The following is a 114741-nucleotide window of genomic DNA, read 5'->3' on the forward strand; positions in this document are numbered from 1 at the left end:
CGACGACGCGACCCAGCAGGTGCTCGCCGCGCTCGCGCAGCAGTACGCGGAGCAACTCACGCTGTGGCGGCTGCCCGTCAACGGCGGCAAAGGCGCGGCGGTGATGGCGGGGCTGCGCGCCGCGCGCGAGGCGGGCTACACGCACGCATTGCAGATCGACGCCGACGGCCAGCACGACGCGAGCGACGTGCCGCGTTTCATCGACGCCGCGCGCGCCGAGCCTGGCGCGGTGATTCTCGGCCGCCCGGTCTACGACGAGAGTGTGCCGAAAGCGCGCCTCTACGGCCGCTATCTGACGCACGTATGGGTGTGGATCGAAACGCTGTCGCTGACGATCCGCGATTCGATGTGCGGCTTCCGTCTCTATCCGCTGGCGCTCGCATGCGAGCTGATCGACAGCGTGCCGTTGCCCACGCGCATGGACTTCGACATCGAGATCCTCGTGCGCCTGCATTGGCGGCGCGCGGCGTTCCGCTCGATTCCGACGCGCGTCACCTATGCCGCCGACGGCGTGTCGCATTTCGACGTGCTGTGGGACAATGTGCGCATCAGCCGCAGCCACACGCGGCTCGTGTTCGGCATGCTGTGGCGTCTGCCGATGCTGCTCGCGCACAAGCTGATGCCACGCCGCGCCGCGCCCGTCGACGGAGCACGCGAAGCGCAACAACCCGACGAACCGGGGGACGAGGCCTGGTGGCGGATCGCCGAACGCGGCAGCCATCTCGGCATGGCCTTGCTCGCGCTCAGTTGCAAGCTGTTCGGCCGTGGCTTCACCGGGCTCTGGCTGCATCCGATCGTCGCGTACTTCCTGCTGACGGGACGCGCCGCGCGCGAAGCATCGGGCAATTACTTCCGGCATCTCGGCGCGGCCGCGCCGCAAGACGAAACGCCGCGTCCGGGCTGGTTGTCCGCGTATCGCCACATGCTGGCGTTCGCGCAGTCGGGTTTCGACAAACTCGCCGCGTGGTCCGGCCGCGTCGACGACTCGGACGTGACGTTCGACGATCGTTCGGCGTTCGAAGCATTAGTGGCGAACGGCAAGGGCGCGCTCGTGATCGGCGCGCATCTCGGCAACCTGGAGATGACCCGCGCGCTCGCCGCGCACGGCGCTCATGCGAAGGTCACCGCCGTGGTCTACTCGGAGCACGCGCGCCGTTTCAACAGCGTGCTGGCGTCGGCCAATAGCGAGTTCTCGCGGCATCTGCTCGAAGTCCGCGATTTTGGTCCCGAGACCGCGATGCTGATGCAGCAGCGCGTCGATGCCGGCGAGCTGCTGGTGATCGTCGGCGACCGCGTGCCCGCGCACGAAGCGGGCCGCACCACCGACGCGCAGTTTCTCGGCGCGAGCGCGCCGTTCGCACAAGGTCCCTATGTGCTCGCGCATGCGCTGGGCTGTCCGGTCTATCTGTTCTTCTGTCTGAAAGAGCGCGACGGCTATCGCCTGTATTTCGAGCCGTTCGCCGAACGCATCGAATTGCCGCGCCGCGAACGTGCGCAGCATCTCGCCACGTGGGCGCAGCGTTATGCGGCACGTCTCGAACATTATTGCCGCAAGGCTCCCTATCAATGGTTCAACTTCTTCGATTTCTGGGCCAGCCCCAAGCGAGGCGCGAATGGCCGAACATGATCTGAGCGAAGCCGGCACGAACACGGGAACCGGCTTGAATCGGCACGCAGCGGCGGTCGTGATCGGCGCGCGCAAACTGACGATCGAAGAGGTCGTCGCGATTGCGCGGCAGCGCGCACCGGTCGCGCTGAGCGCGGACCCGGCATGGCGCGCACGTATCCAGCGCGGCGCGGATTTTCTGCGCCGCCATCTGGCCGCGGGTGCGACCGTCTACGGCGTGAACACCGGTTACGGCGACGCCTGCGTGGTCGACGTGCCGATGGAACTGGTCGAAGCGTTGCCGCTGCAACTGACGCGTTATCACGGCTGCGGCATGGGCCAGTATCTGGACGATGCGCAAACGCTCGCGGTGATCGCCGCGCGCCTGAACTCGCTCGCGTACGGTTTTTCCGGCGTGCGTCCGGTGTTGCTCGAACGCCTGGCCGATCTGATCAATCATCGCGTGTTGCCGCGCATTCCGGCCGAAGGCTCGGTCGGCGCGAGCGGCGATCTGACGCCGCTGTCCTATGTGGCGGCGGCACTCGCCGGCGAACGCGACGTGCAGTTCGACGGCGCGCTGCGCGATGTGCGTGACGTATGGACCGAACTCGGCCTCGCGCCGCTCACGCTCGCACCGAAAGAAGGCCTCGCGCTGATGAACGGCACGGCGGTGATGACGGGCCTCGCCTGTCTCGCGTTTGCCCGTGCGGATCATCTGACGCGGCTCGTCGCGCGTTTGACCGCGCTCTCGACCGTGGCGCTCGACGGCCGCGCCGCGCATTTCGAGGCGACGCTGTTCGAGGTGAAGCCGCACGCGGGCCAGGCCGAAGCAGCCGCATGGATCCGCGACGATCTGACGGGCCGCGACGATACGCCGGGGCATCGTCTGCAGGACCGCTATTCGATTCGTTGCGCGCCGCACGTGATCGGCGTGGCGCGTGATGCGCTGACGTGGGTGCGCCGCGACGTCGAGAACGAATTGAACAGCGCCAACGACAACCCGCTGATCGATCCCGACAACGAACGCGTGCTGCACGGCGGCAACTTCTACGGCGGCCATATCGCGTTCGCGATGGATGCGCTGAAGGTCGCGGTCGCCAATCTCGCCGATCTGATGGACCGGCAACTTGCGCTGCTGGTCGATGTGAATTTCAACAACAGCTTGCCGCGCAACCTGTCGGGCGCCGAGGCCGCGCGCGCCGCGATCAATCACGGCTTCAAGGCCGTGCAGATTTCGTCGTCGGCATGGACCGCGGAAGCGTTGAAGCACACGATGCCCGCGAGCGTTTTTTCGCGCTCGACCGAGTCGCACAATCAGGACAAGGTCAGCATGGGCACGATCGCCGCACGCGACTGTTTGCGCGTGCTGGAGTTGACCGAACAGGTGGCCGCCGCGCATACGCTCGCGACGGTGCAGGCCGCGCGGCTGCGCTTGCGGATCGACGGCGCGACGCCGGTGCCGGCGCCGCTGCAACGGTTTATCGACGACGTGGGCGCGGTGTCGCCGTTCCTCGCCGAGGACCGGGCGCTGGAGAGCGAGCTGCGCGCATTGACCGCGCGCATCGCCGCCTGCGATCTGCTCGACGACTATCGTGAGGGAGCGAACGCATGAGCGGAACGCCGAAAGTGCTGAGCGCGAGCGCGACGCTCGAAGTGGCGTTTCACGACGTCGACGCGATGAACGTGTGCTGGCACGGCAACTATCTGAAGTACTTCGAGATCGGCCGTGCAGCGCTCTTGCGCGCGTTCGACTACGACTACCGCGAGATGCAGGCCTCGGGCTATCTGTGGCCGATCGTCGAGGCGCATCTGAAGTATGTGCGCCCGGCCGTCTACGGTCAGAAGCTCGATGTGCGCACGCAACTGCTCGAACACGAAAACCGCCTGAAAATAGGCTATGAAATTGTCGATTGCGAATCCGGCACGCGCCTGACGAAGGGCTATACGATCCAGGTCGCGGTCGATGCCGCGACCGAGGAGTTGCAGTTCGTCTCCCCACCGGTCGTGTTCGACAAGCTGGAGCGAGTATGGGGACGATGACATGGCGCGCGCTGAGGGTGGGCGCGTTGAGTGCGTTGAGCCTGATCGGCGTGGTTGGCGTGGCGGCATGGCCGGCACCGGCCGTGAGCGCAACGGCGGCAACGGCGGCAGCCGCCGCACCCGCCGGCAACCCCGCACTCGTTTCGCAGATCGCCGCGCACCTCGCCCAGGCCAAGGGCGTGCGCGCGCAATTCACCCAAACGCAGACGCTCGCCGCGATGAAACAGCCGCTCGTCAGCAACGGCACGCTGCTGTTCCTGCGCGAGCGCGGCGTGCTCTGGCAGATCGATACGCCGTACAAAGCCACCTATGTGATCACCGACGCGGGCGTCGTGCAGGTCGACGCCGCCGGTCGGCGCGTGAGCGCCCGCAGCGCGCAAGGCACGCGCGGCGTCGCGCAGGTCTCGAAGATGATGCGCGCGATGCTCGGCGGCGACCTGTCGGCGCTGTACTCGCAATTCGACGTGCAGGCCGAAGGCAGCGCCGCGCAATGGCGCATGCAGCTGACGCCGAATCAGCCGCAGATCGCGCAATCGATCAAGCGTCTGGACATGGAGGGCGGCGACTATCTGCAAAGCTTGCGCATCACACTGGCGAACGGCGACGCGACGAAACTCGAGTTCGCGAGGAGCACGGCGGTGAGCGAACCGACGGCGGCTGAAAGCAGCCTGCTCGGAGCGCCGTAATGAATCTGCGGGACGTGCGCCACATGCCGCAACAACGGTCGGCGAAACAGACGTGGGGCGTGCGCGCCGCGTGGCTGCTGCTCGCGCTGATCGCGGCGCTGTATTGCGCGTGGCGCTTCGCGGGGCCGTCGCCGTTGCAGACCAATCTGCTTGCGCTCCTGCCCGCCACCGAGGCGGACCCCGTCGCCGAAAAAGCGGTCGACACGCTCGCGAGCGCGCTCGGCGACCGCACGGTGCTCCTCGTCACGAGCAACGACGACGCGCATGCAAAAGCGGCGGCGAGACAGCTTGGCGCGTCGCTGCAAAAGAGCGGGGCGTTCGGCTCGGTGACGGCGGAGTTGCCGCCGTTCGATCTCGCGCAGATTGCTACGTTGTACATGCCGTATCGCTTTGGCTTGTTGACGCCGGCCGATCGCGCGGCGCTGGCGGGAGGGGCGGCCTCGGAAAATGCAGCACCCGCAGCAAACTCGACCCTGCGCGACACCTTGGCGCAACGCATCTACAGCCCGTTACGCGGCGGCCTGACCACGTCGCTCGCCGACGATCCGTTCGGCTGGCTCGAACGCTGGCTCGGCGGCCTGCCGCTCGCGACGTCGAACCTCGACATCGAAGACAACCTGCTGGTGGCGCATCGCGGGGCCGCGACCAGCGTGCTGATCGTCGCGACGTTGCGGGGTTCCGCGTACGAATCGCAGACGCAGCGCGCGGTGCGCGCGGCGCTCGCCCAAGGCGAAAGCGCGTTGCGGCAGGCCTTCCCCGATGTGTCGGTGGCGCGCACCGGCGCGGTGTTCTACGCGGAGTCGGCGCGCAGCGCGTCCGAGCGCGAAGTGCATCTGATCGGCGTCGCGTCGCTGTGCGGGATCGCGCTGCTGATGATGTGGGTGTTCCGCTCGCCGCGTCTGTTGCTGCTCGGCTTCATGTCGACGGCGCTCGGCATCGTCTGCGCGCTCGCGGCCACGCTGCTGGTGTTCGGCCAGTTGCATCTGCTGACGCTGGTGTTCGGCGCGAGCCTGATCGGCGAGGCTGTCGACTATTCGATCCAGTACTTCGTCGTGTATCTCGGCGCGCAGCGCGACTGGGACGCACGGCGCGGCGCGCGCACGGTGCGGCCCGCGCTGACGGTCGCGTTGCTGACGAGCCTGCTCGGCTACGCGATCCTGCTGTGGGTGCCGTTTCCCGCGCTCAAGCAGATCGCGTGCTTCGCGATGGTCGGCATTGCGACCGCGTTCGCGTCCGTGCTGTCGCTGTTGCCGACGCTGTTGACCCGTGCGCCCAAGCGCAGCCCGCAACGCGTGTTCGTCGGCGCGGCGCGTGTGTTGACGCTCTGGCATCGCGCGATTGGCGGACGGCGCGCGTGGGGCGTGGCGGTGTTGTTGCTGATCGCCGCGATTCCCGGCTGGCTGCGCATGACCAGCGACGACGATATCCATCTGCTGATCCAGCGCGACCCGTCGCTCGTCGCGCAGGAGAACAAGGTGCGCGATGCGGTGGGCGTCGATAACAGCGCGCAGTTTTTCGTCGTGCGCGGCGCGACGCCGGAGGTCGTGCTGCAACGCGCCGAAGCGCTGGGCGCGAAACTGGACGGCTTGAACGGTACGCCGAACCAGGTCGGCGGTTATCAGTCGGTGGCGCAATTCGTGCCGTCGGCACAGCGGCAGAACGACGACCGCGCGCTGCTCGCACAGCATGTGTTCAACGATCCCGCTGCGTTGCGCGCAACGCTGCTGCAAGCGGGCTTCAAGGACGAAGTCGCCGATGCGTGGCTCGCCGCCTACGCGAAGCCACAAGCGCCGCTCACCGTCGAGCGCTGGCTGGCCGCGCCGTGGTCGCAGCCGTATCGGCATTTGTGGCTCGGCGAAGTCGAGTCGGCCACGAAAACCTATGCGGCCGTCGTGATTCCGCAAGGCGTGACGCCGCACAACGCGCCCGCGCTGAATGCGCTCGCGCAAGGCGTGCCGGGCGTCGCGTTCGTCGATAAGGCCGCGAGCGTGTCGAAACTGTTCGGCGCGTATCGTGTCGACAGCGGCTGGTGGCTCGGCGCCGCGCTTGCACTCGTGCTCGTATTGCTGATCGTGCGATACGCGCCGAAGAAAGCCTCCTTGGGTAGCGCTTCGAATGAAGTCGCCGTGGGGCACGCTCCGCAGACAACCTTGTTGAAAAACGCCTCAAAGCAAGACCTTTCATGGGCCGCGCAACCCGACGCTCGACTCGCGCCCACGCAACGTGACGCCTCTTTGGCGGACGCCCGGAACAAGGCCTCTGTGTCCGACGCGCCGCAAATAGTCTCCCTGGCAAACCGCCTGCGCGGCGGCGTCGCTACCACGTTGCCGGTGGCGCTCGCAGTCGGCGTCACGCTCGCGGTGTTCGGCTACGCGGGCGTACCGCTCAATCTGTTCAACTGGCTCGCGTTGATGCTGGTGCTCGGCGTCGGCGCAAACTATGCGGTGTTCCTGCGCGAAGGCTGCCTGCGCGCGGACGCGGATCTCGGCGCGGTGTGGACCGGCGTGCTGCTGTCGGCGGCCACCACGCTGTTGTCGTTCGGCATGCTCGGCATGAGCGAGATGCCCGCGCTGAAGAGTTTCGGCGCGACGCTCGCGCTCGGCATCGCGGTCTCGGTGCTGCTCGCGCCGATCGGCATGCCATCGGAATCGAGGAGGGTGGCATGAAGACGCCATCGGTTTATCTGCACGCGCTCGGCATGATCAACGCGCTGGGCGGCAACGTCGACGAAATCGTGCCGGCGCTCGCCGCGACGCGCGCACCCGGCATGGCGAACGTGCATACCGGCGTCGGCGACGCGTTTGCCGGCAGCGTCCTTGCGCCGCTGGATCTCGCGCCGCGCGCCGATCTCGTGCGTTACGACTGCCGCAACAACCGTCTGCTGCTGGCCGCGCTCGCGCAGATCGGCCCCGCCATCGACGCCGCGCGCGAGCGTTACGGCGCTCACCGGATCGGCGTGGTGCTCGGCACCAGCACCTCGGGCATCGAGGCGGCCGAAGCCGCGTTCGTCTATCACGCGCAGGCGGGCCAGTTGCCCGAGAACTTCAACTACCGGCAAATGGAGATCGGCACCGCAGCGCCGTTCGCTGCCGCCGCGCTCGGCGTGCAAGGGCCGGCTTTCACGATTTCGACCGCGTGCACGTCGAGCGCGAAAGCCTTCGCGTCGGCGCGGCGTTTGCTGCAATTGCAACTGTGCGATGCGGTGGTGGTGGGTGGCGTCGATTCGCTTTGCGAATTGACCGTGCAGGGTTTCGCGTCGCTCGAATCGACCAGCGGCGTGCGCACCAATCCGATGAGCGTGAACCGCTGCGGGATCAACGTCGGCGAAGGCGCGGCCGTGTTCCTCATGAGTCGCGACGAAGCGGCCGTGCGGCTCGCCGGCCTCGGCGAATCGAGCGACGCGCATCACATTTCGTCGCCGGACCCGCAGGGCGCGGGGGCGGAACTGGCGCTGCGCGAAGCGCTCGCCGATGCGGGCATCGGACCGTCCGCGCTCGGCTATGTGAATCTGCACGCCACCGCCACGCGCAAGAACGACGAGATGGAAGCGAAGCTGATGGCGCGCGTGTTCCCCGACGGCGTCGCGACGAGCGGCACCAAGCCCCTGACCGGCCACCAGCTCGGCGCGGCGGGCGCCACCGAACTCGGCTTCGCGTGGCTCACGCTCGCACGCGAGGGCGTCCCACTGCCGCGCCACGTGTGGGACGGCGAGGCCGACCCCGCATTGCCGGCGCTGGACCTAGTGGAAAGCGAACGCTTCCTGGCGCGCCGCGCGGGTGCGCAATACGTGATGAGCAATTCGTTTGCGTTTGGCGGCAGCAACGTCAGTCTGATCCTCGCACGGTGACGCGCATGGCGACGACGATGCCCACCTTCGAGCAACTCGCGCGGCAACCGATCGAAGCGATCATCCCGCATCGCGGCAGCATGCTATTGATCGACGCCGTCGACACGTTCGGCGAAGAAACGCTGAGCGCGCGCGCCACCGTGGACGCTCACGCATGGTATGCCGACGCCGATGGCGCGATGCCCGCGTGGATCGGCATCGAACTGATGGCGCAGGCGATCGCCGCGCACGTCGCGTTGCTGGCGATGCGTGGCGGCGGCCGCGCGCGGCCAGGCGTGCTGCTCGGCTCGCGCAGCTACAAGGCGTTGCAGCCGGCGTTCGCGGCCGGCGCGTGCCTCTCGATCCGCGTCGTCGAACTGCTGCGCAGCGAGGAGGGCCACGGCGCATACGAATGCACGATCCATCACGGCGACGTGGGTTGCGCCGAAGCCGTCATCAAGGTTTTTCAACCGCCCGATTTCCAGTCATTCATCGAAGGGAGTTTCAGTTCATGAGCCGGCGTGTTCTCGTTACCGGCGCAAGCCGCGGCATTGGCCGCGCGATTGCGTACAAGTTGGCGGCCGACGGCTTCGCGGTCTCCGTGCATTGCCGCACGGGACGCAGCGAAGCCGACGCGGTTGCGACGGGCATCGCCGCGCAAGGCGGCACGGCGCGCGTGCTCCAGTTCGACGTGCGCGAGCGCGCCGCGTGCCGCGAGGTGCTCGAAGCGGACGTCGCCGCGCACGGCCCCTACTACGGCATCGTGTGCAGCGCGGGCGTGACGCGCGACGCCGCGTTTCCCGCGCTCACCGAGGAAGACTGGGACATCGTGATCGAGACCGGTCTCGACGCGTTCTACAACGTCGTCCATCCGCTCACCATGCCGATGGTGCGCGCGCGCAAGGGCGGGCGAATCGTCACGATCGCGTCGGTGTCCGGGGTGATGGGCAATCGCGGCCAGGTCAACTACAGCGCGGCGAAGGCCGGGCTGATCGGCGCGACCAAGGCGCTCGCGGTCGAACTGGCGACGCGCAACATCACCGTCAATTGCGTCGCGCCGGGCCTGATCGAAACCGGCATGCTCGAGCAGATGCCGCTCGAACAGGCCTTGAAAACGGTGCCGATGAACCGCGTCGGCCAGCCTGCCGAGGTCGCCTCGGTGGTCGGCTTTCTGATGTCGGATGCGGCTTCCTATGTGACGCGCCAGGTGATCGGCGTCAATGGCGGGATGGTGTGATGAAACGCGTCGTCATTACCGGCATGGGTGGTGTCACCGCATTCGGCGATAGCTGGGACGTCATCGAAGCGCGCCTGAGAAGCGGCGAGAACGCGGTGCGGCGCATGCCCGAATGGGATTACTTCGAAGCGCTGCATACGCGGCTCGCGTGTCCGCTGCCCGAGTTCAACGTGCCCGCCCATTACCCGCGCAAGAAAACGCGCTCGATGGGTCCGGTGTCGATGTACTCGGTGCGCGCGAGCGAACTGGCGCTCGCCGACGCGGGGCTGGCGGACGACCCGAGCATCGCCGACGGCCGCATGGGCGTTGCGTATGGCTCGTCGTCGGGCTCGGTGCAGCCGATCCGCGCATTCGGCGCGATGCTCGAAACCGGCTCGATGGGCGGCGTCACGTCGAACAGCTACGTGCAGATGATGCCGCACACCACGGCGGTCAACGTCAGCCTGTTCTGGGATCTGAAAGGGCGGATTATTCCGACGTCGTGCGCGTGCGCATCGGGCAGCCAGGCGATCGGTTACGCGTTCGAGGCGATCCAGAGCGGCAAGCAGACGCTGATGCTCGCGGGCGGCGCGGAAGAACTGTCGGGCCCGGCGGTCGCGGTGTTCGACACGCTGTACGCGACCAGCACGCGCAACGACGAGCCGCATCTGACGCCGCGTCCTTTCGATGCCGCGCGCGATGGCCTCGTGGTCGGCGAAGGCGCGGCCACGCTGGTGCTCGAAGAATACGAACACGCGGTGGCGCGCGGGGCGCGGATTCACGCGGAGATCGCCGGCTTCGGCTGCAATTCGGACGGCGCGCACATGACCCAGCCGACCGCCGGCACCATGGCGCGCGCGATGCAGCTTGCGCTGCGCGACGCGCAACTGCCGCCTGAGGCGATCGCCTACGTGAACGCGCACGGCACCTCGACCGATCGTGGCGACATCGCCGAGAGCCATGCGACCGCGCAGACCTTCGGCGAGCGCATGCCGATCAGTTCGCTCAAGAGCTACGTCGGGCACACGCTTGGCGCGTGCGGCGCGCTCGAAGCCTGGTGGACCATCGAGATGATGAAACGCAACTGGTATGCGCCGACCTTGAACCTCGACAACGTCGATCCGGCCTGCGCGCCGCTCGACTACATCGTCGGCACGGCGCGCGAGATCGATGCCGAACATGTGATGAGCAATAACTTTGCGTTCGGCGGCATCAATACGTCGCTGATTTTCAGGCGCGTTCGATGAGCGTCGCGCTGCAACGCGTGGTCGTCACCGGCATGGGGATCGTGTCGTGCCTCGGCAATACGCTCGACGGCGTGGCCGCCGCGTTGCGCGCGGGCCGCTCGCGCATCGAGCGGGTCGACGCCTGGCGTGAGCGCGGGTTCGGCTCGCAGGTGGCGGGCGTCGCGTCAGTCGCGCACGAGCCGCCATTCGAGCGCAAGCTCGAACGCTTCATGGGCGATACCGCGCGCTTTGCCTGTCATGCGGCGCGCCACGCGATCGACGACGCCGGACTTGCGCCTGCTGCGTTGCGCTCGCCGCGCGCGGGAGCGGTAATCGGCTCGGGCGTCGGCACGTTGGCGAGCTACGACGCCGCGCTCGCGATCGCGCAGACGCGCGGCGTCGAAAAAGTGCCGCCGTACACCGTGCCGCATGCGATGAGCAGCACCGCGTCGGCGAACGTCGCGCAGGTGTTCGGGCTCGAAGGGGTGAGCTATTCGCCGTCGTCGGCGTGCACGACCTCGGCGCTCGCGATCGGTCAGGCGATGCAACTGATTCAGACCGGCCGGCAGCAGATCGTGCTGGCCGGCGGCAGCGAGGCGCTGCACGACAACACGACGCTGCTGTTCGACTCGATGGGGGCGCTGTCGCGGCGCTTCAACGACACGCCGCAGCACGCGTCGCGTCCGTACGATACACAGCGCGACGGCTTCGTGATCGCGTCGGGCGGCGGCGTGCTGGTGCTCGAAGCGCTCGATCACGCGTTGGCGCGCGGCGCGCGCATTTACGCGGAGCTGACCGGCTTCGGCGATTGCACGGACAGCGCGGCGATGGTCGCGCCGCGCGCGGCCGGCATCGCGCGGGCGATGCGCGGCGCGCTCGACGCGGCGGGCAACTGTCCCGATTACATCAACACGCACGCGCCGTCCACGCCGCTCGGCGACATCGAGGAACTGCGCGCGTTGAGTGACGTATTCGGCGCCGCGTCCGGGCAGCGCATACCGGCGTTTTCGTCGACCAAGGGGATGACCGGGCATTCGATCGGCGCTTGTGGCGCGCACGAGGCGATCTACACGCTCCTGATGATGCGCGATGGGTTCATCGCGGGTACGGCGGATATCGGCACGCCGGAGCCGGAACTGAGCGGTATGCCGCTCGTGCGGAGCGCGCACGCTGCGCGTATCGACACGGCGATGTCGGTGTCATTCGGGTTCGGCGGCAGTTGCGCGAGCCTGATGTTCGAAGCATGGCAGGGCGGTTGAATGGACCGACGACGCGGCTGAAAAAGCGGCCGCGACTTCAAAAATAACGAAGGTGACGACAATGAAAAAATGGGCTGCGCTGGGTGCGCTTGTAGCGGTGGCGTTGACGCAGGCGGGTTGCGCGACGCAGGTGAAGTCGCTGCCGTTCGCGGCGGCTGGTGGCGAATCGCGTGGTGAGGTGCCGGTGTTTTTTGGTCAGCAGGACCATCCGGCGGTGCAGAGCAAGGTGGGCGAGGTCGCGTATTCGGTGCGGATCGCACGCAAGGTATCGAGTCCCGAAGACGCATGCCACGAAGCGCTCGCCGAAGCGGTGCGCAAGCTGCGCGACGCGGCGCGCGAGCGTCATGCGAATGCGGTGATCGACGTGTCGACTCGTTTTCACAGCACCGAAACCAGTTCGTCGACCGACTTCACGTGCGGCGTGAGTCCGAGCGCCGCGGCGCTTGCGGTGCGCGGGCAACTTGTTGTGCTGCAAGCGCACTGAGTTGAAGCGAAACGGCGAAGACGGCATGCCGCCTTTGCCGTGCGCTGTGAGAAGAGGGCGCGCGGTAACCGGCTTTAGTCCGCCTTGACCGCAGCCTTGAGCGCCGCGACATTGACCAGCGTCTCACGACGCTTGCCCGGTTGCGGACGATACAGACCGAGCCGTTCGAGCAGACCGAAGTCTTTCGCGCGGCTCCACCAGAGATAAGGCAGCGAGACGTTGTGCTGGCCGAAGCTGAAGCCGCCGCGGCGAATCATGTCGAGGTAGCCGTCGGCGCTCTTTTGCACCTGCATCGGATGACGGAACAGCAGCCGGATCACCCAGGACTTGATGTACGCGTCGGTCGATTCGGCGAACAGCAGGATGCCGCCCGGCTTGAGCACGCGGCGGAACTCGGCGAGCGCACGCTCCTGTTCGACGAGGTGATGGAAGGTTTGATGGCAGAACACGATATCGGCGCTGGCGTCGGGCAGCGGCAGCTTCGCGCAGTCGCCGTGCAGCAGTTCGATGTCGGCCAGCGTGGGGCGGCAGGCATGGGCCGCGTCGGCGGCAAGCGCGAGCGACGGCGCATGAAAATCGACGCCGACAATGCGGCGCGGCTTGAACGCATCGGCGAGCAGGCGAAACGAAATGCCTTGCCCGCAGCCGACGTCGACGATGACCGGTGCATCAGGCAGGGGTGCGTCGATCAAACGTTTGAGATCGTTGATCGCGACCCGCAGCACATGATGCTCCCAAGTGTGAGTGCGCAGGAACCAGATGCCGAAGGCCGTTTCCGGCACGAAGGGCACACGGGATGTTTCGGATGACGACACGCTGCCCTCCCCGGCGAAATGTTGTCCTTGCTGTCAGAGGCACGATTGTAACGAGAAGTAAGGGCGCGGCCTATTGCGGCGCCCCGCATGCAAACCAATGAGGCAATTTTGAGCACACCTTCATCAAGGCGCATGAGCGTCGATGTGGCGATCATCGGAGCCGGTCCGGCCGGCGCGGTGGCGGCCGCGCTATTGCGCCAGGCGGGCCGTTCCGTGCTGGTGCTGGAGCGTCAGCATTTTCCGCGTTTCTCGATCGGCGAGAGCCTGCTGCCGCAAAGCATGGCCTACCTCGAAGAAGCGGGCATGTTGCAGGCCGTGGTCGAAGCGGGCTTCCAGCACAAGAACGGCGCGTATTTCGTGTATCGCGAACAGTCGTCGTCGTTCGATTTCCGCGACAAGCATTCAGCGGGCTGGGGCACCACCTACCAGGTCGAGCGCGCGGTGTTCGACGACATCCTGATTCGCTGCGCCGCCAGGCAGGGCGCCGACGTGCGGTTCGGCCACACGGTGCGCGCGGTGCATACCGGGGCCACGCCGCTCGTCGACGTGATCGACGAGGCGGATCACGCGTATCAGGTCGAGGCGCGTTTCGTGCTCGATGCGAGCGGGTTCGGGCGCGTGCTGCCGCGTCTGCTGAATCTCGAATCGCCGACGCGCATGCCGACGCGCGCTGCGCTCTTCACGCACGTGCGCGACGGCATTCCGGTCGATGCGAGTGACCGCAACAAGATTTGCATCGCGACGCATCCGGAGCGCCGCGATGTGTGGTTCTGGATGATTCCGCTGGCGGGCGGACGCTCGTCGGTGGGATGCGTGGCCGAGGCGAGCTTTCTCGACCTGCCGGAAGCAGAGCGCGACGCGACGCTGCGCGCGCTGATCCAGCAGGAGCCGACGCTCAACCGTCTGATCGGCAGCGCGCCGTTCCTGATGCCGGTGCGGCATATCGGCGGCTATGCGGCGAACGTCGAGCGTTTGCATGGGCCCGGCTACGCGCTGCTCGGCAATGCCGGCGAATTTCTCGATCCGGTGTTCTCGTCCGGCGTGACGATCGCGCTACGCTCGGCGCATCTCGCGGCGCACACGTTGAACCGGCAACTGGACGGCGAGACGGTCGACTGGTCGGCGGATTACGACGTGCCGCTGCGCAAAGGCATCGATACGTTCCGCGCGTTCGTCGAGCGCTGGTACACCGGCGAGTTGCAGGACATCATCTATTACCCGGACCAGGTGCCGTCGATTCGCCGCATGATCAGCGCGGTGCTGGCGGGGTACGCGTGGGACGAGTCGAATCCGTATGTTGCCGATCCGGTGCGGCGGCTCACTGCGCTGCATGAGGTGTGCATGCAGCGGTGAGCGGCGGCATCGTTTGAGCCGCCCGTTGAAGAGGTCAAATGAAAACGGCGCTTCCTGATCGAAGCGCCGTTTTTCATTCAGCGGCCCGAGCGAGGCCGCCTCGTCATGTCGCGATCAACGCGCACTCAGGCCGCAATCCTCGCCGCTCGCACCGCATGCTGCCGCACATCGTCGCGACGATGCACGCGCTTGCCCGCCGCATACGTTTCGTAGACCGCACGATCGTCGCCGAGCAGCGCGAACGCGAACAGCAGTTCCTCCAGCGATCCGGTGCGTGCGGTGCGGCGCGCGAGCAGCGGCGTCGCCTGCGGATCGAGCACCACGAAGTCCGCTTCCGAGTTCGGCTTCAACGTGCCGACCTTGTCCGCGAGATCGAGCGCAACGGCTGCACCTGCGGTCGCCAGATAAAACATCCGCGTCGCGCTCAGGTGGTGCCCGCCCAGCCGCGCGACCTTGTGCGCTTCGTTCATCGTTTGCAGCATCGAGAACGAGGTGCCGCCACCGACGTCGGTCGCCAGCGCGATCGGCATGCCCGCCGCGCCGGCCTTGTCGAAATCGAACAGGCCGCTGCCGAGAAACAGGTTCGAGGTCGGGCAATGCGAGGCGACCGTACCGGTTTGCGCCATGCGTTGGCGATCCGCCTCGTCGAGGTGGATGCAATGGCCGTACACCGCGCGGCGGCGCAGCAGGCCGTAATGATCGTAAATGTCCAGATAGCTGCGGTGGCCGGGGAACAGACCCGCGACCCATTTCACTTCGTCGACGTTTTCCGCGACATGGCTCTGGACGAACACGTCCGGATGCTGGCGCGCCAGCACGCCGCACGCTTCGAGCTGCGCTTCGGTCGAAGTCGGCGCGAAACGCGGCGTGAGCGCGTACATCTGGCGCCCGCGATTGTGCCAGCGGCCGATCAGCTCCGCGCTGTCGTCGTAGCCCGATTGCGCCGTGTCGCGCAGGAACTCGGGGCAGTTGCGGTCCATCAGCACCTTGCCCGCCACCATCCGCAGATTGCGCGCCTCGCTCTCGGTGAAGAGCGCGTCGGCGGACTGCTTGTGGACCGTGCAGTACACGAGCGCGGTGGTCGTACCGCACGCGAGCAGTTCGTCGACAAAGAAGCTCGCGGTGTCGCGCGCATACGCCGGATCGGTGAAGCGGCGCTCGGTCGGAAACGTGTAGGTGTCGAGCCACGGCAACAAACCCGGCGCCGGCGACGCGATCATGTCCGTTTGCGGAAAGTGAATGTGCGTATCGATGAAACCCGGCACGATCAGCTTGTCGCGCATTTCCTGCACCTGGGTGCCCGGCGCGAGCCGCGATGCGAGCGCCGCATACGCGCCCGCCGCGCTCACGTGGCCGTCTTCGACGATCAGCAGGCCGTCCTCGTGGAACACCGCCGCGTCGGGCGATTGCGCGGGGTCGCCGGTGAAGGTCAGCAGTTGCGCGCGAAATGCCGACTGCGCTGCTTTGGCCGGGTGGGCCGGGTTAGTCGCTTGAGTCATGGAAAAACCGTCTCCGAATGTGAAAAGCCGGGCGGCGCGGACGGACAAACCGTGCCGCCGCCGGCTGCCTTTTTCCGGCCCTTCAGTGCGGGCCGCTTTGATGCCAATGCGCGTCGAGCTTCGCGATCAGCGCGCCACGCTCCTGCGGCGTCACGAACGACGCTTCGAAGCTGTTGCGGATGATCGTGTATACCTCGGCGTCGTTGAGCTTCAACGCGTCAATGGTGGCGAGATAGTTGGCGTTCACGTAGCCGCCGAAGTAGGCCGGGTCGTCGGAATTCACCGTCACCGCGACGCCGCGATCGAGCAGGTCCTTCAGCGTGTGCTTGGTGAGGTCGTCGAACACGCACAGCTTCAGGTTCGACAGCGGGCAGACGGTCAACGCGACGCGCGAGTCGGCCAGACGCGTGACGAGCGCCGGGTCCTCGATGCTGCGCACACCGTGATCGACGCGGTCGACTTTCAGCAGATCGAGCGCTTCGTAGATATACGACGGCGGCCCTTCCTCGCCCGCGTGCGCGACGAGTTTCAGGCCGAGCGCGCGCGCCCTGGCGAACACGCGTTCGAACTTCGACGGCGGATGGCCGCGCTCCGACGAGTCCAGGCCAACACCGATCAGCCGGTGCCTGTACTGCTCGAACAGCGGCAACGCTTCGTCAAACGTGGCGAGCGCATCCTCTTCGGACAGATGGCGCAGGAAGCACAGAATCAGCTTGCTCGTCATGCCGCGTTTTTCCGCATCGGCGAGCGCGCGCTCGATGCCGGCCACGACGGTTGCGATCGGCACACCGCGTTCGGTGTGCGTCTGCGGGTCGAAGAAGATCTCGCTGTGAATCACGTTGTCGGCGAGACACCGTTCGACATACGCCATCGTCATGTCGTAGAAGTCCTGCTCGTGCAGCAGCACGCTGGCACCCGCGTAGTAGATGTCGAGGAACGATTGCAGATCGGTGAACGCGTAGGCCGCGCGCAGCGCGTCGATCGAGTCGTACGCGAGCTTCACGCCGTTGCGTTCGGCGAGCGCGAAAATCAGTTCGGGTTCGAGCGAGCCTTCGATATGAATGTGCAGCTCGGCCTTCGGCGCGCGCGCGGTTTTATCGGCGAGCGAGGGGGAGATCGTGGTGGCGGTCGTGGTAGTCATGGTGGTTTGAAGTGTGTTGGAACCGTTGCGCGCCGTGCGTCGTGCGTCGCGTTTCAGACCGCTTGCGGCGCGTGATGCGTGCCCGCGTTCGCCTCGACGGCCTGCAGCACCTGCGCCGCCGCCGAGATCGCGATGATCTCCGGCGACTTGTCGACGATGCCGTCGACGCCGAGCGGACACTTCATCCGCGCGATCTGCGACGGGTCGATGCCGCGCGCCGCGAGCCGGTGCTCGAACTGCTTGCGCTTGCTATGCGAGCCGATCATGCCGAAGAACGCGAAGTCGCCGCGCCGCAGAATGCGCTCGGCCAGTTCGAGATCGAGCGCATGATTGTGCGTCATCACGATGAAGTACGTGTTCGGCGCGGCCTGGTCGATCGCTTCGTCGGGCGCGTCGTTCGGATCGAGCTTGACGTTCGGCGCGTGCAGCGATTCCAGCGGCGGGAATTGCGCGTCGCGTTCGTCGACCCAGCGCACGGTGCAGGGCAGCGTGGCCAGCACGCGCACCAGCGCGGCGCCCACGTGGCCCGCGCCGAACAGCACGACGGAGAAGTCACCCGGTGCGATGGTTTCGGTGAGCAGCGCGCTGCTGTCGTCGAAACCGGCGCCGTCCCACAGCAGGCAGTCGGCGGCATCGACGCCCGGCTCGGGCTCGGACAGCATCACGGCATCCGGCGCGGGGCCGAATGATACGCTACGCACCGTCGATTGACCCGCGGCCACGCGCTTCGCGAGCGAGGTGATCCAGCCGAGGTCGCCGATGTCGAGCCGCTCGAACGCGAGTATCACCGCGCCGCCGCAGCATTGGCCGAGGCTCGGGCCGAGCGCGAAACGCTCCAGCCGGCGCATATGCGGCGAGCGCATGCCGTCGCGCAGCACCTGGCGCGCGGTCTCGATCGCCTTCCATTCGAGGTGGCCGCCGCCGATCGTATGCTTGGCCGATTCGCGCGTGACGATCATCTTCGTGCCGGCCTCGCGCGGCGCCGACCCTTCGACGCGCGCGACCGTCACCAGCACGGCGGCGTCGCCGTGCGCGAGCAGTTGTTGCAGCTCAGGTAGCCAGGCTTGCATCCGGCGGTTCTCCATACGGGGCCGCACGGGGTGTCCGTGCGGCCGGTTGCGCTTTTGCGTGCGGCCTGATGCGTTCGTGTCGCGTCAGGCCGTGGGTTTGATTCATTCCGGTCATTCTATTGCGGTTGTTTTCAGGCCGTCGTGCCGATGCTCGTCTGCGTGGCGGATGCTTCGGCCGCATGGGCGGACTGCAACGCGTCCAGCGCATCGAGTATCGCTTCGGGCGTGGCCGGCGCCCGCAACGCAGGAGCAGGTTGCGCGCCTGGCACGGCGCAAGCGATCGCGTCGCGAATCGCAAGGAACACCGAGAACGGCAGCAGAAGCGGCGGCTCGCCGACGGCCTTCGAGCGGAACACGGTCGGCTCCGCGTTCTGGTTCTGATAGAGCTGCACGTGGAACGCGGCGGGCGTATCGCTGACAGCGGGAATCTTGTATGTGGACGGCGCGTGCGTCATCAGACGGCCATCGCGGTTCCACCACAGTTCCTCGGTGGTGAGCCAGCCCATGCCCTGAATGAAGCCGCCTTCCACCTGGCCGATGTCGATCGCCGGATTGATCGATTGGCCGGCGTCGTGCAGCACGTCCGCGCGCAGCAGTTTCCATTCGCCGGTCAGCGTGTCGATCACGACTTCGGACACCGCCGCGCCATACGCAAAGTAATAGAACGGATGACCGGTCAGCGTCTTCGCATCCCAATGCACTTTCGGCGTCGTGTAGAAACCGTCCGACCACAACTGCACGCGCGCGAGATACGCCGCGCCGACCAGTTGCTCGAAGGGCATTGCGCCGCCGTTCACCGACACTGTGCTGTTGGCGAATTGCACTTCCTGCGCATTGCCGCCGAGCTGTTTGGCCGCGAGTTCGGCGAGCCGCGCGCGAACTGTTCGCGCTGCCGCTTCGGCGGCTTTGCCGTTCAGATCGCTGCCGGTCGACGCCGCGGTCGCCGACGTATTCGCGACCTTGGACGTATCCGTCGCCGTCACCCGCACGCGCGAGAGCGGCAAGCCGAACTGATTCGCGACCACCTGCGCGACTTTCGTGTTGAGCCCCTGGCCCATTTCGGTGCCGCCGTGATTGACGAGCACCGAGCCGTCCTTGTACACGTGCACCAGCGCGCCGGCCTGGTTCAGAAACGGCACATTGAACGAGATGCCGAACTTGACCGGCGAAAACGCGATGCCGCGCTTGAGCACCGGACTGCCCGCGTTGAAGGCGGCGAGCGCCGCGCGCCGTGCGCGGTAGTCGCTGCTGTCGAGCAGCGCGTCGGTCAGCGGCGCGATGATGTTGTCTTCGACGCGCTGCCCATACGGCGTCGTATCGCGCTCGCCGACGCCGTAGTAGTTGGCGAGACGCACGTCGAGCGGATCGCGCTTTAAATGACGCGCGATGTCGTCGAGCAGCACTTCCATCACGAGCGCGCCTTGCGGTCCGCCGAAGCCACGGAACGCGGTGTTCGATTGCGTGTTGGTCTTGCAGCACAGCGCGACAATATCGACGTCAGAGAGGTAGTACGCGTTGTCGAAGTGGCACACGGCGCGCGTCGCGACCGCGCCCGACAGGTCGGCCGAATAGCCCGCGCGCAAAGCGATTTCGACGCGCGCGCCGAGAATGCGGCCGGTGTCGTCGAAGCCCGCTTCGTATTCGTAGACGGCGTCGTGGCGCTTGCCGGTGATCATGAAATCATCGTCGCGATCGGCGCGCAGTTTGACGGGACGGCGCAACAGCTTCGCCGCCAACGCCGCCACGCACGCGAACAGGGCCGACTGCGATTCCTTGCCGCCGAAGCCGCCCCCCATGCGCCGGCATTCGCACACCACGTTGTGCGCGGGCCAGTCGAGCATATGGGCGACCACTTGTTGCATTTCGCTCGGATGCTGCGTCGAACTGTAGACGAGCATGCCGTCCATTTCCTTCGGCACCGCATAGGCGATCTGGCCTTCCAGATAAAACTGCTCCTGGCCGCCCACTTCGAACGTGCCGCTGATTCTGTGCGGTGCGGTGGCGATCTTCGCGTCGGGCTCGCCGCGTTTCAGATGCAGCGGCGGCAGCACGAACTGCTTCGCGGCCTTCGCCTCGACTGGCGTGAGAATGGCGTCGAGCGGTTCGTAGCGGATCACGTCGTCGCTTTTCGCGAGCGCTGCCGCTCGGCGCGCCAGTTCGTGGCTCTCGGCGATCACTGCGAACACCGGCTGGCCGAGATACAGCACTTCGTCGACGGCGAGAATCGGGTCGTCGTGCAGCACCGGGCCGCAATTGTTTTCGCCGGGGATGTCCGCGGCGCTCAGCACCGCGATCACGCCGGGCGACTTCCGGACCGCGTCCAGATCCATCGACACGATCCGCGCGTGCGCATGGCGCGACAGGCCGAGCGCCGCGTGCAGCGTGCCTTGCAGTTCGGCGATGTCGTCGGTGTAGGTGGCTTCGCCGCTCACATGCAGAGCAGCCGATTCGTGCGGCAGGGACACGCCGATCGCGGCGTTGTTATCGCGTTCATGCGCGGCGGCGTGCTTGCTCGCAAGCGTCCCGCCCGCGTGTTCGACGAAAGCATCGGTGCGGTTCATCACGATGGCTCCTTCGCTGCGGCCGCATCCGGCGTCGCAGGCACGCCTGACACCGCGGCCGCGAAGCAGAACGCATTCACGTCGAGCAGCGCGAGCGGCGCTTCCTGGCGAGTTTCGAGGTGAAAGCGCCACAGCAGGTTGCGCGCCACCTTCAGCCGGTAGGCGCTCGACGCGCGCATGTCGGTGAGCGGCTGGTAATCGGCGACGAGTGCGTTCATCGCCTGCCGCGCGGTGCTTTCGTTCCAGGTTGCGCCGTTCAGCACGGCTTCGGTTTGCGCGGCGCGCTTCGGCGTGGCCGCCATGCCGCCGAAGGCGATGCGCGCGGCCTGAATCGCGCCGTCGTCGCCGAGATGCAGTGCGAACGCCGCGCATACTGCTGAGATGTCCTGATCGTAGCGCTTCGATACCTTGTATGTGCGAAAGCGCAGGTTGCCCGCCGGGCGCGGTACGCGCAGCGCCGCGACGAATTCGCCGGCCTTGAGCGCGGTTTTCTGATAACCGAGGTAGAACGCATCGAGCGGCAGCGTGCGGCTGGCCGGGCCGTGGCGCAGCACGACTTGCGCGTCGAGCGCGAGCAGCGCGGGCATCGAATCGCCGATCGGCGAGCCGTTCGCGACATTGCCGCCGAGCGTGCCGGCGTTGCGGATCGGCAGCGACGCGAAGCGCGTCCACAGTTCGGCGAGTTCGGGGTAATCGACGGCGAGGGCCGCGTACGCGTCTTCGAGCGTGACGGCTGCGCCGATCGTCAGCGTCTGCGCATCACGTTCGATGGTTTTCAGTTCGGCGACGTTGCCGATGTACAGGATGTCGCCGAGATCGCGGAACTGCTTGGTGACCCACAGGCCGACGTCGGTGCTGCCGGCGAGTAGCCGTGCCTGAGGATGGGCGGCACGCAGCGTGGCGAACGCGTCGAGCGTGACCGGCGCGCGGAAGGTGGACGGGCCGAACGCCGCGCCGCGCGCATCGGGTGCGCCGTATTCGAAGGTGTCGGGGCGTTGCAGGCCGCGCAGCGTGTCCGCGATGGCGGCGCGCTCCAGCGTCACGCGCGGGTACTGCGGGTAGTCGAACATCTTCTGCGACGCCTCGACGATCGGCCGGTAGCCGGTGCAGCGGCACAGATTGCCGGACAGCGCGGCGTTGATTTCGTCGCGGGTGGGCAGGCCGGCGTCGGCGGGCTGGTTTTCGTACAGCGCCCACATCGACATCACGAAGCCGGGCGTGCAGAAGCCGCATTGCGAACCGTGGCAATCGACCATGGCCTGCTGCACGGGGTGCAGCGCGCCGTCGGCGGCGCGCAGGTCTTCGACGGTGAAGAGCGCGCGGCCGTCCAACGTGGGCAGGAACTGGATGCAGCCATTGACCGCTTTGAGCACGAGCGCACCGCGCGTGTCCAGTTCACCGACGACCACCGTGCAGGCACCGCAGTCGCCTTCCGCGCAGCCTTCCTTGGTGCCGGTGCAAAACGCATCCTCGCGCAGATGCTGGAGCACGGTGCGCGTCGCCGGGACGCCCGCAACCTCGCGGACGGACCCCTGGTGATAGAAGCGGATGGTTTGCGTTGTCATGGCGAATCCGAAAGACAGTGCGGACCGGGCGCGCGTTACGCATGGGGTCGCCAAAGCCGGCCTCGCGCACGTAGATCGCCATCCAGTTCCCAAGATAGCATTACCGCGGCCCGAAAATATTTCCCATGTCGCATGAAGCTTATTCGGCGGTGGTCATGAGCGATCCTCGCCTCAGTACGATTCGCGCGGGGCCGGGAAGTTGCGTCTGCGGGCGGGATGGGGCTACGGCCAGACAGGGGGGCGGGTGACTGGCGGGCGCTTGCCGCTTATTGCGGGGTCTTTGGCGGGTGGTGTTTGGCGGGTGATTGCCGAGTTGGTGCTGCGGTTTTTGCCGATTCATTGCCGGTCATCGCAAAGACGCTCGCACAAGCTGCGCGGATGCAAAAACGCCGGACTTCGGCCGCCGCGAACGGCGACGCGAAGTCCGGCGTGGTGTCGGGACGGGAAGCGGGGGAGCGGAGGCGGGAAGCGGGAAGCGCGATCAGGCGATCCGGCGGCGATTGCGGACCAGGCTCAGCACCAGCGGAATGAACGCGAGCACGAACGCGACCAGCGACCACATCGGCAGCGTCAGGCCGAGAATCGGCGGATAGGCCGTTTCGCACAGGCCGGCCACCTTGAACACGCCCGGCAGCCAATGAGCGGGCGGCAAACTGTCGACCACCGGCTGCAGCGCGTCGAAGCCGCAGCTAAAGCCCGGATTGGCCTGGACATACACGTGCCGCGCGGCGGTCACGATGCCCGCGAGCGCCGACAACGCCGCCAGCAGTTCCAGCAGACGCACGCCGCGCCAGTGGTTGAAGCGGGCGCCGAGGAACGCGAAGATCGCAATCAGCAGGAAGAAATAGCGCTGGATGATGCACAACGGGCACGGGTCTTCGCGCAGGAAGTACTGCAGGTACAACGCGCCGCCCACCAGGGCGACACAGATCAGGCCAAGCAGAACCAGCAGGGAGCGCTCGCGGCGCAGCATTGCAGTGTCGTTGTTCATGGATCGTAGGGCGGTCTGAAGACAAAAGGGCAGGTGAGCGCGATTCTAGCGCGAACCCCTGCCCCGACGCTTATCGCACTATTGCGTCCGCTGAACCGCCGAGTCACCAGGCCACCCGGCATTTCACTCGCCGCGCCCGTCCCGCTCAACGAATTGCATTCAGCACCGCCTGCGCGCCGCGCCCGATCGCGAGCAGCGCATCGTCGGCGTGCGGCGCGCCCGCCAGCATCAGCCCGACCGGCGCCTCGCCGCGCAGATGGCAGGGCAGCGACAGCGCGCAGGTGTCGAGGAAGTTGAACACGCTCGGGTTGCGCAGGATCAGCGCATTGGTGCGGCCAAAGGCGTCGTCATCGTGGATCAGGTCGGCCACGCGCGGCGGCAGTACCGGCACGGTCGGCGCGACCACCGCGTCGAAGCGCTGCCACAGCGTGCGCGCGGCGTCGTCGAGCATCGCCTCGCGTTCGGCGAGCAGGTCCAGATAGTCGACGGCGCTGGCCGGCTGGCCTTTGAGAATGCGCGTGAGCACGCGCGGGTCGTATTGCTCGCGATGCTTGTCGAGCAGCGGCCGATGCCACGCATACGCTTCGATCGGTGAGAAGCCGAAGCGGTTGATCTCGGGCAAACGGTCGAGCGGCGCGAAACGCACTTCGCTGACGATCGCGCCGGCCGCCTCGAGGTGCTTGAGGGCGGTGTCGATCGCGGCAGCGACCGCCGGCTCGACGCCGTCGGTGACGAAGTTAGTCAGCACGCCGAGGCGCACGCCTTCGAGCGGCCGCGCGGCCGGAATGCGCGGCTCCAGTCCGGCCAGCATCCGGTCGACCAGCGCGCAGCACGCGACCGACACGCCGATCGGCCCGAACGAATCGAGCGTCGTCGAGAGCGGCACGCCGCCCTGTTTCGGGATGCGCGCGGCGGTCGGCTTGAAGCCGGTCAGGCCGCACAGCGCGGCCGGGATGCGGATCGAGCCGCCGGTGTCGGTGCCGAGCGCGAAGGCTGCCATGCCGTCGGCGACCGAGGCCGCCGCGCCCGACGAGGAGCCGCCCGAAATCCGCTCGTCGCCTTTCACGTTGCGCCGGTACGGCGAGAGCGGATTGCCGTAGTGCGGGTTCAGGCCGAGTCCGGAAAACGCGAACTCGCTCATGTTGGTGCGGCCGACGATCACCGCGCCGGCCCGCTTCAAACGCGCGACCGCGACGGCGTCCGTTGTCGCCGGCGGGGCGTCGGCGAGCACGACGGAGCCCGCGCGGGTCGGCTGGCCTTCGATGTCGAACAGGTCCTTGACCGACACCGGAATCCCGGCGAGCGGCGAGAGCACGGTGCCAGCCGCGCGCAGGCGGTCGTGCGCGTCGGCGGCGGCGCGGGCGCTGCCGGCGTCGACGTGCATAAAGGCGGCCGCGCCCTGGCCGGCCGGGTCTTCGATCCGTTCGAGTGCGGTTTCGACGAGGGCGCGGCTCGTGGTGCGTCCGGCGGCGAGGTCGGCGGCAAGCTGGGCAAGCGGCGGGAAGGGCGTGAATTCAGTGGCCATGATGTCGGTGAGAATCCGGTTGAACCGGGCGAAGCCGGTTGATCAAGGAATGCGGCAGATAAAGGCGGCTAATGAAGATGACAAACAGGTGTGCGCTTGAAAACGGTCGCCGTGATGCACCGTGATGCGTGCGCCCCGGATGCTTCAGATGCGGTTGAAGAGCGTCGCGCGGAACGCCTCGATATGCTTCTGCACCGACTGACGCGCCCCTTCGGCGTCGCGCTCGCGCAGCAGCCGGAACAGTTCGAGATGTTCTTCATGGACGTCTTCGAGATGATGCGGCTCGGACAGCGAAATGAACCAGAAGCGCAGCGAACGTTCATGCAGCCCGCGCAGGATGTCGGCGAGCACCGGGTTGCGCGAGGCGGCCGAGATGGCCAGATGAAATTCGCGGTCGATGTCCATCATTCCTTCGATGTCGTGCGCGGCGACGCATACCGACGAGCGGTCCAGGAGCGCCTGCATCGCGTCGTAGTCGTGCTGCTGCGCGTGGCGCGCGGCGAGTTCGACGCAGTAGCTTTCGTTGACGAGACGCACGTCGATGATCGCCAGCACGTCGTCGAGCGAAACCGGCCGGACCATGATGCCCTTTCTCGGCATGATGGTCAGCATGCCTTCGTGCACGAGGCGATGCAGCGCCTGGTGGACCGGCGTTCTGCCGATCCCGGTGAGCGCCATCAACTCCGCTTCGTTGAGCACCTCGCTCGGCCGCAGCCGCATCGTGATGATCTCGCGCTTGACGAACGCATACGCCTGTTCGGCGAGGCTCGCGGCGGCGCTCGCGCGGGTGGGCTGGGAAGGGCGGGCAATCTGCTGGAGCGTCATGGGTCGAGCGGGCGGGCGGTGTCGTCCGCATTGTAGTGCAAGGATTTGCGCGCACGGGGCGGGCGGTACGCAGGGATGTCGGGCTGCGTGTCGCGTGTGTGGCGTGCGCGGTGAGCGCGGCGGGCGGATATCGCCGCGATCGCGGTTCGAGGGCGTGCCGGATGCGCACCACACCGCGTGTGCTGCGCGTTAGCCGTCAGGTCACCTGCGCCACGCATCCGTGTCGATCTCCGCGCTGCAAACACGATTCCGGCGCGCTTCATGCCAGGCTCACGCACGCCCCGGCGCAACCTGTGCCGCATGTTGCACCTTCACGCGCGGCATCATCAAGGTGACCAGCCCGCCGACGGTCAGCGCCCCCGCGATCAGCACCAGCCCGAACGTCACGCTATGCGTCGCGTCCTTGACGATGCCGAGCACGTATGGACTCACATAGCCCGCGAGGTTCGCGATCGAGTTGATCACCGCGATACCCGCGACGGCCGCCGTGCCTTGCAGGAAAGTCGTCGACATCGACCAGAAGATGCCGAAGCCCGCGAGGATGCCGATATACGCGATCGACAGGCCGGTGACGGCGAGCGGAATCGAGTTCGTCACCGATGCGCTGCCGAGCAGCCCCGCCGCGCCTATGAAGCAGCAAATCGCGTAGTGCCAGCGCCGCTCGCCGGTGATGTCCGACGAGCGGCCGATCAGGATCATGCCGATGCCCGCGGCGAGGTACGGAATTGCGGTGACGGAGCCGTTGGTGACGAGGTTCGTCACGCCGAGATCCTTGACGATCTGCGGCAGCCAGAACGAGAAGCCTGCATTGCCGGTGACGAGGCAGAAATAGATCAGCGTGAGGAGCCAAAAACGGCCCGAGCGCAACGCGACCGCCAGACTGTGCTCGGCGCCGGCCGCCGTGGCCGCGCTGTTTTCCCGCGCGAGGCGGCTCGTGATCACGCGCTTCTCGTCCGTGTTGAGCCACGCGGCTTCGGCGGGCGTGTTGCGCAGGACGGCGAGCGCCCAGAAGCCCGCGAGGATCGACGGAATGCCTTCGATCAGGAACATCCACTGCCAGCCGCGCAAACCATGCGCGTCATGCAGCGCCGACATCAGAAAGCCCGACAAAGGCGCGCCGATGATGCCCGCCACCGGAATCGCCGCCATGAACACGGCGACCATGCGCGCGCGCCGGTCGGACGGAAACCAGAAGGTCAGATACAGCACCACGCCCGGCACCAGCCCGGCTTCGGCCACGCCGAGGAAAAAGCGCAGCACGTAGAACATCGTTTCGCTGCGCACGAACATCATCAGGCACGACAGCAGGCCCCACAGCATCGTGATGCGGGCGATCGTGGCGCGCGCGCCGAACTTCTTCAGCAGCAGGTTGCTAGGCACTTCGAACACGAAGTAGCCGAAGAAAAAGATCCCCGCGCCGAGTCCGTACGCCGCGTTCGACAATCCGAGGTCGCCGGTGAACTGCAGCTTCGCGTAACCGATGTTGACGCGATCCAGATATGACAGCACGTAGACGAGAAACAGGAACGGCATGATGCGCCAGGTGATCTTGCGCAGCGCGGTGGCTTCGAGCAGCGCGTCGGAAGACGCGTCGGCATTGACGGCGGGCGATGGGGAGCTCATGGGTGCCTCATTCGACGATAGCTAGCGCGCGCACGCGATAGGCGTGGCGCAGCGTGCGGTTCAGGACGGGATCGTGCAGTTCGAGTTCGAGCGCATCGCCATCGGCCATCCCGACGATCCCGCCTTGCACCGCCAGCGTGCCGCAGAACATCGCCGCGCCGGCGTCGAGCGGCGCGCGCGCGAGCAGCTCGGCGGCCGGCAGCAGCGACGCGACGCTGCCTTGCTGATAGACGCGCCGCTCGCCGTTCGCGACGGCATATGCGCGCATTTCCAATTGGTCCCAGTGGCCGGCGACGTCGTCGAAACGCCATGCGTCGCGCGCGAGCGGTTTCGGGCAAACCTGTTTGGAGACGGTCACGCCGTAAGCCTCGACCTCGCGGTCGGTATGGTCGGAGCCGATCGTCACGAGCAACCCCGCCGGCGTTTGCAGCAGCACGCACTCGGCTTCGCCGCTGGACTTCACGCCGACCACGTCGATCTGCTCGGCCTGCGTCAGCAGTTCCGCGCCGAGCCGATAGAAACACGGCGTGGTGGACGGCCGCTTCACGCCGAGTTCGGCCAGCTCGGCTATGTGGTGCTCGATGGCCGCCTGATCGCGCCCGGCCCACCCGGCGATGGTCAGACGGCTCACTTCGACCCGCTCCGCACGGCTCTGACCGGCGCACTCTACAACATGGAAAGACAACGGCTGCATCACTCGGCTCCAAAGAAAATATTCGACAGATATTATTGTGATATTTCACAGGAGTCCAGCGTGTCAAAAATATTCCGGCGCCCATGCGTGCAACGGGCGCTGTCTATCGGGGAACCCCAGACCCTTCGGCCCTTTGCGCGATCCGGCGGGGCGGATGCGGCTGGTACACTGCCTCTTTAAGATTACTTTTTGTAAGGGATGCATTCATGCACCAGGGCATTGGCTTCATTCAGGACCTGGCGGTCGTGATGGCGCTCGCCGGCGTCGTCACCGTGCTGTTCCATCGCCTGAAGCAGCCGGTGGTGCTCGGTTATATCGCCGCGGGCGTGATCATCGGGCCGTACACGCCGCCGTTCCAGCTGATCCACGACGAGCAGACCATCCAGACGCTCGGCGAACTCGGCGTGGTGTTCCTGATGTTTTCGCTGGGACTCGAATTCAGTTTGCGCAAGCTCTTCCAGGTCGGCGCGACGGCGATCGTCGCGGCGCTTTCCGAGATCGTGCTGATGCTGTGGATCGGCTATGAGATCGGCAGCGCGTTCGGCTGGAGTCCGATGGATTCGCTGTTCCTCGGCGCGATCCTCGCGATTTCGTCGACCACCATCATCGTCAAGGCGCTGTCCGAACTGGGCCTGAAACGCGAACGTTTCGCGCAACTGGTGTTCGGCATTCTGATCGTCGAGGACATTCTCGGCATCGCGATGCTCGTGCTGCTGACCGGCATCGCGCAGACCGGCCAGTTGAGCGCCGGTCTCGCGATGGTCACGCTCGGCAAGCTGCTGCTGTTCATGACCGTGTCGCTGCTGGTGGGCGTGCTGGTGGTGCCGCGCGCGCTGAACTACGTGGCGCGCACGCGCAGCGACGAGATGCTGCTGGTGTCGGTGCTCGGCTTCTGCTTCGGCTTCTGTCTGCTGGTGGTCAAGCTCGACTACAGCATTGCGCTCGGCGCGTTCCTGATCGGCGCGATCATGGCCGAGTCGCGCCATCTGCATCGGATCGAGCATCTGATCGCGCCGTTGCGCGACGCCTTTTCCGCGATCTTCTTCGTGACAATCGGCCTGATGCTGAACCCCGCCGTGCTGCTCGACTACGCGTGGCCGATCGCGGTGATCACGGTGGCGGTGATCGTCGGCAAGATCGTGTCGTGCGGGCTCGGCACCTTCCTCTCCGGGCAGGACGCGCGCACGTCGATGCGCGTGGGCATGACCGTGTCGCAGATCGGCGAGTTCTCGTTCATCATCGCGTCGCTCGGCTTGACGCTGAAAGTGACGAGCGCGTTTCTCTATCCGATCGCGGTCGCGGTGTCGGCGCTGACCACGCTCTTCACGCCGTATCTGATCCGCGGCGCCGATCCGCTGACCCGGCGCCTTGGCCAGGCGATGCCGGCTACGCTCGCCAATGTGTTCAGCCTATACGGCCAGTGGCTGCGCAGTCTGAGCACAGGGAGCGGCGAGCCGACGCTCTTCAGCATGACGCGCAGGATCATCGTGCAGATCGCGGTCAACCTCGCGCTGGTCGCCGCGATTTTTCTCACCGTGTCGTACAGCGCGCCTTATACCGGCAAGCTGCTCGCGCACTGGCTGAGTTCCGAGCCGATGCAGCGCGCGGTGCAGTGGAGCGTCGCGCTGGTCGTGTCGCTGCCGTTCCTCGTGGCGGTTTATCGCAAGACCAAGTCGCTCGCGCTGCTGCTCGCCGAAGTCGGCGTGCAGCCAGCGACAGCGGGGCGCTTCACGAGTGCGCTCCGTTACGCGATCTCCGATCTGGTGCCGGTGGTGTCGATGGTCGGCGTGTTTCTGCTGGTCGCGGCGCTGTCGGGCAGCATTCTGCCGCCGACCGGCCTGCTCGCCGTGGTGCTGGTCTGCGCGGCGGTGCTGCTCGCGCTCGTGTGGCGCTGGTGCGTGAAGATTCACGCGTCGATGCAGATCGCCTTGCGCGAGACTTTCGAAGAGCAGCCGGATCATGAGTGATCGGGATGCGTGCCGCGCGCCCCACGGGTTTGCCGCCCGCGAGTTCCGCCGGAGTACCCGCAAACAATGTGAGCAATTGTGTGTGCGTTTGCGGGGCGTGCTGGGCTGGCGGATAATCAGGGCATATTCATTCGTTCGCGTGGAAGGCGCCTGTCTGACTGTCATGAGCGAAAATAAACCCGACAACGCCGGCAAGCCCGGCAGCCCATCGTCGCCTTCGGCGTCGCCAACGCCGGTGCCGCCGGAAGCGACGCCCGGCGCGTCGAAACCCGGCACCACGCCGCCCGAACCGGCGGCTTCGCTACCTCCCTCGCATGAAGATGCGATCCAGTCGCCGATGAAGGACGTGACGCCGGCTGCCGAAGAGGCGGCCGCGCGCTCGTCCACAGACGACCCCGAGAGCGCGTCGACCGTGACGCCCACCGATCCCCAAACAGCCCGCCAGCGTGATGCGGCCGAGGCGCGTAGTTCGGCCGCGGCATCGACGGCCAGGCAGGAAGCCGAAGTGCATGAGCGCGAGGCGCGCCATGCGGGCGCGCCTGCGGCGCAGCCCGGCATCATGAAAGGCACGAAGAGCGCGGCAGGCACGACAAACACCAGGAGCGCGCCGACCTTCGCGAGCAGCGCGCCGCTGGCCGGCGACTTGACCACGCCGGCCTCGACAACCGACGACAACGCCGCCGAACAGGCCGACACTTCCACCTCGCGCCCGGCCGGCGCGCCGCCGCCCGGCTTCGGCGCGGCGCCCGATTTCAGCGCGACCAATCCGCCGCCGCCCAATGCGCTGCCGCCCTCGCCGCCGCGTTATCTGAAGCAGAACGATTCGGCGTGGACCGTGTTCGGCCGCATCATCGCGGCGCGCGCGCGTCAGCTGTTCGATCGCGCGGGGCAGCGGATCACGCAGCGCACGCTGCGCATCGGCGTGTCGGCGCGCATCTTCCATCCGGAACCGGGCGCGAAAGGGCTGCGCGGCAAGACGCTGCAGTACCTCGAAGAATCGATCGCGCACTGGGTGATGTCGCGCGACGTGCTGGTGTTCATGATTCCGACGGTCGGTCATCAGGGCATGCTGCATCCGAGCAACATCCGCTTGCGTGACTATGCGAAGCATCTCGACGGCCTGCTGCTGCAAGGCGGCGCCGACGTTTCTCCGCAGACGTACGCGGAAGAGGCAACCAGCCACGAGTGGCCCGGCGACCGCGTGCGTGACATGTACGAGCTGGAATTGCTGCACGAGTTCGTCGAGTCGGGCAAGCCGGTGCTGGGCGTGTGCCGCGGCTGTCAACTGATCAACGTGGCGTTCGGCGGCACCTTGTATCAGGACATCGCGACCGATGTTCCGACCGCGGGCGCGCACGTCAACGAGAACTACGATCAGCATCGGCACGGGATTCACTTTCCGGACGGCTCGACGCTGGTCAACATGTTCCCCGGCCGGCGCGATGCGATCGTCAACTCGATTCACCATCAGGCGGTGAAGACGCTCGGGCGCGATCTCAATATCGAGGCGGTGTCGGCGACGGACGGCATCATCGAAGCCGTGCGCTACCGGCGTGCGCCGTTCGTGATGGGGGTGCAATGGCATCCGGAGTTTCATCGCGCGGGCGGCCCGGAGTTGCTCGATTGCACGCCGCTGCTCGATACGTTTTTGCGGGTAGCGCGGGAAACGCGGTTTTGACGATTTTTGCGTTTGCCGGGCTCGCGTTTTTGTGCGTGGCCTGGGAGGGGAGCGGGTGTCGGTGGGATGCTGTTTCCCGAAGTCAATCTGGTTGACGCGCCGCCGCTTGATGCGGCGGTGCGCTTCGCGCGGCATTCGGTCCGCGCTATTTCCCTCCGTTTTCTTCTTGCGGTTTCCTTCTGCATTTTCCTGGCGGCTGGTGTTGCGTGACCTCGCGTGACTGATGCGATCACCCGTGTTCGAGTTCGTCAGCCTCTCTTTGCCAGGACAATAAGGACTCCGATCATGAGTCAATTTTGAGAGACAGATCCCGCCATCTATCGCAATATTGAAACCCGCTCGCAGTTGGATTCGTGCAAATCCAATGGCAAGTTCGGAAACTTCTGCGCGAGATGGTTTGCTACGTTTTGGTCCTATCCTGAAGCGTTTATTTCCTGATTGCGCGCTTCGCTTGTCCGGATTCCTTCGCCGTCGATTTATCTCAATTTGAAGCCGTGTCAGGCGGCATTTGAGTGCTTCGCTTCACGGCAAATCCGCGCGATAATCTGCGGCTGTCTTGGGATCTGGATGGAGCAAGCAGGTATGAAGCATCTCTTAATAATACGGCGTGCCATGCTGCTCGCGGTCTCATGCGCACTGCTGTCGCATGCCGGTTTGGCGCTCGCGGCGCAAAGCGAAGAGGCCGCGCTGATTGCGGGTATGCGGCCGGCAATCAGCGCGTTGACGCCGCAGCCTGACGGGGCCGCTCTCGCCGATGCGCGGGTGGACACACCGTCCGCATCGGACGCAGCGAACTCGGCCAGCGACGCGCAAGGCAACGTCGCCGAATTGATGCAGATGATTCACGACGCGAAGCTGAGCGAACTGCGCACCACATATAACGGCAGTTACGGCGCGAGTCTGTTCTTCTACCCGCAAGAGATGACGTACTACATCGCGTTATTTCAGGACAAACATTTCTGGCGCGTGATCAAGTCCGAGAACGTGGATCGCGCGGAAGCGATCTACGCGGGTTTTGCGCAGCAGACAGTGCAACTCGCAGATGTCGAAATTCGCCGTGTGCAGTTACAGGCGCAAAAGGCGTACATCGAAGACATCGTCGCGACGTCGCAGGATCGCGCGAAACGCTTGCAGGCCGATCTGGCTGTCGCGCGTGCGCAGCAGGCCAAGGTCGATGACTACCAGCGGCAAACGCAAGGCGAGGCGGTCACATTGCACGCGGAAAAGGAACGCGCGCAGGCGCAGCTGCTTGCTGTACAGAACGAAGTGATGCAATTGCAGCGGCAGACGGAATTCGGTTTGCCGACGCAAAGTGGACTGCCGCCGCAAAGCGGATTGTCGAGCCGGAAGTCACGGTGAAATAGCGGCGTTGTGATCGGAATAAAGCCCGGCTACGAATGAGCAGCCGGGCTTTTTTTCGCCGGTTTCTGCTGGCGGTGGGTGGCGGCACCTCGGCGCTTCACTTCGCGAATTGATCCGGAACCTCGGTCACGCGACGCTGCGACATGTGATTCATCCATTCCGTCCCGCTGCCGGCCGGCGAGTGGTTCGACGCAGCAGGATGGGACGGCGGCGCGATATCGCGCAGGTGCGTGGCGGCGGACATCTTCACGTCGGCGTATTCGTCGATGCCGAGTCGTGCTGGTGCGGACGGCGAGTAACTGCCCGCGATGGAAGGTGCGGGCGAGGTTCGTTGCGCGATCGGCGGGACGGTGAGGTGCTGCATCTCGTCGGCCATGGGTGCAACGAGTGATAGCGGATTTGCCGCTGTACTGCGCGTGAGATGAGCGCGTGTTTTCTCCCGCCGCCTGTCGGCCGCTTCGTGAAGCGTGTGGCGGCGTGAGACGGCATCGCTACTTGCGACACGCGGCGCCGCCACTGCTTGCGTTGCGCTGGACGCAGGCGCATAAGTGGAGCGGGCGGCTGAAGATGCACGCTCCGCATGCGCCGATGTCGCGCTTCGAGCCCACGCTTTAACTGCGCCACCGCCAGCAGGTTCCCGCGCAGTAACCGCAGCAGGCACGCGACGCTGCGCCGGGGGCGCAACGCGGTTGGCGGTTGCCGTGACCACGGGTTTCTCAACGGCGATCATCTGGCGATGCGCCAGATGATCGAACGCAATCCATGCGAGTAGCGCGGCGCCGCTGAGTGCGCATGCGCCACCCGCGAACGCTTTCCAATGTGGCGGAACACCACGCGACATGGACACGAACACAGGTCCCTCGACCATCGGCAGCGCGCCGGCCTCAGCGCCGCCATGCGGAGTTTCTTCGCGCGTAGGGTGAAACACCGTCGTCGCACGCGTCGCTGTTACTGTTGCAGTCGAAGCAACTGCGCCAGCAGCGCGCCGTGCATTCAGCGGCACCCATCTGCAAAACGACAGGATGGCCTGGTCGCTCATGCAGAAGGTACGCAGCACCGCTGCATAGAGCGCCTTGATTTCGGAGCGCCAGCTTTGACCCGGCGGAAGAAGCGTCCAGTCACGGCCGAAGGGCGTCGGCAGACGATCGAGCGGACGCAGGCGCGGCATCGCGATCGCGCCTTCGATCAGGGTGAACGGAATAGTGGACATCGGTCTGTTCCGGCGCCTCGTAATGGGGCCGCCGTTGGCGGCTGCGGGGATAGGTAGGGACTTAGGCTTGCGGCGATGCAGATAGAAACGCCTTGCATGCATACCGCACGTCGACGCGATCATCAGCAAGCCTATTCACGAGGAACACATGACCGGATGCATACGCGCCAACCGGTCAAGCCCTCGACTACACGCGATGATGACGGGCCGTAGTCATACCGGAAATCAGACCGCTCCGAAAAATGGGGACACTGCGTCCCGGGCCTCGGCCGATCCAACCGCGACGGCCAGTCCCCGTGCTCGCCGTCTTATCGCTTCAAGCGGTACACGTAGCGCAGCGCGGTGATATCCACACCGCCCATATGATCCGGTTCGGCGCCGACGAACTGCCAGCCCTGCCGCTCATAGAATCCGATCGCCGGCGTGTTGCCTTCGAGCACGTACAGATACAACTGCGCCTCGCCTTGCGCGCGCGCCCAGTCTTCAGCGGCGCGCATCAGCAGGTTGCCGACACCGATGCCCTGATAGCCCGGCAGCGCATGCAGATTGTCGAGCAGCACGCCCCACGTGGATTCCGGTTGCCGTTCGACGCAGACGAAGCCGATCGGCTCGCCCGCCTGCTCGGCGATCAGCACGATGCGGCGTTCGCCGCCCGGCGCACCGAGCCGTGCTTCCCAATAAGCGGCGCGCTCGCGGGTGACTTCGCCATCGAGGAACGCGTCGGGCAGCAGGCCGCGATAAGTGGCTTGCCAGCTGGCGCTGTGAATCGACGCGATCAGCGCGGCGTCGTCGATGGTGGCGGGGCGCAACGAAAGAGCGGGGAGGGTTCGCATCAGCTGATGATCAACGCAAGTGCAGGGGCCGAACAGTTTACCGCGATGAATGCCCGCATCGTTCGTAAGCAAACTGTATGCGTTTCGCAACAGCGCCATCAACGGTAACATTACCTGGCGCGGCTTGCGCATGAGTCTCAAGGTTTGCCCTGATTCCGCGTCAATACATACACCTGGATAATGCTGCGCCCTCCGGCGCGGCCTTTCCTTACCGTTTGCCTGCGGCCTCCGTTTGCCTTTGCGCGGCGGATCGTTTCAACTGCCCGCCGTCATCGCGTCACGGCGACGGGCCTATTAGAGAATTTCATGTCCACAGCCTCTCCCACCCTTCCCGTTCAGGAAGAATCCAAGGTCAAGACAGTGTTCCGCGTCGTCAGCGGCAACTTTCTTGAGATGTACGACTTCATGGTCTACGGCTACTACGCCTCGGCGATCGCCAAGACCTACTTCCCCAGCGGCAACGAATTCGCGTCGCTGATGCTGGCGCTGTCGGTGTTCGGCGCGGGCTTCCTGATGCGGCCGATCGGCGCGATCGTGCTGGGCGCCTATATCGATCATCACGGCCGCCGCAAAGGCCTGATCCTCACGCTCGGCCTGATGGCGCTCGGCACGCTCACGGTCGCATCGATACCGGGCTACGCGACCATCGGCCTCGTCGCGCCGGTGCTCGTGCTGCTCGGCCGGCTATTGCAGGGCTTCTCCGCCGGGGTCGAACTGGGCGGCGTGTCCGTGTATCTGTCGGAGATCGCGACCAAGGGCAACAAGGGCTTCTATTGCTCGTGGCAGTCGGGCAGCCAGCAGGTCGCCGTGGTGTTCGCCGCGCTGATCGGCGTGACGCTGAACAAGCTGCTGCCCGCCGACCAGATGACCGCCTGGGGCTGGCGCGTGCCGTTCCTGATCGGCTGCCTGATCGTGCCGTTCCTGTTCATCATCCGCCGTTCGCTGAAGGAAACCGAGGAGTTCAAGGCGCGCAAGCATCGTCCGAGCATGAGCGAGATCATGAAGTCGATGGCCACCAACTGGGGCATCGTGCTGGGCGGCATGGGCATGGTCATCATGACCACGGTGTCGTTCTACATGATCACCGCCTACACGCCGACCTTCGGCAAGGAAGTGCTGAAGCTGTCGGCCATCGACACGCTCGTCGTCACCGTCTGCGTGGGGCTGTCGAACCTGGTCTGGCTGCCGGTCGCGGGCGCGCTGTCGGATCGCATCGGCCGCCGTCCGGTGCTGCTCGCGTTCACGATCCTGACGATCGTCACCGCATATCCGGCGCTGCAATGGCTGGTCGCCGAGCCGTCGTTCGCGCGCCTGCTGGCCGTCCAGTTGTGGCTGTCGTTCCTGTACGGCAGCTATAACGGCGCGATGGTGGTGGCGCTGACCGAGGTGATGCCGGTCGAAGTGCGCACCGCGGGCTTCTCGCTCGCGTACAGCCTGGCGACGACGGTCGGCGGCTTCACGCCGGCGATCGCGACACTGCTGATTCACGTCACGAACAACAAGGCGGCGCCGGGTCTGGTCCTCGGCGTGGCGGCGATCTGCGGCTTGATCGCGACGCTGTTTCTGTATCGGACGCCGGAGTCGCGCAATCAGTATCGGGCGGCTTGAGGTTTCGCGGCCGCGCTGCGGTTGCACGGGTTAAAGAAAAACCCCGCGTTCGTGAGAGCGCGGGGTTTTTTATTGCTGAACGTGACGGGGTGCCTGCAATGCAGTGCTGTTCTGCGGGTTGCCTGCTGCCGGTGGCTTGCGGTGCGGTGCCGCGCTTTGCATGCGTCCCTGCGTGCCCGGCGCCCCCACGCGGCTCGCGGCTCGCGTTCAACACTGCGCGCGCTAGCCTTTGCGCAACTCGCTCGCCACCACATCGACGACTTCGTCCCATGCGCCGGGCCGTGGCTGACGTACGAGGGTCGCGCCCGGATACCACGGGCTGCGCGCCTCGCCCTCGAACCAGCGCCAATCCGCCGCGAACGGCAGCATCAGCCAGAGCGGCTTGCGCAATGCGCCGACGAGGTGAGCGATGGACGTGTCGATCGACACCACCGCGTCGAGCCGCCCGATGATCGCAGCGGTGTCCGCGAAGTCGCCGATCCGCGCGTCGAACCGATGGATCGATGCCGCGCGCGGATGCGCGTCGAGCGTCGCGCGTTCGTCGGCGCTCAGATCGGGCTGCAGCACGATCCAGTCGATGCCGTCGAGCGCGAACAGCGGTTCGAGCGCGGCGAGCGGCATCGAACGCGTTTCGTTCTGCTGGATGCGTCCCGACCACGCGAGGCCGATCTTGCGTTTGGCCTGGCCGCCGAGCGAGCCGCGCCACTTGCGGCCGTATGCGGGCGGCACGTCGAGATAAGGCGTGCGGGCCGGGATGGTGTCGAAGCTCGTGCCGAGCGCGAGCGGCAGACTCAGCAGCGGGCATTGCAGATCGGCGGCGGGGCGCGGCGCGCCCTGGGCGATCAGCGTCACGCGCCAGGCCTGCGCGGCGGGCGCGAGCAAGGGCAGCAATGGCGGCTGCACTTCGAGCACCACGCGCGCAGCACGCTGCGCGGCGAGCGGGACGAAGCGCACGAACTGCAGCGTATCGCCGAAACCCTGCTCGGCGTGGATCAGCAACGTGCGTTGTTCGATCGGCTCGCCGTGCCAGCGCGGCAGCGTCTGGATGACCGGCTGCGCGACGGTCTGCAGCCGCCATTCGTATTCCGGCAGCCCGCGTGCGAAGTCGCGCAGGGTGAGCCACGCGAGCGCGCGGTTCATGTGCGCCGAGGCGAGGTCGGGGCGCAGCCGCAGCGCCTGATCGAACGCGCGCACGGCTCGCGCGGGCGCGCCGAGCGCCTGATGCGCGGTGCCCAGACTCAGCCACGCGAGCGCGAATTGCGGATCGAGGCCGACGGAGCGTTCCAGATACGGCAGCGCCTGCGCGTGGCGTCCGAGTGCCGCGAGCGCGTTGCCCATCCCGTAGATGGCGGGCGGCAGGTTCGGCTGGAAGCTCAGCGCGGCCTCGAACGACGCGACCGCTTCGGCATGGCGACCGGTGGCATCGAATGTATTGGCAAGATTGAAGTGCGCGGCGACGAACCGCGGCTCGGCGGCGAGTGCCGCCTGGAAGCAGGGGATCGCCTCGTTCGCGCGGCCCAGCGCGTTCAGCGCCATGCCCATGTTGTTCAGCGCGCCGGCATGGCCGGGGCGCAGTTCGAGCGCGCGCCGGAACGACGCGATGGCTTCCGGGTGGCGCCCGAGCGCGTGCAGCGCGTTGCCGAGATTGTTGTGCGACGACGCGTCGTCCGGTTGCAGGCGCAGCGACCGTTCGAACGCGTCGGCGGCGTCTTCGTGACGACCCTGCGACGCGTACGCGTTGCCGAGGTTGTAGTGCGCCATCGGGAAGGACGGCGCGAGCGTCAGCGCGTTGCGGAACTGTTCGATCGCGTCGTCGATCTGGCCGAGCGCCTTCAGCGCGTTGCCGAGATTCAGCTGCAGCGCGGCGTCTTCCGGGCGCAGGTTCACCGCGCGCCGCACGAGTGCGGCGGCTTCGGCGTGCTGGCCTTGCTGATGGCGCAGGACGCCCAGCAGGTGCAGCGCGTCGACGTGCGTGGGATTGCCATCGAGCGTCGCGCGGTAGCCGCGTTCGGCGTCGTCGAGGCGGCCGTCACGATGCGCCGCGAAAGCGCGGTCAAATACAGGTTGCATGACGGGGGATGGCATTCGGGTGAGGCAGAGGCCGCATTTTCCCACACTCGCCGGACCGCGCTCCGGTTTGACCGGTTTGCTTACCCTCTATAGCATCTGGATACCTGTGCATGGGTTTTGCTGCGATGCATCGACTCGAGGTGTGCGTGGCGGATTTTTCGGCGGGTTGCGGCACGGCTTTCGTGCCGGGTTTGTGTCTGCGCCGGCCGGTGGCGCGGAGCGTACGGCCGCGACCGGCGTGCCCGCTGGTTGGGTTGCTTCGCCTGCCCGGCGACTATTCTCTGGATATGTCATGAAGAACAACGATTCGGTGGGTCTGGGGGATGAAGGACTCGCGCAGGAGCGGAGCACGTGTGGATCTGCGCATGTCGCCGGTGCGCGTCGGCGGGACGGGGCGGACGGCCTTCGTGATGAAAACGGTGAGGGTGGTGCCCGTGCCGGGAACGTCCAGGGCGGCGACCCCGGCAGCGCGCATAGCGGTCACGCGCATGGCGATCACAACCACAGTGATCACAATCACACGGACCACGATCACAGCGACCCCGGCCAGACCAGCAACACTCACGGCAACCACACCCACGCCGGCCACGACCATCACCACCACATCCCCGCCGCGGGCCATGGCCGCGCCTTCGCCATCGCCGTCGCGCTGAACATCGCGATCGTCGTGATTCAGGCGATCTACGGCGTGCTCGCGCGTTCCACCGCGCTGCTCGCCGACGCGGGCCACAACCTCTCCGACGTCCTCGGCCTGCTGCTCGCATGGGGCGCGGCATGGCTCGCCACACGTCGTCCCTCGGCACGCTATACGTTCGGCTACGGCAGTTCGTCGATCCTCGCCTCGCTCGTCAACGCGGGGCTGCTGCTGTTCGCGTGCGGCGTGATCGTCGCCGAGGCGATCGGGCGCCTGATGAACCCGGCGCCGGTGGCCGGGCTCGCGGTGTTCGTCGTCGCGACCGTGGGCGTGGTGGTGAACGGTGTGTCCGCGTGGCTCTTCATGCGCGGCCAGAAGGACGACCTCAACATTCGCGGCGCCTTCCTGCACATGGCCGCCGATGCCGGCATTTCGGCGGCGGTCGCGGTGAGCGGCCTCGTGATTCTCTACACCCGCTGGCTCTGGCTCGATCCGCTGATGAGCCTTGTCGTGGTCGCGGTCGTGGTGGCGGGCACCTGGCGCCTGCTGCGCGATTCGCTGCGCCTCGCGCTCGACGCCGTGCCGCCCGGCATCGATCTGCAACGCATCCGCGAATATCTGGCCGCGCAACCCGGCGTGGTCGACGTGCACGACCTGCACGTGTGGGCGCTGTCGACTACCGGCAACGCGCTCAGCGCGCATCTGGTGATACCGGCGGGCCATCCCGGCGACGAGTCGCTCGACCGGATCGTCGGCGCGTTGCGCGAGCGTTTTTCGATGCAGCACGCGACGCTGCAAGTCGACCTCGGCACGACCGAGCATCGTTGCGCGCTCGACCACGCACCGCACGCGCATTGATTCAGGCTGTGTGCAACGGGGGGATGCGGCTGGACTGCGTCATGTAGAGCGATAGCGCAAAAAAGTCGCGCCGGGAACGTCATCGACAGAGCGCCGTCCGCCCCTTCCACAGCCTCCCGAATGACGCAGCGCACTGCCGCCCCCATTATCGGCGGCGTACACTAGAGTGCATTGTTGTCTCCGGAGTGCCGCATGGACGCTGCAGCCTACGACGCGTCGCCGGTGCTGATCGTCGGGGCGGGTCCCACCGGACTTGCCGCAGCGATGAGTCTCGCGCGTGCCCATATTCCCGTGCGTCTGATCGACAAAGCGATGCAGCCGAACCCGTATTCGCGGGCCATCGGCATTCAGGCGCGCACGCTCGAACTGCTCGAACAGCATCGGCTGATCGAACCGTTTCTCGAACTCGGTCATCGCGCGCGCATCGCCAATCTTTTTTCGAACGGCATGCGGCTCGCGCAACTCGATTTCGATCCGCTGCACACGCGCTATCCGTATCTGCTGTTTCTAGACCAGTCCGTGACCGAGCGCCTGCTCACCGAACATCTCGCCACCCTGGGCGTGACGATCGAGCGGGGCGTCGAACTGACGATGTTCTCGCAGGGCTCCGCCAGCCTGCAGGCGACGCTGCGTCGTGCCGACGGCCACACCGAAACGATGCGCCCGTCATACATGATCGCCGCCGACGGCGCGCACAGCGCGATCCGTCATCGGCTGGGCCTGAGCTTCGAGGGCAAGACCTTCGAGCAGACCTTCCTGCTCGCCGATCTGCACGCCGAAACCGCGTGGCCCGATGACGAGTTCCACATCTTTGCATCGGGCGAAGGCCTCGTCGCGCTGTTTCCGATGGGGCACGGCCGGCATCGGCTGATCGCGGATCATGCGATCGAACCGGCCGCGGTCGCCTCGCCTCCCACACCCGCAGTGCTCGGCGAGCCGCCGCTCGACCGGGTGCCCGCGCCATCGCTCGAACAATGCAAGGCGCTGATCGCGCGGCGCGTGCGTGAACGCGTCGACGTGTCGGATCTCGCGTGGTCCTCGTATTTCCATCTGAACAGCCGGATGGTGGAGCGGCTGCGCGTCGGGCGCATCTTCCTCGCCGGCGACGCCGCGCATGTGCACAGTCCGGCCGGCGCGCAAGGCATGAACACCGGCATTCAGGAAGCGTTCAATCTCGGCTGGAAGCTTGCGAGCGTGCTGAAAGGCGCGGCGCCGGACCGGCTGCTCGATACCTACCACCTCGAACGGCATCCGATCGAGCGCGACGTGCTGCGGCAGACCGGCTTCATCACGCAGATGGCCGAGGCCGATCACGGGCCGCTCAAGCTGCTGCGCGAACGCGCGATGCCGGTGCTCGCCGCGCTGGGTCCGCTGCGCGATGCCGCGCGCCTGACCATCAGCGAGTTGTCGATCCAGTACCGGCGTAGTCCGCTCACGCTCGAGCGGGTGCTCGACGGCGGCCCGCGCGCCGGCGAACGCGCGCCCGACGCGCTGGTGCATGTGGTCGATGGGCCGCTTGGCCGCGCGCCGGGTGTCGGCTGCATTTTCGATCTGCACGATCCGGCGTTCTTCTCGCTGTTCCTGCTGGTGCCGCCGCTGCCCGTCGACGATACGCCGCTCGATCCGGCCGCCAAACATGCGCCGCCGCCGGACCCGGAACTGGAGCGGCTCGCCGCCGAAGTCGAGCGCCTGCTGCCGGGCGCGGTGCGGATCTGGCGCATCACCGATACGACCGGCGACGGCGGGCCGGCGTTGTCCGAATCGTATGGACGCACGCGACCGTCGTTCTATCTGGTGAGGCCGGATGGCTATATCGGTGCGCGCGGGCGCACCGGCTCAGATTTGCACGGCTTGCTGCGGCATTGCGAAGCGTGGTTCGCGGTAGGGGGCGAGATACCGGAACAGGCGGCGCTGTGAGGTGAGCCGTCGTTGGTTTTCCGCGTTCTTGCCAGGAAGAGATGGCAGAGCGTCGCGAAAGCAGCGGTGCGTGAAATGTGAGAGAGCGGAGAGCGAATCGTGAATTCGCCGCTGCCTGATCCGTCAAGCAGCGGCCACCGTCCAAACCACCTAAACCGTCGAAGCCGCCGCAGGCGTCAATTCCTCGCGATGCTTGACGAGCGCCTCCCTGACGAAGGCCGACAGCGCGATGCCGTTCGCATCGGGCGCCTCGTCGAGCGCTGCCAGCAGCGCGCGCCGCATGCGCGGCTCCCAGAAGCGGTGAATATGATCGGCGACCCCGCTGAGCGCTTCTTCGTGGTCCGGCATCGACTCGAAGAAGTCGCCGATCCGGTTCGCCATGTCGATCAGGTTCTGAGTGTCCATCGCTCGCCTCACTTGCCCGATGTCGTATTGGCCAGCTCGCGCTGCTGCAGCAGATCGAGCTGCTCGCTGTTAAAGCGCGAGTAGTCCTGCTGCCATTGCGAAGGCTGTTCGACCGGCGTCACCTGGACCGCGGTCACCTTGTATTCCGGGCAGTTGGTCGCCCAGTCCGAGCTATCGGTGGTGATCACGTTAGCGCCTGATTCGGGGAAGTGGAACGTCGTGTAGACCACACCCGGCTGCATGCGCTCGGTCACCTTCGCGCGCAACACGGTTTGTCCCGCGCGCGATTCGATGCCGACCCAGTCGTCGTTCCTGATACCGCGGTCCTCGGCGTCCTGCGGATGGATTTCGAGCCGGTCCTCGTCGTGCCAGCGCGAGTTCTCGGTGCGGCGCGTTTGCGCGCCCACGTTGTACTGCGACAGGATGCGGCCGGTCGTGAGCAGCAGCGGAAACTTGCGCGTGACTTTTTCCGGCGACGCAATGAACTTCGTGATCACGAAGCGGCCCTTGCCGCGCACGAAGGCATCGACGTGCATGGTCGGCGTGCCGTCCGGCGCGTTCTCGTTGCACGGCCACTGGATGCTGCCGAGTTCGTCGAGCTTCTGATACGACACGCCGTGGAAAGTCGGCGTGAGACGTGCGATCTCGTCCATGATCTGCGACGGATGCGTGTAGTCCATTTCATAACCGAGCGCGCGCGAGAGCAGGATCGTGGCTTCCCAGTCGGCGTAACCCGCAAGCGGCGGCATCACCTTACGCACGCGCGAGATGCGGCGCTCCGCATTGGTGAAGGTGCCGTCCTTTTCGAGGAACGACGAACCGGGCAGCAGCACGTGCGCATACTTGGCGGTCTCGTTGAGGAAGATGTCCTGCACGACGATGCATTCCATCGACTCCAGCGCCGCCGACACATGATGCGTGTTCGGGTCCGACTGCACGATGTCTTCGCCCTGGCAGTAGAGGCCCTTGAAGGTGCCGTGCACGGCGGCGTCGAACATGTTCGGAATGCGCAGGCCGGGTTCCGGCTGCAGCGTGACGTTCCAGGCGTCTTCGAACAGCGTGCGCGTGACCGTGTCGCTGATATGGCGATAGCCCGGCAGTTCGTGCGGGAACGAACCCATGTCGCACGAACCCTGCACATTGTTCTGGCCGCGCAGCGGATTCACGCCGACACCTTCGCGGCCGATATTGCCCGTTGCCATCGCAAGGTTGGCGATGCCCATCACCATCGTCGAACCTTGCGCGTGTTCGGTGACGCCCAGGCCGTAGTAGATCGCGGCATTGCCGCCCGTCGCATAGATGCGCGCGGCTTCGCGCACCTGCTGCGCCGGCACGCCGGTGATTGCCTCGGTGGCTTCCGGCGCATTCTCCGGCAGCGCGACGAAATCGCGCCATTGCCCGAACGCTCGGGTTTCGCAACGCTCGGCGATGAATGCTTCGTTCAGCAGACCTTCGGTGACGATCACATGCGCGAGCGCGTTGACGACGGCCACGTTGGTGCCCGGCCGCAATTGCAGATGATGCGACGCCTTCACGTGCGGCGTATCGACGACATCGATGCGCCGCGGATCGACGACGATCAGCTTCGCGCCTTCGCGCACGCGGCGCTTCATACGTGAGCCGAACACCGGGTGGCCGTCGGTCGGATTCGCGCCGATCACCATGATGACGTCGGCCTTATCGACCGACGCGAACGTCTGCGTGCCCGCCGATTCGCCGAGCGTCGTCTTCAGGCCATAGCCGGTCGGCGAGTGGCACACGCGCGCGCAGGTGTCGACGTTGTTGTTGCCGAACGCGGCGCGCACGAGCTTCTGGACGAGATAGGTTTCCTCATTCGTGCAGCGCGACGACGTGATGCCGCCGATCGAATCGCGCCCGTGCTTCTCCTGGATGCGGCGGAATTCGGACGCGGCATAGCTGATCGCTTCTTCCCAGCTGACTTCACGCCACGGGTCGGTGATCTTCGCTCGGATCATCGGCTTCGTGATGCGGTCCTTGTGCGTCGCGTAGCCCCACGCGAAGCGGCCCTTCACGCAGGCGTGGCCTTCGTTGGCCTGGCCGTTCTTGTGCGGCACCATCCGCACGACCTGATTGCCCTTCATCTCCGCCTTGAACGAGCAGCCGACGCCGCAATACGCGCAGGTGGTGACGACCGAATGCTCGGCCTGGCCGAGCATGATCACGGACTTCTCCTGCAGGGTCGCGGTCGGGCACGCGGCGACGCACGCGCCGCACGACACGCACTCCGAGTCCATGAACGGCTGGTTCTCACTGGCCGCCACGCGCGATTCGAAGCCGCGTGCGGCGATGGTCAGCGCGAACGTGCCTTGCGTTTCCTCGCACGCGCGCACGCAGCGATTGCAGACGATGCACTTCGACGGGTCGTAGGTGAAGTACGGGTTCGACTCGTCCTTCTTGTCCTTCAGGTGATTCGCGCCGTCGAAGCCGTAGCGCACTTCGCGCAGGCCGGTCACGCCCGCCATGTCCTGCAACTCGCAGTCGCCGTTGGCGGGGCAGGTGAGGCAGTCGAGCGGGTGGTCGGAAATGTACAGCTCCATCACGTTGCGGCGCAGCGACTGCAGACGCTCCGTTTGCGTGCGGACCTTCATACCCGCTTCGACCGGCGTCGTGCACGACGCGGGATAGCCGCGCTTGCCTTCGATTTCGACGAGACACAGCCGGCACGAGCCGAACGGTTCGAGCGAATCGGTCGCGCAGAGCTTCGGGACGTTGACGCCGGCTTCGGCGGCGGCGCGCATCACCGAAGTACCGGCGGGCACCGTGACCGCCTGGCCGTCGATTTCGAGCGTGACGTCGACGTCGGCGTGACGCGCGGGCGTGCCGTAGTCGGTGTCGTCGAGGAAGGAGCGGGTGGCGCGCTGCTGCGCCTGCGACTTGCACGCGCAGTTGCCTGAGCCGCAGCCGCTGGCGGGAGAGTTGATCATGTCGGACATGGTGAGCTCCTGGGTCAGGCCGCGGCCTTGGGCACGCTGTGGGTTACGTCGGCGAGACCGAAGTCTTCGGGGAAATGGTCGAGCGCGGACAGCACCGGGAACGGCGTCATGCCGCCCATCGCGCACAGCGAACCGGACACCATGGTGTCGCAGAGGTCGCGCAGCAACTGCACCTGGCGCGTGGATGTGTCGCCGTTGCGAATCCGGCCGATCACTTCGACGCCGCGCGTCGAGCCGATCCGGCACGGCGTGCACTTGCCGCACGATTCGATCGCGCAGAAGTGCATCGCGTATTGGGCGAGCTCGGCGAGATTCGACGTGTCGTCGTGCACGACGAGACCGCCGTGGCCGACCACCGCGCCGACCGCCGCATACGCCTCGTAGTCCATCGGAATGTCCCACTGGCTCTCGGGCAGATACGTGCCGAGCGGGCCGCCGACCTGCACGGCACGCGCCGGCCGGCCGCTTGCCGTACCGCCGCCGAAGTCGTAGAGCAGTTCGCGCAGCGTCACGCCGAACGCGAGCTCGACGAGGCCGCCTTGCCTGACGTTGCCGGCCAGCTGGAACGGCAGCGTGCCGCGCGAGCGGCCCATGCCGAAGTCTTTATAGAACGCCGCACCGCGCGCGAAGATGATCGGCACGGTGGCGAGCGTGATCACGTTGTTGATCACGCTCGGCTGGCCGAACAGGCCCGCGAGCGCCGGCACCGGCGGCTTCGCGCGCACGATGCCGCGCTTGCCTTCGAGCGATTCGAGCAGCGCGGTTTCCTCGCCGCAGACGTATGACCCGGCGCCTTTCGCGACGAACAGTTCGAAGCGATGCGCGCGCTCGCCGAGCACACTGTCGCCGAGCCAGCCGGCGGCGCGCGCGCGGGCGATGGCCGCTTCGAGCGTCGCGATCGAATGCGGATATTCGCTGCGCACATAGATGTAGCCGACTGTCGCGCCGGTCACGACGCCCGCGATGATCATGCCTTCGATCAGCATGTACGGATCGCTTTCCATCACGAGGCGATCGGAGAAGGTGCCCGAGTCGCCTTCGTCGGCATTGCAGACGATGTACTTTTGCGCCGCTTGCGCGCCGCGCACCGTGCGCCATTTGATGCCGGCCGGGAACGCGGCGCCGCCGCGCCCGCGCAGGCCGGATTCGATCAGCGCGGCGCAGGCGGCGTCGCCGTCGGTTTGCAGCGCCTGACGCAGGCCTTCGAGGCCGCCGTGCGCGACGTAGTCGTCGATCGACAGCGGATCGGTGATGCCGATGCGCGCGAAGGTCAGGCGCTGCTGTTTCTTCAGATACGGAATCTCGTCGACCACGCCGACGCGCCGCGCATGCGCGCCGCCCGCGACGAAGCCGGCGTCGAACAGCGCGGCCACATCGCCTGCCTCGACGTTGGCATAGCCGATGCGGCCTTCGGCGGTGGCGACTTCGACGAGCGGTTCGAGCCACAGCAGGCCGCGCGAACCGTTGCGCACCAGCTCGATCTCGATGCCGCGGCGCGCGGCTTCGGCTTCAATGGCCTGCGCCACGGCATCGGCGCCGAGCGCGAGCGCTGACGAATCGCGGGGAACGTAGATGCGCGTCATGCCGGCACCTCCACGCATTTGCTGGCGGCGGCGAAGAGCGCGTCGAATTTCTGCGGCGTGACCCTCGCGTGCAAGGTGCCGTTGACCATCATCGCCGGCGACAGCGCGCATTGACCGAGGCAATACACCGATTCCAGCTCCACCGTCGCGCCAGGCTGATGGCCAGCGTCGAAGCGGCAACCGGTATGCGCCTCGATGTGCTGCGCGAGCGCTTCGGTGCCCATGCTGCGGCACGCTTCCGCGCGGCACAGCTGCACGGTGACCGGCGCGGCGGGCTCGCTGCGGAAGTGATGGTAGTAGGTGATGACGCCGTGCACTTCGGCACGCGACAGGTTCAGCGCACGCGCGAGCGGCGCAACCGCGCCGGGCGGCACGTAGCCGAGTTCATCCTGAATCGCATGCAACACCGCAAGCAGCGACATACCCGGACGCGCGTGACGCTGCACGAGTTGATCCGGCACGATAGTGAGGGAATCGGTCAAAGGGGGCTCCTCCAAAAGTCATATATGCACTTGTTATTCATAAATTGTGCACTTATGCTTCGTCTATTCAGTATGGTATAGCCGAACGATAGGCGGGCAAATCGGCTCGCGCAATAGGAAATAGTTGAACATATATGATCAGGATCGAATGCCAGGCACAGCTGGTGGTGAAGGGTGCGGACGGCCGCGAGGCCAGCTTGTCGGACCTGGTGCCGCTGCTCGCGCTCGTCGACGAATCGGGCAGCATCGCGCAGGCGGCGACGCTTAAGGGTTTGTCCTACCGGCACGCGTGGGGTTTGCTGCGCAATATCGAAGAGCGTTTGGGCGGTCCGTTGATCGCGAAGGAGCGGGGCCGCGGCTCGGTGCTCTCCGAACTCGGGCAGGCGGTCCTGCGCGCGCAGCGTCTGTGCGGCGAGCGGCTCGACGGCAACATGCAGGCGCTCGCGAGCGAAGTGGCGAGCGACCTGAACCGCTGGCTCGCGCCGCTCGCCGACGACGTGCGGATTCATGCGTCGCACGGCTACGCGGTGGCCACGCTGGTGACGGCGCTGGTCGCAAGCGAACTGCCGGTGGACATCAAATACCGCGACGGCGCGGACGCCGTCAGCGCGCTCGCACGCGGCGAGTGCGATCTCGCGGGCTTTCACCTGCCGCTCGGCGAGTTCCGCGCGGCGTGCGCCGACACGTACCGGCGCTGGCTCGATCCGCAGCGCCACGTGCTCGTGCATCTCACGCGGCGCAAGCAGGGGTTGTTCATCGGCAAGGGCAATCCGAAACGGATTGACGGACTCCGCGATCTCGCACGCGACGACATTCGCTTCGTCAATCGTCAGCCGGGCTCGGGCACGCGCATCCTGCTCGATCTCGCGCTGCGCCAGCTCGGCATCGATCCGGACCGGGTCAACGGCTATGCGTCGACCGAACTCACGCATTCGGCGATCGCGGCGTTCGTCGCAAGCGGCATGGCGGATGTGGGTTTCGGCGTGGAGCCCGCGGCGCATCACTTCGGGCTCGACTTCATTCCGATCGTCGACGAGGACTATTATTTCGCTTGCGACCGCGCGAGTCTCGAACGCACGCCGCTCGCCACCGTGATCGGCCTGTTGCGTGGCAGCGCGTTTCGACATAACGTCGAGCATCTCGACGGCTACGATCCGCGCGGCTGCGGCAAGCTCGTCGATCTCGCCACCGGCCTCGCCGGATCCCCCGACGCGCTGGCGTAAGAGGCTGTAAACTTCGGGCTGCCTGCGGCGCTGCGGATCGCCGCCGTTTCGGCTACTCTCTCAACTTCCGCTTCCGCCTTAACCGCGCGCCACGCCGCGCTGACTCGATATGAAAGCTCTTCTCCACGCATGTGCTGCCGCCGCGACGGCGGGCGTGCTGCTCGCTACCGCCTCGGTCGCGTTTGCACAGAATTCACCCGGCGTGCCGGGCGGTATCCTGCAAGATCAGTTCCGTCTTGCCGAACATCCGCAAATGCCGTTTGCCGCGTCCGCGCCGTCGGACAAATATCAGTCCGGCAAGAAATCGGCCATGCGTAAGCGCGGCGACATGGGCGATCCGAACGGCTGCAATCTGCAATGTCCTAAAGACGAATAACGCTGCGCGCAAGGCGCCGCCGGGCTTGCCCCGGCGCCGCCGTTTCACGGCCGATGTTCGATCGGCCGCTACTCACGCTCAGGGCTTGGCCGTGTGCCACATGTCCTTGAAGCCTTCTCCCTTCGCATCCCCCGCCTGCTTGTCCGCCGCGTAGAGATAGAGCGGATGGCCCTTGTACGCCCATTGCTTCTTGCCGTCGGCGCTGGGGATCAGCGTCCAGTCGCCTGACGGTTTGTCCGTCGGGCCCGCCGTAGCCGCGGGCCAGTTGCTCATGCAGCCGCCTGTGCAGGCGCTTACGCCGGGCGTGGTGTCCTTGTCGAACGTATAGAGCGTCATGCCGTCCGCGTTGACGAAGCGGCCGTTGTTCACCTTGGGCGGGTCGGCGAACGCGCTTTGTTGCAGCGCGACCAGTACGAGCGGGGCGAGGAAAAGGATCGTCTTGCGCATGATGCGGGCTCCTGTGTTGACAACGTGGTTGGCTGCATGTGGTTGGAGTATAGGCAGCGGGCGGAATCTGGCCGGCTGCCGGTGTGCCTGCCAGCAATAAACGGATGGGCGCGGTTGCGTATTCCGTATGGGGCGCGATTGTTGAGATGGGTCGCGAGTGCTTTTCGGATTTCGAGCCTTATTCTTTTCGTATGGTCCGATTGCGCCGAGATGATTTGTTTGGTCCATTAAAGTGGCTGTGAATTTTCATGAGTGTATTGAGAATTTTCTTTTTTGTTATTGTGAAAATGCATATTTTAGATAATTGATTTTCGTGGTCGGAATAAATTGATGATTGCATTTATATAGGTGTAACGAGTTAGCCGGGGCGGGAGAACGTATGAATGGTGCCGGCAACCAGGTGACCTGACGGGTGTGAGGCGTGGATTGCACCGTGTGGAAAGGGGTTGCGGTGAAATTTGAGGGGTGCCGGTGCTCGCGCGATATTGAAAATATGATAATCGCGGAGAAGTCTTGGTGAATATAAAGCAAAAGTGTGAAAAAACGCAAATAGTCGCCTCTGAATAAATCCCGGTGATAATATTCGCGTAGCTCGACGAACCGGGGTTTAGTTCGCGGGCGAATTTGATAACCACTCAATAGGTATTTTGAAATGCAAAAAATCAATCGCAATGATCTGGCTAAATCCGCTGTTGCAGGCGGCTGCTGCAAGAACACGTGCTCGACGCCGGCTGCATCGAAGCCGGTCGTGAAGGCGTAATAGCCTGGTGTGCCGGGGCGCTCGTCATGGGCCGCTCCGGCTTTTCGCATCAACGTGGAGTGAAACATGGGATGGTGGGCCGCCGCGTTAGTCATGCTGGCTTCGCTGCGCAACGGGGTGGCGCGCGCTAGGCGCAGGCTGCAAGGCGGATTAATCGCCCGTATGCCGGCTTCCGCTATCGAACCGTTTGCCGCTGCCGTATGGAAAGCTCGCAGTCTCGTCGACGTGCGTGCGCGCTGGAACGGCCTTTCACGCTGCGAGATCGGCAGCGAGGTGCTGGGGCTGGCGCCGTTTAGCACGACCCAGGTTTCGTCCGGCAGCTTGCGTGAAAGCCTGATCGACAAGCGGATCTATTACGGCCGCCTGTTACGCGGCCGCGAGGAATGGCCGGACCTGCAACGCGTTGCAGCGGCGCTCGCCGCCAGAATCCGGCAACTGCAGGCGGAGGTACCGGGGCGTCCCGTGATCGTGTCGCCGTTTCACTACGTGTCGCAATACGCGAACATTTATGTGATCGACGCATTGCGGGAAATGCTGGGGCTCGAATCGATTTCCGTCGTGTCCGGCGTGCCACGCGACATGTACGGCGACGACCAGATGCTCATCCCCAGCGTGACTGTGCTCTACACCTATGGCGACGACGACCGCGGCGGTCTTGGCCTGCGTGTCGCGAGGACGTTGAGGCGCAACGGCGTCGCGGTGCTGTTCGCCGACGTGCCGCCGTTCACGCTGCACCGCTATCCGATGGAAACCGTCGGCGTGTCGATCTTCGGCCGCAACGCGCGCATTCACAACGGCGTGTTCCGTCTGGGCGCGCCGTTCGATGCGATGCTGCTGCCGTTCTATCTGCGTTTCCGGCAAGGCCGGTTCAGCGCCGAACTGTTCGAGCCGCTGCCGCTTGCTGCTCCTGACGCTCCGCAATGGCTCGCCGGTTACATCGAAAGCGCGGCGCTCGACAACTATCCCGACTGGCTCGTATCAGGACATCCGTCGATGTACGCGTTCGCGCCGGTCCGCTGAAAGTCACCACCCGGCCCGGTGGCCGCGTCACACAACGTCCGCCCAGACGGGCCGATGCGGCGGAACTCATAACAACACCGGCCGGCGCCGGGCTGCAATCACGCTATGGAACCCATCAATCTCCCCCAGTTCAGGGACGTCTCATGGCGCTGGATCGCGTACGCGAGCTCCGCGCTCGTGAGCGCCGCCATCGTGTTCGCGTTCGTCCACGACGTCGAACTGAAGCAGGACGTGCGGGCGGAAATCGTTTCGCCGTCCGAAATCAAGATTCAGGGGCTGAGCGGCCTCGTGTCGGACATCTACGTGAATCGCTCGGCGCGTGTGGCGCAGGGCGCGCCGCTGTTTCGCCTGGACCGCGATCTCTCGCTCGCGAGCAACGGCCTGCAACGCAAAGCGTTCGACGAACATGACCGCGACGAACAGATCAGCACGAGCGACGCGCAATACCTTCAGCGCAAGACCGATCTGGCCGCGCAACTGAATGCTGCGAGGCTCACTGTGCAAAGCCGTCGCGCGGAAATCTCCGCGCTCGACGAACAACTGGCGCAGAATCGCGCGCTCGCCGACGAAGCCGGCCGCAAGCTGACGCGGCTCGTGTCGGTGGCCGACTACATCACCGCCGACCGGATCGAGCAGGCGAGCGCCGACACCCATCAGGCGAAAGTCGCGCTCGCGCAAAGTGCGGCGCGCCGTCAGCAACTCGACGCGGATCTGGGCACGGCGGTCGGTACGCAAACGGGTCTTGCCGCGCAACTCAACGAACTGGACGCGCGTCACGCACGCGAATTACAGGACATTCGCATGCGCTTCGAACAGACCCGCCAGGACGCGACGATCTCCGCGCCGAAAGCCGGCGTGGTGACCTATTCGGGTCTCGTGCCCGGACGCACTCTCGCGCCCGACGACGTCGCGCTCGTCATCTCGACCGGCGAGAAGGGTGCGTTGCGCGCCGCACTGCGCATTCCGTCGCGCCGGCGCGGGTTCGTGCGTGAAGGGCAGATCGTGCGACTCAAGTTCGACGCGTTTCCGTACGCGAAATTCGGCAGCTACCCCGCGCGGATCGATTCGATTTCCCGCACCACGGTGCGCTCGGCGATGTCGCCGGCAGGCGCGTCCGAGCCGAGCAGTCCTGACGGCGACTACATGGCGTGGGCCACACTGAGCGGCGACACGTTCCACTTCGAGCGGCAACGCTTCGACATTCTGCCGGGCATGGCGGCGACGGCGAGCATCGTGATCGAGCGCCGCACCGTCGCCGAATGGGTGCTCGCACCGCTGTTCCGTGTGCTGCGAGGCTGACGATGCGCGCGATCTATCAGAACGAAGTCGCCGAATGCGGTTACGCCTGTCTGGCGATGGTGCTGTCGCACTTCGGCCGGGCGACCGAAGTGCGCGAGTTGCAGGCGTTCAGGCCGATTTCGGCCAACGGTTTGACGTTGATGGACCTGTACGACGTCGCGGTCGAATACGGGCTGGCGGTGCAGGCGTACCGCTTCGGCAGCGGCGATCTGGCGAGCGTAAAGCGCGGTTCGATCATGCATTTCGGCGGCGCCCATTTCGTCGTGTTCGAAAAGTGCGGGCGCGGCTACGTGCAGGTGATCGATCCGGCCACGGGCCGGCGCCGCATTTCGATGGACACGTTCGTCGCCAACGTGTCGGGCTTCCTGCTCGAATGTGCGCCGACGCCGGCCATGCCACGCATGCGCAACAAGTCGCGGGTGCCGGCGGCGCTCGCACGGGTGCGCGCGCTGAATCCGCAACTCGGCGCGCAGATCGTCAAGGTGATGTTCATTGCGCTCGGCAGCCAGTTCGCGATTCTCGCGATGCCGTACCTCGGCAATCTCGTGCTCGACGACGTTGTCGCCGCCGACAACCTGAACCTGCTGAACGTGCTGGTACTGACGTTCTCCGGCATTTTCATCGTCGGCGCGCTGAGCCAGTACATCCAGACCTACCTCGTCGAACTGCTGCACGGCCTCGTGCAGATGAATATGACCGGGGGTTTGCTCGCGAAGCTGCTGAGCAATCCGATTCCGTACTTCGAGAAGCGCCATGTCGGCGATCTGTTCGCGCGCGTGAAGGCACAGGACGAGATCAGCGTGTACGCGACGCGCACTGCGATTTCGCTTGGCATCGATCTCGTGGTCGGTTTGCTCGCGTTGCTCCTGATGCTGGTGCAGAGCCCGCAGCTGACCGCGATCGCGCTGCTGGTTTTCGTGCTCTACGTGGCGGTGTCGTTTGCGTTGTTCACGCGCATGCGCGATACGCACGCACTCGTGCTCGAAGAATCGGCGCGCTGCGACGACATGCTGATCGAGACGATACGCGGCGCGTCGCTGATCAAGCTCTCGCAGGGCGAGACGCGGCGTACGGCGATTTTCATGGCGAAGTACCGCGCCTATTTCGCGGCGCTTGTGCAGAACAGCCGCCTCGGCAGCGCGCGCGATGCGATCCTTAAGCTCGTCAACTACGCGGACATGATTGCGATCACGTGGTTCGCCGCGCGGCTGATGCTCGGCGGCGCGATTTCGGTCGGCGTGTTCTATTCGTTTCTGATCTACAAGTCGCTGCTGTCGGAGCGCTTTGCGAACTCGATCAACGCAGCCTTCGCGTACTTCATGCTCAGCGTGCCGGTCGCGCGGGTCGGCGATATCGTCGACGGCGACGCGGAGCGCTACACGCTGCCGGGCGATCTGCACAAGAGCGTCGAAGTGCGCGCTTTCGAGCGTATCGACGTGCGCGACGTCACGTTCCGCTACGGCGTGTCGGATCAGCCCGTGCTGAAGAACGCGAACATCGTGATAAGGAAGGGCGACAAGATCGTGATCACCGGTGCGTCGGGCAGCGGCAAGTCCACGCTGTTCAAGCTGCTCGCAGCCGCCGAACCGCTTCAGGAAGGTGAGATCATGCTCAACGGCATCGCGTGGCCGAATCTCACCGTCGACGAAATCCGCCGTCACGCCGTGCATATGCGGCAGGGCGATCTGATCCTGCATGGCTCGATTGCGGACAACGTGACGCTGTTCGCGGGCAACGCGGACGAAGCGCGCGTCCACGCGCTGCTCGACGACGTCGGACTGCTGCACGACGTGATGCGCTTGCCGATGCGCACACGCACGGTGATCAGCGACACGATCGCCAATATTTCCGCCGGGCAGCGGCAGCGTTTGCTGCTCGCGCGTGCGCTGTACCAGCAGCGCGAACTGCTGCTGCTCGATGAGCCGACGTCGAATCTCGATCCGGCGTCGGTGCGGCAGATCGTGGCGTTGCTGCAGCGTATCGACCGCACGGTCGTGGTCATTACGCACGACATGTCGCTCGCGGCGGCGTTCGACACGCGCTACCGGCTGGTCGAAGGTGAGCTGGTGTGCGAGGCGCGCGCCGAGGCGTTGGCTGATGAATAAGCGCACCGTATCGGGCTTCCTGATCATGCTCGCCTGCGCCGCGCAGACGACTACGGTGGCGGCGGCCGACCTGCTCACTGTCGCCGCTCAGGCCGCCGACCACGACGCGGACCTGGCTGCATCGCGCGCGGGCTCCCGGGCCGCACGGCAGGCGCTGCCCAAAGCCCGCGCCGCGCTGTTGCCACAACTGTCGGGCGGCTGGGGGCGCGCATACAACCGCACGGCGATCGAGGGCTTTCCACGCGACAGCTACTGGCAGAACGGCTGGACCGTTGAGCTGTCGCAGCCTGTCTTCGACTGGGGCCGCTGGACGGCCTACCGGCAGGCCGACCTGATCGGGGCGCGCGGCGTGGTCGATGCGGCGCGCGCGCAGCAAGCGGCCATGCTGCAGGCGGTACGCGCGTACTTCGACGAACTCGCCGCTGAAGACGAACGGGCGCGCGCCGACGACTACACGGCCGCGCTCGAACAGCATATGGTTCAGCTGCGTCGCAGGCAGGCGGCGGGCGAGGCGACCGTGATCGACTTGCAGGAGGCCGAGGCGGCGCGCGAACAGGCACAGCTGCAACAACTGGATGCCCGCAGCGATTTGCAACTGCGGCGGCTCTCGCTCGAACAGATCACCGGGCAGCCGTTCGTAGGACTCTCGCGGTTGTCGGATACCGTGCCGATGCCACGCCTGAGTCCCGACAACCAGGACAGCTGGGTCGCGCAGGCTGAAGCTCACGACTATCTGGTCCAGTTGAAGCAGCTCGACCGGCGCATCGCGCAATTCGATGTCGAGAAGGCGCGGGCGAGAAATCTGCCGGTCGTGAACCTGACGGCGAGCCATACGCCGGCAGGCGCCGCCTCCGGCTACTCCCGTCCGACGACGACCACGACGGCGATGCTGTCGGTGACGATTCCGATTTTCGAGGGCGGCGAGACGGACGCGATCATCGACGAAACGCTGGCGCTTCAGGACAAGGCGCAGGACGAACTGGTCGGCGCAACCCGGCTGGCTGGCGCGACGGCGCGGGAAAGCTGGTTGCGCTTTCACGACGGCGTCACACGGGTCGACGCGCTGACGCGTCTCGCGCAGACTTCGCACGCCGCGTTGCTCGCGACGCAGGTGGGCTACAAGGTGGGCAGCAGGACGAGCACCGACGTGTTGCGCGCGGCGGATTCGTTTTACGCGAATCGCCGGGATCTGATTCGGGCACGCTACATGGCGATTGTTGCGTTGCTGCAGCTCAAAGCCGCGACGGCGACGCTGGACCTGAACGAGGTCGCGCGGGTGAATGGTTTGCTGGTTGGCGCGGAGGGAAGCGGGGTGGTCGCGGCGGACCGCGACGCCGTCATGGAAAAAACGGACCGAAGCGTTGCGCCTGAAAGCATGCCGCCGACCGGGCCGAACGACGGGCCACCAGTGATGACGCCGTTCGAAGCCTTGCGCGTCGCGCAGCAGAGGGCGCTTGCAGCGGCTCCTTGAAGCGCGCGGGTCAGGCTAAGTGGAAAGGCTGGCGAATGCCGGGCTGCAGTGTGGAAACAAAAAACCCCGGGAGCCTGCGGCTAACGGGGTTTTCTATACAACGCTGTTGCTTGCGCGGTGTTTGGTGGAGGCGGCGGGAATCGAACCCGCGTCCAGAAGCACTCTACGACCAGTTCTACATGTTTAGTTCTGTCATTTGATTTAACCCCAGTGACGCGGACGAACACGCTGCACTAAGGCGATTCACTAGATTTTCGACCCGGACGTCGTGACGCCGCCAAGGCTTAACTGACGTATATGACCTCTGTCGGTATTGCTACCGGTCTTGCGACACTAGCCCGTCAGTGAACTAGGCAGAGGACGGCGGCCCTTAGGCTGCCAGTGCGAACGTATCGTCGTTTGCAGTTACGTTTTTCCCATTGATTAACGAGGTGACGGGTCCTCGACATGCCCTAGCCGCTTCGCAACCCCTGTCGAAACCAGGTCGCCCCCGCGGTTCGTTGCTCAAGATTTCTGAGCCAGACGTAGATTTTACAGTAGATTGACGGCCACGTCCTGACTCATTGGCATAGCGGCTGCCATTGCGCTTCAGCCGATGTCGCGCAGCAGCTTCCGCAGTTCGCCCGGCGACTGCACGACATGCTGCGCGTGCCATTGCGTCGGTGGAATATCATTGCCGCAGTAGCCGTACGCGGCTGCCACGGTCTTCATGCCCGCGGCGAAGCCGGCCTGCACGTCGCGCAGGTCGTCGCCCACGTAGACGACGCGCTCCGGTACCACGTCCAGTTCACGTGCGGCATGCAGCAAAGGCGCCGGGTGCGGCTTCGAATGCGCAGTCGTGTCGCCGCTTACCACGCAGCCCGCGCGCTCTTCGAGGCCAAGCTGAGCGACCAGCGGCTCGGTCAGCCGCGCCACCTTGTTCGTGACGATGCCCCAGCGCACGCCGCGCGCATCGAGGTCGTCGAGTAGCTCGGGAATGCCGGGAAAGAGCGTCGTCTCGATGCACAAGTCCGCTTCGTAGTTGGCGAGAAACTCTTCGCGCATCGACGCGAACTCGTGATTGTCCGGGCCGATGCCGAACGCGCCGCCGATCAGCCCGCGTGCCCCCGCCGATGCCAGCGGACGCAGGTTTTCGAGCGGCACCATCTCGAGGCCGCGATCGTGGCGCATCTTGTTGACGGCGGCCGCGAGATCGGGCGCCGTGTCGGCCATCGTGCCATCGAGGTCGAACAGTACAGCCAGGCAAAGACCGAGCGCGTCGTCGTTGTCTTCGCGTTGGGGCAGGGGAGTAGGGTCGCTCATTGTCGGTTCGGTTAGGCGTGTCGGCGGATCAGGCGTCGCGGCGGCAGGCGAGCAGGTAGTTCACGCTCGTGTCGGCGGACAGCGCGAAATGCTTGCTGAGCGGGTTGTAAACGATGCCTTTGATGTCGGCCGTGCGCAGGCCGGCGGCGCGCACGAAGCCCGCCAACTCCGACGGACGGATGAAACGCGCGTAGTCGTGCGTGCCCTTGGGCAGCATCCGCGCGATGTATTCGGCGCCGATCACCGCGAACAGGTACGACTTCACGTTGCGGTTCAACGTTGAAAAGAACACCCAGCCGCCAGGCTTCACCAGCGTCTTGCAGGCCTCGACGATCGCACCGGGTTCGGGCACGTGCTCGAGCATTTCCATGCAGGTGACCACGTCGTACGTTCCCGGTTCGCGGGCGGCGAGCGCTTCCGCGGCGATTTCTTCGTAATTAACGGTTACGCCGCTTTCAAGGCTGTGAAGATCGGCGACACCGAGCGCCTGGGTCGACAGGTCGATACCCTTCACGTGCGCGCCGAGGCCGGCCATCGATTCGGAGAGAATGCCGCCGCCGCAGCCGATATCCAGCACGTTCTTGCCCGCGAGATGCGCGTGGGCATCGATCCAGTTCAGGCGAATGGGGTTGAGTTCGTGCAACGGCTTGAATTCGGCGTTCGGGTCCCACCACCGATGCGCAAGGTCGCTGAATTTCTGTAGTTCGTGGGGATCGGCGTTGGTCATGGCGAAAGCTGCCTCGATGAGAGCGGTGAGCGGGCGCTCGAGGATAAACCCTGAGTATATAGGTCGAGGGACAGGGCGGCAAAAGGACGGCGTGTGCGTGGCCTCCATGGGTGGCCGCGCGGCTTGGTGGACGACGCTCGCGTCTGCCACAGGGCGACGCGACGTCTATTACGCGACGCGGCCATGCATAAAAAAAGCCCCGCCGAAGCGGGGCTTTGATACTGCGGCAACCTGAAACTTACTGCTTCGGCGTGCCCACAACTTCGACTTCCACGCGACGATCCGGTGCGAGGCAGGCGATGAGTTGCTTGTGGTTCTTCTGGTTGCAACCGGTCGTGACCGGGTTGCGACGGCCCTTGCCTTCCGTATAGATACGGTTGGCTTCGACACCCTTGCTGACCAGGAATGCCTTCACAGCTTGAGCGCGGCGCATCGACAGACGGTCGTTGTACTTGTCCGTACCGATACGGTCCGTGTGACCCGTTGCGACGACGACTTCCAGGTTGATGCCTTGAATCTTCGATGCGAGTTCGCTCAGCTTTTCCTTGCCAGCCGGCTTCAGAATTGCCTTGTCGAAGTCGAACAGCGCGTCAGCTTGATACGTAATCTTTTCGCTAGAGATAGCCGGTGCGGGTGCGACCGGTGCCGGCGGGGTCGGAGCCTGGGCAACCAGGGCGCCGTCGCACTTGGCGTTGGCCGTTGCCGGCGTCCAGAATGCATCGCGCCAGCAAAGCTCGTTCGTGCCGTTCATCCACACGTATTCGCCGGTACCATTCACCCAGTTGTCGTTCGTAGCTTGTCGCGACGCCGGCACCGACTGCGCCACGGCGGATGCAGCCATAACTGCGGTAGCTGCAATGAACGCGAGCTTTGAAAGTTTATTCATATTTCTCCTCTCGAAATTGAGATTACCGCAGGTTTACTGCGAGCCTGTTGACGAAGACAAGTCATACATTGCTCGAAGTATAACATTGGTGCGGAACAAAAAACTTGGTGTGTAGACTTCGAGCAGTGTCTAACTCTTTGTGCGTTGGCATTTTGCCATATCGTTCCCTTCCGACGATAAAAAAATCCGCGCCCGATCAAATCGCCCTGTAATTGTGGTGCATGCGCAACAGAAGCAATCGCTTGAACGCGCCGCCAGTCATGGCTGAGCGGCGGATTGCCCCACGCACGAATCGCGCCTGGCCGGTTCGAAAGCGGGGTGCCCGCGAACGCCCTCGGGAACTCCTGCTAGTAGGTATACGTACCCTCGGCGGAGGCGGATTCACGGCATGTTAGAATCGCGTGATGCGTTGCGCCTGCAATGCTTACGCGAAGGCGCGGGACTGATCCGTTGCCTTGGCATGTAAAAGATACGGATAATGGATCAATTCGCCAAAGAGACTCTGCCAATCTCCCTAGAGGAGGAAATGCGTCGTTCGTATCTCGATTACGCGATGAGCGTGATCGTAGGGCGTGCGCTTCCCGATGTTCGCGATGGCCTGAAGCCGGTGCACCGGCGTGTGCTGTACGCGATGCACGAACTGAACAACGACTGGAACCGCGCGTACAAGAAGTCGGCGCGTATCGTCGGCGACGTCATCGGTAAATACCACCCGCACGGCGACACGGCTGTATACGACACCATCGTCCGCATGGCGCAGAACTTCTCGCTGCGCTACATGCTGGTGGACGGCCAGGGCAACTTCGGTTCCGTCGACGGCGACAACGCCGCGGCGATGCGTTACACCGAAATCCGCATGGCGAAGATCGGCCACGAACTGCTGGCCGACATCGACAAGGAAACGGTCGACTTCACGCCGAACTACGACGGCAGCGAAAACGAACCGGCCATCCTGCCCGCGCGCATTCCCAATCTGCTGATCAATGGCTCGTCCGGCATCGCGGTCGGCATGGCAACGAACATTCCGCCGCACAACCTCAACGAGGTCGTCGACGCGTGCCAGCATCTGCTGAAGAATCCGCAAGCGACGATCGACGAGCTGATCGAGATCATCCCTGCGCCCGACTTCCCGACCGCCGGCATCATTTACGGCGTGGCTGGCGTGCGCGACGGCTATCGCACGGGCCGCGGCCGCGTGGTGATGCGCGCGCTCACGCACTTCGAGGAAATCGACCGCGGCCAGCGCATGGCGATCATCGTCGACGAGCTGCCGTACCAGGTGAACAAGCGCTCGCTTCTGGAGCGCATCGCCGAGCTGGTCAACGAGAAGAAGCTCGAAGGCATTTCCGACATCCGCGACGAGTCCGACAAGAGCGGCATGCGCGTCGTGATCGAGCTGAAGCGTGGCGAAGTGCCGGAAGTGGTGCTCAACAATCTGTATAAGGCCACGCAGCTTCAGGACACCTTCGGCATGAACATGGTCGCGCTGGTCGACGGCCAGCCGAAGCTGCTCAATCTGAAGGAAATGCTGTCGTGCTTCCTGTCGCATCGCCGGGAAGTGCTGACGCGGCGCACTGTATACGAACTGCGCAAGGCCCGCGAACGCGGTCACGTGCTCGAAGGCCTCGCGGTCGCACTCGCCAACATCGACGAGTTCATCGCGATCATCAAGGCCGCGCCGACTCCGCCGATCGCCAAGCAGGAATTGATGGCGCGTCCGTGGGATTCGTCGCTGGTGCGCGAGATGTTGTCGCGCGCCGAGGCGGAAAACGCGTCGGCGGGTGGTCGTGAAGCCTACCGTCCGGACGGGTTGAACCCGTCGTTCGGTATGCAATCCGATGGCCTCTACCGTTTGTCCGACACCCAGGCTCAAGAAATTCTGCAGATGCGTCTGCAGCGCCTGACTGGTCTGGAGCAGGACAAGATCATCGGCGAGTACCGCGAAGTGATGGCGCAGATCGCCGACCTGCTGGACATTCTGGCTCGCCCGGAACGCATTACGGCGATCATCGTCGACGAACTGACGTCGATCAAAGCCGAATTCGGCGACGCGCGCCGCTCGAAGATCGAGCTGAACGCCACCGAGCTGAACACCGAAGATCTGATCACGCCGCAGGAAATGGTCGTGACCATGTCGCATGCGGGCTATGTGAAATCGCAGCCGCTGTCCGAGTACAGCGCGCAGAAGCGGGGTGGTCGCGGCAAACAGGCCACGGCAATGAAGGAAGACGACTGGATCGACACACTGTTCATCGCGAACACGCACGATCACATTCTGTGCTTCTCGAATCGCGGGCGGGTCTACAGCGTGAAGGTCTACGAAGTTCCGCAGGGTTCGCGGAACTCGCGGGGCCGTCCGATCATCAATATCTTCCCGCTTCAGGAAGGCGAAAAGATTACGGTTGTCTTGCCGGTCAAGGAGTTTTCGGCTGACAAATTCGTCTTCATGGGCACCGCGTTAGGCACCGTCAAAAAGACGCCGCTGGAAGCCTTCAGCCGCGTGTTGCGCAAGGGTATTATTGCCGTCGGTCTGGATGACGGCGATTACCTGATCGGCGCAGCCATCACGGACGGCCAGCACGACGTGATGCTGTTCTCGGATTCGGGCAAGGCAGTGCGCTTCGACGAGAACGACGTGCGTCCGATGGGTCGCGAGGCGCGCGGTGTACGCGGCATGCAGCTCGAAGACGGACAGAACGTGATCGCGTTGCTGGTCGCCGGCGACGAGCAGCAGTCGGTGCTCACCGCCACCGAAAACGGCTTCGGCAAGCGCACGCCGATCATCGAGTACACCCGGCACGGGCGCGGCACGAAGGGCATGATCGCGATCCAGACGTCGGAGCGCAACGGCAAGGTCGTCGCCGCGACGCTGGTGGATCAGGAAGCGCAGATCATGCTGATCACCAATACGGGTGTGCTGATTCGCACGCGCGTGTCGGAAATCCGCGAAATGGGACGTGCAACCCAAGGTGTTACACTCATCAGCCTTGACGAAGGGACCAAGCTTTCCGGTCTGCAACAGGTTGCTGAGGCGGAAGCGGAGGGTGATGTGGAAGGCGACGCCGAAGGTCCTGCCGAAGGTGGCAACGGCAGTGAAGACGGTGGCGCAGCCTGATTCACGTCGGCCGATTTCAGTCTCAGTTAATGGTTGAAAGCTAAGCTGCGCCGGGATCAATGGCGTGTCGGATCGATACGTATCCCGCGCAGCGCGCAGTTCAAGTTAATTTCTCTCAGGGAGTAATGATGCAAAAACGATTCAAACAACTGATGTTGCTGGCTGCCCTCGTGCCGACGTTCGCTATGGCTCAGGCATTGCAAAGCCCGGCCCCGGCGGCTCCGGCTGCAGCCGCAGCACCGGTTGACCCGGCCAAGCAGGCTGCCATCAAGGACCTGCTGGACGCGATCGACGCACAGAAGCTGGTCGGCGCGATCGGCAACAGCGCGCAGATGCAAGCGAAGCAACTGGTTCCGGCTATCCTGTCGGACGCGCTGAGCGAAAACAAGACGATGTCGGATAAGCAGAAGCAAGCTGCTGTGCCGTCGCTGCAAAAGAACGCCGTGCCGAAGCTGGTTGACGGCGCAGGCCAAGTGTTCGCAACCGACAGCTTCCGTCAGGACGCAATGCAAGCTCAGTACGACGCCTACGCGAAGTACTACAGCACGTCGGAAATCAAGGACCTGACCGCGTTCTACAAGAGCGCGACCGGCCGCAAGTTCATCCAGGTGCAAGACCAGGTGGGCCGCGACGTCGTGAACGGTCTGATGCAAAAGTACATGCCGCAATCGATCAAGGCAACGCGTGACCAGGCTGACAAGGAAGTCGCTTCGGTCAAGCCGGCCAAGTAATTCCAGGTCGAAAGGCTGCGCTGAAGTCGCGCGAGCCGCCGCCGGGTAAGCGCGCCTCGTAGCTTGTACGGCGCGCCGGGTTTGGCGGGTTGGCGTTGACAATGCGATAATGGCCGTTTGCGCACACGCGCAGACGGCCATTATCTTTTTTTGGCGCAGAATCCCGGCGGATTCATTGTGGCATTCGCTTTGGCCTGTTCTCGCCAGTGAACCCAAGCCGTCGAATTCGCGTGGCCCGTTTCACCGTGGCTGCCTACCCGGTTGCCACCTTCGCCGATTTTTGCGCGATCTTTCTTTTTTCGCGCCCGCTTCCAGGATTTCACGATGCGCGTCTTTAATTTCTCAGCCGGCCCGGCAGCCATGCCCGAAGAAGTGCTGCGCCAGGCCGCCGACGAGATGCTCGATTGGCAAGGCAGTGGCATGAGCGTGATGGAAATGAGCCATCGCGGCAAAGAATTCATGTCGATCCACGAGGAAGCGCTCACCGACTTGCGCGAGCTGCTCGCGGTGCCGGCGAGTCATCGCATCCTGTTCCTGCAGGGCGGCGGTCTGGGCGAGAACGCCATCGTGCCGATGAATCTGATGGGCGGGAAGCCTCGGGCGGATTTCGTCATCACCGGTTCGTGGTCGCAGAAATCGTTCAAGGAAGCGCAGAAGTACGGCACCGTACATCTGGCCGCTACTGGCCAGACGGCGGACGGCTTTACACGCGCACCGGCGCGCTCGGAGTGGCAGTTGTCGGATGATCCGGCATACGTGCACCTGTGCACGAACGAAACCATCCACGGTGTCGAGACTTTCGAGATTCCCGACCTCGGCGATATTCCCCTCGTCGCTGACGCGTCGTCGCACATCCTGTCGCGCCCGATGGACATCGCCAAGTACGGCGTGCTGTTCGGCGGCGCGCAGAAGAATATCGGCATGGCCGGGGTGACGGTGGTGATCGTGCGCGAGGACATGCTGGATCGCGCGCAGGCAATCTGCCCGTCGGCCTTCGAATGGAAGACCGTCGCCGAGAACAATTCGATGTACAACACGCCGCCCACCTACGCGATCTACATTGCCGGGCTGGTGTTCAGGTGGTTGAAGAAGCAGGGCGGCCTTGCCGCAATGGAAGCGCGCAATCTCGAGAAGTCGAAGCTGCTGTACGACGCAATCGACTCGAGCGGCTTCTATCTGAACAAGGTCGAGCGGGGCTCGCGCTCGCGGATGAACGTACCGTTCTTCCTCGCCGACGAGTCGCGCAACGACGATTTCCTGGCCGGCGCGAAAGCGCGGGGAATGGTGCAGCTAAAGGGCCACAAGTCCGTCGGCGGCATGCGGGCGTCGATTTATAACGCCGTCCCGCTCGAAGGCGTCAAAGCGCTTGTCGAATACATGAAGGAATTCGAACAGCGCAACGCCTGAGTCCTCGACTCGCAGGCGCGCGCATCCTTTCCAGCAGTTACCCGGCAGGACCGTTTTCACGCAATGGACGACGAACTCAATACCCGACTCAAACCCCTGCGCGATCGCATCGACGCGCTCGACGCGCAGTTGATCGCACTGCTCAACCAGCGCGCCGCGGTGGCGCTCGAAGTGGGCGAGGTCAAGAAGCATTTCAACGCGCCGGTGTTTCGCCCCGAACGCGAGCAGCAGGTGATCGCGCGGTTGCAGGACATGAGCGAAGGGCCGCTCGCGAGCGAGCACATCAGCGCGATCTGGCGCGAGATCATGGCGGCAAGCCGCGCGCTCGAAAAGACCATCAAGGCCGCGTACCTCGGGCCGGTCGGCACCTATAGCGAACAGGCGATGCACGAGTACTTCGGTCAGTCGATCGAAGGCCTGCCGTGCCCCTCGATCGACGAAGTGTTCCGCTCCGTCGAGGCGGGCGCGGCAGAATTCGGCGTGGTGCCGGTTGAAAATTCGACCGAAGGTGCGGTGTCGCGCACGCTCGATCTGCTGCTGCAGACGCAATTGACGATCGGCGGCGAACTGGCCTTGCCGATTCACCACAATCTGTTGACGCTGAACGGCGGCCTCACGGGCGTGAAGCGCGTGTGCGCGCATGCGCAGGCGCTCGCCCAGTGCCAGCGCTGGTTGTCGACGAACGCGCCGCATCTGGAGCGCCAGGCGGTGTCGAGCAATGCGGAAGCCGCGCGGATGGCGGCGGAAGATCCGAGCGTCGCGGCCATCGCCGGCGATCGTGCCGCGACCCATTACGGTCTGCTGGTGGTGAACGCGCTGATTCAGGACGACCCGCACAACCGCACGCGCTTCGTCATGATCGGCAAGCAGCCGGCCGGCCCGAGCGGTTACGACCAGACTTCGCTGATCGTGTCGGTCGTGAACGAGCCGGGTGCGATGGTCAAGCTGCTGGAGCCGCTCGCGCGCCATAGCGTGTCGATGACCCGCTTCGAATCGCGTCCGGCGCGCGTCGGCACGTGGGAGTACTACTTCTACATCGACGTCGAAGGCCATCGCGACGACCCGGCGGTTGCCGCCGCGCTGACCGAACTCGGCGAAAAAGCCGCGTTTCTGAAGATACTCGGTTCGTATCCGCGCGCCCGCTGACGGCAAGCCGGCAACGGAACGCAAGCAATGAGACTCGGGCGGCATCAGGCCGCCCAGTCGCACATTCAATTACACATCGTCGTTCGGAGATATTCATGACAGCGTCTTTCGGCCCCTCCTACGTGCGCGCGATCGCGCCTTACATCGCCGGCAAGCCGATTTCGGAAGTGGCCCGCGAGTTCGGGCTGGACGAAGCGACCATCGTGAAGCTCGCATCGAACGAGAATCCGCTCGGCATGCCGGAGTCGGCGCAACGCGCGATGGCGCAAGCCGCCAGCGAACTCGGGCGCTATCCGGACGCGAACGGTTTCGAACTGAAGGCCGCGCTGAGCGAGCGCTACGACGTGCCGGCCGACTGGGTGACGCTCGGCAACGGCAGCAACGACATCCTCGAAATCGCCGCGCACGCGTTCGTCGAGAAGGGGCAGTCGATCGTCTTCGCGCAGTATTCGTTCGCGGTCTACGCGCTCGCCACGCAAGGCGTGGGCGCGCGCGCGATCGTCGTGCCGGCCGTCAAGTACGGCCATGACCTCGACGCGATGCTCGCCGCGATCACCGACGATACGCGCCTCGTCTTCGTCGCCAATCCGAACAATCCGACCGGCACCTTTATCGAAGGTCCGAAGCTCGAGGCGTTCCTCGATAAGGTGCCGCGCCATGTTGCCGTGGTGCTCGACGAGGCGTACACGGAATATTTGCCGCAGGACAAGCGTTACGACTCGATCGCATGGGTGCGCCGTTATCCGAATCTGCTGGTGTCGCGCACGTTCTCGAAGGCGTTCGGCCTCGCCGGCCTGCGCGTCGGCTTCGCGATTGCCCAGCCTGAATTGACCGATCTGCTGAACCGTCTGCGTCAGCCGTTCAACGTGAATACGCTGGCGCAAGCCGCGGCCATCGCCGCGTTGAACGACAAGGCGTTTCTCGAGAAGAGCGCGGCGCTGAACGCGCAAGGCTATCTCCGTTTGACCGAAGCGTTCGACAAGCTCGGACTCGAGTACGTGCCGTCGGACGGCAACTTCGTGCTGGTGCGCGTCGGCAGCGACGACGCGGCCGGCAACCGCGTCAACCTCGAATTGCTGAAGCAGGGCGTGATCGTGCGTCCGGTCGGCAACTACGGTTTGCCGCAATGGCTGCGCATTACGATCGGCCTGCCGGAAGAAAACGAAGCGTTCCTCGCGGCGCTCGAAAAGACGCTCGCCACCGCGTAAGCGGTACTCCTTGACCCGCGCGCCTGATCGGCAAACTTGATCGGCATGACTGGCGCGCTTTTCCTGTGACCGACGTGGCCGCGTTTTCTTTTGACAAGCTGGTGATTTTCGGTGTCGGGCTGATCGGCGGGTCGCTCGCGCGCGCGCTGCGTGAACGCGGCGAGACCGAGGGGGCGCGCAAGGTGATCGGCGTCGGGCGTTCGTCCGCGTCGAGCGAGCGCGCTTTGGCCTTGGGCGTGGTCGACGGCGCCGCGGCGTTGAGCGACGAAGCCGCGCTGCGTGAAGCGCTGTCCGGTGCCGACTTCGTGCTGCTGGCGGCGCCCGTCGCGCAGACGCTGCCGTTGCTCGAACGCATCGCGCCGTATCTCGACGCGAGCACGATCATCACGGATGCGGGCAGCACCAAGTCGGACGTGGTCGATGCGGCTCGCGCGGCGCTTGGCGCGCGGATCGGCCAATTCGTGCCGGGGCATCCGATTGCCGGCCGCGAGTCGAGCGGCGTCGATGCCGCCTTGCCCGATCTGTATGTGAACCGCAACGTCGTGCTGTGTCCGCTGCCAGAGAATGCGCCGCAGGCGGTCGAGCGGGTCGCGGCGATGTGGCGCGCCACCGGCGCTCTCGTGCGCGAAATGACGCCCGCGCAGCACGACCGCGTGTTCGCGTCGGTCAGCCATTTGCCGCACGTGCTGTCGTTCGCCCTGGTTGAGCAGATTCTCAATTCACCCGACGCCGCGTTGAAATTCTCGTTCGCGGCGGGCGGCTTCCGTGACTTCACGCGTATCGCCGCGTCGAGCCCGGAAATGTGGCGCGACGTGTGCGTCGCCAATCGCGTCGCGCTGCTCGACGAACTCGACGCGTACACCGCAGTGCTCGCGCGCCTGCGCGCGGCGATCGACGCCGCCGACGGCGCCGCGCTCGAAGCCGTATTCGCGCGCTCGCGAGTCGCGCGCACCGAATGGCAGGAACAGCGCGCGGCGGGCACGGCCCAAAGCGACGCGTCGAAATAACCGGAAACTGGACTCAATCATGGAATTCCTCGATCTCGGACCATTTTCTCGTGCGTCCGGCACGGTTCGTCTGCCCGGCTCGAAGAGCATTTCGAACCGGGTGTTGCTGCTCGCGGCGCTCGCCGAAGGCGAAACGACGATCACGAACCTGCTCGACTCCGACGACACCCGCGTGATGCTCGATGCGCTCGAAAAGCTCGGCGTGCGTCTGAAGCGCGATGGCGACGCCTGCGTCGTGACCGGCACGCGTGGTGCGTTCACCGCGCGCCAGGCCGACCTGTTTCTCGGCAATGCGGGCACGGCGGTGCGTCCGCTGACCGCGGCGTTGGCCGTAAATGGCGGCGACTACCGGATTCACGGCGTGCCGCGCATGCACGAGCGGCCGATCGGCGATCTGGTCGACGGCTTGCGCCAGATCGGCGCGAAGATCGACTACGAAGAGAACGAAGGCTATCCGCCGCTGCGGATTCGCCCGGCGCAGATCACCGCCGACGCCCCGATCCGCGTGCGCGGCGACGTGTCGAGCCAGTTCCTGACCTCGCTGCTGATGACGCTGCCGCTGTTGCGCACCGAAAGCGGCGTGACCACCGTGCAGGTGGACGGCGAACTGATCTCGAAGCCGTACATCGAGATCACGATCAAGCTGATGGCGCGCTTCGGGATCGAGGTAGAGCGTCACGGCTGGCACCAGTTCGTCGTGCCGTCGGGGCAGCGCTACCAGTCGCCGGGCACGATCATGGTCGAGGGCGACGCATCGTCCGCATCTTATTTCCTCGCGGCCGGCGCGCTCGGCGGCGGGCCGCTGAAAGTGGAAGGCGTGGGCCGCGCGAGCATCCAGGGTGATGTCGGCTTTGCCGATGCGCTCATCAAGATGGGCGCGAACCTGCAGATGGGCGACGACTGGATCGAAGTGCGCGGCGTCGGCAACGACCACGGCAAGCTCGATCCGATCGACATGGACTTCAACCTGATCCCCGACGCGGCCATGACGATCGCCGTCGCCGCGCTGTTCGCGGACGGCACGACCACGCTGCGCAACATTGCCAGCTGGCGCGTGAAGGAAACTGACCGGATCGCCGCGATGGCGACCGAGTTGCGCAAGGTCGGTGCGAAGGTGCAGGAGGGTGAGGATTTCCTCGTCGTCACGCCGCCGGAGAAACTGATTCCTAACGCTTCCATCGACACCTACGACGACCACCGGATGGCCATGTGCTTCTCGCTGGTGAGCCTCGGCGGTGTGCCGATCCGCATCAACGATCCGAAGTGCGTCGGCAAGACGTTTCCCGATTATTTCGAGCGCTTCACCGCGCTCGCTCAACCCTGATTCGACCCCGAATCGACTGACGTGCGACTTTTTCGATGAAACCGACCCGTCCCTTTCACCAGACGCCCGTCATTACGATCGACGGCCCGAGTGCCTCCGGCAAAGGCACCGTGGCCGCGCTGGTTGCCGCGAGCCTAGGCTTTCACTTGCTGGATAGCGGCGCGTTGTACCGGCTTGCCGCGCTGGCCAGCCTGCGCTATGGCATCGCGCCGGACGATGCCGACGCCCTTGTCAAACTGATCGACGACCTGCATATCACCTTCCGCGAGGGGCTGGCGCAGCTCGACGGCGTCGACGTATCGGCCGAAATTCGCGCCGAGGAAGTCGGCAGCCGCGCGTCGGCGATCGCCGTGCACGCGCCCGTGCGAGCCGCGCTGGTGGCGCGTCAACGGGCTTTTCGTAAGGAGCCGGGGCTGGTTGCCGACGGCCGCGACATGGGCACCGTGATCTTCCAGGACGCCGTGCTGAAGGTGTTCATGACCGCCAGTGTCGAGGCCCGCGCGGCGCGGCGGCATAAGCAATTGATCCAAAAAGGATTTTCTGCTAATATGGATGACTTGCTTCGGGATTTGCGTGAGCGCGACGAGCGTGACAGTCAGCGCACAGCCGCGCCACTCAAGCCCGCAGCGGATGCAAAGCTGCTTGATACCTCCGCATTGTCGGTCGACCAGGCGGTCGAACAAGTGGTGCAATGGTATGAAGCTATAGTCCCGCATGGCTGATTCAGGAGCGGTGTTTCGAGTCAGCGCGTGGGCGCAGTAGAAGTCCGTTGTCAGTAGGTGCTTCGCGATTGTCGTGAAGCGTTGTATTAACCCTTTAACCCCGCGTGGCATTCGCTTTCTTGCCGAAGTTGCTGACCGTCCGGCCAGCCGGGCACCGCGAGAACCATGCAAATTTTGATTTTTATGTCCGACCTGCAAACCTCTACCCCGAATACCGAATCTTTTGCGGCTCTGTTCGAAGAGTCGCTGACCAAGCAAGACATGCGCGCCGGCGAAGTGATCTCCGCCGAAGTCGTGCGTGTTGACCACAACTTCGTGGTCGTCAACGCTGGTCTCAAGTCCGAAGCCTACATCCCGCTCGAAGAGTTCCTGAACGACGCGGGCGAGGTAGAAGTGCAGGCGGGCGACTTCGTTTCCGTCGCGATCGACGCGCTGGAAAACGGCTATGGCGACACGATCCTGTCGCGCGACAAGGCGAAGCGTCTGGCATCGTGGCTGTCGCTGGAAAAAGCGCTCGACAACAACGAACTCGTGACCGGCACGATCACGGGCAAGGTCAAGGGCGGCATGACCGTGATGGTCAACGGCATCCGCGCGTTCCTGCCGGGTTCGCTGGTCGATACGCGTCCGGTCAAGGACACGACTCCGTACGAAGGCAAGACGCTGGAATTCCGCGTCATCAAGCTCGACCGCAAGCGTAACAACGTCGTGCTGTCGCGCCGTGCCGTGATCGAAGCAACCCAGGGCGAAGAGCGCGCAAAGCTGCTCGAAACGCTGAAGGAAGGCGCGATCGTGGAAGGCGTGGTCAAGAACATCACCGACTACGGCGCGTTCGTGGACCTCGGCGGTATCGACGGCCTGCTGCACATCACCGACATCGCATGGCGTCGTGTGCGTCACCCGAGCGAAGTGCTGTCGGTTGGCCAGGAAGTCACCGCGAAGATCCTCAAGTTCGACCAGGAGAAGAACCGCGTTTCGCTGGGCATCAAGCAACTGGGCGACGATCCGTGGGAAGGCATCTCGCGCCGTTACCCGTCGGGCACGCGCCTGTTCGGTAAGGTCACCAACATCACCGACTACGGCGCATTCGTCGAAGTGGAATCGGGCATCGAAGGCCTCGTCCACGTGTCGGAAATGGACTGGACGAACAAGAACGTTGCACCGTCGAAGGTTGTGCAGCTGGGCGACGAAGTCGAAGTCATGGTTCTCGAAATCGACGAAGACCGCCGCCGTATCAGCCTCGGCATGAAGCAGTGCAAGCCGAATCCGTGGGACGACTTCAGCCGCAACTTCAAGAAGGGCGACAAGCTGCAAGGCGCAATCAAGTCGATTACCGACTTCGGCGTCTTCATCGGTCTGCCGGGCGGTATCGACGGTCTGGTTCACTTGTCGGACCTGTCGTGGAGCGAAACGGGCGAAGAAGCAGTTCGCAAGTACAAGAAGGGCGACGAAGTGGAAGCGATTGTTCTCGGCATCGACGTCGAGAAGGAACGCATTTCGCTGGGCATCAAGCAGCTCGAAGGCGACCCGTTCAGCAACTTCGTTGCAATGAACGACAAGGGTTCGATCGTCGACGGCGTGGTCAAGACGGTGGACGCGAAGGGTGCAGTGGTTCAGCTGTCGGCTGAAGTCGAAGGCTACCTGCGCGCTTCGGAAATCGCACAAGACCGCGTGGAAGATGCTCGCAACGTGCTGAAGGAAGGCGACAAGGTCAACGCGATGATCATCAACATCGATCGCAAGTCGCGTGGCATCAACCTGTCGATCAAGGCCAAGGATTCGGCTGAGCAACAGGAAGCCATCCGTGGTTTGGCTTCGTCGGATTCGAGTGCGGCAGCTACCGGCACGACGAACCTCGGCGCGCTGCTGAAGGCCAAGCTCGACGGCCAGAACCAGTAAGCCTGAGAGGTCTGCTGCAGTATGACCAAATCGGAATTGGTCGCCCAGCTGGCTACGCGATTTCCGCAACTTGTACTCAAAGATGCGGATTTCGCGGTGAAGACGATGCTCGATGCGATGTCGGAGGCGCTTGCCAACGGTCATCGTATCGAAATTCGCGGCTTCGGCAGCTTCGGCCTCAACCGCCGTCCTTCCCGCGTCGGACGCAATCCGAAGTCGGGCGAGAAGGTGCTGGTACCTGAGAAGTACGTACCGCACTTCAAGCCCGGCAAGGAGTTGCGTGAGCGGGTGGATCGTCGCGCGGGCGAGCCGTTGAAGGCCGAAGAGCCGGATGACGACCTGTAAATGCTTCGCTGCGCGTTTTGCAGCGTGGCATTGCTAGCGTCAGCGGCCAAAGCCAGTTGGCAAAAGACCAGAAAAAGCGCCTTTGGGCGCTTTTTTTTCGCCCATAGATTTTCGAGCCGCATTGTCGCAACTGCTTTGCCGCGCCGCGCTAAGCCAAGCCACCCCGAGCCGGGTTCGCGCGTGCCCGTCGCTCGCCACCCTGCCACGCCCGCCCGCACGTCCCAATCCCCATTTGCGACAAGAGCAAGATAAACAAACCTCACGTAAGCCCGCAATCCGCCACTTCCTGCCCAGCCACGAGGGCTTCAATTACAATACGGGTCACTTCGGCGCGGGCAATATCCTGGCGCGACGCGTCATCAGGCCGGCGTCACTCCGCAACTGCCGTCAAGAGACCTATTCATGAAATTTATCGTCTGGTTGATCCGTGTGCTGGTGTTCGTGCTGCTGCTGGTGCTGGCGCTCTCCAACACACAACCTGCTACGTTGAATTTCCTCGCTGGCTACATGTGGTCGGCGCCCTTGATCCTGATCGGTCTCGCGTTCTTCGTGGTGGGGCTGGTGGCCGGGCTGGTGTCGGCGATGCCTGCTACGGTGCGCCTGCGCATGGAAAATGGCCGGCTCAAGCGCGAGTTGCGCGTGGCGCGCGAAACGCCGGCGGTGGTCGAGCAGCCGCCCATGCCGCCGCTGATTTGAATTTCCCTCCGCCGCGCAAGGTTGAGCGCGGCTTTCCGTTCCCGCTTTCCCGCACATTTGCATTAATCGCATGGATCTAGACTTCTGGTGGCTGCTCGTCATACCCGTCGCTTTCGCGTTCGGCTGGATGGCTGCGCGTTACGACCTCAAGACGCTGCTGTCCGAAAGCGCCAACCTGCCGCGCTCGTACTTCCGCGGCCTGAACTTCCTGCTCAACGAGCAGCCTGACCAGGCGATCGATGCGTTCATCGAAGTGGTCAAGCTCGACCCTGAAACGATCGAGCTGCATTTCGCGCTCGGGAACCTGTTCCGGCGCCGTGGCGAAACGGACCGCGCGATTCGCGTGCATCAGAATCTGTTGAGCCGCGCCGACCTGCCGGTCAGCGAGCGCGACCACGCGCTTTACGAACTGGGCCAGGACTTCCTGAAAGCGGGCCTGCTCGATCGCGCCGAGGAAACTTTCCGGTCGCTCGAAACCGGCGACTACGCACTAGGCGCGCAACGAGCGCTCCTCACCATCTACGAGATCGAGAAAGACTGGGTCAAGTCGATCGACACCGCGCGCCATCTGGAAACGATGGGCGCCGAATCGCTCGGCAAGGAAATCGCGCAATTCCATTGCGAGCTCGCGCAGGAAGCGCTGCAGCAGCAAAATCCGGACGAGGCCCGCCGCCAACTCGGCTTCGCGCTGAAGGCGAACCCGACCAACGTGCGCGCAACGATCCTGTTCGGCGACGTCGACGTGGCCGGCGGGGAGCAGGCCGCGGCCATCGAGCAATGGCGGCGCGTCGAGGAGCAGAATCCGGCCTATCTGCCGCTGGTCGCGGAAAAGGTGATGAAGGCCTATGAGGCGCTCGGCCGTCCGCAGGAAGGCGCCGATCTGCTGACCGCCTGGGTGGACCGGCATCCGACCAACGATCTGCTCGACGTGGCCTATCAGCACGTCGCGTCTCTGCGCGGTCCCGATGCGGCGCACGCGCTGGCGCGTTCGCAAATGCAGAAGTCGCCGAACCTGGCTGGCATGACGCGCTTGCTGGAGGCGCAGCAGGCCGTCGCGGAAGAACCGCGGCGCAGCGAACTCGAACTGATGCGTACACTGATCCGTCAGCGCACCAAGAATCTGCCACGCTATACGTGCCAGAATTGCGGCTTCAGGGCGCGGCTTTTCTATTGGCAGTGCCCGGGTTGCAGCGGATGGGAAACCTATGCGCCGCGTCGTGTCGAACCGATTGTCGCGTCGAGCTGACACCATGGCGGCCGCGGCGGCTTTAACCGCACGGCCGCCGCCCCCCGCGTATGGCGGCAGCACCGGCGCGGGCGGATTTTGCAGCGAGTTCGCCGCCGGCCTCATGACCGGCAATCCTCACCGGAACCCTCTACCGGAAAGCGTATGAAAATCACCATTATTGGCACGGGCTATGTCGGCCTCGTCACTGGCGCGTGTCTCGCTGAGATCGGACACGACGTTTTCTGTCTCGACGTCGATCCGCGCAAGATCGAAATCCTCAATAACGGCGGCGTGCCGATTCACGAGCCGGGTTTGCAGGAGATGATCGCCCGCACGCGCGCGGCGCGCCGCATCACGTTCTCCACGGATGTCGAGGCCAGCGTGGCGCACGGTGACGTGCAGTTCATCGCGGTCGGCACGCCGCCTGACGAAGACGGCTCGGCCGATCTGCAATACGTGCTCGAGGCGGCCCGCAACATCGGCCGCACGATGAACGGCTTCAAGGTGATCGTCGACAAATCGACGGTGCCGGTCGGCACCGCGCAGCGGGTGCGCGCGGTCATCGCGGAAGAGCTCGCCAAACGCGGACTCGCGGACAGCGAACAGCATCGCTTTTCGGTGGTCTCCAACCCCGAGTTCCTGAAGGAAGGCGCGGCGGTCGACGACTTCATGCGGCCCGACCGCATCGTGATCGGCAGCGACGAAGACGAAGCCGGCCAGCGCGCACGCGAACTGATGAAGCGTCTGTACGCGCCGTTCAACCGCAATCACGAGCGCACGCTGCACATGGACGTGCGCTCGGCCGAATTCACCAAATACGCGGCCAACGCGATGCTCGCCACGCGCATTTCGTTCATGAACGAAATGTCGAATCTGGCGGACCGCGTTGGCGCGGATATCGAAGCGGTGCGCCGCGGCATTGGCTCGGACCCGCGCATCGGCTATCACTTCCTGTATGCCGGTTGTGGCTATGGCGGCTCGTGCTTCCCGAAGGACGTGCAGGCGCTGATTCGCGCCGCCAGCGAGAGTGGCCACAATCTGCGCATTCTCGAAGCGGTCGAGGAAGTGAACTACAAGCAGAAGGACGTGCTGGTTCAGAAGATCACCGCCAGGCTCGGCGACGATCTGAGCGGCCGCACGTTCGCCCTCTGGGGCCTCGCATTCAAGCCAAACACCGACGACATGCGCGAAGCGCCGAGCCGTCGCGTGGTCGCTGAACTGCTGGCGCGCGGCGCCCAGGTGCGCGCGTACGACCCGGTCGCGGTGACTGAAGCGCGCCGCGTATTCGAGCTCGATCTGCACGATGCGCCCGAGCAGCTCGCGCGTCTGACCTTCACGAGCACGCAGGACGAAACGCTCACCGGCGCCGACGCGCTCGTGATCGTGACTGAATGGAAGGAATTCAAGAGTCCGGATTTCGTGCACCTGAAATCGGTGCTGAAGTCGCCGCAGATTTTCGACGGCCGCAATCTGTACGAACCGGACGCGATGACCGAACTCGGCATCGACTATCACTCGATTGGACGCCCTTATGCCCAACCCACTGAACTTCCGGCCGATGCCTGAGGCCATGCCGGGAGCCCCTGCGTCCACGCCGGCGGCGCAGCTCACGGTCGTGCCGCGCGCGCAGCTCGGCGCGGCGCGCGTGCTGGTGGTCGGCGACGTGATGCTCGACCGTTACTGGTTCGGCGACGTGAACCGCATCTCGCCTGAAGCGCCGGTGCCGGTGGTGCACGTGCAGCGTCAGGAAGACCGTCTGGGCGGCGCGGCGAACGTCGCGCGCAATGCGGTCGCGCTCGGCGCGCAAGCGGGCCTGCTGTGCGTGGTCGGCCATGACGAACCCGGCGAGCGCATCGTGCAGCTGCTCGGCGAAAGCGGCGTGACGCCGTATCTTGAACGCGATCCGGCGCTGCTCACCACGATCAAGCTGCGCGTGCTGTCGCGGCAGCAGCAGTTGCTGCGCGTCGACTTCGAAAACTTGCCGGCGCACGAAGTGCTGCTCGCGAGCCTCGCGCGTTTCGACGAGTTGCTGCCGTCGCACGATGTGATCCTGATGTCGGATTACGCGAAGGGCGGCCTGACCCATGTCACGCAGATGATCGCGAAGGCCCACGCGGCGGGCAAGCCGGTGCTGGTCGATCCGAAGGGCGACGACTGGGAACGCTATCGCGGCGCGACGCTGATCACGCCGAATCGCGCCGAGTTGCGCGAAGTCGTCGGTCAGTGGAAGTCCGAGGAGGATCTGCTCGCGCGCGTGACGAAGCTGCGCGCCGAACTGGCGTTCAAGGCGCTGTTGCTGACGCGCTCGGAAGAGGGCATGACGCTCTTCTCCGATGACGGCGTCCTGCACACTTCGGCCGTCGCACGCGAAGTGTATGATGTCTCGGGTGCAGGCGACACCGTGATCGCCACGCTCGCCGCCATGCTGGGTGCGGGTCTCACGCTGGTCGACGCGGTCGGCCTCGCGAATCGCGCGGCGGGCATCGTGGTCGGCAAACTCGGCACCGCCACCGTCGACTACGACGAACTCTTTCATTGATGCGGCCCGCCGGGTCTTTCGTCACGCGCCGTCGCGCAGCGTGAAAAAGAACCCGCGGGGCGTCAACCGAAGTCCCATGCAAAGCTGTCGATTGGAGTGGGCGCTTTAGCGCTCAGCTCCAGTCCCACGCAAGGCTCATTACCGCAGGATCATCATGACTCTCATCGTCACCGGCGCGGCCGGTTTCATCGGCAGCAATCTCGTGAAGGCGCTCAACGAGCGCGGCGAACAGCGCATCATCGCCGTCGACAATCTCACGCGCGCCGACAAGTTCAAGAATCTGGTCGACTGCGAAATCGACGACTATCTCGACAAGACCGAATTCGTCGAGCGCTTCAAGCGCGGCGACTTCGGCAAGGTGCGCGCGATTTTCCACGAAGGCGCCTGCTCGGACACGATGGAGACCGACGGCCGCTACATGATGGACAACAACTTCCGCTACAGCCGGGACGTGCTCGATGTCTGCCTCGCGCAGAACATCCAGTTTCTGTATGCGTCGTCGGCGGCGACGTACGGCGGGTCGAGCCGCTTCGTCGAAGAGCGTGAAGTCGAGCAGCCGCTGAACGTGTACGGCTATTCGAAATTCCTGTTCGATCAGGTGATCCGCCGCGTGCTGCCCACCGCGAAGAGCCAGATTGCGGGCTTCCGTTACTTCAACGTGTACGGGCCGCGCGAAACGCATAAGGCGCGCATGGCGTCGGTCGCGTTTCACAACTTCAACCAGTTCCGCGCCGAAGGCAAGGTCAAGCTGTTCGGCGAATACAACGGCTATGCGGCCGGCGAGCAGACGCGCGACTTCGTTTCCGTCGAAGACGTGGTGAAGGTCAATCTGTTCTTTTTCGACAATCCGGACAAATCGGGCATCTTCAATCTCGGCAGCGGCCGTGCGCAACCGTTCAACGACATCGCGAGCACCGTGGTCAACACGCTGCGCGCGCTGAACAACGAACCGGCGCTGTCGCTCGCGGATCAGGTGCAGCGCGGGCTGATCGAGTACATTCCGTTTCCCGATGCGCTGCGCGGCAAGTACCAGTGCTTCACGCAGGCCGACCAGTCGAAGCTGCGCGCGGCTGGCTACGACGCGCCGTTCCTGAGCGTGCAGGAAGGTGTCGATCGTTACGTACGTTGGCTGTTCGGCCAGGTGTAAATAATTCGGATCCCTCTTTAAACTGGAATCTCCCCGGTTGGTGATGGTCGCCAACCGGTTGTACGAGGGAGGTTCCATATGTTTCGAAAAATTCTGGTTACCGCGGCCATGCTCGCCGCATTCGGCCACGCGTATGCGGCGGTCGATGTCAACACGGCTAACGAGGATGCGCTGCGCGGCATCAAAGGCATCGGTCCTGCCAAAGCGAAGGCCATTCTCGACGAGCGTGCAGCGCATGGTCCGTTCAAGGACCCGGCCGATCTCGGCAAGCGCGTCAAAGGCATGGGCGGGCATACCATCGAGCGCCTGCAGGCGGAGGGTCTCGCTGTCGGTCCGGCTGGCGCGGCTGCTAACACGCAGGTTGCGCCGGCTGCACAGACCAAAGGCGCGGCCGCTCCGGCCGACGCGTCCAAAAGCAACCCCGCAGTGGTGGTGAAGAAATAAGCCGACGCGGGCTGTGCGCGCGGTTGCTCCACTGCGCGCATAGCCCGCGGCCGTCGCCCCCTTCATGGTCGGAGTGAAACGAACACTCCTTCAGCTGTCATGCAGATGACTGGCTCCCGCGGTTCTCAGCCGCGGGCTTTTTGCGTGGTGGGTGCACGGCTCACACCGGGCTTTTTGCGCGTCGCAATGGCATGGCGGACGCGCGCGATGAGCGCGTTGCACCCATGCCGGCAGAAGGGCCGCGCGGCAGCTGCGGGCACGGTGGTTTAGAATCGATGGATTGAAGACTCCGCGCATCGACAGCACCAGAACCGATATGGCTTACAAAACGATTGAAGATACGATCGGCAATACGCCGCTCGTGCAACTCGTCCGGCTCCCCGACGACGAAATCCGCAGCCGCAATAACGTGGTGCTTGCGAAACTCGAGGGCAACAATCCCGCGGGGTCGGTGAAGGATCGTCCGGCCCTGTCGATGATCAAGAAAGCGGAAGCGCGCGGGCGCATCAAGCCGGGCGACACGCTGATCGAATCGACGAGCGGCAACACCGGCATCGCGCTCGCGATGGCGGCGGCGATCCGTGGCTACAAGATGGTGCTGATCATGCCGGAAGACCTGTCGGTGGAACGCCGTCAGAGCATGGCGGCGTATGGCGCGCAGATCGTTCTGACACCCGTCACCGGCGGCATGGAGTACGCGCGCGATCTGGCCGAGCAGATGCAGCGCGAAGGCAAGGGCATCATCCTCGACCAGTTCGCGAATCCGGACAATCCGGCTTCGCACATCGAGGGCACGGGCCCGGAAATCTGGCGCGACACCGAAGGGCGCATCACGCATTTCGTCTCGTCGATGGGCACGACCGGCACGATCATGGGCGTGTCCACTTATCTGAAGACGCAGAATCAGGCGATCGAGATCATCGGCGCGCAGCCGGAGGAAGGCTCACGCATTCCGGGTATTCGCAAATGGCCGGAAGCCTATCTGCCGAAAATTTTCGACCGCAGCCGCGTGGATCGTGTCGAGAACGTGAGCCAGGCCGCCGCGGAAGCGATGGCGCGCCGGATGGCATCGGTCGAAGGCATCTTCGCCGGTATTTCGTCGGGCGGCGCATGCGAGGTCGCGCTGCGTATCGCGCGCCAGGTCGAGAATGCGACGATCGTGTTCATCGTCTGCGATCGCGGCGACCGGTATCTGTCCACCGGGGTCTTTCCCGCTTAAGCGTGCGTCGTCACGCCCGCCTATGAAAAAGCGCCGGTCGAGCCGGCGCTTTTTTTACGTCTGTTGGTGTGGGGCGCATGGAGCATGCGCGTCACGTTCGCTCTATTGCGAATTGCCATTCGGCGCCGCCGCGCCATTGGCGCCGTTCGCCGCGTTGCCTGCCTCCATCTGCGCTTTGACCTTCTGGCCCAACTGATACACCGCCAGCGCATAAAAGAAGCTACGGTTATAGCGCGTCAGCACGTAGAAATTCTTCAGTCCCAGCTTGAACTCGGTACCGCGTCCCGGCGACGGCAGGTCGACCACCGTCACCGGCGTTCCGGCTTCCGCGGCGACGTCCACGCCCGGTTCGTTCAGCAGCAGCCCGGCGCGCAGTAACTGTTCGAGCGGCCAGTGCGGCTCCGGCTGGCCGTCGGCGGCCGCTTGCGCGACGCCCAGGCTGCCGGCGTCCGAGCCGATCCGCCACACCACGGGCCGGCCGCTTTCCCAGCCGTTCTGACGCAGATAGTTCGCCACGCTGCCGATCGCGTCCGCCGGGCTCGTGCGCAGATCGATGTGCTTGTTGCCGTCGTAGTCCACCGCGTATTGCGTGATGCTGCTTGGCAGGAACTGCGGAATGCCGATCGCGCCGGTGTACGAGCCGAGCACCGTGGTCGGGTCGATCTGCGCGTCGCGCGTCCACACCAGATAGTCTTCGAGATTCTTGCGGAAGGTGGCCTGACGGTCGCCGCGATTGGCGGTGTTCGGGTAGTCGAAGCTGAGCGTGGTCAGCGCGTCGAGCACGCGGAAGTTGCCCATGTAGCGGCCGTAAATTGTTTCCACGCCGATGATGCCGACGATCACTTCCGGCGGCACACCGAACTCTTCATACGCGCGTTGCAGCGTGGCCTGGTTCTCGCGCCAGAAGCGCACACCGGCGTTGATGCGAACCGGGTCGAGAAAGCGCGACTGATACACGCGCCAGTTCTTCACTGCCGGTGACGGCGACGGCGTGACCAGCTTGACCGCAGTCGCCGAATAGCTGACGCCGGCGAACAGCGCGTGCAGCGCGGACTCGTCGAAGTCGTAGCGCGCGACCATGTCGTTGATGAACGCGTCGACATTCGCATTGTTCGCGTAGCGCTGCGGGATGATCTCTTCTTCAAACGTTTGCCCTTGCGGCACAGACGGTTGCGGCTGGCCTTGCGCGATCAGCACTGGCTGTTTCTTGCCGACGCCTTGCGCGAGCGCCGGACTGGTTGCCATGACCAAGCACGATGCGACGGACAATGAGGCGGCCAACGCGCCGAGATGAAGCCGGTTTCGTGCAGACAGAGCAAGCTTGACGGTCATAGTGAGCAAGGGGTGCAGTGTGCGGGAGACAGGGGAAAAAGGTTCGGGGCAGTATACCCGACGCCTTCTGCAAAACCGTGTCGAACTCGTCACAGCGGCATCGTGTGGTAACTTGACGAATGTCGGCGCGCCGCGAGGGTGCGCCTCTGGAAGGAGACACGCTACGCGCGCCGCGAAGGCGTTGCGTCGCAGAAGAAAATCATGGCAACAGGTCTTTATTCTCACGCCGACTGTCTGCTGCACGACATGGGGCAATGGCATCCCGAATGTCCCGCGCGCCTGCAGGCCATCGAAGATCAGTTGATCGCGAGCCGCATCGACTCGCTGATCGAGCGCGAGTCCGCGCCGCTCGCGGACGAAGCCGCGCTGCTGCGCGTGCATACGCAAGCGCACGTCGACTACATCCGCAGCCGGTCGCCCGTCGAAGGCATCGCCGAGATCGATCCCGATACGACGATGAACCCCCACACGTTGCAAGCCGCGTTACGCGCGGCGGGCGCCGCGGTGGCCGCGACCGACGCGGTAATCGAAGGCCGTTACGACAATGCCTTCTGCAGCGTGCGTCCGCCCGGCCATCATGCGGAGCCGGCGCGCGCGATGGGCTTCTGCTTCTTCAACAACGTCGCGATCGCCGCACGTCATGCGCTCGACGTGCACGGGCTGCAGCGCGTCGCGATCATCGACTTCGACGTGCATCACGGCAACGGCACCGAAGCGGCTTTCTCGGGCGACCCGCGCGTGCTGATGTGCAGCATCTTCCAGCATCCGTTCTATCCGTTCACCGGCGCCGACAACCAGGCGTCCAACATGTGCAACGTGCCGATGCCCGCACGCTCGAAGGGCATGGAAGTGCGCGAGGCGGTGGACATGCTGTGGCTGCCGCGCCTGCATGAATTCAAGCCGGAGATGCTGTTCATCTCGGCGGGCTTCGACGCGCATCGCGAGGACGATCTCGGCAACATGGGCCTCGTCGAAGACGACTACGCGTGGATCACCGATCAGATGCGCGAGATCGCGAAACGCCATGCGCGCGGGCGCATCGTCAGTTGTCTCGAGGGCGGGTACAACCTGTCGGCGCTTGGACGCAGCGTGGTTGCGCACGTGCGCTCGCTGGCCGGCATCTGAACAAGCCCGCCGTGCCACCGGCGGCAACCACGCAACGCAATGAGGAGCGAGCCATGAACGCGGAGGCGAGCAGCGCTTCACTGATCGAGATCGAACACGATGCGTATCGGGTGCCGGGCGTCGTGCTGTTGACGATGAACCGGCCCGACGCGTTCAACGCGCTCTCCGAGGCTTTGCTCGATGAGATGCAGCATGCGTTGACGCGGATCGCTCAGTCAGATGCTCGCGTGGTCGTCATCGCGGGCGCGGGGCGTGCGTTCTGCGCGGGACATGATCTGAAGGAAATGCGCGCGGCGCCGTCGCTGGCTTATTACCAGCGGCTGTTCGCCCGGTGCACGAAGCTGATGATGACGATCCAGCGTATGCCGCAACCGGTCATCGCGCGCGTGCAGGGCGTTGCCACGGCGGCCGGCTGCCAGCTGGTGGCGATGTGCGATCTGGCGGTCGCGGCGGATTCCGCGCGTTTCGCCGTGTCTGGCGTGAACCTGGGGCTGTTCTGCGCGACGCCTTCGGTGCCGCTCTCGCGCAACCTGTCGCGCAAGGCGGCGCTTGATATGCTGCTCACCGGCGATTTCATCGATGCCGCCGAAGCGAAGCAGCAAGGCCTCGTGAACCGGGTGGTTCCCGCCGACGCGCTCGACGCGGAACTCGCGCGGCTTGCCGCGACGATCTGCGCGAAACCGGTCGAGGCGGTGAGCGCCGGCAAGGGGCTTTTCTATCGCCAGCTCGAAATGGGTATCGAGGCGGCTTACCAGCTTGCCGGCCAGACGATGGCCTGCAACATGATGGACGACTCGGCGCTCGAAGGCGTGCAGGCGTTCATCGACAAGCGCGCGCCGGACTGGAAGCGTTAGGCGGGCGCAAAGGATGGCTGTAACTGTTGTGGCCGGCGGTGCGCCGCAGGTTGGCGGCGCCTCACAGCCGGCCATCTGCGAGCGGTAACCGGCGGCCGGCGAGAAAGCCTCGCGCTTCGTTCGCCCCACAGCATCACACGTTCAACGCCCCACCGCCCGCTTCTCGATCCAATCGATCAGCGCCCCGATCACCCGGTCGCGATCGAGATCGTTCATCGTCTCGTGATAGCTGCCTTCGTGCAGCGTGAGCGTCTTGTCCGGCGAACCCGCGTGCTGGCCGAACGCGCGGCTGCCTTCGGGCTCGGTGAGTTTGTCGGCGGTGCCGTGGTACACCAGCAGCGGCATGCGCAAGGCCGCACGGCCACGTTCGATCCGCGCCATCGCCAGCAACAGTTCCGCGCCGGTGCGCGCCGGAATCGCCCCGTGATGCACGAGCGGATCATTGAGGTTGGCGTTCACCACCGGCTGAAGGCGCGACAGCAGCGCGGCGTCGATCTTCATCGCCGGGAAACCTGGGTAGACGCGGCTGATCACCTGGCTCAGCACAAGCATCCAGCGCGGCACGTCGCGTCCCGGCGCGAGCGCGGGGCTCGACAGAATCAGACCGCTCAGCCGCCGGCCGCTCGCTTCGAGCCGTTCGATCGCGTACAGCGCGGCTATCGCGCCGCCCATGCTGTGGCCCATCAGAAAGAGCGGCGCGCAGCTTTGCGCGGCGGCGTCGAGCAGGGCCTGTGCGTCGAGCAGATAGTCGTCGAAACGCTTGACGGAGACCCGCTTGCCGGGCGCGTGTCCGTGGCCGCGCAAGTCGATCGCGACCAGTTCGATACCGGCCGCGTTGAGTCGCCCGGCCAGTGCGGCGTAGCGGCCGGCGTGCTCGGCCAGCCCGTGCAACAGCGCGACGGTAGCGCGCAGCGGCCCGCTGGCCGGCCAGCGGTACAACGGCAGTGCGACGCCGTCGGCGGTCGTGACCGACGAGCGCTGCGGCCCGTCGACGTTCTGCTTGCCGCCGCTCGCGCGCACGTTGTTATTTTCGGATGTTTCCATGGCTGCGACTCGTCCTGATTCTGGTTCGCCCGATCATAGTCGCAGCGACGCCCGGCACGCGAGCATTGCATGTCGCACGCCCCTCTAATGCTCACAGGTTATGAAAAGATCGTAATTGATTATTAAAGGAAATGTCGGCGCTGCGGTAGAATTGCGGGCTCAAATCCCAATAAAAGCAACGGCGGCCGCTTGTCGGGAGCGCACAACGCTCGGTGACAGAGTCCGCCGTTTCGTTTTTCCATGATCGAAATACGCAACATTTCCCAGCGGTTCGCCGGGCCCCGGGGCTGGGTCGAGGCGCTGCACAACGTCAATCTGTCGATTCCGGCGGGCGAGGTGTTCGGCATCATCGGCCGCAGCGGCGCGGGCAAAAGTACGCTCGTGCGCACCATCAACCTGCTCACGCGCCCGTCCGAAGGCAATATCGTCGTCGACGGCCGCGATCTGACCACGCTGCCCGCCGCGCAGTTGCGCGAGGCGCGCCGCGAGATCGGCATGATCTTCCAGCACTTCAATCTGCTGTCGTCGCGCACCGTGTACGAAAACGTCGCGTTGCCGCTCGAACTCGCCGGCATGAAGCGCGACGAGATCGAAGCGAACGTGCTGCCGCTGCTCGAACTGGTCGGCCTGTCGGCGCAGAAGGACCGCTATCCGGCGCAGATCAGCGGCGGGCAGAAGCAGCGCGTGGGCATCGCGCGCGCACTGGCGAGCAAGCCGAAAGTCCTGCTCTCGGACGAGGCCACCTCTGCGCTCGACCCCGAAACCACGCGCGCGATTCTCGACCTGCTCAAGCGCATCAATCGCGAACTGAACCTGACGATCGTGCTGATCACGCACCAGATGGACGTGATCAAGCAGGTCTGCGACCGCGTCGCGGTGCTGGACGCGGGCCGCGTGGTCGAAGAGGGCAAGGTGATCGACGTGTTCCTGCAGCCGCGTCATGAAGTGACGCGCGCGCTGATCGGCGACGTGATCGCGCAGGAGCTGCCGCCGGCGATGAAGGCGCGTGTCGCAGAGCGCCTGAAGACCGGCAGCGGCCACCTGTTGCGGCTCGCGTTCACGGGCTCCGGCGTCGATCAGCCGATCCTGTCGGAAACGATTCGCCGCTACGAACTCGACTTCAACATCCTGCACGGCCAGATCGACGAGATCCAGGGGCAGGCGTTCGGCTCGCTCGCGGTGCTCGCGGGCGGCGAACCGACGAAGGTGGCGCAGGCGCTGACGTATCTGCGTGAACAGGGTGTGGTGGTGGAGGAGCTTTCGCATGTTGAGTGAAATGTTCGATATGTTCGTCCAGTCGTTCTGGGAAACGCTCGTGATGGTGGGCATTTCCGGACTGGTCGGCGCATTGGTGGGGTTGCCGCTCGGCGTGCTGCTGTATCTGACGGACCGCCAGGGCGTGCTGGAAAACGTCGCGGTGAATCGTGTGATGGGCGTGATCGTCAATGCGGTCCGCTCGACGCCGTTCATCATCCTGCTGGTCGCGGTGATTCCGTTCACGCGCCTCGTTGTGGGGTCGTCGATCGGGACGGCGGCAGCGGTCGTGCCGTTGACGATCGCCGCCGCGCCGTTCATCGCACGGCTGGTCGAGACCGCGCTGCGCGAGGTCGATCGCGGGCTGATCGAAGCGGCCCAGGCGATGGGCGCGACCACCGGCCAGATCGTGTTCAAGGTGTTGCTGCCGGAATCGCTGCCGGGCGTGGTCGCCGGCTTGACGATCACGTTCGTGTCGCTGGTCGGTTATTCGGCGATGGCCGGCGCGATCGGCGGCGGCGGTCTCGGGGACCTCGGTATTCGCTACGGCTATCAGCGTTTCCTGCCGGAGGTGATGCTGACGGTCGTGGTGATCCTGATCGTGTTCGTGCAGCTGGTGCAGTCATTCGGGGATTGGCTCGTGCGTCGTTTGAGCCATAAATAAATACGGGTCATCGGAACCCGCCAACAGAGTCGGAAAGGTCCATCATGCAACGTCGTTTCATTCTCAAGCTCGCCGGGGCGTTCGCCGCCGCGTCGCTGTTCGCCACCGCGGCCCACGCCGAAGACAGCATCAAGGTCGGCGTCACGGGCGGCCCGCACGCGCAGATCATGGAAGTCGTAAAGACGGTCGCGGCGAAGAACGGCCTCAATATCAAGGTCATCGAATTCTCCGACTACGTGCAGCCGAACGCGGCGCTCGCCGGCGGCGATCTGGACGCGAACAGCTACCAGCACGACCCGTACTTGCAGGCGCAGGTGAAGGATCGCGGCTACAAACTGATCCGCATCGCGGACACGGTCACCTACCCGATGGGGATCTATTCGAAGAAGGTGAAGACGCTCGCCGAACTGCAGCCGGGCGCGAAGATCGCCGTGCCGAACGATCCGACCAACGGCGGCCGGGCACTGTTGCTGCTGCAGAAGCAGGGGCTGCTGAAGCTGCGCGCCGATGCGGGTCTGAAGGCGACGCCACTCGACATCGTCGAGAATCCGAAGAAGTTGAAGATCGTCGAACTCGACGCCGCGCAAATCCCGCGCTCGCTGAACGACGTCGATGCGGCCGCCATCAACACGAACTTCGCGATGGAAGCCGGCCTGAAGCCGAAGCAGGACGCGATCGCTGTCGAAGATCCGAAGGGCCCCTACGTGAACATCATCGCAATTCGCGAAGCCGACCGGAACAAGCCGTGGGTCGCCAAGCTGGTCGCGGCGTACCATTCGCCGGAAGTGAAGCAGTTTGTCGACAGCAAGTTCGGTGGGTCGGTGATCACCGCCTGGTGAGCCAGCGGCCTGGACATCGGGCAAGAGACGACGGCCATGACGAATTAGAGGCGTAAGTTGAAACCCGGGGTTGCCGCCCGGGTTTTTTCGAGATTAAAATAGAACGATCGTTCGCTATTGCCGTCACGCCGCTGAGGAGCGATATCCTTCTGCTAAAGCGCCCGCGACAAAAGGTTGCCCCGAGGGCAGTCGCTATAATGTTCGTTGGGTTGACGTATTCGTAACTTTGGAGCGTGTGCATGAAAATCCTGGTGCCAGTCAAGAGAGTGGTCGATTACAACGTGAAAGTCCGGGTGAAGTCGGACGGCACGGGCGTCGACATCGCGAACGTGAAGATGTCGATGAATCCGTTCGATGAAATCGCAGTGGAAGAAGCGGTGCGTCTGAAGGAAGCCGGTGTGGCGACCGAAGTGATCGCTGTGTCCGCAGGCGTCACGCAAGCGCAGGAAACGCTGCGCACGGCGCTGGCGATCGGCGCGGATCGCGCGATCCTGATCGAGTCGACCGAAGAACTGCAGCCGCTGGCGGTTGCCAAGCTGCTGAAGGCGCTGGTCGACAAGGAGCAGCCTTCGTTGATCATTCTCGGCAAGCAGGCCATCGACGACGATTCGAACCAGACCGGTCAGATGCTCGCCGCGCTGGCTAATCTGCCGCAAGCGACGTTCGCGTCGAAGGTTGTCGTGGCTGACGGCAAGGCAACCGTGTCGCGCGAAGTGGACGGCGGCGCCGAAACGCTGTCGCTGACGCTGCCGGCCGTGGTCACCACCGACCTGCGCCTGAACGAGCCGCGCTATGTGACGCTGCCGAACATCATGAAGGCAAAGAAGAAGCCGCTCGAAACGATCAAGCCCGCAGACCTGGGCGTGGACGTCACGCCGCGCCTGAAGACGCTGAAAGTCGCCGAACCGCCGAAGCGCTCCGCCGGTGTGAAGGTGCCGGACGTGAAGACGCTGGTCGAGAAGCTGAAGACTGAAGCCAAGGTGCTTTAAGTAGAACCCGGAGACGGACGAAATGACGAATCTTGTAATTGCAGAACACGACAATGCGTCGATCAAGGCCGCGACGCTGAACACGATCGCAGCGGCGCAGAAGATTGGCGGTGACGTTCACGTGCTGGTCGCGGGTCACAACGCGCAAGCTGCTGCCGATGCGGCTGCGAAGATCGCGGGTGTGTCGAAGGTGCTGCTGGCCGACGCGCCGCAACTCGAAGCGGGCCTCGCGGAAAACGTCGAAGCGACCGTGATGAACATCGCGAAGGACTACACGCACATCCTCGCGCCGGCGACTGCCTACGGCAAGAACATCGCGCCGCGTATCGCCGCGAAACTCGACGTCGCGCAGATCAGCGACATCACCGCCGTGGATAGCGCCGACACGTTCGAGCGTCCGATCTATGCGGGCAACGCGATCGCAACGGTGCAATCGGCTGATCCGATCAAGGTCATCACGGTGCGCTCGACCGGCTTCGATCCGGTGGCAGCAGAAGGCGGCAGCGCGAGCGTGGAAAAGATCGAGGCGGCAGCAGACGCGGGCGTTACCCAGTTCGTGAGCCGTGAAGTGACGAAACTGGACCGTCCGGAACTGACGTCGGCGAAGATCATCGTGTCGGGTGGCCGTGGTTTGGGCAATGGCGAGAACTATACGAAGGTTCTGGAGCCGCTGGCCGACAAGCTGAACGCAGCGCTGGGCGCCTCCCGCGCGGCAGTCGATGCGGGCTTCGTGCCGAACGACTATCAGGTCGGCCAGACCGGCAAGATCGTTGCGCCGCAACTGTACGTGGCCGTCGGCATCTCGGGTGCGATCCAGCATCTGGCCGGCATGAAAGACTCGAAGGTGATCGTCGCGATCAACAAGGACCCGGAAGCGCCGATTTTCAGCGTCGCCGATTATGGTCTCGTGGGCGATCTGTTTACCCTCGTGCCGGAACTGGTTAGCGAGCTCGGCTAATCGCCGCAGCGCCACAGCGCCGGGTACAAGGCGTCTGGGAGCACACGAAGGGCGCGGGACCGATCAAGTCCGGCGCCCTTTTTTTATCTAGACAGGAGGAGAACCAGAATGAGCTACACGGCGCCCATCAAGGACATGCTGTTCGTGATGAAAGAACTGGCCGGTCTCGAAAGCATCGCGACACTGCCGGGTTTCGAGGACGCGAACCTCGACACGGCTCAGGCCGTGCTCGACGAGTCGGCGAAACTGTGCGGTGAAGTGCTGGCGCCGCTGAACGTCGAGGGCGATCGCAACCCGAGCAGCTGGAAGGATGGCGTCGTCACTGCGACGCCGGGTTTCAGGGAAGCCTTCCGCCAGTTCGCCGAAGGCGGCTGGCAAGGCGTGCAGCACCCGCTCGACTATGAAGGCCAAGGTTTGCCGAAGCTGATCGCCACGCCCTGCGTCGAGATGCTCAACGCGTCGAACCTGTCTTTCGCGCTGTGTCCGCTGCTGACCGACGGCGCGATCGAAGCGCTGCTCACCGCCGGCACCGAAGCGCAAAAGCAAACCTATGTGCCGAAGCTGATTTCCGGTGAATGGACCGGCACGATGAACCTGACCGAGCCGCAGGCCGGCTCCGATCTCGCGCTGGTGCGCACGCGCGCCGAGCCGCAGGGCGACGGCTCGTTCAAGCTGTTCGGCACGAAGATCTTCATCACATGGGGCGAGCACGACATGGCGAAGAACATCGCCCATCTCGTGCTGGCGCGCACGCCGGATGCGCCCGAAGGCGTGAAGGGCATTTCGCTGTTCATCGTGCCGAAGTTTCTCGTCAATGAAGACGGATCGCTCGGCGAGCGCAACGACGTGCATTGCGTGTCGATCGAGCACAAGCTCGGCATCAAGGCGAGCCCGACCGCGGTGCTGCAGTTCGGTGACCACGGCGGTGCGATCGGTCATCTGATCGGCGAAGAAAATCGCGGCCTCGAATACATGTTCATCATGATGAACGCAGCGCGTTTCGCGGTGGGCATGCAGGGCGTCGGCATTTCGGATCGCGCGTATCAGAAGGCCGTCGCGTACGCGAAGGATCGCGTGCAAAGCCGCCCGGTGGATGGCTCCGCGAAACAGTCGGTTGCGATCATTCAGCACCCGGACGTGCGCCGCATGCTCGCGACGATGCGCGGCCTCACCGAAGCGTCGCGCGCGCTGGCTTACGTTGCCGCCGCGCATTGCGACATCGCGCATCGTCATCCGGACGACGCGACGCGCGCCGCGCATCAGGCGCTCTACGAATTCCTCGTGCCGATCGTGAAGGGCTGGAGCACTGAACTGTCGATCGACGTGACGAGCCTCGGCGTGCAGGTGCATGGCGGCATGGGCTTCATCGAAGAAACCGGCGCCGCGCAGTACTACCGCGACGCGCGCATTCTGCCGATCTACGAAGGCACGACCGCAATCCAGGCCAATGATCTGATCGGCCGCAAGACCGTGCGTGACGGCGGCAAGGTGGCGAAGTCGCTGCTCGCGGACATCGCCGCAACGGTTGATGCGCTCGGCACTAAGCAGGACCCGGCGTTCGACTCGATGAAGCGGTATCTGGCGCAGGGCCATCGTTCGCTGAGTGCGGCGGTCGACTTCGTGCTGGCGAATACGAAGAGCGATCCGAATGCGGTGTTCGCCGGCAGCGTGCCTTATCTGAATCTCGCGGGTATCGTGCTGGGCGGCTGGCAGATGGCGCGCGCGCTGCTCGTCGCGGCCGACAAACGCGACGAAGATCCGGCGTTCTACGGCGCGAAGATCGCGACCGCGCAGTTCTACGCGGAGCACGTGCTGCCGCAGGCAGCGGCGCTCGAAGCGTCGATTGTCAGTGCGAAGGGTGGGGAGAGCGTGCTGGCTTTGTCGGACGATCAGTTCTGACGCGACACGCTGGGCCGGATGCGCCGGCCTGGAAAAGCAAACGGCGCCTTATAAGGCGCCGTTTGCTTTTATTGCAGCGGTGCGCGCGCGATGATCGATCGGCGCGACTGCTTGCCGAGCGTCAAGCGACGAGGCGCCTGACGTTCGGCTTCAGGCATAGGCCGGCCGATGCGCGCCGCCGGTCTCGCCGAGATAGCGGTGTACCGACAGGTCGTCCGCCTTGATGGCGGGCTGTTTGCCCGACATCACGTCGGCCAGCAACTGGCCCGAGCCGCACGACATCGTCCAGCCCAGTGTGCCGTGACCCGTATTCAGGAACAGGTTCGCCACCGGCGTGCGACCGACGATCGGCGTGCCGTCCGGCGTCATCGGACGCAATCCGGTCCAGAACGTGGCCTTCGACGTATCGCCGCCGCCCGGGAACAGGTCGTTCACGCACAGTTCCAGCGTGGCGCGGCGCGCCTCGCGCAATGACTTGTCGAAGCCGACGATCTCCGCCATCCCGCCGACGCGAATCCGGTTGTCGAAACGCGTGATCGCGATCTTGTAGGTCTCGTCGAGCACGGTGGACACCGGCGCGGCCGCTTCGTCGACGATCGGCGCGGTGATCGAATAGCCCTTGAGCGGGTAGACCGGAATCTTCAAGAGACCGGTGAGGAACCGGGTCGAATACGAACCCAGCGCGACCACGAACGAATCCGCGCGCACCAGCTCGCCGCCGCATTGCACGCCGGCGACCCGGTCGCCGGCCATCGCGAGCGCGTCGATCGGCGTGTTGTAGCGGAATTGGACGCCCAGCTGCTCGGCCAGCGCGGCGAGGCGCGTGGTGAACATCTGGCAGTCGCCGGTTTCGTCGCCCGGCAGGCGCAGGCCGCCGGTCAGCTTGTGCGAGACCGCGGCGAGCGCCGGCTCGGCTTGCGCGAGCTCGGCCGCCGACAGCAGTTCATACGGCACGTTGGCGTCCTGCAGCACGGCGATGTCTTTCGCGGCGCCGTCGAATTGCTGCTGCGTGCGGAACACCTGCAGCGTGCCGCCGGTGCGGCCTTCGTACTGGATGCCGGTATCGGCCCGCAGTGCCTGCAGGCAGTCGCGGCTGTATTCGGCGAGGCGGACCATGCGGCCCTTGTTCACCGCATAGCGCGCTGATGTGCAGTTCTGCAGCATTTGCCACATCCATTGCAACTGGAATTGCGTGCCGTCGAGCCGGATCGCGAGCGGTGCGTGCTTCTGGAACATCCACTTGACGGCCTTCAGCGGCACGCCAGGCGCCGCCCACGGCGACGCGTAGCCGGGCGAGATCTGCCCCGCATTGGCAAAACTGGTTTCGAGCGCCGGGCCGGCCTCGCGGTCGATCACGGTCACTTCATGACCCGCGCGCGCCAGGTAATACGCGGTCGTCACCCCGACGACGCCACTGCCCAAAACGACGACTCGCATAGCTGCTCCTGGATACTTGCAAAGAGGGTGGGAGGGCGTGCGCTCGTCGATTCGTTCGGTTTCATTCGATTCACGAGGTATAACGCTGATCGCCCAGTGCTAACCGCTATACTATTAACAGTCAGGCAGGTTTTGTTATTGTATTTTCAGAATTTTCAGCAAAAACATCATGCGTACACAGCGCCAGCCGGTCCGAGCCCTCGACAAACTCGATCACAAGATCCTGCGGCTGCTGCAGCAGGATGGCCGGATGGCCATGAAGGACCTGTCCGAGCAGGTCGGGCTATCGGTGACGCCGTGCATCGAGCGGGTCAAACGGATGGAGCGCGACGGCGTGATCACCGGCTACCACGCGCGTGTGAATCCCGCCGAACTGGGCGCGGCCCTGCTGGTGTTCGTCGAGATCACGCTCGATCACAAGAGCGGCAACATGTTCGACCAGTTCCGACGCGAAGTGCAGAAGATTCCCGAAGTGCTGGAGTGCCATCTCGTGTCGGGCGACTTCGATTATCTGATCAAGGCGCGCATCGGCGAAATGGCCGACTACCGCAAGCTGCTTGGGGACATCCTGCTGCAATTGCCGGGCGCGGTGCAGTCGAAGAGCTATATGGTGATGGAAGAGATCAAGGAAACGCTGACGATCGCGGTAGGAGATTAGCCGGGCACTTTGTCACGACAGCGGGGCTCGACAAACGGCGTAAACACTGTATATTTATACAGGTGCTGTGCGCCGTTTTCTGTTTTGCGTGACCTTGGCCGTGGCTAACTCCGATACCCCTTCCGCTCGAGAATTTCCGATCGCACCGCCCGCGCCTCGCAAGGGGCGCGGGGCGGTGACGAACCTGCAAGGCCGTTATGAAGTCGACCAGCGCGAAGCGGTGGACGACGGCTGGCAGCCGGCCGGGGGCGAAGAAGGCGATGAGCCCAAAGTCTTGCGCACGCAGGTCTTCGAGGAACGCGCCAAATCCATTCTCACGCGCAACGTGTCGCCGGATATTCCGTTCGGCGTGTCGCTCAATCCGTATCGCGGTTGCGAACACGGCTGTATTTATTGCTTCGCGCGGCCTACGCATAGTTATCTGGGGCTGTCGCCGGGTCTCGACTTCGAAAGCCGGATCTACGCGAAGATCAATGCGCCCGAGTTGCTCGAACGGGAACTGTCGAAGAAGTCCTATGTTCCCGAGCCAATTGCACTGGGCGTCAACACGGATGCGTGGCAGCCCGCCGAGCGTGACTTGCGCCTGACGCGCCGAGTGGTCGAGGTGCTCAGCGAACGCCATCAGCCGTTCGCGGCCATCACCAAATCGTCGCTGATCGAGCGCGATATCGATCTGCTCGCACCCATGGCCGCGCGCGGGCAATTCGTGGCGGCCATCACCATCACGACGCTCGACGCGGAAATCGCGCGCACGCTTGAACCGCGCGCGGCGACGCCGTCGCGCAGGCTGCGCACGATCCGTACGCTGAGCGAGGCGGGCATTCCGGTTGGCGTCAGCATTGCGCCGGTGATCCCGTTCGTCACCGAGCCGGACATGGAGCGCGTGCTGGAGGCTTGCGCCGAGGCCGGTGCGAGCAACGCGAGCTACATCGTGCTGCGTCTGCCGTGGGAAGTGGCGCCGCTGTTCAAGGACTGGCTCGCTGCGCATTTTCCCGACCGCGCAGATCGCGTGATGAGCCGCGTGCGCGATATGCGCGGCGGCAAGGACTATGACTCGTCCTTTGCCGCGCGAATGAAGGGGGAGGGCTTATGGGCGGATCTGCTCAAGCAGCGATTTCACAACGCCGTGCGCCGTTTGGGCTTGAACCGGCGCGACCGCGGCATTCTCGACATGTCGCACTTTCGCCGCATCGAGCCGGCGCGGGCCGAGGAGCTGGTGCGCGACAATCCGCAACTGAGGCTCTTTTAGCGCGGCGCGCGCCCAGTCATTGCGAGATCGCTTTCGCCGCTTCCACCTGACTTTCGAAGTAAGTCTGGAACGAAATGGCGAGGCCGGTCATCAGCAGGAACGCGCCGATCAGCAGCGAAAAGATCACGATGAACACCACGGTCCAGCCTGAGCGGCTCTTGCGTTGCGTCTGCGCGTTGAACTGCGCGTCCCATTTTTCGTCCGGACGCAGACCGTAGACGATCGCGGCGAGAAATGCGGCCAGTAGCGAAACAGCACCGAGAAACGCCAGCGCCCAGCCGAGGATCGAAGCCCGTTCGCTCGCCACCAGCAGCATGACGCCAGGAATGCCGATCAGCGTGCCGAGCAGATGAGCCCAGCCGAAAATGTCACGTTTGCCGTACAGGTAGAAGCGGTGGGCGCCGAGGCTGCCGAGCAGGAACGCCAGCGCGGCGGTAATCGTCTTGGATCTGAAGCGCGGGGAAGTCGAAACAAGGGTGGACATGTAGGCGTGGGCAGAGTGACAGGCGGTCGAAAGGACCGGCGCGCCGTTGGGCGCGGACCGACGCGCATTCTACGCCCGCCGCGGCCCGAAGGTCATGTGGCGGGCAGGCGGATCGCTATAAGGGATCGCGGTGTGAATGGCGCGCGTTGTCGGGCAGCGGGACGCTTTTGGGGGGCGGCGCGGGGCTGACTTTTCGCGGGAGATGGGAGCGAGTGCCTTCCGCGCGAGGGGGAGCCTTCGCAGCGGGCGCCGCCGGGCTACGGCGCCGAGTACGTCACGCGATAGATCGCGCCTGCGTAGTCGTCGCTGATTAGCAGGGAACCGTCGGGCAACGGCAAGACATCGGCGGGACGGCCCCAGACGGCTTCGCCGGGCTGCAGCCAGCCTTCGGCAAAGATTTCCTGCCGCGCGTTGCTGCCGTCCGGATCGGCGATCACCCGCACAACGCGGTAACCGGCCTTCTTGCTGCGATTCCATGAGCCATGCTCGGCAATGAATACATTGTTTCGGTACGCGGGCGGAAACATCGAGCCGGTGTAAAAGCGCATGCCGAGCGCGGCCACGTGTGCGCCCAGTTTGGCCACTGGCGGTGTAAATGCGCTGCATGGATGGCCCTTGCCGAATTCCGGGTCGGGCGTGTCGCCGCCATGGCAATACGGGAAGCCGAAATCCATGCCGGCGCGCGGCGCACGGTTGAGCTTGTCGTCGGGCACGTCGTCGCCTAGCAGGTCGCGACCGTTGTCGGTGAACCACAGTTCGTGGGTCATCGGATGCCACGCGAACCCGACCGAATTGCGCACGCCGCGCGCCATGACTTCATAGTGGCTCCCGTCCGGATTCATACGGCCGATCATCGCGAAGCGGTCGCGGTCTTTCTGGCAGACGTTGCAGGGCGCGCCTTGCGGCACGTACAGCTTGCCGTCCGGGCCGAAGGCGATGAACTTCCAGCCATGATGTGTTTCGTTGGGCAGCGTGTCGATCACGACGGCGGGCTTGGGCGGATCGTTCAGATGCGCGTCGATCGCATCGAAACGCAAAATCTTCGACACCGCCGACACGTAGAGCGCGCCGTCGTGCCACGCGACGCCCGCCGGCGATTCGAGGCCGGAAGCGATAACGTGGCGGCCTGTCACCCGGCCGTTTTGCAACTGGAGCGCATAGACGCGCCCGTCGAGGCTGCCTATATAGAGAATGCCCTTCGGCGAGAGCGCCATCGCGCGCGCGCTCGGCACGTCGTCCGACAGAACCTCGATATGGAAGCCCGGTGGTAATTTGATACGCTCGACCGTCAGCGCAGCGGTCGCCGACAGCATCTGGCCGGCAAGCAGCCCAGCCACCGCATAGCGCAGAACCCGGCTTCGCAACGTGCGTGGGAGACCGGCAAACCACACGACTACGAGAAAAAAAGCGGTCAAAAACGCTGTCGGCGGCAGGAGTTTCACGGGCTCTCCGTTAGGTAATTCGGGCGTTTGGGCGCGATTCGAGGGTCCCGTCCGGATGGCCGATGCAACCCTGTCGCTCAGTTTGTCCCGGTAAGTGTTTGTTATGGCGTCGGTTTCCCGCTATAATCGCGTGTTTCAGTCGTTCCGAACCCCGGTTTTCAAGGATTCTAGTATGGTCATCATCCGCTTGGCTCGTGGCGGCTCCAAGAAGCGCCCGTTCTACAACATCGTCGCAACCGATTCGCGTAGCCGTCGTGACGGCCGCTTCATCGAGCGCGTTGGTTTCTACAACCCGGTCGCTACGAAGGGTGAATCCCTGCGTATCGCTCAGGATCGCCTGACGTACTGGCAAGGCGTTGGCGCGCAACTGTCGCCGACCGTCGAGCGTCTCGTGAAGGAAGCGCAAAAGGCGCAGCCGGCTGCTTAATGGTAGCTTGCATGCGTATCGTCGTCGGTTCGGCCGGCGGCTCGCGCAGCTTGCGTGAGCAGTCCGATGCGCGAGTTGTTTTACTGAAGCAGACGTCGAAGCTGGCAGCGAGGTGTTCTTATGTCTGAGCGTGATTCCGGCAGTTCAGGGCGCGTGAAGGCAAAAGCGACAGCTGCGCGCGCGAAGACGTCTGATCAGGCGCCGTTCGGTGCATTCGTCCGCAAACCGGTCGAACGAGCCGAAGGCAAGGCGCAAGCCAATGTTGCAAAAGCTGGCTCCGCTGCGGCAGAAATGCGCGCGGAAACAGTGGAAAGCTGGCCGGCCGATGCGGTCGAGGTCGGCGCAATCGTCGACGCTTACGGCCTCAAAGGCTGGGTCAAGGTAGCCGCGCATGCGGATGTCGGGCACGGCGGCGACGCGTTGCTGAGCGCGAAACGCTGGTGGCTGTTGAAAGGCCATGAGCGCAAGTCGGCGCCGTCATTGCAGGCGAAAACGCATAGCGACAGTGTGGTTGCCCATCTGGGCGGCGTCACTGACCGCGACGTGGCGCTGGCACTGCGCGGCTCGCGCGTCTATATCAGCCGCAGTGAATTTCCGGCCCTCGACGCCGACGAATTCTACTGGGTCGACCTGCTCGGCCTGGATGTGGTGAACGTTGCCGGAGTCAATCTCGGCAAGGTTGCAGACATGATCGACAACGGTGCGCATTCGGTGATGCGTATCGAATACCCGGCTACCGACAAAAACGGCAAGCCGGTCGCAGGCGAGCGTTTGATCCCGTTCGTCGGCGTCTTTGTCAAAACGGTGGACCAGGCGGCGAAGCAGATCATCGTCGACTGGGAAGCCGATTACTAAAATCATTCGCTGAATGGAGAGAGCGATGCAGTTCGATGTCGTGACGCTCTTTCCAGAAATGTTCCGTGCGCTGACCGACTGGGGTATCACCAGCCGTGCCGCGAAGCAGGAGCGCTATGGGTTGCGTACGTGGAATCCTCGTGATTTCACCACCGACAACTACCGCACAATCGACGATCGTCCGTACGGCGGCGGCCCTGGCATGGTGATGCTGGCGAAGCCGCTGGAAGAAGCGATCCGCGCCGCGAAAGCGGCGCAGGCGGAGCAGGGCATCGGCGCATCGCGCGTCGTGATGATGTCGCCGCAAGGCGCCACATTGAATCACGACCGTGTCATGCGGTTCGCCGCCGAGCCCGGTCTGATCCTGTTGTGCGGGCGTTATGAAGCGATTGATCAGCGTTTGCTCGACCGTGTCGTCGACGAGGAAGTCAGTCTTGGCGACTTCGTGCTGTCGGGTGGCGAATTGCCCGCGATGGCGTTGATGGACGCGGTTGTGCGCCAGTTGCCCGGCGTGCTGAACGACTCGCAATCCGCGGTGCAGGACAGCTTCGTCGACGTGCTGCTGGATTGTCCGCACTACACGCGTCCCGAGGAATACGACGGTGTGCGTGTGCCCGATGTGCTGCTCGGCGGCCATCATGCGGAAATCGAAACGTGGCGGCGGCGTGAAGCGCTGCGCAATACGTTGAACAAGCGGCCCGATCTGATCGTGAAGGCCAGAAAGAACAAGATGTTGAGCCGTGCCGACGAGGCATGGCTTGCAAGTCTCGCAAAGGAAGAGTCGAAGGCGTAAAGCCGGCGGTCTTTCGAGCGGACACCAGGCGGCGCCGCACATGCGTGTACGGCGCCAGATGTGAACCCATCCTCTATCGGGGCCGTAGCCGAGCAGTTTCTGCGAGGCAGGTACGAACGCCGACAAGATGGATCTAGGAGTCAGTGATGAATCTGATTGCAAAACTCGAGCAGGAAGAAATCGCGCGCGTCCTCGGCGAGAAGGCCATCCCCGAATTCGCCCCCGGCGATACGGTGATCGTCAGCGTGAACGTGGTTGAAGGTACGCGTAAGCGTGTTCAGGCTTACGAAGGCGTCGTGATCGCCAAGCGTAACCGTGGTCTGAATTCGTCGTTCATCGTCCGTAAGATTTCGTCGGGCGAAGGCGTCGAGCGTACGTTCCAGACGTACTCGCCGCTGCTGGCAAGCATCGTCGTGAAGCGTCGCGGCGATGTGCGTCGTGCGAAGCTGTATTACCTGCGCGACCGTTCGGGCAAGTCGGCTCGAATCAAGGAAAAGCTGGTCTCGAAAGACCGCGCTGCTTCCCAAGCGTAAATGCTGTAAGAAAAAGCACCCCTTGTGGGTGCTTTTTTGTTTGCCAGGTCAAAATAGCGGCATGTCCCCTATCTGCTCATTCGAGAGACCCGTTGACCCGCCCCGTCTTTGAGCCTGAAACGCTGCCCGTCGAAGCAACCGGTGCCCATCTGCCGCCGGTGGCCGCCGAGCGCCTCACCCCTGATGGCCTGCGCACCCGCTTCGAGCAGCATCTCGACTGGACGCCTGAGCCCAGAATCGAAACGCCATGGCGCAATGCTCAGGGCGATCCGCGCGTGGCCGCGGTACTGGTGCCGCTGGTGGTGCGCAATCATGGACTGACCGTGCTGCTCACGCAGCGCGCCGACCATCTGAACGATCACGCCGGACAGGTGAGTTTTCCTGGCGGCCGTCAGGAACCCTTCGATGCCGATGCCACTGCGACTGCACTGCGCGAAGCGCAGGAAGAAGTGGGCCTCGAGCCGTCGCGAGTGGAAATTCTCGGCGCATTGCCCGACTATCTGACAGGCACCGGCTTTTGCGTGACGCCGGTGATCAGTCTCGTGCATCCGCCGTTTGCATTGGAAATGGATACGCTCGAAGTGGCCGAAGTCTTCGAAGTGCCGCTCGCGTTTCTGATGGACCCGGCGAATCACGAAGTGCGCGTGTTCCGTTATGAGGACGGCGAGCGGCGCTTTTTCACGATGCCGTATCCGCGCAGCAAATCAACGGAGCCGAGCGGGCAGGGCGGCGGCGAAGTCGGCGGCCATCATTTCATCTGGGGCGCGACGGCGGCGATGCTGCGCAACCTGTATCGCTTCCTCGCCGCATGAGTCACTGTGTGGGTCGTTGCGCGAGTTACCACACAAATTGCGCGTGACTGTGCACTTGCCGGGTGTTTGTCAGTGTCGGTGCTCAGTCGAATCCGACCCTGTGCTATCGTTATAAAACAATCGTAAAAACTTAAAAAGCACGGCGCATCGCATGACTTTTTTCTCCGTATTGCTGGCTCTGATCATTGAACAGGTACGCGCGCTGTCACCGAACAATCCGGTGTCTGCGCTGCTTCAATACCATGCGGAGTCGGCGGCGCACGGATTCGATGCCGGCAAGCCCAGGCATGGCCTGCTCGCATGGCTCGTGGTGGTGGTGCCCTGGACGCTGGTCGTCGCGCTCGTCTACTACGTGCTGTATCACATCCATTTCGCACTGGCGTTCCTGTGGAACGTCGCGGTGCTGTACTTCACGCTCGGCTTCCGCCAGTTCAGCCATTACTTCACCGACATCCACCTCGCGTTGAACAACGACGACGTGCCGCGCGCGCGCGAAATCCTGAACGAATGGACCGGGCTCGAAACGGTCGACATGCCGGTCAGCGAAATCGTCCGTCATACGCTGATTCATGCGGTGGTCGCTTCGCACCGCCACGTGTTCGGCGTGTTCTTCTGGTTCCTGATTCCGGTTGGGCCGGCGGGCGCGGTGCTGTACCGGATTGCCGAATATCTCGCGCGAGCATGGGCGCGCCCGGGCGACGAACGCACCGCCGCGTTTTCGAGTTTCGCGCACCGCGCCTTCTTCGTGATCGACTGGGTGCCGGCGCGCTTGACGTCGCTGGGCTTTGCGATCGTCGGCAATTTCGAGGACGCGATTTATGCGTGGCGCAATCATGCGCGTCAGTGGCCCGATGCGAACGACGGCGTGTTGCTGGCCGCGGGAAGCGGGGCGCTGGGCGCGCGTCTGAGCGGGCCGCTGGCCGAACCGTCGAGCCTCGACGCGCTCGCCACAGGCGATGGCGGCCCAATGCAGGTCGGCGACGACTGCACGCCGCGCACGTTGCAATCGGCGGTGGGTCTGGTGTGGCGCGCGGTCGTGCTGTGGATGATTCTGCTCCTGATGCTGACCATCGCTGTGTGGCTGGCTTGAGGCGAGCATGTCGGCAGGTCAAACATAGCGCAATAAAAAAACCGGGCACCGCCCGGTTTTTTTATTGCCTTCGACCCACGCGCAAGCCGTCTTAACCAACCTAACCGACGTTTCGCACGCAAAGCCCGCACCCCTCACCCATCCAGCGGATCACGCGCAGTCCCGCATTGCCAGCACACCGTGAACTGCGCTTCGAGCATTTCGCCGCACTGACGGCAGCGCCAGCCAGGCGAGTCCGCCGCCGGTCCATGCGAAGCCGCGTCGATCAAACGCCGGGCCATGGCCTCGTCGCGTTCATCGACGAGCCATAATTCAGGCGCGCACTGATCTGCCGGAATATCGCCGAGCGCACCGTTCAGATAGCGGTTGTGCAACTCGCACGCGATGCCCGCGGTCTCCAGCACGTTGACCCAATGCTGTCCGGTGATCAGATTCGGCGCGCGCATCAGCTTCATGTCAGCGCACGATCTGGCTGGCTTCGTGCACGAGTTGCGCATACAGCGCATGCCGCTCGCGGCGGATTCGGCCATCGGCGACCGCTTCGAGAATCGCGCAGCCCGGCTCGTGCAAGTGATGGCAGTTGTAAAAGCGGCAGTTCGGCAACAGCGGCCGGAACTCCGGAAACGCGCGCTCCAGCCGGCCTTCGGTCAGATGATGCAGGCCGAATTCCTGGAATCCCGGCGAGTCGATCAGCGCACCGCCCGTGTTGCTGTCGCCCACGTTCGGCAGCGGATAAAGCCGCGTAAAGGTCGTGGTGTGGCGCCCGCTATTCAATGCGGTCGAAATCTCGCGCGTGGCGACTTCGGCATCGGGAATCAGCAGGTTCACGAGCGTCGACTTGCCCATGCCGGACTGGCCGAGCAGCAGTGTCGAATGGCCGTGCAGATGTTCGACCAGGGCCACGCGAGCGGCCTCGGGCTGCATCTTGATCGACACCTCGACGACCGTATAGCCCAGCGCGCGATACGACTCGAGGCGCTTGCGCGCGCCTTCCAGCGCGCCGGTCACGTCGATCTTGTTGAGCACGATCAACGGCTTTAACTCGTTCGCTTCGGCGGCGACCAACGCGCGGCCGAGCAGGTCCTCGCTGAAATGCGGCTCGGTGGCGAGCACGATCAGCAATTGATCCAGATTGGCCGCGAACAGCTTCGACTTGTACTGATCCGACCGATACAGCAGATTGCGCCGTTCGCCGATCTCGACGATCACGCCTTGATCCGCGGAGGTGGGCTCGTAAATCACGCGATCGCCGACCGCCACCTCGCTGCGCTTGCCGCGCGGAAAGCATTGGAGCATCGGCCCGCCGTCTTCGGGCGCGACCAGATAGTGGCGGCCATGCGCGGCCACCACGAGGCCGCCTACGCGCGTGCTGGCCGACGCGCGCGGCGTTTTCGGGGCGCGGCTCATGCGTGCCGCAACAGTCGGTCAATCCGCTGCGACGCCGGCGGATGCGAGTAGTAGAACGCGGTGTAGAGCGGATCGGGCGTCAGCGTCGACGCGTTGTCCTCGTACAGCTTGACGAGCGCGTTGACGAGGTCTTGCGCGTCGGTCTGCGTCGCGGCGAACGCGTCGGCCTCGAACTCGTGCTTGCGCGAGCTGAGGCTGCCGAGCGGCGTGACGAAGAACAGGAACACCGGCAGCGCGAGGAAGAACAGCACCAGCGCGAGACCACTATTGCCGCCGATCAGCGACGGCCGCACGCCCAGCCCTTCGTAGAACCACACGCATTGCGAGAGCCAGCCGAGCAAGGCGAGCATCACGAGGCTGATCGCGAAGGTGACGAGCATCCGCTTGATCACATGACGGCGCTTGAAGTGGCCGAGTTCGTGCGCGAGCACGGCCTCGATCTCGCTGCCCGACAGACGCGCGAGCAGCGTGTCGAAGAACACGATCCGCTTGGCCGCGCCGAAGCCGGTGAAGTACGCGTTGCCGTGCGCCGACCGGCGGCTGCCGTCCATCACGAAGAGACCCTTGGCGGCGAAGCCGCAACGCTTCATCAGCGCTTCGATACGGCTTTTCAGCGCTTCGTCCTTGAGCGGCTCGAACTTGTTGAAGAGCGGCGCAATGAACGACGGATACAGCACCAGCACGAGCATCTGGAACGCCACCCACACGATCCACGTCCACAGCCACCACAAGCTGCCGGCCTGGTTCATCAGCCACAGCACGACGAACAGCAGCGGCAGACCGAACGCCGCGCCGAGCAGCGTGCCCTTGATGCGGTCGAGGAAGAAAATGCGCTTGCTCATCCGGTTGAAACCGAAGCGTTGTTCGATCACGAATTGCCGGTAGTAATCGAACGGCAGGTCGACCACGCTGGTGATCGCGATCACGACGGCGACGAGAGCGATCTGGCCGAGGTAGCCACGCCCGAGCCAGTCGGAGATCGCCAGATCGAGCGCCTGCACGCCGCCCAGCAGCGTGAGGCCGATCAGCACGGCCGCGCTGACGACGACTTCGATCATGGTGAGGCGGGTGCGCTCGACGGTGTAGTCGGCGGCGCGCTGGTGCGCGCTCAACTGGATGGTGCCGGCGAACTGGCTGGGCACCTGCTCGCGATGGCCGGCGACGAAGCGGATCTGCCGCGACGCGAGCCATAGTTTGGTGCCGACCATCGCCACGACGGCGATGACGAACAGAACGGTGAAGTACAGGGTAGGCATCCGGGGATTCCGTGGTATCTATGCGAGAATTATATGTTTGTTCCCGCCTCGTGGCGGGAGATACGCTTAAACCGGCCTTGAACCGATTCCAACCGCTTCAGACCGGCTCGAGCCAACGCTCAAACCAATCTCAAACGAACCAGCGCCGCGGCAGGCGGGCTTTCCACGAAGCCGCCGGCCGGGCCATCAGGGTTGCTCTCAATGACTGACATCCTCGCATCCACCGAACAGCCGCCGCTCGTACGCAGCGACATGAATCTCGTCTGGCTGGACATGGAAATGACCGGGCTCGAGCCCGACTCCGACCGCATCATCGAAATCGCGGTGGTGGTGACGAATTCGACACTCGACAGGATGGTCGAAGGTCCGGTGCTGGCGATTCACCAGAGCGACGAGACGCTCGCCAAAATGGATCAGTGGAATCAGAACACGCATGGCCGTTCGGGCCTGATCGACCGCGTGAAGGCTTCCACGGTCAGCGAAGCCGACGCCACCGAACAGATTCGCGAATTCCTCGCGCAGTACGTGCCGCCCGGCAAATCGCCGATGTGCGGCAACTCGATCTGCCAGGACCGCCGCTTCATGGCGCGCTGGATGCCGGACCTGGAGCGCTTCTTCCATTACCGCAATCTAGACGTCAGCACGCTGAAGGAACTGTGCCGCCGCTGGCAGCCCGCCATCTACAAGGGTTTCCAGAAGCGCGCGATGCACACGGCGCTGGCCGACATCCACGAGTCGATCGACGAACTGAAGTACTACCGCGAGCACTTCCTGATCCCGTCGGCGCCGGACGCGACCACCGCCGCGGAATGAGCGCTCGACGCTCGCGTCTTTAGCGTCAAGCCGGCCGGGGCGCGCGCACCGCGTTCTTCGGCCGGAACGCCTTCACCACGTCGGCGTTGGTTTCCACATACGGCCCGCCGATCAGGTCGATGCAATACGGCACCGCCGCGAAAATTCCCGGCACCTTCACCGCACCGCGGGTTCCGCCCGCGTCCGCATCGCGCAAACCTTCCAGCGTTTCCTTGATCGACTTCGGCTGACCCGGCAGGTTGATGATCAGCGCCGCATGCTCCGCCGTTTCGCGGATCACCGCCACCTGGCGCGACAGGATCGCGGTCGGCACGAAATTCAGGCTGATCTGCCGCATCTGCTCGCCGAAACCCGGCATGTCCTTCGTCGCGACCGCGCGCGTCGCCTCTGGCGTTACGTCGCGCCGCGACGGGCCGGTGCCGCCGGTGGTCAGCACCAGGTCGCAGCCCACTTCGTCGACCAGTTCGATGAGCGTGGCGGAGATGGTGGGCGCGTCATCCTGGATCAGACGGGTGACGACTTGCCACGGCGAGCTCAGGGCCGTGCCGAGCCATTCCTGCAACGCCGGAATGCCTTTGTCCTCGTAGACACCGGTCGACGCGCGGTCGCTGATCGACACGAGGCCGATCACGATTTCGTCGGGGTGCCGGCGCGCGGGTTTATTCGTCGCGGTCGTCATCGTCGTCTTCCGGGGCGTCGTCGGCATCGGAATCGCTTTGCGCGGACGGACCGTCCGCGTTCTTGATCCACTGGAACAGCTCGCGGAAATAGCGCGGCGGCTTGCTTTGCTGCGCTTCCTTGCGGGCGTTGCGGATCAGCGTGCGGCCCTGCTGCGGATCGGCGTTCGGGTGCTGGCGGATGAACTCGGTCAGCGCGGCGTCGTCGGCGAGCAGTTTCTCGCGCGTGCGCTCGATCCAGTGGAGCTTGGCGGTTTCCGCCTTGTTGACGCCGTTGTAGGTGTCGAGCGCGGTGCGCAGCGCGGCGGTTTCCTCGTCGAGCAGCGAGCGCATCACGCGGCCGACGTATTGCACCTGGCGGCGCTTGCCTTCGTGGTCGGTGATGCGGCGTGCTTCGCGCACGGCGTCGTCGAGCTTTTCGGGCATCGGCATGCGCTTGAGCGCGTCTTTGGGCAGCGCGATCAGCGCCGAGCCCAGTTCCTGCAGCTCGTGCATCTCGCGCTTGAGCTGGGACTTGCTGGGACGGTCGTAGCCGTTCTCGTCGACTTCCGGCGCGGCGGATTCGATGGGTTGAATGCGGGTTTTGCGTGTCATACCGATATTGTAGCGTGCCGCGCCCGCCGAACCCGCGCCGGGGCTGTGGATGCGCCCTCGCGGCAGGCGAAGCCGTAGCCCGAAGCAGGCGGTGGGCAAGTCACGACCGACCTGCGCAAATCCCTTGGCCGCCCCCTCACTCGCCCTTGGTCAGCATGCGTTCCAACCCGCGAACCAGTCGCCGCGCAAGCAGATGAATACGAGCCCCCGCGAATGCCAGGTACGGCGGCGCGTACCTTGCTATGATCGCGGGATGCGTCAACCATCACGCACGCCACCGCGCATCTGCACGAGCATGGGCGTGGCATGTGCGAACACCTTGGGCCGCTCGGCCCCGAACAGGACGGCAACGACAATGGCAGCAGACATGGACGTCAAGCAGCGCTTTTTTCCGCATACCCAGGATGAACTGAAGGAAATCGCCTCGGACATCCTTCGTCACGCGAAGTCGCTCGGCGGCACCGACGCGGCAACCGAGATCTCCGAGGGCGACGGCCTGTCCGTGTCCGTGCGGCGCGGCGAAGTCGAGACGATCGAGCACAACCGCGACAAGATGGTCGGCGTGACGGTGTTCATCGGCAACAAGCGCGGCAACGCGAGCACCTCTGACTTTTCGTCGCAAGCGCTGAAGGACACGGTCGCGGCGGCGTACAACATCGCGCGCTTCACAGCGGAAGACGACTGCGCCGGGCTCGCCGAAGCTGAACTGCTCGAAACCGCGCCGCGCGATCTCGATCTCTATCACCCGTGGAATCTCTCCGCCGACGAAGCGGTCGAAATCGCCCGCCGCTCGGAAGACGCCGCGTTCGCGACCGATCCGCAGATCAAGAATTCGGAAGGCGCGAGCGTGTCGGCGCAGCACTCGCAGTTCGTGCTGGCCACCTCGCGCGGTTTCCTCGCGGGCTATCCGTACTCGCGCCACTACATCGCGTGCGCGCCGATTGCCGGCAGCGGCCGCAACATGCAGCGCGACGACTGGTACACGTCGACGCGCAGCGCCGACGACCTGGCCGACCCGGAAGCGGTGGGCCGCTATGCGGCGCAACGCGCGCTCTCGCGCATCGGCGCACGCGGCCTCGATACGCGCAAGGTGCCGGTGCTGTTCGAGGCGCCGCTCGCGGCAGGCCTGCTCGGCGCCTTCGTGCAGGCCACGAGCGGCGGCGCGCTGTATCGCAAGACTTCGTTTCTCGTGGACAGCCTCGGCAAGCCGGTGTTCGCGCCGCACGTGCAGGTCGTCGAAGATCCGCACGTGGTGCGCGCCATGGGCAGCGCGCCGTTCGACGAAGAAGGCGTGCGTACCCAGCAGCGTTCGGTCGTGAAGGATGGCGTGGTGGAAGGCTATTTCCTCTCCACCTATTCGGCGCGCAAGCTCGGCATGAAGACCACCGGCAACGCGGGCGGCTCGCACAACCTGTCGTTGCGCAGCTCGAACACGCGTGCCGAGGACGATTTCGAAGCGATGCTGAAGAAGCTCGGCACGGGCCTGTTGTTGACCGAACTGATGGGGCAGGGCGTGAACTACGTAACGGGCGATTACTCGCGCGGCGCGTCGGGCTTCTGGGTCGAGAACGGCAAGATCCAGTATCCGGTCGAGGAGATCACCGTGGCGAGCACGCTGCAGGAGATGTTCCGCCATATCGTCGCGATCGGTGCGGATACGATCACGCGCGGCACCAAGCAGACCGGCTCGGTGCTGATCGAACGGATGACGATCGCCGGGCAGTAAGCGGTCAGCGGGGTTGGCCATGTTGCGGCCGCCACCGCGATAAAAAAACGCCACGCAAGGCTTTGCGTGGCGTTTTTTTAGGGGGCCGCCTCGCCACGTCTGGTGCAAAGGCGCCCGACGCTTCAGATTCGCAGCAGGACGATCTCAGGCGTGCTTGCGTTTATACGTGACGAAGGCATAGTCGAAGTCGTTCGGCGCATCCGCGCGATGCGTCTCGTGCGCGACTTCTTCCCACTCGTTGTCGTCGAGCTTGGGAAACGTGGCGTCGCCTTCGAAGTCCGCCGAAATCTCGGTGATGATCAACTTGTCCGCCTGCCGCAATCCCTCCGTGTACAACTGCGCGCCGCCGATCAGAAACGCTTCCGGCGCCTGATCCTGAGCGGCGAGGCGCAACGCGTCCTCGAGCGTGGTGGCGGCGTCGCAGCCCTGAAAACGGCGCGTCGCATCGCGCGTCACGACGATGTTGCGGCGTCCCGGCAGCGGCCGGCCGATCGATTCATGCGTCTTGCGGCCCATGATGATGGGCGCGCCCATCGTGGTGCGTTTGAAGAACGCGAGGTCTTCGGGCAGTCGCCAGGGCAACTGGTTGTCGCGGCCGATCACGCCGTTGTTGGCGCGAGCGACGATCAGGGTGAGCGTCGTCATCGAGTGGAAAGGGGAACGTAACCGGACCGATTCTACCTGACGCGCAGGCGCGCTCCGCCCGGCGGTTCCCCCGCGCCCGCGCGCACGCAGCTCTTGCCACCCGCGCCCGCGCCGGCTGGCTGCGTCATTGTCGCGCCGTCTCGCCGGCGGCGAAGACCGCCTTGTCTTCGGCGCCGCTCAGTTCGCGCAAGCCGCGCTGACCCATCAGCCGGTACAGCGTGACACGCGAAATATTCAGATCCGCCGCCGCCTCGTTCAGCCGATGCCGATGGCGCAGCAACGCCGCCTCGATCGCGCGCTTTTCGGCGGCCTCGCGTGCCTGCGACAGCGTCACGGTCTGCTGCTCGCTGAAATGGGCGAGGTCGAGGTCGTCGGCGGAAATCAGCTTGTTCTCCGCCATCACGATCGCACGGCGCACGCGGTTGATCAGCTCGCGCACATTGCCGGGCCAGTGGTAGCTGTAGAGCGCCTCGATCGCGGACGGTGTAAAGCCGCGGATCTTGCGCGTGCTGTCGGTCTTGAACTTGTGCAGGATGTGCGACGCGAGAATTTCGATGTCCTTGCCGCGCGCCCGCAGCGGCGGCTCGTCCACGCGCAGCGCGCACAGCCGGTGAAACAGGTCGGCGCGAAAGCGCCCGTCGCGCATCGCGCTTTCCAGGTCGACGTGAGCGGCGGAGATGATCCGCACATCGACCGGAATCGATTCGCGTGCGCCGAGCCGCTCGATCTTGCCTTCCTGCAAAAAGCGTAACAGGCTCGCCTGGCTCTCGATCGGCAGATCGCCGATTTCGTCGAGCAACAGCGTGCCGCCGTCGGCCGCTTCGACCCGGCCGATCTTGCGCTGATTAGCGCCCGTGAACGCGCCGCGCTCATAGCCGAACACTTCGGATTGCAGCAGATGATGCGGAATCGCGCCGCAATTGATCGCGATGAACGGCGCCTTGCGGCGCGGCGTCGACCGGAATCGGCAGCGGCAACGGCGGCGCGATCTCGTCCCACAGCGTCACCCGGCCGCCGCTGTTGCCGCGCAGCAACTGCGGCGTCGCCGCCACCATCACCATGCCGGCCGCGCCGCCGCGTTGCCGCGACAGCATCTGGTCGTCGAGCGAAATAGCGCTCACGGATTCGGTGTCGGGCGCGTTGGCGGCGAGCGGACCGGATTCGGTGGCTGTGCCGGTCGCCCAATCCGTGGACGGCGTCGCGCTGCGTTCCGTGCCGGCGAGCGGGGTGTGGGCGGCATCGGCGAATTGCGCCTGCGCAGTCTCGGCGTGGACGCCGGCGGGCAAGGCGATCAGAGCGATCGCCGCGCACAGGGCGGCGCACCGCGCAAATCTGATTGGATCGATGCGCAAAGCGATTCGCATGATGTATCTCCTTGGTGCATAGCATTTAGCGAAACGTGTGCCATCGCTCGCAATCGCCTGATACAACGGCATGCGGGCTGCGAACCTCGGAATAACTTTCGTGAAATCGGACAAAAACGTTTCAACGCTGAAACGGTCGGCACAAAATACCTATAATTCGTTAATCCAGACGATACGAATTACCTTCGCGTGGACGTCAGGAAAGCGCTTCCACTTTGTTTTATTCGTCGGCTGAATAACTGGTTATCGACCGCCAGACTTTGCTGGTAAAAGGTCCCGGATTAAATTCGCATAATTGTTTTCCAAGCGGCGCGCGTATAGTAAGCTCTCGAAAACAGCTTCAGATTTAAAAAAGGCCGATAACAGGCCGTCTCAAACACACACGCCGCTTTCTTGGGGATCAGCTGTCCGCACGGAATGGAATGGCCGTTCGGGTTTTGCTATTCGCGAATCCCGAACGAGTCAGCGTGTCTGAATCGCGGTTCAGGTGCGTGCGTCATCCTTAACGTTCGTTGACGAGAGGATCTGAATAATGGAATCCGCAACGCGGCAACTGATTTATGTTTCACGCGACCCGAGCGCGGAACTGCATACCAGGTTTCATCAGCGCGGCTGGCATGTCGAAGTCGTCGGATCGGCGCGCGATGTGCGCCGGGCGGTTCGCGCCGGAATGGCGGCGGGCGGCCTGCTCGATCTCTCGAGCGATTTCCAGCCGCACGAAATCGCCGCTTTCGAATCTTGCCTGACCATGCCGAACGTCGGCTGGGTGGCAGCCACCACGCCCGGTCAATTACAGGACGCCGCATTGCGCCGGCTCGTGCGCGATTATTGTTTCGACTATGTGACCGTGCCCTATGCAGGCGACCGGATCGTCGATTCGGTCGGGCACGCTTACGGCATGATCTCGCTGGGCGAACCGGCGTCGAACGACGGCTCGCAAGGCGCCGAAGGCGAAATGGTCGGCTCGTGCGATGCGATGCTCGCGTTGTTCCGCTCGATCCGCAAAGTGGCGATGACCGACGCGCCGGTGTTCATCTCGGGCGAATCCGGTACCGGCAAGGAACTGACGGCGGTCGCGATCCACGAACGCTCGGCGCGGCGCAATGCGCCTTTCGTGCCGATCAACTGCGGCGCGATCCCGCCGCATCTGCTGCAATCGGAGTTATTCGGCTATGAACGCGGCGCGTTTACCGGCGCCAATCAGCGCAAGATCGGGCGGGTGGAGGCGGCCAACGGCGGCACGCTCTTTCTCGACGAAATCGGCGACCTGCCGCTCGAAAGCCAGGCGAGCCTGCTGCGTTTCCTGCAGGAGCGCAAGGTCGAGCGGCTCGGCGGCCACGGCGCGATCGACGTGGACGTGCGCATCATTTCGGCAACGCACGTCGACATGACCGCCGCGATGATCGAAGGGCGTTTCCGTTCCGACCTGTATCACCGGCTATGTGTGCTGCAGATCGACGAGCCGCCGCTGCGTGCGCGCGGCAAGGATATCGAACTGCTTGCGCGCCACATGCTGGAACGGTTCAAGAAGGATGCGAGCCGCCGTTTGCGCGGTTTCGCGCCGGACGCGATCGCGGCGCTGCATAACTATGGCTGGCCCGGCAATGTGCGCGAGCTGATCAACCGGGTGCGGCGGGCCATTGTGATGTCGGAGGGTCGGGCGATCACGGCGCGCGACCTCGAACTGGCGGAGTACGTCGAAATCGTGCCGGTGTCGCTCGCTCAGGCGCGCGAGGCGGCGGAGCGCCAGGCGATCGAGTTGGCGCTGCTGCGTCATCGCGGCCGTCTGGGCGACGCCGCGCAGGAACTCGGCATTTCGCGCGTCACGTTGTACCGGCTGCTGTGCTCGCATGGGATGCGTCATATGGAAGGCGAGCCTATGTCCTCGCCGCATGGGGATTTGCCGGCGTCGGTGCCGCATCTTTAGCGGTACTTGTTTGAGGCGTGCGGTTTTCTTGACGTCCTTTGCCCTTTGCCCTTTGGCCTTTGCCGGCCGGCTGGCGACGGGCTCTGACGGGCTTCGCCCAGGCCTGGCCGGTTTCGACGGTGTTGTCCTTCCAACCGCCCTCGAACTGCGCGCTCCCTAAGGCTTGCCCGTTGCAGAGCAAAGCCCGCTGGCGGGCGGACCGCTAACAGCCCTCGGGTCGTCGGTTCGCGGCGCTCGTCACTCCCCACTATTTTCACTTCGATGACGCCGCGACCGGGCGTCGGTGGGCTGTGCTTGTTAAAATCGGGTTTTCCGCTCAATCCCGAGGCGCGCGTTGACCGTGACTGCGTCTCGTCGAAGGAACCCGCATGAAACAATACCTGGATCTCGTCCGCACGATTCTCGACACCGGCACGTGGCAGGAGAACCGCACCGGCATCCGCACCATCAGCATGCCGGGCGCGATGCTGCGCTTCGATCTCCAGCAGGGCTTCCCTGCCGTCACGACGAAAAAGCTGGCGTTCAAGTCGGCGGTGGGTGAATTGATCGGGTTTCTGCGCGCATCGCGCAGCGCCGCGGATTTTCGTGATCTCGGGTGCAAGGTGTGGGATGCGAACGCCAACCAGAATCCGCAATGGCTTGCCAACCCGTATCGCGAAGGTCCGGACGATCTCGGCGACGTGTACGGCGTGCAGTGGCGGCAGTGGCCGGCGTACAAGGTGCTGGACGCCGGCGCGAGCGCGCAGCTTGCCGATGCGAGCGCACGCGGCTTCCAGGTGGTGACCGAATTCGAGGAAAACGGCGCGCCGAAGGTGCTGCTTTACAAGGCGATCGACCAGTTGCGCCAATGCCTGGACACGATCATGCAGAACCCCTCCGACCGCCGCATTCTGTTTCACGCGTGGAACCCGGCGGTGCTGGATCAGATCGCGCTGCCGGCCTGCCATCTGCTGTACCAGTTCCTACCGAACGTCGCGCGCCGCGAAATCTCGCTGTGCCTCTATATCCGCAGCAACGACGTCGGACTCGGTACGCCGTTCAACCTGACCGAGGGCGCGGCGTTGCTGCATCTGGTCGGACGCCTGACGGGTTATACGCCGCGCTGGTTTACGTATTTCATCGGCGATGCGCATATCTACGAGAACCAGCTCGATATGCTGAAGCAGCAGCTCACGCGCGAGCCTTACGAGAGCCCGGCATTCGCAATCTCGGACCGTGTGCCTGAGTACGCGAAAACCGGCGTGTACGAGCCGGAATGGCTGGAGAAGATCGAACCGGCGGATTTCTCGCTGGTGGGTTACCGGCATCATGAACCGTTGACGGCGCCGATGGCTGTTTGAGCGAGTCGGCGGTCGTTTCGGCAGGGCAGTAGGCAAACCCCCGCGATGTGAATCGCGGGGGTTGATTTTTTGCGCTTGCGCTTATGCCGGAGGCCGCGGCTTTAGGCGTCGAAGGAGTAGCAGGGCGTGGCCGCGCTCAGCCTTTGTGATGCTCGTCGCGATTGCCGCCGCCCGGATGCTGGTCGGCGTGTTGCTGCTGCGGCTGTGGACGCGGCTGCTGCACCTGCGCCGGACGCGGTTCAGGACGCGGCTGTTGAACCTGCTGCGGACGTGGTTCGGGACGCGGCTGTTGAACCTGCTGCGGACGTGGTTCGGGACGCGGCTGTTGAACCTGCTGTGGCCGTGGTTCGGGACGTGGCTGTTGAATCTGCTGCGGACGTGGTTCGGGACGTGGCTGTTGAATCTGCTGCGGCCGTGGTTCAGAGCGTGGCTGCTGAATCTGCGGCGGCCGCGGCTCGGGACGTGCCTGCTGCACCTGCTGCGACCGTGGCTCAGGAGTCGCCTGCTGCACTTGTTGTGGACGCGGCGGTTCGGCCCGGAACGGCTGCATCTGCTGCGGCGGTGATTCGGAACGCGACGCCTGCATCTGCGGCAGCCGAGATTGCGCCCCCGCCTGCGACAGCTGCCCAGGACGATAGTCCTGACGCCCCTGCTGCGCCTGGACCTCCGTGGGCCGCGGCACCTGCGGTTGACCCTGGGTCTGCGTCTGCGGCGAAGGCTGAACTCCCTGCTGACGCCCCTGGAGCTGCATCGCCGAATTCTCCCCAGAACGCGGCACGCCATGCGGTTGCATCCTCGCATTGCCCTGCACGCCGGGCTGCTGCTGCCCGACACCCGACGGCTGTCCGGGATGTCCTTGCGGACCACCGCGCTGCTGCGCCATTGGCGTATGCGGCTGTGTCCATATTGGCTCGTGCCCCGCGTTCACGCCCGGCTGCCGCGCTGGCTGATCCGGCATGCCGCCGCGCTGCTGCGGATAACCTCCCGGATTACCGCCGCCTGCTTGCGGCGGCCGCGGCACGCCCGCCGAGCCGCGGCCCGTTCGCCCGCCTGCTGCGGAGGCCGGTTGTCGGCTACCTGTGGCAGCATCCCCGGACGCGCCTGCGGCTCAGCCCCATGCGGGAGGCCGGCGGCAGCACCGGAACCTCCGCCCGGCCGCTGTCCAACCTGCTGAACACCGGCAGGCGCGTGAGGCACCGGCGCGCCCTGCGCCGCACCAGGCGTGCGCCCCGCGATATGCGACTGCACGACCCGCACGTTGCGCACCGGCATCGCGCCCGTACCGGCGGCCATCTGCGCCGGCACCGAAGTCCTGACGACAGGCGGGCCGCCGCCCGGCACCCGCCCGCCGCCTTGCGCGAAACGCTGCGCGAGGCTGTCGCGATAAGCGGCGGGCAGGGCGGGACTGCGCGTCGCGACCACCGGCCGCGCCGCCACGCCCGCCGGCGGCCGGTAATTCGCATTGCGCTGACCCGGCCCGAAGCTCTCCCGTACCGGTGCGATTCCCGGGGCGCCGGCGTTGATCCGCGGATGGCGCCATTCGCGCGGGTCGACCTTTTGGGCGAAGCGTCCGACCGGCTGGCCGTGCACGAACGCCGTCGCCGGCACCGCAGTCAGGCCGCCGCGCGCGCGATAGTTGACGTACGTGTTGTGGATGTCCACATGGCGGTTGTAGTTGTTGACGATCGTCGTGCGGTTGATGCGGTCGTAGTACCCGGGGCTCCAGTGATCGTGGCCGCGCCAATGCGGATGCCACGGCTCGCCGGGGCCGAGTGGAAACCACGCGACGCCAGCTGCCACGACCCCGCCGATCGCCAGATTCACGCCCCAGTCGGCCACGCCGCCCGTGCCCGCACCCTCGTCGTCGCCGACGAACGCCACCAGCGCCGGCGCGTAGGCAGGCTGCCCGTCGGGCTCGACCGGTCCCGGCACCCATGCCCACGTATCGTCGACCTGGGCCCAGCGGCCGTAGTGATACGGCGCGAAGCCCCACGGCTGGTCGTCGACCCACGTCCAGCCCCACGGTGCCTGCCAGATCCAGTGGCCGTCGTGGTAGGGCGCCCAGCCGGCGGGCGTGGCGCGCGGCACCCACACTTCGCCGTATTGCGGGCTGTCGCGCCAGGTGCCGTTGGCGTCGAGATCCTGATAGCCGGGGATATCGCGCGATACGTAGCGCGCCGACACCGAGCGGTCTTCGGCGGCATCGCGGCTCACGGCCCACTGGTCGAGGCTGTCGAGGCCGGGCACCTGGTCGTCGGCGAGCTGTTGCAGCTGGGTACCGGTGAAGCGGACCTGCCGGCCGGCTGTGACCGGCACCTGGCCGCCGTCGCCGTAGACGGTCGCGCTGCCGCTGCGCACGGTGACGGTGGTGCTGCTGCCGTCGGGCGCGACGTCGACGCGGTAGTCGCCGGGGCCGTTCACGCCGAGCGCAAGGTTCGGCGTGTCGATCTCATACGACGAACCCGGTGGCAGTTCTCGCACGCGGGTCGACAAGGTGCCCTGGGCGACTTTCAGTTGCGCGCTGTTGTCGTCGAGATTGAGTACGTCGAGGCTGGTGGACTGCCCGAGGCGCACCGCGGTCGAGCCGATGTGCAGCTCGGAGCGCGCGTTCTGATCGTTCCAGAGCTGGTCGCCGGTGGTGAGCGGACGGTTGATCTGCGCGTACGACCAGTCGGTGGCGCCGGCGGGCTCCGTGGTCACGGCGCCGGCGGTGTAGTTCAGGCGGGCGATGCGCCCGGGCGGATCGGCGTCCTGGGTGGCGGCGGTGTCCTGCGGCGCAGGCTGGACGTCCTGCGCCCACGAGGCTTGCGAGGCGAACAGGAAAACGGCGGCCGCGATCAGCGTGTAACCCGGAATGCGGCGCCGCGAGCGGCAGCGGGCGGTGGCGGTTCTCAT

Annotated in this window: 97 protein-coding genes, 1 other RNA gene and 2 pseudogenes (1 of these 100 running past the window's edge); 62 read left to right on the top strand and 38 right to left on the bottom strand. The window is 64.8% G+C overall.

Annotation, left to right across the window (positions count from 1 at the left end; all coding sequences use genetic code 11):
• From ACZ9H4_RS13000 to ACZ9H4_RS13050, 11 genes are all read left to right on the top strand, one after another.
• A protein-coding gene (locus ACZ9H4_RS13000) for a glycosyltransferase family 2 protein (protein WP_476119219.1) crosses the window boundary here: on the top strand, positions 1-1627 show its 3' portion. 116 nt of this gene lie to the left of the window's left edge; 1627 of the gene's 1743 nt are visible here — the last part of the coding sequence; its start codon lies off the left edge, out of view; its stop codon occupies positions 1625-1627.
• Positions 1614-3218, top strand: a complete 1605-nt coding sequence (locus ACZ9H4_RS13005; RefSeq protein ID WP_476119220.1) for an HAL/PAL/TAL family ammonia-lyase — start codon at positions 1614-1616, stop codon at positions 3216-3218. Before ACZ9H4_RS13000 ends, ACZ9H4_RS13005 begins: the two co-directional genes overlap by 14 nt.
• The gene (locus tag ACZ9H4_RS13010) at positions 3215-3646 is read left to right on the top strand and encodes an acyl-CoA thioesterase (protein ID WP_408323625.1); all 432 of its coding nucleotides are present in this window, start codon (positions 3215-3217) and stop codon (positions 3644-3646) included. Before ACZ9H4_RS13005 ends, ACZ9H4_RS13010 begins: the two co-directional genes overlap by 4 nt.
• Positions 3634-4332 (top strand): outer membrane lipoprotein carrier protein LolA, encoded by a 699-nt coding sequence (locus tag ACZ9H4_RS13015; protein ID WP_408140815.1) that lies wholly within the window; start codon positions 3634-3636, stop codon positions 4330-4332. The genes ACZ9H4_RS13010 and ACZ9H4_RS13015 overlap by 13 nt, the downstream gene beginning before the upstream one ends.
• A complete protein-coding gene (locus ACZ9H4_RS13020; RefSeq protein ID WP_408323626.1) occupies positions 4332-6998 on the top strand; it encodes an MMPL family transporter in 2667 nt (888 codons plus the stop codon). The genes ACZ9H4_RS13015 and ACZ9H4_RS13020 overlap by 1 nt, the downstream gene beginning before the upstream one ends.
• Positions 6995-8179, top strand: a complete 1185-nt coding sequence (locus ACZ9H4_RS13025; RefSeq protein WP_408140818.1) for a beta-ketoacyl-[acyl-carrier-protein] synthase family protein — start codon at positions 6995-6997, stop codon at positions 8177-8179. The genes ACZ9H4_RS13020 and ACZ9H4_RS13025 overlap by 4 nt, the downstream gene beginning before the upstream one ends.
• Positions 8180-8184: 5 nt before the next feature.
• Positions 8185-8673 carry a hotdog family protein gene (locus tag ACZ9H4_RS13030; protein ID WP_408152498.1) on the top strand — a complete coding sequence of 163 codons (489 nt, stop codon included), beginning with the start codon at positions 8185-8187 and terminating at the stop codon, positions 8671-8673.
• A complete protein-coding gene (locus ACZ9H4_RS13035; RefSeq protein WP_408140822.1) occupies positions 8670-9395 on the top strand; it encodes a 3-ketoacyl-ACP reductase FabG2 in 726 nt (241 codons plus the stop codon). The genes ACZ9H4_RS13030 and ACZ9H4_RS13035 overlap by 4 nt, the downstream gene beginning before the upstream one ends.
• Positions 9395-10621, top strand: a complete 1227-nt coding sequence (locus ACZ9H4_RS13040; protein ID WP_408152499.1) for a beta-ketoacyl-ACP synthase — start codon at positions 9395-9397, stop codon at positions 10619-10621. The genes ACZ9H4_RS13035 and ACZ9H4_RS13040 overlap by 1 nt, the downstream gene beginning before the upstream one ends.
• On the top strand, positions 10618-11859 hold the full coding sequence (locus ACZ9H4_RS13045) for a beta-ketoacyl synthase N-terminal-like domain-containing protein (protein ID WP_476119221.1): 1242 nt from the start codon (positions 10618-10620) through the stop codon (positions 11857-11859). The genes ACZ9H4_RS13040 and ACZ9H4_RS13045 overlap by 4 nt, the downstream gene beginning before the upstream one ends.
• Positions 11860-11920: 61 nt before the next feature.
• Positions 11921-12343, top strand: a complete 423-nt coding sequence (locus ACZ9H4_RS13050; RefSeq protein WP_408140827.1) for a signal peptidase — start codon at positions 11921-11923, stop codon at positions 12341-12343.
• 74 nt (positions 12344-12417) lie between these two features.
• Here ACZ9H4_RS13050 and ACZ9H4_RS13055 read toward each other — a convergent pair whose 3' ends face one another.
• The gene (locus tag ACZ9H4_RS13055) at positions 12418-13158 is read right to left on the bottom strand and encodes a class I SAM-dependent methyltransferase (RefSeq protein ID WP_408152501.1); all 741 of its coding nucleotides are present in this window, start codon (positions 13156-13158) and stop codon (positions 12418-12420) included.
• An 87-nt stretch (positions 13159-13245) separates the two neighbouring features.
• On the opposite strand from ACZ9H4_RS13055, the gene ACZ9H4_RS13060 reads away from it, so the two are divergent.
• Entirely contained in the window at positions 13246-14511 is a 1266-nt protein-coding gene (locus ACZ9H4_RS13060) for an NAD(P)/FAD-dependent oxidoreductase (RefSeq protein ID WP_476119222.1), read from the top strand.
• A 125-nt stretch (positions 14512-14636) separates the two neighbouring features.
• Here the strand turns inward: ACZ9H4_RS13060 and guaD are convergent, their stop codons facing one another.
• From guaD to ACZ9H4_RS13110, 10 genes are all read right to left on the bottom strand, one after another.
• A complete protein-coding gene (guaD, locus tag ACZ9H4_RS13065) occupies positions 14637-16010 on the bottom strand; it encodes a guanine deaminase (RefSeq protein ID WP_476119223.1) in 1374 nt (457 codons plus the stop codon).
• An 82-nt stretch (positions 16011-16092) separates the two neighbouring features.
• The gene (locus ACZ9H4_RS13070; protein WP_408152503.1) at positions 16093-17151 is read right to left on the bottom strand and encodes an adenosine deaminase; all 1059 of its coding nucleotides are present in this window, start codon (positions 17149-17151) and stop codon (positions 16093-16095) included.
• A gap of 53 nt (positions 17152-17204) precedes the next feature.
• Positions 17205-18221 carry a xanthine dehydrogenase accessory protein XdhC gene (gene xdhC, locus ACZ9H4_RS13075; protein WP_408140835.1) on the bottom strand — a complete coding sequence of 339 codons (1017 nt, stop codon included), beginning with the start codon at positions 18219-18221 and terminating at the stop codon, positions 17205-17207.
• 131 nt (positions 18222-18352) lie between these two features.
• Positions 18353-20782 carry a xanthine dehydrogenase molybdopterin binding subunit gene (gene xdhB, locus ACZ9H4_RS13080; protein WP_476119224.1) on the bottom strand — a complete coding sequence of 810 codons (2430 nt, stop codon included), beginning with the start codon at positions 20780-20782 and terminating at the stop codon, positions 18353-18355.
• Entirely contained in the window at positions 20782-22347 is a 1566-nt protein-coding gene (gene xdhA / locus ACZ9H4_RS13085; RefSeq protein WP_476119225.1) for a xanthine dehydrogenase small subunit, read from the bottom strand. Before xdhA ends, xdhB begins: the two co-directional genes overlap by 1 nt.
• Positions 22348-22828: 481 nt before the next feature.
• On the bottom strand, positions 22829-23338 hold the full coding sequence (locus tag ACZ9H4_RS13090) for a disulfide bond formation protein B (RefSeq protein WP_408140841.1): 510 nt from the start codon (positions 23336-23338) through the stop codon (positions 22829-22831).
• 145 nt (positions 23339-23483) lie between these two features.
• Positions 23484-24863 (bottom strand): amidase, encoded by a 1380-nt coding sequence (locus tag ACZ9H4_RS13095; RefSeq protein WP_408152507.1) that lies wholly within the window; start codon positions 24861-24863, stop codon positions 23484-23486.
• A 144-nt stretch (positions 24864-25007) separates the two neighbouring features.
• A complete protein-coding gene (locus ACZ9H4_RS13100; RefSeq protein WP_408140845.1) occupies positions 25008-25688 on the bottom strand; it encodes a GntR family transcriptional regulator in 681 nt (226 codons plus the stop codon).
• 270 nt (positions 25689-25958) lie between these two features.
• Positions 25959-27311 carry an MFS transporter gene (locus ACZ9H4_RS13105; RefSeq protein WP_476119226.1) on the bottom strand — a complete coding sequence of 451 codons (1353 nt, stop codon included), beginning with the start codon at positions 27309-27311 and terminating at the stop codon, positions 25959-25961.
• Between the two features lie 7 nt (positions 27312-27318).
• Positions 27319-28005 (bottom strand): DUF2848 domain-containing protein, encoded by a 687-nt coding sequence (locus ACZ9H4_RS13110; protein WP_408140847.1) that lies wholly within the window; start codon positions 28003-28005, stop codon positions 27319-27321.
• Positions 28006-28211: 206 nt separating this feature from the next.
• On the opposite strand from ACZ9H4_RS13110, the gene ACZ9H4_RS13115 reads away from it, so the two are divergent.
• The 4 genes from ACZ9H4_RS13115 to ACZ9H4_RS13130 all read left to right on the top strand — a co-directional run bounded on the left by ACZ9H4_RS13115 (position 28212) and on the right by ACZ9H4_RS13130 (position 33009).
• Entirely contained in the window at positions 28212-29972 is a 1761-nt protein-coding gene (locus ACZ9H4_RS13115; protein WP_476119227.1) for a cation:proton antiporter, read from the top strand.
• A gap of 163 nt (positions 29973-30135) precedes the next feature.
• A complete protein-coding gene (locus ACZ9H4_RS13120) occupies positions 30136-31650 on the top strand; it encodes a gamma-glutamyl-gamma-aminobutyrate hydrolase family protein (RefSeq protein WP_408323636.1) in 1515 nt (504 codons plus the stop codon).
• Between the two features lie 66 nt (positions 31651-31716).
• The gene (locus ACZ9H4_RS13125; protein ID WP_476119228.1) at positions 31717-31860 is read left to right on the top strand and encodes a hypothetical protein; all 144 of its coding nucleotides are present in this window, start codon (positions 31717-31719) and stop codon (positions 31858-31860) included.
• Between the two features lie 372 nt (positions 31861-32232).
• Entirely contained in the window at positions 32233-33009 is a 777-nt protein-coding gene (locus ACZ9H4_RS13130; RefSeq protein ID WP_476119229.1) for a DUF2968 domain-containing protein, read from the top strand.
• Positions 33010-33109: 100 nt separating this feature from the next.
• On the opposite strand, the gene ACZ9H4_RS13135 is transcribed toward ACZ9H4_RS13130, so the two are convergent.
• Positions 33110-34222: a hypothetical protein gene (locus tag ACZ9H4_RS13135; protein WP_476119230.1), complete on the bottom strand. Its 1113-nt coding sequence runs from the start codon at positions 34220-34222 to the stop codon at positions 33110-33112.
• Positions 34223-34530: 308 nt separating this feature from the next.
• Positions 34531-35055: an N-acetyltransferase family protein gene (locus ACZ9H4_RS13140; RefSeq protein ID WP_476119231.1), complete on the bottom strand. Its 525-nt coding sequence runs from the start codon at positions 35053-35055 to the stop codon at positions 34531-34533.
• Between the two features lie 306 nt (positions 35056-35361).
• On the opposite strand from ACZ9H4_RS13140, the gene tcuC reads away from it, so the two are divergent.
• Positions 35362-36663 carry an MFS transporter gene (gene tcuC, locus ACZ9H4_RS13145; RefSeq protein WP_408140855.1) on the top strand — a complete coding sequence of 434 codons (1302 nt, stop codon included), beginning with the start codon at positions 35362-35364 and terminating at the stop codon, positions 36661-36663.
• 222 nt (positions 36664-36885) lie between these two features.
• On the opposite strand, the gene ACZ9H4_RS13150 is transcribed toward tcuC, so the two are convergent.
• Positions 36886-38733, bottom strand: a complete 1848-nt coding sequence (locus tag ACZ9H4_RS13150) for a tetratricopeptide repeat protein (RefSeq protein ID WP_408140856.1) — start codon at positions 38731-38733, stop codon at positions 36886-36888.
• Positions 38734-39025: 292 nt separating this feature from the next.
• On the opposite strand from ACZ9H4_RS13150, the gene ACZ9H4_RS13155 reads away from it, so the two are divergent.
• A complete protein-coding gene (locus tag ACZ9H4_RS13155) occupies positions 39026-40225 on the top strand; it encodes a cation diffusion facilitator family transporter (protein WP_476119232.1) in 1200 nt (399 codons plus the stop codon).
• A 192-nt stretch (positions 40226-40417) separates the two neighbouring features.
• Positions 40418-42142 (top strand): FAD-dependent monooxygenase, encoded by a 1725-nt coding sequence (locus ACZ9H4_RS13160; protein WP_408152515.1) that lies wholly within the window; start codon positions 40418-40420, stop codon positions 42140-42142.
• Positions 42143-42292: 150 nt separating this feature from the next.
• On the opposite strand, the gene ACZ9H4_RS13165 is transcribed toward ACZ9H4_RS13160, so the two are convergent.
• Genes ACZ9H4_RS13165 through ACZ9H4_RS13180 form a run of 4 tightly spaced genes read right to left on the bottom strand, consistent with a single transcriptional unit; the run spans position 42293 to position 47566 of the window.
• Positions 42293-42547 carry a formate dehydrogenase subunit delta gene (locus ACZ9H4_RS13165; RefSeq protein WP_476119233.1) on the bottom strand — a complete coding sequence of 85 codons (255 nt, stop codon included), beginning with the start codon at positions 42545-42547 and terminating at the stop codon, positions 42293-42295.
• 8 nt (positions 42548-42555) lie between these two features.
• The gene (gene fdhF, locus ACZ9H4_RS13170) at positions 42556-45501 is read right to left on the bottom strand and encodes a formate dehydrogenase subunit alpha (protein ID WP_476119234.1); all 2946 of its coding nucleotides are present in this window, start codon (positions 45499-45501) and stop codon (positions 42556-42558) included.
• 14 nt (positions 45502-45515) lie between these two features.
• The gene (locus tag ACZ9H4_RS13175; RefSeq protein WP_408152517.1) at positions 45516-47084 is read right to left on the bottom strand and encodes a formate dehydrogenase beta subunit; all 1569 of its coding nucleotides are present in this window, start codon (positions 47082-47084) and stop codon (positions 45516-45518) included.
• The gene (locus ACZ9H4_RS13180; RefSeq protein ID WP_408323644.1) at positions 47081-47566 is read right to left on the bottom strand and encodes an NAD(P)H-dependent oxidoreductase subunit E; all 486 of its coding nucleotides are present in this window, start codon (positions 47564-47566) and stop codon (positions 47081-47083) included. Before ACZ9H4_RS13180 ends, ACZ9H4_RS13175 begins: the two co-directional genes overlap by 4 nt.
• A 134-nt stretch (positions 47567-47700) precedes the next feature.
• Here ACZ9H4_RS13180 and ACZ9H4_RS13185 point away from each other — a divergent pair, with 134 nt between their 5' ends.
• Together ACZ9H4_RS13185 and ACZ9H4_RS13190 are read left to right on the top strand one after the other, a co-directional pair.
• A complete protein-coding gene (locus ACZ9H4_RS13185) occupies positions 47701-48789 on the top strand; it encodes a substrate-binding domain-containing protein (RefSeq protein ID WP_476119235.1) in 1089 nt (362 codons plus the stop codon).
• A gap of 109 nt (positions 48790-48898) precedes the next feature.
• Complete coding sequence (locus tag ACZ9H4_RS13190) at positions 48899-49165, top strand: hypothetical protein (protein ID WP_408140868.1); 267 nt, start codon at positions 48899-48901, stop codon at positions 49163-49165.
• A 78-nt stretch (positions 49166-49243) separates the two neighbouring features.
• On the opposite strand, the gene ACZ9H4_RS13195 is transcribed toward ACZ9H4_RS13190, so the two are convergent.
• Together ACZ9H4_RS13195 and ACZ9H4_RS13200 are read right to left on the bottom strand one after the other, a co-directional pair.
• Entirely contained in the window at positions 49244-49612 is a 369-nt protein-coding gene (locus ACZ9H4_RS13195) for a COG4315 family predicted lipoprotein (protein ID WP_408140869.1), read from the bottom strand.
• 276 nt (positions 49613-49888) lie between these two features.
• Positions 49889-50467, bottom strand: a complete 579-nt coding sequence (locus ACZ9H4_RS13200) for a hypothetical protein (RefSeq protein WP_476119236.1) — start codon at positions 50465-50467, stop codon at positions 49889-49891.
• A gap of 67 nt (positions 50468-50534) precedes the next feature.
• Here ACZ9H4_RS13200 and ACZ9H4_RS13205 point away from each other — a divergent pair, with 67 nt between their 5' ends.
• The 4 genes from ACZ9H4_RS13205 to ACZ9H4_RS13220 all read left to right on the top strand — a co-directional run bounded on the left by ACZ9H4_RS13205 (position 50535) and on the right by ACZ9H4_RS13220 (position 56267).
• Positions 50535-51392 carry a hypothetical protein gene (locus ACZ9H4_RS13205; RefSeq protein WP_476119237.1) on the top strand — a complete coding sequence of 286 codons (858 nt, stop codon included), beginning with the start codon at positions 50535-50537 and terminating at the stop codon, positions 51390-51392.
• A gap of 105 nt (positions 51393-51497) precedes the next feature.
• A complete protein-coding gene (locus tag ACZ9H4_RS13210) occupies positions 51498-52691 on the top strand; it encodes a beta-barrel domain-containing protein (protein ID WP_476119238.1) in 1194 nt (397 codons plus the stop codon).
• A 2-nt stretch (positions 52692-52693) separates the two neighbouring features.
• The gene (locus tag ACZ9H4_RS13215; RefSeq protein WP_476119239.1) at positions 52694-54796 is read left to right on the top strand and encodes a peptidase domain-containing ABC transporter; all 2103 of its coding nucleotides are present in this window, start codon (positions 52694-52696) and stop codon (positions 54794-54796) included.
• A complete protein-coding gene (locus ACZ9H4_RS13220; RefSeq protein WP_476119240.1) occupies positions 54789-56267 on the top strand; it encodes a TolC family protein in 1479 nt (492 codons plus the stop codon). Before ACZ9H4_RS13215 ends, ACZ9H4_RS13220 begins: the two co-directional genes overlap by 8 nt.
• Before the next feature lie 122 nt (positions 56268-56389).
• On the opposite strand, the gene ssrA is transcribed toward ACZ9H4_RS13220, so the two are convergent.
• From ssrA to ompA, 4 genes are all read right to left on the bottom strand, one after another.
• Positions 56390-56759, bottom strand: a transfer-messenger RNA (tmRNA) gene (gene ssrA, locus ACZ9H4_RS13225).
• A 96-nt stretch (positions 56760-56855) separates the two neighbouring features.
• Positions 56856-57569 carry an HAD family hydrolase gene (locus tag ACZ9H4_RS13230; RefSeq protein WP_408152522.1) on the bottom strand — a complete coding sequence of 238 codons (714 nt, stop codon included), beginning with the start codon at positions 57567-57569 and terminating at the stop codon, positions 56856-56858.
• A 28-nt stretch (positions 57570-57597) separates the two neighbouring features.
• Positions 57598-58296 (bottom strand): bifunctional 2-polyprenyl-6-hydroxyphenol methylase/3-demethylubiquinol 3-O-methyltransferase UbiG, encoded by a 699-nt coding sequence (gene ubiG / locus ACZ9H4_RS13235; RefSeq protein ID WP_408140881.1) that lies wholly within the window; start codon positions 58294-58296, stop codon positions 57598-57600.
• 238 nt (positions 58297-58534) lie between these two features.
• Positions 58535-59182: an outer membrane protein OmpA gene (gene ompA, locus ACZ9H4_RS13240; RefSeq protein WP_408140883.1), complete on the bottom strand. Its 648-nt coding sequence runs from the start codon at positions 59180-59182 to the stop codon at positions 58535-58537.
• 478 nt (positions 59183-59660) lie between these two features.
• Here ompA and gyrA point away from each other — a divergent pair, with 478 nt between their 5' ends.
• The 17 genes from gyrA to cysM all read left to right on the top strand — a co-directional run bounded on the left by gyrA (position 59661) and on the right by cysM (position 79359).
• Positions 59661-62297, top strand: a complete 2637-nt coding sequence (gyrA, locus tag ACZ9H4_RS13245; RefSeq protein ID WP_408140885.1) for a DNA gyrase subunit A — start codon at positions 59661-59663, stop codon at positions 62295-62297.
• A 128-nt stretch (positions 62298-62425) separates the two neighbouring features.
• Positions 62426-63028, top strand: coding sequence for a DUF2059 domain-containing protein (locus ACZ9H4_RS13250; RefSeq protein WP_408140887.1), 603 nt, complete (start codon positions 62426-62428; stop codon positions 63026-63028).
• A 324-nt stretch (positions 63029-63352) separates the two neighbouring features.
• On the top strand, positions 63353-64435 hold the full coding sequence (gene serC, locus ACZ9H4_RS13255; RefSeq protein ID WP_408152523.1) for a 3-phosphoserine/phosphohydroxythreonine transaminase: 1083 nt from the start codon (positions 63353-63355) through the stop codon (positions 64433-64435).
• Between the two features lie 63 nt (positions 64436-64498).
• Positions 64499-65581, top strand: coding sequence for a prephenate dehydratase (pheA, locus tag ACZ9H4_RS13260; protein WP_121315388.1), 1083 nt, complete (start codon positions 64499-64501; stop codon positions 65579-65581).
• 95 nt (positions 65582-65676) lie between these two features.
• Positions 65677-66789: a histidinol-phosphate transaminase gene (gene hisC, locus ACZ9H4_RS13265; protein WP_476119241.1), complete on the top strand. Its 1113-nt coding sequence runs from the start codon at positions 65677-65679 to the stop codon at positions 66787-66789.
• 65 nt (positions 66790-66854) lie between these two features.
• Positions 66855-67796, top strand: coding sequence for a prephenate dehydrogenase (locus ACZ9H4_RS13270; protein WP_408152525.1), 942 nt, complete (start codon positions 66855-66857; stop codon positions 67794-67796).
• Between the two features lie 19 nt (positions 67797-67815).
• On the top strand, positions 67816-69120 hold the full coding sequence (aroA, locus tag ACZ9H4_RS13275; RefSeq protein WP_408140897.1) for a 3-phosphoshikimate 1-carboxyvinyltransferase: 1305 nt from the start codon (positions 67816-67818) through the stop codon (positions 69118-69120).
• A 35-nt stretch (positions 69121-69155) separates the two neighbouring features.
• A complete protein-coding gene (gene cmk / locus ACZ9H4_RS13280) occupies positions 69156-69842 on the top strand; it encodes a (d)CMP kinase (protein ID WP_408140899.1) in 687 nt (228 codons plus the stop codon).
• A 165-nt stretch (positions 69843-70007) separates the two neighbouring features.
• The gene (gene rpsA, locus ACZ9H4_RS13285) at positions 70008-71741 is read left to right on the top strand and encodes a 30S ribosomal protein S1 (RefSeq protein ID WP_121315383.1); all 1734 of its coding nucleotides are present in this window, start codon (positions 70008-70010) and stop codon (positions 71739-71741) included.
• Positions 71742-71762: 21 nt separating this feature from the next.
• Positions 71763-72086, top strand: a complete 324-nt coding sequence (locus ACZ9H4_RS13290; RefSeq protein ID WP_007180889.1) for an integration host factor subunit beta — start codon at positions 71763-71765, stop codon at positions 72084-72086.
• Positions 72087-72488: 402 nt separating this feature from the next.
• Positions 72489-72782 carry a LapA family protein gene (locus tag ACZ9H4_RS13295; RefSeq protein WP_476119242.1) on the top strand — a complete coding sequence of 98 codons (294 nt, stop codon included), beginning with the start codon at positions 72489-72491 and terminating at the stop codon, positions 72780-72782.
• A 70-nt stretch (positions 72783-72852) separates the two neighbouring features.
• Entirely contained in the window at positions 72853-74028 is a 1176-nt protein-coding gene (gene lapB, locus ACZ9H4_RS13300) for a lipopolysaccharide assembly protein LapB (protein WP_408140902.1), read from the top strand.
• A gap of 144 nt (positions 74029-74172) precedes the next feature.
• Positions 74173-75576: a UDP-glucose dehydrogenase family protein gene (locus ACZ9H4_RS13305; RefSeq protein ID WP_408140904.1), complete on the top strand. Its 1404-nt coding sequence runs from the start codon at positions 74173-74175 to the stop codon at positions 75574-75576.
• On the top strand, positions 75542-76549 hold the full coding sequence (gene rfaE1 / locus ACZ9H4_RS13310) for a D-glycero-beta-D-manno-heptose-7-phosphate kinase (RefSeq protein WP_408323650.1): 1008 nt from the start codon (positions 75542-75544) through the stop codon (positions 76547-76549). Before ACZ9H4_RS13305 ends, rfaE1 begins: the two co-directional genes overlap by 35 nt.
• Positions 76550-76703: 154 nt before the next feature.
• Positions 76704-77696: an ADP-glyceromanno-heptose 6-epimerase gene (gene rfaD / locus ACZ9H4_RS13315; protein ID WP_408140907.1), complete on the top strand. Its 993-nt coding sequence runs from the start codon at positions 76704-76706 to the stop codon at positions 77694-77696.
• Positions 77697-77774: 78 nt separating this feature from the next.
• Entirely contained in the window at positions 77775-78140 is a 366-nt protein-coding gene (locus ACZ9H4_RS13320) for a ComEA family DNA-binding protein (RefSeq protein WP_476119243.1), read from the top strand.
• 316 nt (positions 78141-78456) lie between these two features.
• Entirely contained in the window at positions 78457-79359 is a 903-nt protein-coding gene (gene cysM, locus ACZ9H4_RS13325) for a cysteine synthase CysM (protein WP_168663612.1), read from the top strand.
• 102 nt (positions 79360-79461) lie between these two features.
• Here the strand turns inward: cysM and mltB are convergent, their stop codons facing one another.
• Positions 79462-80610, bottom strand: a complete 1149-nt coding sequence (gene mltB / locus ACZ9H4_RS13330; RefSeq protein WP_476119244.1) for a lytic murein transglycosylase B — start codon at positions 80608-80610, stop codon at positions 79462-79464.
• Between the two features lie 282 nt (positions 80611-80892).
• Between mltB and ACZ9H4_RS13335 the strand changes: the two genes are divergently transcribed.
• Together ACZ9H4_RS13335 and ACZ9H4_RS13340 are read left to right on the top strand one after the other, a co-directional pair.
• The gene (locus ACZ9H4_RS13335) at positions 80893-81816 is read left to right on the top strand and encodes a histone deacetylase family protein (protein WP_408140913.1); all 924 of its coding nucleotides are present in this window, start codon (positions 80893-80895) and stop codon (positions 81814-81816) included.
• A 53-nt stretch (positions 81817-81869) separates the two neighbouring features.
• Positions 81870-82670, top strand: coding sequence for an enoyl-CoA hydratase (locus ACZ9H4_RS13340; protein ID WP_476119245.1), 801 nt, complete (start codon positions 81870-81872; stop codon positions 82668-82670).
• A gap of 141 nt (positions 82671-82811) precedes the next feature.
• Here ACZ9H4_RS13340 and ACZ9H4_RS13345 read toward each other — a convergent pair whose 3' ends face one another.
• On the bottom strand, positions 82812-83714 hold the full coding sequence (locus tag ACZ9H4_RS13345; protein ID WP_476119246.1) for a lysophospholipase: 903 nt from the start codon (positions 83712-83714) through the stop codon (positions 82812-82814).
• Between the two features lie 240 nt (positions 83715-83954).
• On the opposite strand from ACZ9H4_RS13345, the gene ACZ9H4_RS13350 reads away from it, so the two are divergent.
• The 6 genes from ACZ9H4_RS13350 (at position 83955) to ACZ9H4_RS13375 (ending at position 90317) form a co-directional block, all read left to right on the top strand.
• Positions 83955-84989 carry a methionine ABC transporter ATP-binding protein gene (locus ACZ9H4_RS13350; RefSeq protein ID WP_408140919.1) on the top strand — a complete coding sequence of 345 codons (1035 nt, stop codon included), beginning with the start codon at positions 83955-83957 and terminating at the stop codon, positions 84987-84989.
• Complete coding sequence (locus ACZ9H4_RS13355; RefSeq protein ID WP_121315372.1) at positions 84979-85632, top strand: methionine ABC transporter permease; 654 nt, start codon at positions 84979-84981, stop codon at positions 85630-85632. Before ACZ9H4_RS13350 ends, ACZ9H4_RS13355 begins: the two co-directional genes overlap by 11 nt.
• 44 nt (positions 85633-85676) lie before the next feature.
• Positions 85677-86471 (top strand): MetQ/NlpA family ABC transporter substrate-binding protein, encoded by a 795-nt coding sequence (locus ACZ9H4_RS13360; protein WP_476119247.1) that lies wholly within the window; start codon positions 85677-85679, stop codon positions 86469-86471.
• Between the two features lie 239 nt (positions 86472-86710).
• Positions 86711-87460, top strand: coding sequence for an electron transfer flavoprotein subunit beta/FixA family protein (locus tag ACZ9H4_RS13365; protein ID WP_476119248.1), 750 nt, complete (start codon positions 86711-86713; stop codon positions 87458-87460).
• A gap of 22 nt (positions 87461-87482) precedes the next feature.
• Positions 87483-88418: an electron transfer flavoprotein subunit alpha/FixB family protein gene (locus tag ACZ9H4_RS13370; protein WP_476119249.1), complete on the top strand. Its 936-nt coding sequence runs from the start codon at positions 87483-87485 to the stop codon at positions 88416-88418.
• 108 nt (positions 88419-88526) lie between these two features.
• Positions 88527-90317: an acyl-CoA dehydrogenase gene (locus ACZ9H4_RS13375; protein WP_476119250.1), complete on the top strand. Its 1791-nt coding sequence runs from the start codon at positions 88527-88529 to the stop codon at positions 90315-90317.
• Between the two features lie 150 nt (positions 90318-90467).
• On the opposite strand, the gene ACZ9H4_RS13380 is transcribed toward ACZ9H4_RS13375, so the two are convergent.
• On the bottom strand, positions 90468-91754 hold the full coding sequence (locus ACZ9H4_RS13380) for a D-amino acid dehydrogenase (protein WP_408146984.1): 1287 nt from the start codon (positions 91752-91754) through the stop codon (positions 90468-90470).
• 169 nt (positions 91755-91923) lie between these two features.
• Here ACZ9H4_RS13380 and ACZ9H4_RS13385 point away from each other — a divergent pair, with 169 nt between their 5' ends.
• Positions 91924-92412, top strand: coding sequence for an Lrp/AsnC ligand binding domain-containing protein (locus ACZ9H4_RS13385; RefSeq protein ID WP_408146986.1), 489 nt, complete (start codon positions 91924-91926; stop codon positions 92410-92412).
• 100 nt (positions 92413-92512) lie between these two features.
• Positions 92513-93661: a PA0069 family radical SAM protein gene (locus ACZ9H4_RS13390; protein WP_476119251.1), complete on the top strand. Its 1149-nt coding sequence runs from the start codon at positions 92513-92515 to the stop codon at positions 93659-93661.
• Positions 93662-93677: 16 nt separating this feature from the next.
• Here ACZ9H4_RS13390 and ACZ9H4_RS13395 read toward each other — a convergent pair whose 3' ends face one another.
• Positions 93678-94145, bottom strand: coding sequence for an NINE protein (locus tag ACZ9H4_RS13395; protein ID WP_408146990.1), 468 nt, complete (start codon positions 94143-94145; stop codon positions 93678-93680).
• 257 nt (positions 94146-94402) lie between these two features.
• On the bottom strand, positions 94403-95587 hold the full coding sequence (locus ACZ9H4_RS13400; protein WP_476119252.1) for a PQQ-dependent sugar dehydrogenase: 1185 nt from the start codon (positions 95585-95587) through the stop codon (positions 94403-94405).
• A 172-nt stretch (positions 95588-95759) separates the two neighbouring features.
• Here ACZ9H4_RS13400 and rpsP point away from each other — a divergent pair, with 172 nt between their 5' ends.
• From rpsP to ACZ9H4_RS13430, 6 genes are all read left to right on the top strand, one after another.
• On the top strand, positions 95760-96014 hold the full coding sequence (gene rpsP / locus ACZ9H4_RS13405; RefSeq protein ID WP_013090118.1) for a 30S ribosomal protein S16: 255 nt from the start codon (positions 95760-95762) through the stop codon (positions 96012-96014).
• Between the two features lie 120 nt (positions 96015-96134).
• Complete coding sequence (gene rimM / locus ACZ9H4_RS13410) at positions 96135-96869, top strand: ribosome maturation factor RimM (RefSeq protein WP_476119253.1); 735 nt, start codon at positions 96135-96137, stop codon at positions 96867-96869.
• Between the two features lie 25 nt (positions 96870-96894).
• Positions 96895-97662, top strand: coding sequence for a tRNA (guanosine(37)-N1)-methyltransferase TrmD (gene trmD / locus ACZ9H4_RS13415; RefSeq protein WP_408325029.1), 768 nt, complete (start codon positions 96895-96897; stop codon positions 97660-97662).
• 146 nt (positions 97663-97808) lie between these two features.
• Entirely contained in the window at positions 97809-98195 is a 387-nt protein-coding gene (gene rplS, locus ACZ9H4_RS13420) for a 50S ribosomal protein L19 (RefSeq protein ID WP_408146998.1), read from the top strand.
• 92 nt (positions 98196-98287) lie between these two features.
• Complete coding sequence (locus ACZ9H4_RS13425) at positions 98288-99007, top strand: NUDIX hydrolase (RefSeq protein WP_408147000.1); 720 nt, start codon at positions 98288-98290, stop codon at positions 99005-99007.
• Between the two features lie 151 nt (positions 99008-99158).
• On the top strand, positions 99159-100097 hold the full coding sequence (locus ACZ9H4_RS13430) for a CobD/CbiB family protein (protein WP_408147002.1): 939 nt from the start codon (positions 99159-99161) through the stop codon (positions 100095-100097).
• Between the two features lie 134 nt (positions 100098-100231).
• Here ACZ9H4_RS13430 and ACZ9H4_RS13435 read toward each other — a convergent pair whose 3' ends face one another.
• The 3 genes from ACZ9H4_RS13435 to ACZ9H4_RS13445 are packed head-to-tail and all read right to left on the bottom strand — an operon-like array spanning position 100232 to position 102760.
• Positions 100232-100552 (bottom strand): putative signal transducing protein, encoded by a 321-nt coding sequence (locus ACZ9H4_RS13435; protein WP_408155197.1) that lies wholly within the window; start codon positions 100550-100552, stop codon positions 100232-100234.
• A 1-nt stretch (position 100553) separates the two neighbouring features.
• A complete protein-coding gene (rsgA, locus tag ACZ9H4_RS13440; protein ID WP_408155195.1) occupies positions 100554-101504 on the bottom strand; it encodes a ribosome small subunit-dependent GTPase A in 951 nt (316 codons plus the stop codon).
• On the bottom strand, positions 101501-102760 hold the full coding sequence (locus tag ACZ9H4_RS13445; RefSeq protein WP_408147008.1) for a M48 family metallopeptidase: 1260 nt from the start codon (positions 102758-102760) through the stop codon (positions 101501-101503). The genes rsgA and ACZ9H4_RS13445 overlap by 4 nt, the downstream gene beginning before the upstream one ends.
• A gap of 201 nt (positions 102761-102961) precedes the next feature.
• Between ACZ9H4_RS13445 and orn the strand changes: the two genes are divergently transcribed.
• Positions 102962-103573: an oligoribonuclease gene (gene orn, locus ACZ9H4_RS13450; RefSeq protein ID WP_408155193.1), complete on the top strand. Its 612-nt coding sequence runs from the start codon at positions 102962-102964 to the stop codon at positions 103571-103573.
• A gap of 25 nt (positions 103574-103598) precedes the next feature.
• On the opposite strand, the gene mog is transcribed toward orn, so the two are convergent.
• Together mog and yjgA are read right to left on the bottom strand one after the other, a co-directional pair.
• Complete coding sequence (gene mog, locus ACZ9H4_RS13455; protein WP_408147012.1) at positions 103599-104252, bottom strand: molybdopterin adenylyltransferase; 654 nt, start codon at positions 104250-104252, stop codon at positions 103599-103601.
• The gene (gene yjgA, locus ACZ9H4_RS13460) at positions 104233-104844 is read right to left on the bottom strand and encodes a ribosome biogenesis factor YjgA (protein ID WP_408147014.1); all 612 of its coding nucleotides are present in this window, start codon (positions 104842-104844) and stop codon (positions 104233-104235) included. The genes mog and yjgA overlap by 20 nt, the downstream gene beginning before the upstream one ends.
• 355 nt (positions 104845-105199) lie before the next feature.
• Between yjgA and pmbA the strand changes: the two genes are divergently transcribed.
• Positions 105200-106570 (top strand): metalloprotease PmbA, encoded by a 1371-nt coding sequence (pmbA, locus tag ACZ9H4_RS13465; RefSeq protein ID WP_408147016.1) that lies wholly within the window; start codon positions 105200-105202, stop codon positions 106568-106570.
• A 144-nt stretch (positions 106571-106714) separates the two neighbouring features.
• Here pmbA and ACZ9H4_RS13470 read toward each other — a convergent pair whose 3' ends face one another.
• The 3 genes and pseudogenes from ACZ9H4_RS13470 to ACZ9H4_RS13480 form a co-directional block, all read right to left on the bottom strand.
• Positions 106715-107215 (bottom strand): dihydrofolate reductase, encoded by a 501-nt coding sequence (locus ACZ9H4_RS13470; protein WP_408147018.1) that lies wholly within the window; start codon positions 107213-107215, stop codon positions 106715-106717.
• Positions 107216-107339: 124 nt separating this feature from the next.
• Positions 107340-108170 (bottom strand): annotated as a pseudogene (locus ACZ9H4_RS13475) (sigma 54-interacting transcriptional regulator); the annotation flags it as partial.
• Positions 108085-108579, bottom strand: a complete 495-nt coding sequence (locus ACZ9H4_RS13480; protein ID WP_408325034.1) for a hypothetical protein — start codon at positions 108577-108579, stop codon at positions 108085-108087. The pseudogene ACZ9H4_RS13475 and the gene ACZ9H4_RS13480, both read right to left, overlap by 86 nt.
• A 532-nt stretch (positions 108580-109111) precedes the next feature.
• Between ACZ9H4_RS13480 and ACZ9H4_RS13485 the strand changes: the two genes are divergently transcribed.
• Together ACZ9H4_RS13485 and ACZ9H4_RS13490 are read left to right on the top strand one after the other, a co-directional pair.
• Complete coding sequence (locus ACZ9H4_RS13485) at positions 109112-110506, top strand: sigma-54 dependent transcriptional regulator (protein WP_408147022.1); 1395 nt, start codon at positions 109112-109114, stop codon at positions 110504-110506.
• A gap of 368 nt (positions 110507-110874) precedes the next feature.
• Positions 110875-111846, top strand: coding sequence for a thymidylate synthase (locus tag ACZ9H4_RS13490; RefSeq protein ID WP_408155185.1), 972 nt, complete (start codon positions 110875-110877; stop codon positions 111844-111846).
• 136 nt (positions 111847-111982) lie between these two features.
• Here the strand turns inward: ACZ9H4_RS13490 and ACZ9H4_RS13495 are convergent.
• Positions 111983-114741, bottom strand: a pseudogene (locus ACZ9H4_RS13495) (DUF6600 domain-containing protein).

The sequence above is a fragment of the Paraburkholderia sp. TE9906 genome, assembly GCF_056279605.1.

Bases quoted from the DNA above. Each gene is read 5' to 3' on its own strand.
- ACZ9H4_RS13005 (WP_476119220.1), top strand. From the start codon at position 1,614: ATGGCCGAACATGATCTGAGCGAAGCCGGCACGAACACGGGAACCGGC.
- ACZ9H4_RS13010 (WP_408323625.1), top strand. From the start codon at position 3,215: ATGAGCGGAACGCCGAAAGTGCTGAGCGCGAGCGCGACGCTCGAAGTG.
- ACZ9H4_RS13015 (WP_408140815.1), top strand. From the start codon at position 3,634: ATGGGGACGATGACATGGCGCGCGCTGAGGGTGGGCGCGTTGAGTGCG.
- ACZ9H4_RS13020 (WP_408323626.1), top strand. From the start codon at position 4,332: ATGAATCTGCGGGACGTGCGCCACATGCCGCAACAACGGTCGGCGAAA.
- ACZ9H4_RS13025 (WP_408140818.1), top strand. From the start codon at position 6,995: ATGAAGACGCCATCGGTTTATCTGCACGCGCTCGGCATGATCAACGCG.
- ACZ9H4_RS13030 (WP_408152498.1), top strand. From the start codon at position 8,185: ATGGCGACGACGATGCCCACCTTCGAGCAACTCGCGCGGCAACCGATC.
- ACZ9H4_RS13035 (WP_408140822.1), top strand. From the start codon at position 8,670: ATGAGCCGGCGTGTTCTCGTTACCGGCGCAAGCCGCGGCATTGGCCGC.
- ACZ9H4_RS13040 (WP_408152499.1), top strand. From the start codon at position 9,395: ATGAAACGCGTCGTCATTACCGGCATGGGTGGTGTCACCGCATTCGGC.
- ACZ9H4_RS13045 (WP_476119221.1), top strand. From the start codon at position 10,618: ATGAGCGTCGCGCTGCAACGCGTGGTCGTCACCGGCATGGGGATCGTG.
- ACZ9H4_RS13050 (WP_408140827.1), top strand. From the start codon at position 11,921: ATGAAAAAATGGGCTGCGCTGGGTGCGCTTGTAGCGGTGGCGTTGACG.
- ACZ9H4_RS13060 (WP_476119222.1), top strand. From the start codon at position 13,246: ATGCAAACCAATGAGGCAATTTTGAGCACACCTTCATCAAGGCGCATG.
- guaD (WP_476119223.1), bottom strand. From the start codon at position 16,010: ATGACTCAAGCGACTAACCCGGCCCACCCGGCCAAAGCAGCGCAGTCG.
- ACZ9H4_RS13070 (WP_408152503.1), bottom strand. From the start codon at position 17,151: ATGACTACCACGACCGCCACCACGATCTCCCCCTCGCTCGCCGATAAA.
- xdhC (WP_408140835.1), bottom strand. From the start codon at position 18,221: ATGCAAGCCTGGCTACCTGAGCTGCAACAACTGCTCGCGCACGGCGAC.
- xdhB (WP_476119224.1), bottom strand. From the start codon at position 20,782: ATGAACCGCACCGATGCTTTCGTCGAACACGCGGGCGGGACGCTTGCG.
- xdhA (WP_476119225.1), bottom strand. From the start codon at position 22,347: ATGACAACGCAAACCATCCGCTTCTATCACCAGGGGTCCGTCCGCGAG.
- ACZ9H4_RS13090 (WP_408140841.1), bottom strand. From the start codon at position 23,338: ATGAACAACGACACTGCAATGCTGCGCCGCGAGCGCTCCCTGCTGGTT.
- ACZ9H4_RS13095 (WP_408152507.1), bottom strand. From the start codon at position 24,863: ATGGCCACTGAATTCACGCCCTTCCCGCCGCTTGCCCAGCTTGCCGCC.
- ACZ9H4_RS13100 (WP_408140845.1), bottom strand. From the start codon at position 25,688: ATGACGCTCCAGCAGATTGCCCGCCCTTCCCAGCCCACCCGCGCGAGC.
- ACZ9H4_RS13105 (WP_476119226.1), bottom strand. From the start codon at position 27,311: ATGAGCTCCCCATCGCCCGCCGTCAATGCCGACGCGTCTTCCGACGCG.
- ACZ9H4_RS13110 (WP_408140847.1), bottom strand. From the start codon at position 28,005: ATGCAGCCGTTGTCTTTCCATGTTGTAGAGTGCGCCGGTCAGAGCCGT.
- ACZ9H4_RS13115 (WP_476119227.1), top strand. From the start codon at position 28,212: ATGCACCAGGGCATTGGCTTCATTCAGGACCTGGCGGTCGTGATGGCG.
- ACZ9H4_RS13120 (WP_408323636.1), top strand. From the start codon at position 30,136: ATGAGCGAAAATAAACCCGACAACGCCGGCAAGCCCGGCAGCCCATCG.
- ACZ9H4_RS13125 (WP_476119228.1), top strand. From the start codon at position 31,717: ATGCTGTTTCCCGAAGTCAATCTGGTTGACGCGCCGCCGCTTGATGCG.
- ACZ9H4_RS13130 (WP_476119229.1), top strand. From the start codon at position 32,233: ATGAAGCATCTCTTAATAATACGGCGTGCCATGCTGCTCGCGGTCTCA.
- ACZ9H4_RS13135 (WP_476119230.1), bottom strand. From the start codon at position 34,222: ATGTCCACTATTCCGTTCACCCTGATCGAAGGCGCGATCGCGATGCCG.
- ACZ9H4_RS13140 (WP_476119231.1), bottom strand. From the start codon at position 35,055: ATGCGAACCCTCCCCGCTCTTTCGTTGCGCCCCGCCACCATCGACGAC.
- tcuC (WP_408140855.1), top strand. From the start codon at position 35,362: ATGTCCACAGCCTCTCCCACCCTTCCCGTTCAGGAAGAATCCAAGGTC.
- ACZ9H4_RS13150 (WP_408140856.1), bottom strand. From the start codon at position 38,733: ATGCAACCTGTATTTGACCGCGCTTTCGCGGCGCATCGTGACGGCCGC.
- ACZ9H4_RS13155 (WP_476119232.1), top strand. From the start codon at position 39,026: ATGAAGAACAACGATTCGGTGGGTCTGGGGGATGAAGGACTCGCGCAG.
- ACZ9H4_RS13160 (WP_408152515.1), top strand. From the start codon at position 40,418: ATGGACGCTGCAGCCTACGACGCGTCGCCGGTGCTGATCGTCGGGGCG.
- ACZ9H4_RS13165 (WP_476119233.1), bottom strand. From the start codon at position 42,547: ATGGACACTCAGAACCTGATCGACATGGCGAACCGGATCGGCGACTTC.
- fdhF (WP_476119234.1), bottom strand. From the start codon at position 45,501: ATGTCCGACATGATCAACTCTCCCGCCAGCGGCTGCGGCTCAGGCAAC.
- ACZ9H4_RS13175 (WP_408152517.1), bottom strand. From the start codon at position 47,084: ATGACGCGCATCTACGTTCCCCGCGATTCGTCAGCGCTCGCGCTCGGC.
- ACZ9H4_RS13185 (WP_476119235.1), top strand. From the start codon at position 47,701: ATGATCAGGATCGAATGCCAGGCACAGCTGGTGGTGAAGGGTGCGGAC.
- ACZ9H4_RS13190 (WP_408140868.1), top strand. From the start codon at position 48,899: ATGAAAGCTCTTCTCCACGCATGTGCTGCCGCCGCGACGGCGGGCGTG.
- ACZ9H4_RS13195 (WP_408140869.1), bottom strand. From the start codon at position 49,612: ATGCGCAAGACGATCCTTTTCCTCGCCCCGCTCGTACTGGTCGCGCTG.
- ACZ9H4_RS13200 (WP_476119236.1), bottom strand. From the start codon at position 50,467: ATGACTAACGCGGCGGCCCACCATCCCATGTTTCACTCCACGTTGATG.
- ACZ9H4_RS13205 (WP_476119237.1), top strand. From the start codon at position 50,535: ATGCCGGCTTCCGCTATCGAACCGTTTGCCGCTGCCGTATGGAAAGCT.
- ACZ9H4_RS13210 (WP_476119238.1), top strand. From the start codon at position 51,498: ATGGAACCCATCAATCTCCCCCAGTTCAGGGACGTCTCATGGCGCTGG.
- ACZ9H4_RS13215 (WP_476119239.1), top strand. From the start codon at position 52,694: ATGCGCGCGATCTATCAGAACGAAGTCGCCGAATGCGGTTACGCCTGT.
- ACZ9H4_RS13220 (WP_476119240.1), top strand. From the start codon at position 54,789: ATGAATAAGCGCACCGTATCGGGCTTCCTGATCATGCTCGCCTGCGCC.
- ACZ9H4_RS13230 (WP_408152522.1), bottom strand. From the start codon at position 57,569: ATGAGCGACCCTACTCCCCTGCCCCAACGCGAAGACAACGACGACGCG.
- ubiG (WP_408140881.1), bottom strand. From the start codon at position 58,296: ATGACCAACGCCGATCCCCACGAACTACAGAAATTCAGCGACCTTGCG.
- ompA (WP_408140883.1), bottom strand. From the start codon at position 59,182: ATGAATAAACTTTCAAAGCTCGCGTTCATTGCAGCTACCGCAGTTATG.
- gyrA (WP_408140885.1), top strand. From the start codon at position 59,661: ATGGATCAATTCGCCAAAGAGACTCTGCCAATCTCCCTAGAGGAGGAA.
- ACZ9H4_RS13250 (WP_408140887.1), top strand. From the start codon at position 62,426: ATGCAAAAACGATTCAAACAACTGATGTTGCTGGCTGCCCTCGTGCCG.
- serC (WP_408152523.1), top strand. From the start codon at position 63,353: ATGCGCGTCTTTAATTTCTCAGCCGGCCCGGCAGCCATGCCCGAAGAA.
- pheA (WP_121315388.1), top strand. From the start codon at position 64,499: ATGGACGACGAACTCAATACCCGACTCAAACCCCTGCGCGATCGCATC.
- hisC (WP_476119241.1), top strand. From the start codon at position 65,677: ATGACAGCGTCTTTCGGCCCCTCCTACGTGCGCGCGATCGCGCCTTAC.
- aroA (WP_408140897.1), top strand. From the start codon at position 67,816: ATGGAATTCCTCGATCTCGGACCATTTTCTCGTGCGTCCGGCACGGTT.
- cmk (WP_408140899.1), top strand. From the start codon at position 69,156: ATGAAACCGACCCGTCCCTTTCACCAGACGCCCGTCATTACGATCGAC.
- rpsA (WP_121315383.1), top strand. From the start codon at position 70,008: ATGCAAATTTTGATTTTTATGTCCGACCTGCAAACCTCTACCCCGAAT.
- ACZ9H4_RS13290 (WP_007180889.1), top strand. From the start codon at position 71,763: ATGACCAAATCGGAATTGGTCGCCCAGCTGGCTACGCGATTTCCGCAA.
- ACZ9H4_RS13295 (WP_476119242.1), top strand. From the start codon at position 72,489: ATGAAATTTATCGTCTGGTTGATCCGTGTGCTGGTGTTCGTGCTGCTG.
- lapB (WP_408140902.1), top strand. From the start codon at position 72,853: ATGGATCTAGACTTCTGGTGGCTGCTCGTCATACCCGTCGCTTTCGCG.
- ACZ9H4_RS13305 (WP_408140904.1), top strand. From the start codon at position 74,173: ATGAAAATCACCATTATTGGCACGGGCTATGTCGGCCTCGTCACTGGC.
- rfaE1 (WP_408323650.1), top strand. From the start codon at position 75,542: ATGCCCAACCCACTGAACTTCCGGCCGATGCCTGAGGCCATGCCGGGA.
- rfaD (WP_408140907.1), top strand. From the start codon at position 76,704: ATGACTCTCATCGTCACCGGCGCGGCCGGTTTCATCGGCAGCAATCTC.
- ACZ9H4_RS13320 (WP_476119243.1), top strand. From the start codon at position 77,775: ATGTTTCGAAAAATTCTGGTTACCGCGGCCATGCTCGCCGCATTCGGC.
- cysM (WP_168663612.1), top strand. From the start codon at position 78,457: ATGGCTTACAAAACGATTGAAGATACGATCGGCAATACGCCGCTCGTG.
- ACZ9H4_RS13335 (WP_408140913.1), top strand. From the start codon at position 80,893: ATGGCAACAGGTCTTTATTCTCACGCCGACTGTCTGCTGCACGACATG.
- ACZ9H4_RS13340 (WP_476119245.1), top strand. From the start codon at position 81,870: ATGAACGCGGAGGCGAGCAGCGCTTCACTGATCGAGATCGAACACGAT.
- ACZ9H4_RS13345 (WP_476119246.1), bottom strand. From the start codon at position 83,714: ATGGAAACATCCGAAAATAACAACGTGCGCGCGAGCGGCGGCAAGCAG.
- ACZ9H4_RS13350 (WP_408140919.1), top strand. From the start codon at position 83,955: ATGATCGAAATACGCAACATTTCCCAGCGGTTCGCCGGGCCCCGGGGC.
- ACZ9H4_RS13355 (WP_121315372.1), top strand. From the start codon at position 84,979: ATGTTGAGTGAAATGTTCGATATGTTCGTCCAGTCGTTCTGGGAAACG.
- ACZ9H4_RS13360 (WP_476119247.1), top strand. From the start codon at position 85,677: ATGCAACGTCGTTTCATTCTCAAGCTCGCCGGGGCGTTCGCCGCCGCG.
- ACZ9H4_RS13365 (WP_476119248.1), top strand. From the start codon at position 86,711: ATGAAAATCCTGGTGCCAGTCAAGAGAGTGGTCGATTACAACGTGAAA.
- ACZ9H4_RS13370 (WP_476119249.1), top strand. From the start codon at position 87,483: ATGACGAATCTTGTAATTGCAGAACACGACAATGCGTCGATCAAGGCC.
- ACZ9H4_RS13375 (WP_476119250.1), top strand. From the start codon at position 88,527: ATGAGCTACACGGCGCCCATCAAGGACATGCTGTTCGTGATGAAAGAA.
- ACZ9H4_RS13380 (WP_408146984.1), bottom strand. From the start codon at position 91,754: ATGCGAGTCGTCGTTTTGGGCAGTGGCGTCGTCGGGGTGACGACCGCG.
- ACZ9H4_RS13385 (WP_408146986.1), top strand. From the start codon at position 91,924: ATGCGTACACAGCGCCAGCCGGTCCGAGCCCTCGACAAACTCGATCAC.
- ACZ9H4_RS13395 (WP_408146990.1), bottom strand. From the start codon at position 94,145: ATGTCCACCCTTGTTTCGACTTCCCCGCGCTTCAGATCCAAGACGATT.
- rpsP (WP_013090118.1), top strand. From the start codon at position 95,760: ATGGTCATCATCCGCTTGGCTCGTGGCGGCTCCAAGAAGCGCCCGTTC.
- rimM (WP_476119253.1), top strand. From the start codon at position 96,135: ATGTCTGAGCGTGATTCCGGCAGTTCAGGGCGCGTGAAGGCAAAAGCG.
- trmD (WP_408325029.1), top strand. From the start codon at position 96,895: ATGCAGTTCGATGTCGTGACGCTCTTTCCAGAAATGTTCCGTGCGCTG.
- rplS (WP_408146998.1), top strand. From the start codon at position 97,809: ATGAATCTGATTGCAAAACTCGAGCAGGAAGAAATCGCGCGCGTCCTC.
- ACZ9H4_RS13430 (WP_408147002.1), top strand. From the start codon at position 99,159: ATGACTTTTTTCTCCGTATTGCTGGCTCTGATCATTGAACAGGTACGC.
- ACZ9H4_RS13435 (WP_408155197.1), bottom strand. From the start codon at position 100,552: ATGAAGCTGATGCGCGCGCCGAATCTGATCACCGGACAGCATTGGGTC.
- rsgA (WP_408155195.1), bottom strand. From the start codon at position 101,504: ATGAGCCGCGCCCCGAAAACGCCGCGCGCGTCGGCCAGCACGCGCGTA.
- ACZ9H4_RS13445 (WP_408147008.1), bottom strand. From the start codon at position 102,760: ATGCCTACCCTGTACTTCACCGTTCTGTTCGTCATCGCCGTCGTGGCG.
- orn (WP_408155193.1), top strand. From the start codon at position 102,962: ATGACTGACATCCTCGCATCCACCGAACAGCCGCCGCTCGTACGCAGC.
- mog (WP_408147012.1), bottom strand. From the start codon at position 104,252: ATGACGACCGCGACGAATAAACCCGCGCGCCGGCACCCCGACGAAATC.
- yjgA (WP_408147014.1), bottom strand. From the start codon at position 104,844: ATGACACGCAAAACCCGCATTCAACCCATCGAATCCGCCGCGCCGGAA.
- pmbA (WP_408147016.1), top strand. From the start codon at position 105,200: ATGGCAGCAGACATGGACGTCAAGCAGCGCTTTTTTCCGCATACCCAG.
- ACZ9H4_RS13470 (WP_408147018.1), bottom strand. From the start codon at position 107,215: ATGACGACGCTCACCCTGATCGTCGCTCGCGCCAACAACGGCGTGATC.
- ACZ9H4_RS13480 (WP_408325034.1), bottom strand. From the start codon at position 108,579: ATGCGAATCGCTTTGCGCATCGATCCAATCAGATTTGCGCGGTGCGCC.
- ACZ9H4_RS13485 (WP_408147022.1), top strand. From the start codon at position 109,112: ATGGAATCCGCAACGCGGCAACTGATTTATGTTTCACGCGACCCGAGC.
- ACZ9H4_RS13490 (WP_408155185.1), top strand. From the start codon at position 110,875: ATGAAACAATACCTGGATCTCGTCCGCACGATTCTCGACACCGGCACG.